The organism is Achromobacter sp. F4_2707 (genome assembly GCF_047501535.1).
Classification (GTDB): domain Bacteria; phylum Pseudomonadota; class Gammaproteobacteria; order Burkholderiales; family Burkholderiaceae_B; genus Yanghanlia.
Map to the genome: position 1 here is coordinate 1 of NZ_JAZDRJ010000004.1, position 114078 is coordinate 114078.

Sequence of the window (114078 nt, forward strand, 5' to 3'; positions counted from 1 at the left end):
GTTCGCTTTGCTTGCTCAAAGAAAAAAGACCGGTGTAAGAATAAATTCTTAAACCATTACTTTCTTCAATTGTGCGAGCGTTTGGTATAACTTGTTGGCGAGAGTCTCGTGAAAGACTCTGTGTGCCTACGCATTCCAAGCGCCCACACTTATCGGCTGTTTAATTGTTAAAGAGCGTGCGGCCAAACTGCTTGCCGTCTTGTTACTGCAACCTGCTTGAAAACCCAAGCCGGTAAAATTCTTTCCTGCGTTTCTGCTAACTAGCTAACTGCGCCAGAAGCAGAGAAACGAGATTATGAAGTAGTTTTTAAAGCGTGTCAAGTGAAGCGGCGAAGTGTTTTAAAAAGAACTGCTTTTCAAAACCGCCCTGCTTCGCTTGATGCCTCGCAATGCTTAAAAGCCTTGCCACCTACTGCATCTCGCTGCGGAACTCGAAATCATAACATGAAAATCGAACTTCGCAACCGGTTTAGAAAATATTTAAAAACCGGCCCGCTGACTGCTTGAAATGAGAGGGTAGGCGCCGACTCATGCCGTAAGACCTATTCTCTGAAGCGCCAAGACTAGGGTTAACCCGATGTCTCGATCAGCGAGGAAACGAAATATAGCATGAAAGTTTTAGGGCGTGCAAGTTGGTGCGGAAAACAACCTCTGACATACCTGCCATACCGCCATGGAGATGGGGCTTTTAGCTCAGCCACTCCCTGTAATGCTGCCTGAACTTTGCCAGCTTGGGCTCAATCACTGCCATGCAATATCCCTGATAGGGATTCCGAGCGTAGTAGTCGTGATGCTCCGGCTCTGCAGTCCAAAATGTGGCGGGCCCATGAAGTTGAGTCACGACAGGACGGCCAAGCTGTTCTTGGACAGCATTGATGACTCGCTGCGCCACGGTTTTCTGATCATCGTTCTGATAGAAGACAGCCGATGCATATTGAGTACCGACATCCGCGCCTTGGCGGTTCAGTGTCGTAGGGTCGTGCGTGGCGAAGAAAATTCCTAGCACCGTAGCGCAATCAATAACTTGCGGGTCGAACTCGACTTTTACAACCTCTATATGCCCGGTGGCGCCACTGCATACCGCTTGATAATCAGGGTTGCTCACATGACCGCCCGCATAGCCGGGGGTGACGGCCAGCACGCCACGCACCTGTTTGAACACGGCCTCGGTACACCAAAAACAACCGCCACCCAGAACAATGGTTTCTACCTTGGCACCTTTGTGGTCATTCATAAGCTTCCTTGATTGAAGATTGTCGTTCTAGACATAGCCGCTGCCGGGCCTGCACTTATGGTGAGGCAATGCCTTCCGATTCGGGGCTTTCAGGATTAGCTGCCTGATGTCCACTGTTTGCTGAGGCAGGTACAGCACCCGACGCATCCGCTTGAGTTGCGGGCGCATCTTCCGCTGGGGGCGCGTCATCACCTGTGACATCAGGCTCCGGGGCCAACGAGACAATCCATTCGCCTAACAATAGCGCTGTTGCCGGGTCGATATGTCGTTGCGCAGGCATTGGAATCGCACCCCATAAGCCGCGACTTCCCTCGCGTATGCGGGTGGCCAGATAGTCGGCCGCGCCATCATTGCCCGCGTAACGTAACGCGATATCCCTCATGCTAGGCCCGACACGCTTAGCATCCACCTGGTGGCACGACATGCAGACACTCCGTTGCGCCAACTGCATTCCCGCATCGCCCGCTTCACCCGCGTAGACTACAGACCCGCCCAACAGCCCAATAATAAACAGCAGACCACGGAATTTCATGAAAACACGCCCTCGCACGACTTCAGCATATATATAGAGGACAAGGACACACCTTGACGCACACCCACCCCGCAATGCATGCGAGCAGGCGCCTGAAATCAGGTTTAAGCTTCCTGATGCTACCCGGCCTATTCCGCCACGATGCTTGTTCATGGCTTCTGTCAGAGTATTATCGGCCATATTTGCCATTGAACGAGTGCGGAGCCCCATGTTGCAACACCCACAGATCGACCCCGTCGCCCTTCAAATCGGGCCGGTCGCCATCCATTGGTATGGCTTGATGTATTTATTGGGCTTTGCAGCCGTCTGGTTACTGGGCAGGTGGCGCATTCGCCAAGGTCGCAGGGACTTCAGCCTGCGCGACCTTGAAGATATTATTTTCTATAGCGTGATTGGGGTCATCGCAGGCGGCCGCCTGGGTTACGCCCTGATTTACAAGCCCGCCTATTACCTGTCACACCCTCTGGAGATTCTCTACCTTTGGGAAGGCGGCATGTCTTTTCATGGCGGGCTGGTTGGCGTGATCGTTGTACTGCTGTGGTATGCGCGCAGCCGCGACCGCCACCTTCTGGATGTCGGTGATTTCATTGCCCCAATGATTCCCCTTGGCCTGGCAGCAGGCCGGTGGGGCAACTTCGTTAATGGCGAGCTATGGGGCCGCCCGACAGACCTGCCATGGGGCATGGTCTTTCCCTATGTGGACGCCCTGCCCCGCCACCCTTCCCAGCTTTATCAAATGGCCTTCGAAGGTTTGTTGCTTTTCGTCGTGCTGTGGCTATATTCCAGCAAACCCCGCAAACGCGGGAAAGTTAGCGGGCTGTTCCTTATGGGTTATGGAACCGCCCGCTTCCTAGTTGAATTCACCCGCGAGCCCGACGATTTCCTCGGCCTGCTTGCAGGCGGGCTTTCAATGGGTCAGCTCTTGTCCATCCCCATGGTTCTGGCCGGCGCCCTCATTTTTTGGAAGAGTTCAGAAAAATCGTCCCCTGAACAGACAGGCTGATATTTTCCGTCCCGCCTTCCAGGGGCACACTGGCCACCGCATCGGCGGCGGCCATTGCCATCATGCGGTGCCCTTCCGGCTGGTAACTGGCGCCTGCGCCACCCAATTGAATTTCGCGAATCGAATATGACTCATAACCAAAGGCTTTAGCCAAGTCTGCCGCCCTGTAGCGAAAGGCAGTGGCCGCTTCTTGCAAAAGCTCGGCCTCGTGCTTGGCCCGCTCTTGGGGCGCGACGAAAAAGTCCAGGTTAACGATAGGCATGCGGTCAGACACCTGGGCCGCCAACTTGGAAGCCGCTTCAAAATCTGTAGATTCCAGAATAATTTCGGTGCGACCGCGCCATTCAGAAATGCGACCGTCCTTGTCATTCATGGGCCAAACCTGAAAGTTGCCGCTATACACCTTAATGCCTTCCTTGCCCTTAACCTCCTTCATCACACTATCGGCGCTGCGGCTTAACGACGTGGCTACTTCCGCTTGCTCACTGTCGCGAATGTCCGCCGCAAGAGTGATACGCACGGTGTCGCGCGGCACCTCCCTGACAGCTTCGGCTCTCAGACTGGCATAGGGGTATTTGATCTCAGCCGTAACATCACCTTGAGCCAAGGCTGGACTTGCCATTGATAGGGCACACAATGCCAGCCCAAGGCCAGCCAAAGACGAAAAGAAACGGGCTTGCATACTGAGGTTAAGCTTCATGGAGAAACTCCGGTCAACTGAAACGGATTTCCAGTGTACTTCCGGCAAACGACAATTGGCGCACAAGCCTGTTCCAGATGGTTTCACTCGCCAGCCAGCAAAGGCCATGGACAGCTCTGCCATGAAAAACCGCAGTCACCCACCTGCTACACAGGTTTTCTCCTAGCTTGCGCTACGCTCATGAGCGCTTTTACTCTACTTCCGGACTGCCCACTAATCGCTTCAGAAGAACCTCACCATGCAATTCGAGACCTGGCTTGTTTTCTTGCTGGCATCTATCGGCCTGTCATTATCGCCAGGGCCCAATGGGCTGCTCGCGCTCACTCATGGCGCCATACACGGAACCCGGCAGACTTCGTACACGATTCTGGGCGGCGCGGTGGGTTTTATTGCCATCATCGCGCTTTGCATGTTCGGCATCGGTGCTCTGATCAAAGCCTCTGTAGTTTGGCTGACCATACTTAAATGGGTGGGAGGCCTCTACCTTATATGGCTGGGCATACAAGTCTGGCGGTCGCCAGCCATCGCCATCACGACGCTATCCAAGCCTGCCCACACCAAGGGAAGAGCCTTATTTCTTCAGGGTTTACTTTCCGCCGGAACCAACCCCAAAGGGCTGCTTTTTTTCAGTGCTTTTCTGCCACAATTTATTGACCCGCACCGCAGCCTCTTTGAGCAGTTCGTAGTAGTGGCCGCCACCTTTGCTGCAACCGAGACATTAACCGAATATGGTTTGGCCGGTGCAGCCCACCGCGTACGCCCTTGGTTGGCCCGTGTTGGAAAACGTTTTAATCAAGCGTGTGGCGGCCTGTTCATTGCAATCGGGGCAGTGCTTCCCTTGCGCACGTGAGCTTGCCCATCATAGGTACTGCTTGTGCTTGCACCGACCACGGGAAACCGCCTTTTTATACGGAACCCACAAAAAAAGAAAAGCTCGTACGTGTGACGAGCTTTTCTTCTATATAAATGCCCCGCATGTGCCGTCTAGGCCGGCATCCTGAACCGGAGGTTCAAGTTGGTCGCCATCAGGCAAGCTTCGGGTTCTCCTCGCGAGGAGGAGATCTCTCCCACTTGCCAATCCAGCAACCGATGCCAATAGCATTGGTTCAAGGAATGTATGGCCAAGTCACGAGCACCGCAGGGACAAACTTTCAGGGCCGCTAGTGCGACACCTGCATAATCAAATTCTTCAGTTCCATTTTACCTGGATTGAGCCGGTAACCCAACCACTTGATCGAGCGCGGCGTGCATGTCTTCGATCTTGCGTTTGAAATCGCCGACGGCGACATTCGCCAATGGCCCGCTAGGTGCTTTCATGCGCAGCAACTCGCTAGCGATCTGGATGGCGGCCATGACGGCAATGCGCTCGTTGCCCGAAGCCTTGGCCGCGTTCTTGATAGCCGACATGCGCTGGTCGACCAGACGCACCGCTTCGAGCAGAGCGTCTTTCTCAGCAGGCAGGCAGGCCATCGAGTAATCGCGGCCTAATATAGATACGTCCACGCGTTCCATGGATGTCACTCCTGAGGAGCGCCAGGCAGGCGCATAAGTATCGAATCAATCTGTAGCTGAGCTTGCCCGGCCACCACCTTAAGCCGTGAGGCGTCGGCCTGACTGACAGCCAACTGCCGACGCAAGGCTTCGTGCTCGAGCCTGCTGCGTTCCACTTCGCTTTGTAGCGAAACCCGTATGCTGTCGGCTTCGGCACGCAAGATATCCACCCGTGTTTGGTGGTCGGCGCTGTTTTCGGCCAGTTCGTTGTACTCAGCTTCGCGCCGCTTGAGCTGATCGCGCAGGGCATCGCGCTCTTGCTCAAGCCCGGTAATGCGCGCCTGCAGCGCAGCACGCTCGGATTGAAGCTGCTTGGAGAACTGCACCAATTGCCCGATACGGGCAGCGAGAGAATCGAGATCTTCCAACATGGCGTTATCGTAAACCATCCCGCGTTCAACTGAATAGGGGTAAGTGGACGACTTTGATACAGCCTGTCACGTCCACCCTGCGACACGCATCATAACCTTTCACCTGCTTTTCAACCGCCTTTCAATCTTCTTTCAATTCGACCATTAAAAAGACAGAAATGTCATTTAAATGACAAAAAAACCGAATCGCCAGGGAAAACCCTGTAAGCAAACCCCCTGCTTCGGGTTCTCAGTCGCCCTCTCGTCCATTACCATTCGGCACCCTTTAGACATGCCCTGAACGGTTTCAGTTGTTTTCGGCTGATTTTCGAACATGGCGTCACACTATTAATTTGCAGGAGAGGTTCATCAACATGCAGCTTAGAAATAAGCAGGACTTCTGGGCCGGAGTCATGTTCGTGGCACTAGGAGTCGGGTTCGCTCTAGGTGCCACGAATTACTCAATGGGTACCGCAGCCCGCATGGGTCCTGGCTACTTCCCATTCTGGTTGGGCGTGTGTCTGGCAGTACTCGGTGCTGTCGTTGCCATTGGCGCCCTCAAGGAAAAAGCAGAGGAAACCGAAGTCGATAAGTTCGACTTCCGGATTCTGTTCATCATCATCGGTTCCGTCGTACTGACGGGTGTGGTCATGAACAGCCTCGGAATCTACATCTCGGTGTTCCTGCTGGTCGCTATCAGCAGCCTGGCTAGCCATGAGTTCAACTGGAAAGTCGCTGGGGCCACTGCCATCTGCCTGGTGCTGTTTGTCTGGCTGGCATTCATCAAGGGGCTGGGACTCATCTTCCCGCTCTGGCCGAGTTTTCTGTAAATAGGAGCCATCAATGGAATTGCTTGAACACTTGGCTCTCGGGTTCTCCGTCGCCATGACCCTTGAAAACCTGGTCTACTGCCTGCTTGGCTGTGTACTAGGTACTTTGATCGGTGTGCTGCCGGGTATTGGCCCTGTACCCACCATCGCCATGCTGCTGCCCATTACCTATGTGCTGCCGCCCACCGCTGGCCTGATTATGCTCGCCGGTATCTACTACGGCGCCGCCTACGGGGGCTCTACCACCGCTATTCTGGTGGCGCTGCCGGGCGAAACGTCCGCTGTGGTGACTGTGCTTGATGGCCACCAGATGGCAAAGAATGGGCGAGCAGGCGCCGCATTGGCAATTGCCGCGCTTGGCTCCTTCTTTGCAGGTTGCGTAGCCACCGTCCTGATTGCCGGTTTTGCGCCACCCCTGGCGGAATTGGCCTTCAAGTTCGGCCCTGCTGAGTACTTCTCTCTTATGGTACTGGGCTTGATCGGTGCTGTGGTGCTGGCTTCGGGTTCTCTGCCCAAGGCCATCTGCATGATTCTGCTTGGCCTGCTGCTGGGCATGATTGGCACCGACGTGAACTCCGGCGTGGCTCGCTACGACTTCGGTATCCCCGAGCTGCAAGACGGTATCGACTTCGCCGTCGTGGCCATGGGTGTGTTTGGTTTCTCCGAAATCATGACCAACCTGGAACTGCGCGATCAACGCGTGGCTGTGGATTCCAAAGTGGGTACGCTCTACCCCAACAAACAGGAATTCAAGGAAGCCTGGCCTGCAGTGGTACGCGGTACAGCTCTGGGCTCCGCCCTGGGTATTCTGCCTGGCGGTGGTGCGGTTCTGTCATCCTTCGCTTCCTACACCCTGGAAAAGAAGCTGTCCAAGAACCCAGAGCGCTTTGGTAAGGGCCACCCCGCAGGTCTGGCAGGGCCGGAATCGGCTAACAACGCCGGCTCGCAGGCATCGTTCATCCCGCTGCTCACCCTGGGTATTCCCGGCAACGCCGTGACCGCCCTGATGATTGGCGCCATGACGATCCACAACATCCAGCCCGGCCCACAGGTTATGACCAGTCACCCAGAACTCTTCTGGGGCCTGATCGTGTCCATGTGGATCGGTAACCTGATGCTGGTCATCCTGAACCTGCCTCTGATCGGGCTGTGGGTGAAACTGCTCACCGTGCCTTATCGCATTCTGTTCCCAGCCATTCTGGTGTTCTGCACGATCGGGGTCTATTCCCTGAACTACAACGTGTTTGACATCTGGGTCACGGCCGCCTTCGGCTTAGTGGGCTACATCTGGGCCAAGCTGAAGTGTGAGGGCGCTCCATTGCTGCTAGGCTTGGTGCTTGGGCCCATGATGGAAGAAAACTTCCGTCGTGCCCTGCTGCTGGCACGCGGTGACTACACCACCTTTGTGACCCGCCCGCTGTCGCTCAGCTTGCTGATCGCCGCTGCAATTCTGGTCGCACTGGTTGCCCTGCCTTCCATTAAGGCCAAGCGCGAAGAAGCCTTTGTAGACGAGGGTTGATCCGCAAGCAGTCAATAGACTGCAATATGAAAGGTTCGGAATAAGTCCGAGCACTCAAAAGTTCAGGCGCCCTTGTGGCGCCTGAACTTTTTCTAACTCAAATGCGGTACTCTTTACTCCAATTACAACGAAGAGGAGCACAACGTCCATGTCTTCCATCAACACTCGCGACTACGAAACACAAGCCCCCTTGCGCGTTGCTTTTCTCGGCCTTGGCGTTATGGGTTTTCCCATGGCCGGCCATCTGGCAAAAGCAGGACATGAGGTCACCGTTTATAACCGCAGCCCCGGTAAAGCCGCAGCCTGGGTTGCTGAATTCGGCGGGCAATCTGCCCCAACCCCTCGCGCCGCAGCCGAAAAGGCGCAAATCGTGTTTTGCTGTGTTGGCAACGACGACGACCTGCGTAGTGTAGTTTTAGGCGAACAAGGCGCCCTGGCTGGCATGTCTGCCGGCAGCATTTTTGTTGACCACACCACAGCGTCGGCTCAAGTGGCTCGTGAACTCTTCGCCATCGCAGCCGAAAAAGGCATAGGCTTTGTCGACGCTCCAGTATCTGGCGGCCAAGCGGGCGCCCAGAACGGCAAGCTCACCGTGATGTGCGGCGGCACCCCAGAACATTTCAACGCCATGCGCCCACTGGCCATGAATTTTGCCCAAGCCGTCACTCTGCTGGGTGAATCCGGTGCAGGCCAGCTCAGCAAAATGGTGAATCAAATCTGCATCGCCGGCCTGGTTCAAGCCTTGTCCGAAGGTATTGCATTTGGCCAAGCAGCTGGCCTGGACATGAACCAGGTGCTTGATGTCATTGACAAGGGTGCTGCGCAAAGCTGGCAGATGGAGAACCGTGGCTCTACCATGATTGAAGGCCGGTTCGATTTCGGTTTCGCGGTAGATTGGATGCGCAAGGATCTCGGCTTGGTGCTTGATGAAGCCAAGCGCAACGGCGCACGCGTGCCAGTCACTGCGCTGGTTGACCAGTTCTATGCCGATATCCAGCAGATGGGCGGCCAACGCTGGGATACCTCCAGCCTGATTCAACGCTTGCGTAAAAATTAGTGCCAGAAGCTGCCATGCGGTATCCACCATGCATGGCAGCTTCAGTAATCAGGCTTCCGCCTCTGGGCGATAAGCAGGCAATTTCAACAAGGCGCACAACCCCACCCCTTCGTCGGGCGAGGGGTCGCCGTCATGCAGTTCTATCGTGCCCCGGTTACGTTGAGCGTAAGCCAATGCAATGGCCAGCCCCAAGCCCGACCCGCCTCCGCCTTGGCTTTTTTTGTCGCGGCGGCCGCGGTCAAATCGGCTGAAAACACTTTCTCGCAACGTGGGCTCAAGCCCCACCCCATTGTCACAGACGCTCACCCAGGCATATTCCCCGTCACTGCCTGCCGACACCGTAATCGTCCGGCCTACACCGGCATGATTAATGGCGTTATGAATCAGGTTGGCAATTGATTCGTGCAGTTCAGCATCGCTACCCAACACCCAGACCAACTCTTCCTTTCCGCACTTCCCTTCTTCTTCAGCAGCATCCACCCAGCCAAGATCCTGCTGTTTCTCACGTGCTAAAGGCAAATACAGCAATACCGCCTCGCGCGCCAAAGCCGCCAGATCAACGGGCATGTGTGGGGTCGGGTCATTCCGGCTGGCATGCGCCAGCGAAAGTAATTGCTCGGTAAGCCGCGAGGTACGCCCCAATTGGTGAATGATGGCATCCAGCGTTTCGCGCATGCGAGTGACATCTTGCTCACGCCGTGCGTACTGAGCCTGAGTGCGCATGATGGCCAGCGGCGTGCGTAATTGATGGGAGGCATCCGCCAGGAAGCGAGCCTGGCGGTTCAGGACTTCGCGCGAAAGATCAATATGGTGATTAATGGCTGTCACCAAAGGAATAATTTCCTTTGGAACCGCTTCCTGATCCAAGGGAGTGAGATCATCGACTTCGCGGGAACGAATCTCGCGGCGCAGATCGCTCAGAGGCCAGAGCGTCCACTGCACGGCTATCCAGACCAACAGCACAGCTAGTATCACCATGCGAATGTCACGGAACAAGCTGTCACGCCACATTTCCTGGCGCGTTTTCAAGCGCTGATCAACACTTTCACCCACCATAACCAGCACCTGCCGATGCAAGCCGTTGTAGTGGAGATCGCGCCACAGGGCTACCAACCGCACCTCGTCGTTACGGTACATGGCGTTATAGAGAACCGGCGTCCCTTCCACCAACGGTAAACGCGGTGGGCGTGGCAGACCGGGCATGCCCATCAAGGTCTGACCGCTGATTTCACGGGTTTCCATGCCGGCCAGCGCCTCTTGTACCGGGGCGATTTCTTCTACCCGGTAATACTTCCGGTTGCCTGCATGAGACTCCAGCATGACCTGCACATAAAGTGGAGGCTCAATAACCAACTGGCCCTTGCTATCGAAATGGATGCTGTTTTCGAGCACCTTGGCGGGCTCCAGCAAGGCATCATCGTAGACATCCTGAATCAGTAGATCGAGGGCGCGGTAATCATTCCGGCCATCCACTACCAGTAAAAAGACCACCCCCGGAATCAACAACACGAGCAGCCAGAACCGCATGCTCCGGCGCGGCTTTGGTTTCACCATAATCAGAAACCGCCATGTCGGCGTAGAGAGCCCTGCCACCCACACATCTGGATATTCATGCGTGGCTCCTGTTTACGTTGACAGGCATCAGTTCTCCACCGAGATGCTTTCAAGCATGTAACCCAGGCCGCGTACCGTCGTGATCTGGATATCGCTCCCTTGCAGCTTCTTGCGCAAACGGTGCAACACGACTTCGATAGCTTCCGGACTGGCTTCGCTGTCTTCTTCAAATACCTTCAGAAAGAGTTGATGTTTTTCTACCGGCGCACGGGCGCGGGCGATCAAGGCCGCCAGCGCAGCGTGTTCGCGAGGGGTGAGGTGCAGCACGGCCCCGTCAAGAATAAATGCCTTGCTCTCGGTGTCGTAATTCAGCGAACCGCATTGCAGGTGGGGCGATGGTCGCCCCTTGCTGCGCCGCACTAGCGCCGCCAGACGAGCTTCGAGCTCTTCGAGGGCAAAGGGTTTGGAAAGGAAGTCGTCCGCCCCCAAATTAAGGCCGCGCACGCGATCCTGCAGTGAGCCCTGAGCCGTCAGCAGCAACACGGGGGTGATATCGCCACGACCGCGCATTTCACGCAGCAGAACCAGCCCGTGTTTATCGGGCAAGCGCAAATCCATCACCACGGCATCGTAGCTGGCGGCATGCAGCATGCTTTCAGCGGTGATCGCATCTTTAGCGTGTTCGGGCACGAAGCCACTCTGTGCAAGCGCCCGCTGCAGCCATGCCGCCATTTCGAGCTCGTCTTCAACCAGCAGTATGCGCATTGGTTCGAGTTTCAGTGATGCCAGATGTTTTAGAGCCCTGCACGCGTTGGCGCAAATAACGATTCTCGCGACTACGACGGAACAGGATGCCAGCCAGCTCGTTCAGGGCCTGAGCGTAGACATCGCGCTTGAACTCGATAACGGAATCCAGCGGAACCCAGTATTGGCTCCAGCGCCAAGCATCGAATTCGGGCGATTTTGTCGCCCGCAAGCTGACGTCGGAATCCCGACCCACCATTCTCAGCAGAAACCAGATTTGTTTCTGCCCCTTATAGTGACCGCGCGAATCCCGGCGTATAAAGTTGCTCGGTACGTTGTAGCGCAGCCAATCTCGCGTCCGCCCCAATATACGAACGTGTTCGGGGAGCAAGCCTACTTCTTCATGCAGTTCCCGGTACATAGCCTGCACAGGGCTTTCGCCATACTTGATCCCACCTTGTGGAAACTGCCAAGCGTGTTCCCGTATACGTTTGCCCCAGAAAACCTCGTTCTTGTGATTTACTAGGATAATGCCGACATTAGGACGGTAGCCTTCACGATCCAACATGGCCACCTCTAAGAATTCAATACAATTAAATCTGATTATACGTATCTGTCGGGATCCCCACCATGCATGCAAGCAAGTACCATCTGAACACGCTGAAAGAAGCGCCAGCCGAAGCCGAAATCAAGAGCCATCAACTGATGACGCGAGCCGGCATGATCCGCAAAGCGGCAGGTGGCATCTACACCTACATGCCCCTTGGGCTAAAGGTCTTACGCAAGATAGAAAGCATCATTCGCGAAGAAATGGACCGCGCCGGAGCCATTGAGCTGCTCATGCCGGTCGTACAGCCTGCGGAACTCTGGGAAGAGTCAGGCCGCTGGGAAGAATACGGGCCTGAACTGCTGCGTATCAAAGACCGCCACCAGCGCGATTTTGTTCTGCAGCCCACTTCTGAAGAAGTCATTACCGACATTGCCCGCAACGAGATCCATAGCTGGCGCCAGTTGCCGGTGAATTTCTATCATATACAGACGAAGTTCCGTGACGAACGCCGCCCCCGTTTCGGGTTGATGCGTGGTCGCGAGTTCACCATGAAGGACGCCTACTCCTTCGATCGCGACGAAGAATCCGCACAGGAAAGCTACAACCGCATGTATGACGCTTACATGCGCATCTTCAAGCGTCTGGGCCTGGCCTTCCGCCCAGTGGCTGCCGACACCGGCTCAATCGGCGGTTCCCGCAGCCACGAATTCCAGGTTATTGCCGATACAGGCGAAGACCTGATCGTTTTTAACCCTGATTCTGACTACGCTGCCAACATTGAGCTGGCAGAGGCGCCCTGCCTGATTTCCGAACGCGCTCCGGCTTCTGAAGCACTACAAAAAGTGGCAACGCCCGCTGCGCCGAAATGTGAGCTAGTAGCCGAACAATTGAGCCGCCCGCTGACCGACACCGTGAAATCCATTGTGCTGGCTACGGACCCCACTGAAGAGGGTGGCGAAGTGCGTATCTGGCTGTTGCTGCTGCGTGGCGACCACGAACTCAATGAGATTAAAGCGTCCAAGCTGCCCGGCTTTGAGAATGGCCACCGTTTCGCCACGGAAGAAGAGATTGTCGAACACTTTGGCTGCGTTCCCGGCTACTTGGGCCCGATCAATACCCGCAAACCGGTCAGCGTCATCGCCGACCTCACGGTTGCGAACATGAGCGACTTTATCTGCGGGGCCAACGATGAAGGCTATCACTACACCGGCATTAACTGGGGCCGCGACCTTCCCGAAGCCCCCGCCTTCGACCTGCGTAATGTGGTTGACGGCGACCCCGACCCGCAAGGCGGCACGCTACGCATCCAGCGCGGCATTGAAGTGGGGCACGTTTTCTTCCTCGGTGACAAATACTCCCGCGCACTGAACGCCACCTTCCTGCAAACGGATGGCAAACCCGCCCTCATGCAAATGGGCTGCTACGGTATTGGCGTCAGCCGTATTTCCGCTGCCGCCATTGAGCAGAACCACGACGAACGCGGCATTATCTGGCCACGTGCCATCGCTCCATTTGAAGTGGTCATCTGCCCCATGGGGTACCACAAAAGCGAAACCGTCCGTGAGGCTGCCGACGCACTTTACGCACAATTACGCGATGCGGGGGTGGATGTCATTTTGGACGACCGCGACACACGCCCGGGCATCATGTTCGCCGACTGGGAGCTGATCGGCGTTCCCCTGCGTATTACCATCGGCGACCGCGGCCTGAAAGAAGGCGTTGTTGAAATACAGTCGCGCCGTTCGACTGAAGTTGAAAAAATTTCTGTCGACCGCGCTCACGAACACACGCTGGAAGCTCTGAAAACGCTATGATGCGAAAGCCGTTCCCACGAGGGCTTTCCCGTGGGAACGGCATTGTGCAGCCCCTGTATGGCGCCCCATCAGGGAGTTACAAATTTGGACAAGCTCATGCTCATGGAACGCCGCGATACCGCACCCGCCTTGCAGATTCGCGTATATTACGAAGACACCGACGCGGGCGGTGTCGTGTATTACGCCAACTACCTCAAGTATTTCGAGCGGGCCCGCACTGAATGGCTGCGCCATCTCGGCGTGGATCAATCCCAACTCGCCAAAACCGAAGGACGCCTGTTCGTTGTCAAGAACGTTGAAATACAATACCGCAGGCCTGCCAAGCTCGACGACGAGCTCTCCATACAAACTGAAGTCAGCCGCCTGGGACGCGCCTCGATCCAATTCGAGCAAAGCGCCTTGTGCGGAGGCGAACTTCTGTGTGAAGCCACGGTCACAGTATGCTGCGTCGACGCCACGAGCTTTCGTCCTGTCGATCTGGGCCATACCGTCAGAAATCTGTTGAGTAAAACGGACTAAACCTATGCAAGCCACAAGCGACATGTCGCTGATTTCCCTTTTGGTGCATGCCAGTATTCCAGTGCAATTGGTCATGCTGGTACTGTTGGCCATCTCTGTCCTGTCCTGGACTTACATCTTCAGCAAACGAGCCGCACTTAAGCGAGCCAACGAGCAAACCCAGCGGTTTGAAGACGACTTCTGGGCAGGCGGAGATCTCTCCGTTCTACAGCAGTCTATTGCCACACGCCGTGACGAACACGGTGCGCTTGCTCGCATCTTCGACGCAGGGATGACGGAATTCATTAAAGCTCGACGCGTCAGCAGCAGCCCTGATGCGTTGCTCGATGGTCCCCGCCGCGCTATGCGCGCCGCATACCAGCGAGAGATGGACGCCCTTGAGTCACACCTGAACTTCCTCGCTTCGGCCGGCTCGGTCAGCCCGTATATCGGTTTGCTTGGCACGGTGTGGGGCATCATGCACGCATTCATGGGGCTGTCGTCCATGCAGCAGGCCACTCTCGCCGCAGTTGCTCCCGGCATTGCCGAAGCGCTGGTCGCCACGGCTATCGGTCTGTTCGCTGCCATTCCTGCTGTAGTCGCTTACAACCGCTACACTAACGAGATCGACCGGCTCTCCATCCGCTTCGACTCTTTCATCGACGAATTCCTGAACATTCTCCAACGCCAGGTACGCTGATGCCCTCCATACGCAATAGCGGAAACCGCACTCGCAGGCTGAAGAACGAAATCAACGTCGTCCCTTACATCGACGTTATGCTGGTGCTGCTCGTGATTTTCATGGTGACCGCCCCCATGATCACACCCGGCGTCATTGAGTTGCCATCCGTCGGGCGGGCATCCGATGTCCCCGTCAAGCCGGTGGAGGTGCAGGTGGATGAAAGCGGCGCCATCTCGTTTCGCCTGCGCGATTCCGGCAACGAGTTCGAATCGGTTTCCGCTGACGATCTGGTGCCCCGTGTGCAAGCCATCCTGACTACCGACACGCCGGTCGTAATTTCCGCAGACGGTCGGGTGCCCTACGAAACGGTCATGAAAATCATGGACGACCTTCGTAGCAGCGGCATTACACGACTGGGCCTGCTGGTCGATCAGCACGGCGGCGCGCAAGCCGACCAACCGTAGGCGCTGATGCCATTACGTTGATGCCTATTTTCAAGCGCAACACCTCTGAACGAGTTTCCCCCCTCACACAGGAGCAACGTGAGGAGCGGCGTTCATTTGCCTATGCCGTCGGCATACATGCTTTGCTGTTCGCATTCATGCTGGTGGGCTTTGTCTCCACTCCGTCCACCCCTTTGCCTGTACAAGTCGAACTCTGGACAGATGGCGTTTCACCCGACGCTCAGCCTGAAGAACCCACTGAAGAAGAGGAGCCGGCGCAAGAGCCAGAGCCCGAACCGGCCCCCGAGCCGGAGCCAGCTCCGGAACCAGAACCCGAGCCAGCGCCTGAGCCGGAACCTGCGCCTGAGCCAGAGCCCACGCCAGAGCCGGAACCCCTGCCTGAGCCCACGCCGCAGCCTGTGACGACACCACCGGTACCTGAAGCCGAACCTGAGCCCGACCCCGAGATCGCGCTGGAAGAAGCGCGCAAACGTCAGCAGGAAAAGGAAGAGGCCGAACGTAAGGCTAAGGAAGAAGCCGAACGCAAGGCCAAGGAAGAAGCCGAACGTAAGGCCAAGGAAGAAGCCGAACGCAAGGCCAAGGAAGAAGCCGAACGTAAGGCCAAGGAAGAAGCCGAACGCAAGGCCAAGGAAGAGGCTGAACGTAAGGCTAAGGAAGAAGCCGAACGCAAGGCCAAGGAAGAGGCTGAACGTAAGGCTAAGGAAGAGGCCGAGCGTAAGGCTAAGGAAGAGGCTGAACGTAAGGCCAAGGAAGAAGCAGCGGCAAAGGCCGCGGCGGAGAAGAAAGCCAAGGAAGAAGCTGCTCGTAAAGCTGCAGCCGCAAAGAAAGCCAAGGAAGAGGCTGCCAAGCGTGAAGCCCTGCGTGCTGCAATGCGCGGGGACGCTCTTGGTGCAGCCGGCATTCCGGGCGGCACGGACGACCGCAATCAGAGGGCGGGTGGCGGTGGAGATTCCGGATACGCCGGCAGGGTTGCTGTCTGCATACGAAACGCGACCACTTATAACCCGCCGAGCAGGCAAGGCGGTAGCAATCCGACAGTACAATTCCGGGTGAGCCTAAATGCTGACGGCACAGTGCGTGATGTACAACTAAGGCGTTCGTCGGGTAATCCCGGCTTCGATGAGGCCGCACGCAAGGGCGTCTTCGGATGCTCACCCCTGCCACCTCCTCCCGGTGGAAAGTACCCGGGCTGGATGGACATTGACCATAAAATGTACGACTGACAGGAGAACCAGATATGACCAGTTTTGCCACTTCATGGCGCAGTTGGGCTGGTGCCATGCTGGCAGCGGCCGCCGCCTTTGCGGCACCGCAAGCCCAGGCCCAATTACGGGTCGATATTTCCGGCGTCGGCGCCACCCAGTACCCTATCGCCATTGCGGATTTCAATGGCCACGCACAGGGCCGTAACGTTTCGGAAATCATCCGCTCCGACTTGTCGCGTTCCGGTCAGTTCAAGCTAGTTAACGCCACAGGCGCAAATCTGGGCGCAGAAAGCCAGGTCAGCTTTGCCGAATGGAGCAACCGCGGTGCGGATTACCTCGCCTACGGCAGCGTGACCGAGGCAGGCGGCCAATACAACATCAGCTACCGCCTGGTTGATAACCTGCGCCAGACGCAGCTCGACGCCGTTGCCTTTGCGGGCAGCGAACGCGAACTGCGCCGCCTGTCGCACCGCATCGCTGATCGCATCTATGAACACATCACTGGCGTGCGTGGCGTGTTTTCCACCCGCATTGCTTATGTGTTGCAAACGGGCGACACCTATGAGTTACAAATTGCTGACGCAGACGGGCAGAACCCACAAGTAATGCTGCGCTCCAAGCACTCGATTATTTCTCCCGCTTGGTCACCGGATGGCAAACAGCTGGCTTATGTGAGCTTCGAGCTGGGCAAGCCTGTCGTGTATGTACAGACTTTGGCCAGCGGGCAGCGCACATCTGTCGCCAACTTCAAGGGCAATAACAGTGCTCCAGCATGGGCGCCCAACGGTAACCAACTGGCAGTAGTGCTGTCGCGCGACGGCATTTCGCAAATCTACACCATGAACCTCGATGGCACAGGCTTGCGACGCGTGATGCGCTCCCCCCTGATTGATACCGAACCCCAATATACGCCCGATGGCAACTCGCTGATTTTCACCAGTGATCGCGGTGGCAGCCCGCAGATTTACCGCGTGCCTGTCTCGGGTGGCGATGCGCAACGACTCACCTTCCAGGGGGGTTACAATATCTCACCAGCCCTGTCGCCTGACGGTAACAACCTGGTGTACGTTGCACGAAGAAACGGTGCTTTTCGCCTGGCCCTGCTGGATCTTTCCAGTGGTTCTGAACAACTGCTGACAGCAGGCCCCGACGATGAATCACCGAGTTTTGCCCCAAATGGGATGCAAGTTCTTTACAGCTCGGTTCAAGATGGTCGCAGCGTCCTCGCAGTAACTTCTGTCGATGGTCGTGTGCGCCAGACGCTCTCAGCGCTCAACGGTAAAGTCCGTGAGCCGGTCTGGGGTCCGTTTACCGATTAACTTACGTGTGACTCTCTTTTAAAAGGAAATTCAAATGAGCTCGCGCATCGCAAAAAGCCTTACTCTCGCCGCGCTGACCGTAGCCTTGGCGGCTTGCAGTTCTGTGCCCCTTGATGAAACGGGCACGTCTACAAGCGGCTCCGGAACAGGTGGTGCTAGCACGGGCCAAATCATGGACCCGTTCAACCCACAAAGCCCACTGGCGCAACAGCGTTCTGTGTACTTTGAGTTCGACAGCTACTCCATTCCTGAGCAGTATCGCAACGTAGTCGAAATGCACTCCGGTTATCTGCGCAACAATACGCAGCAACGGATTCGCATCGAAGGCCACGCCGACGCACGTGGCGGCTCGGAATACAACCTGGCTCTGGGCCAGCGCCGTTCCGAAGCCGTTTCACGCATGATGAATCTCCTGGGTGTCAGCGCCAGCCAGATCGAAGCTATCAGTTTCGGTAAGGAGCGTCCTCGCGCCATGGGCAATACCGAAGCCGACTACGCCGAGAACCGCCGCGCAGACATCGTTTATCAGCAATAATATCGGTATCGCTGTAGAGGACACCGAGGGACGGGGCATCCCCCACCGCAGCGCCTGAATCTCGAGCCCGAGCTCGCCGCATTCATCGGCGCCTGCATAGACCTCGGCTTCGCCAGGCATGAAACAGTCCGTAGCGAATGTTTCATGCCTGGCTCATTCACGCGGCGTTTTTATTTGGACGGATACAAAATGAGCCTGAATTTCCCTTTCTTCAGAAGCACTGTAGTGGCCGCCACGCTTGCCGCCAGCTTGTTCAGCGCTCCCGTTCATGCGTTCGCCGACGATCAGGCTCGACGCGCCATTCTGGACCTGCGTGAGCAACTCCAAACACTGGTCGAGCAAAGCCGCCAAATTCGTGTTCAACAAGCTGATCAGATCGACATCCTGCAACAGGAAGTGGCCCGGCTGCGAGGCGAAGTGGAACGCTTAAGCCATCAGTCTCAACGTGGCCAATCAGCCGGCGCACCAAACACCGGGTCTTCCATTCAGGTATCCGACCCGGCGGAACAGGCCGCATTCGATCAGGCTATGCAAAATTTCAGAGCCGGCCAGTATCAGGCTGCATCCAAAGAGCTGACCCAGTTCATCCAGTCTTACCCACAAAGCGCTCTGGTACACGACGCGCGCTTTTATCGTGGCAGCAGTCTGTACGCCATTAAAGATTTCAAAGGTTCTATCGCAGGCCTGGAAAACATGATCAAGGCCGCACCGGCCAACCCACGTGCCCCCGATGCACTGCTGGTCATCGCCGCCAGCCAGGTTGAGCTGAACGATTTGCAGGGCGCGCGCGCCAGCCTGCAACGCATTGTCCAGGAATACCCGGACACCCACGCTGCAGAAACCGCAAAAAGCAGGCTACAGCTACTGTAGCAATGCACGGAGCCCTAGGGAATCCTTCGGAAACCCGCCGCAAGGTCTCGCGCAGACGCCTGCTACTGGGCAGCGTGGCCTTGATTCTTGCATTTTTGGCGCTGGACATCGGTAGTGGCGCAGCAGCCTTGAGCTGGCAACAAGTCCTCCATGCCCTGTCTCACCCCCAAGAAACGAGTGCTACCGCACACTTTATTGTGTGGGAATTGCGGCTGCCCCAAGCTCTGATGGCCATCGTAGTAGGCGCCAGTTTGGGGCTGGCCGGTGCTGAAATGCAGACGGTGCTGGATAACCCTCTGGCCAGCCCCTTCACACTGGGCGTGTCGTCCGCAGCCGCCCTAGGGGCAGCGTTATCCCTAGCGCTGAACGTCCACATCCCCGGCATCCCCATTCAATATGCCACCACAGCCAATGCCTTCTGTTTGGCGCTGGTATGCAGCCTGATGCTGGACCAAGCCGCACGCCGTATGAAAATGGCCCAGCAAGGCATAGTCTTGCTGGGCATCGCCCTGGTATTTGGGTTTAACGCTCTGCTCGCGTTGATCCAGCTCGTCTCAGACGCCGCCGCCTTGCAAAACCTTCTGTACTGGATGATGGGCAGCCTGGGCAGCAGCCGCTGGCCGGATGTGGCTTTTCTTGCCATCGCACTGTGCATCACGGGAATCGCCTCTTGGCGCCAGGCCTGGCCCTTGACCGCCTTGCGCTTTGGCGAGGAACGCGCAGGCAGCCTCGGTGTCGACACTCGCAAGGTGCGTCGCTGGGCGCTGCTACGCGTCAGCTTACTGGCTGCCACCTCCGTTGCACTGGTAGGAGTGATCGGTTTTGTTGGCCTAGTAGCCCCGCATATCGCCAGGCGCTTGTGGGGTGAGGATCACCGCTGGTTTCTACCTGCAAGTGCTTGCACAGGAGCCCTCATGCTGTTGGCCGCTTCGGCTTTTGCCAAGCAACTGAGTACGCAAATCGAAATACCTGTGGGCATTGTGACCACCCTGGTCGGCATTCCTTTTTTCATTGGCGTGTTATCGCGGCGGAGGCCGCATTGAGTCAGCGTGCTTCAGCTCCCCCCTCGCTACTACTGCAAGACCTGCACTGCGCTTTGGATATGCGTCCGGTTTTGCAAGGGCTGAGCACTCAGCCCCTGTCAGGCGGGAAAGTGCTAACAGTCGTAGGCCCCAACGGTGCAGGAAAATCTACTCTGCTACGTTGCATTGCGGGCTTTCTGCCCTGCAAGGCCGCACGCCTGGAACTCGATGGGGTGGATTTGCGGCCCCTCAAGGCGGCCCGCCGTTCGGTTAGCGTACGTTATCTTCCCCAGGCAACACCGGGCATGCTGCACCTGAGCGTATTGGATTGTCTGCGCGTCGCCTTGCATGTTCAGGGGCAGCCAGCCCCCAATGCCTCACAGCGCATCGCCGCAACGGCTGCCGATTTGGGGCTGACCGACCTGCTGCCCCGCTATCTGGACGAACTGTCCGGCGGCCAAAAGCAACTCGTATGGCTTGCACAGGCCTTGATTCACCAACCACGCGCCCTGCTTCTGGACGAACCGCTGGCCGCACTGGACCCCAACCATCAGCACCATGTCATGCGTCTGCTACGCCGCTTGGCGGCCGAGCAGAATTTGATCATTGTGGTTGTGCTGCACGACTTGAACATGGCGGTGCGCTATGCCGATGAAGTGCTGGTGCTGCATGAAGGCCGCAACTTCGCCCAAGGGCCAGTTGAAGAAGCGCTCACCCCGGCTGTCCTGGCCGACGTGTTCCGTCTGAAAGCCCGGTTGGAATCCTGTCGCCAAGGCACCCCCTTCATCATTATTGATGACCTTCTGATGTCGTGAGTTCATCGCCATGCCAACCCCTCCTCCTATTTTTGAATATGTCACGCAGGTGGCCGAAACCCAAGTCCACTACATCGAGGCCGGACACGGCGATCTGCTCCTTTTGATACACGGTTCGCTATGCGACTTCCGTTATTGGCGCTGGCAGATACCTGAGTTTTCCAATCATTTCCGTGTTTTAGTGCCAAGCCTGCCTGGGTGTTGGCCTGACGCCGTAGGCAGCGCCTTTATCTCGGGTACCGACCCGCAGATTATGAGAGAGACGGCGTTGGCCGACAGCCGCTACAGCATTGAACGGCATGTGCGTGCCGTCGTCGAGCTTTGTGAGCAGGCCGACACTGAAACCGGGATTCATCTGGTGGGGCATTCACGTGGCGCGCAAGTTGCGCTGGAAGCCGCCCTGGCAATGCCCGGACGCATCAAGCGCCTGGTTTTGGCCGACCCGGGGTTTCCGTTCTCGGACGAGCCCATCACCGAACCCATACATGCGCCCATTGCCCGCTCCCTAGGGCAAGCACCTTTGGACGAAGTGATCGGGGCATTTGTAGACGCGGTGAACGGCGCTAACACTTGGCGCCGGACCGTTTCGTGGTTTAAGGATATGGTACGGGCGAATGCCTGGACACTGCTGCCCCAGTTGAATGATATTCATCGCAGCATAGACCTCAACACTCTGGCTGAAGCCTTGACGTGCCCAGTGCTGCTGGTGGGCGGAGAATACAGCCCACCCCGCTATGGCAGCCGCATCAAAGCCTTGATGCAAGCCCTGCCGCAATCGCGGCACCTGTTAGTGCCACGTGCGGCTCACGGCATGAATCTCGCCAATGCCCGCTACTTCAATAATGAAATACTAGCGTTTCTGCGAGACGAAAAACTTAACGGCTAGGCAGCTTGCCGGCCACACCTTCGACGTAGTAATTCATGCGCGAAAGTGCGTCGTCATCCAGCGAGCCACTTTCCAAGACTACCTTGCCGGTGTTGTCTAGCACAGGCGCATCGAAGGGGGTCAGCGTTCCGTCGATGATGGCCTGCTTTTTCTCTTCGACCAGTGCAATGACATCTGCGGGAACAGCCGGGCCAAAGCCTTCAACCCGCGCCATGTCTTCCTTCAGACCGCCCCAAACCATATTGGATTCCCATGTGCCGTCCAGCACTTGGCGGGCGACATTGGTGAAGTAATCACCCCAGTGGTGGGTAACGGCGACCAGCTGTGCCTTGGGCGCGAAACGGCTCATGTCCGAATGGTAGGCAACCGCGTACTTGCCGCGCTCTTCAGCCACCTGAACGGTTGCGGTGGAGTCCGTGTGGTGGGTAACGACGTCCGCACCCTGACCCAGCAATGCAAGGGCTGCATCACGCTCCTTGCCCGGGTCGTACCAGCTGTTGGCCCAGATGACGCGAACTTCCGCTTCTGGATTCACACTGCGCATGCCACGCGTGAAGGCGTTAATGCCCTGCAATACTTCAGGAATCGGGAACGCGCCCACATAGCCGATGATATTGCTTTCGGTCATCTTGCCCGCCACGATGCCGGCAAGATAGCGGGCCTCGTAGAAACGCGAGTTGGTGACGCCGACATTCTTCGCGGTTTTGTAGCCGGTGGAATGAATAAAGGTGACATCAGGAAATTGTTTGGCCACCTTCAGCGTAGGGTTCATATAGCCAAAGGAGGTGGTGAAGATCAGCTTGTTGCCTTGCTGCGCCAAGTCGCGGATCACGCGCTCGGCATCGGCGCCCTCGGGAACGTCTTCCACGTACTGAGTGACAACCTTATCGCCCAGTGCTTCTTCCATGGCTTTGCGCGCGATATCCTGCTGCCAGGTCCAGCCCGCTTCCCCAATGGGGCTAACGTAGACAAAACCCACCTTCAAGGGCGCCTCTTCAGCCTGCGCCACAGCGGTTGCGCCCGCGCTCAGTGACAGTGCCAGCGCGGCGGCGCTTAAGGCGTTGCGAATAAAGTTTCCAGACATGATGTCCTTCCTTAACTATTGGGATTGAAATGCTTGCCCAGCGACGCCGGCATATTCAGGCGAATCCAGCCGGCGTTGCGCGATATGAGTACCAGCACCACAATGGTGGCGATATACGGCAACATGGAGAGCAGTTGCGAAGCGATAGGTACACCCAGCGCCTGCATATGGTAGGTAAGAATCGTAATGCCGCCAAACAGATAGGCACCCATCAGCACCCGCACGGGCCGCCAGGTAGCAAAAGCGACCAACGCCAGTGCGATCCAACCGCGACCCGCCACCATGCCTTCCACCCACAAAGGGGTATAAACCAAGGACATGAAGGCACCCGCCAGCCCGCAACATATGCCACCAAACAGCACAGCCGCCAAGCGGATAACGCGCACGTTATAGCCCAAAGAGTGTGCCGAGGACGGCGATTCGCCCACTGCCCTAAGCACCAGCCCCGAACGCGTGCGGCCCAGAAACCAGGTAATTGCGGCGCACAGCAGCAGCGAACCATACACCATGGGATGATGACTGAAAAAAGCCTGCCCAACTATGGGAATGTCCTTGAGTAACGGCAGGGCGAATGACTGAGGCAACAGGCTTTCACCTGCATAAGGCAAGCCCACATAAGCAGACGCACCCACGCCGAACAGCGACAAAGCCAACCCGGTTGCCACCTGATTGGCACCCAGCCAGATAGTCAGCCAGGCGAAGAAGCCGGACATAAGCATGGCCACCACAGCGCCAGCGACAAAACCCAAGAAGAAACTGCCTGTGCCCAGCGTGGTCGCGAAAGCGGAAATCGCGCCCATCAGCATCATGCCTTCCGAACCCAGGTTGATCACGCCGCTGCGTTCATTCATCAGCAGCCCCAGCCCGGCCAGCATCAGCGGTGTGCCCGCGACAATCGCAGAAGCAATTAAGGGAGCTAAAGCATCCATTAGCGCCTCCACCTCAAACGGTTATGTATCAGAACATCGCAGGCCAATAAGGCGAACAACAGTATGCCTTGGAAAATGCCGGTTATCGCGCTAGGCATGCCCAGGCGGCTTTGGGAGAGTTCACCCCCGATGTAGAGCAAGGCCATGATGAAGCTGGAGAAAATCACGCCCAACGGATGCAGGCGCCCCACGAATGCCACAATAATGGCAGCGAAGCCGTACCCGGGGGAAATAGAAGGCGTCAGTTGGCCGATGGGGCCCATGGCCTCGATAGCGCCGGCCAGCCCCGCGAGGCCGCCCGACACCAATAGACAAATCCAAAGTGAACTGCGCGACGAAAAACCCGCGTAGCGCGCCGCCATGGGCGCAATTCCCCCCACTTGCAACTTGAACCCTGAAAAACTTCGCGAGAGATACAGCCAGCCTGCAATTGCCGCTACAAGCGCCAGCACAATGCCAATATGCAGCCGTGTACCCGGAATCACGATGGGCAGCAGCCAGCCGTCAGAAAACAGCCGCGACTGCGGGAAACCGAAGCCGTCTGGGTCCATCAGGGCGCCGTGCATCAGGTAGCTAAGCAGCAGTTCCGCGACATAGACCAGCATTAAGGAGACGAGGATTTCATTGGCATTGAAGCGGTCACGCAACACGGCGGTAATCGCTGCCCAGGCCATGCCTCCTGCAACACCGGCCAGCAGGGCGAGAGAGATCAGCCAGAAACCCCCATTGCCGTCGTCATCCAGGTATAGCACCAAAGCGCCTGCCGTAATCGCACCCACCACCAACTGGCCTTCCGCACCGATATTGAAGACATTCGCCCTGAAGCAAATGGACAGGCCGACTGCAATCATGAGCAACGGGGCTACCTTGATGCCGACTTCCGCCCAGCCGTGCAGATCTTTAATGGGTTCAAGGAAAAAAACCTGCAGACTGGCGATGGGATCTTTACCCACTGCCATGAACAAAATGCTGCCACAGAGGGCAGTTAGTGCCACCGCCAGCAACGGCGAGCACCAGGCCATCAACCTGGAAGGCTGAGCACGGCGTTCAAGCCTGAGCATTTTCAGCCTCCTCGCCCCACAAGCCGCTCATCCAACGGCCGATCAGATCCAACGATGCCTCACTGGTAGGCAGCGCCGGCGAAACACGGCCCTTGGCCATGACCATCAGACGATCAGAAATCTCGAACAATTCGTCCAACTCTTCGGAAATCACCAGTACCGAACACCCCGCATCCCGCAAGGCGAGGAGCTCACTACGAATCTGTGCGGCTGCGCCGACATCCACCCCCCAAGTGGGCTGCGCCACCAACAGGACGCGTGGTTGTCGAGTTACTTCGCGCCCCACAATATATTTTTGCAGGTTCCCTCCGGACAGGCTGGAAGCCGAGGCCTGCGCCCCCCGCGCCCTGACCCCGAAGCGGCCGATAATGCCATCGGCCAGCGAGCGCAGTGCCGAGCGCCGGATGAACCCACGTTGCAAGGTTTGCCGGTTCTGATGAGACAACAACATATTCTGAGCCAGCGAAAGATCGGGTACAGCGCCCCGCCCCAGGCGCTCTTCAGGCACATAGCCCAACCCTTGCGCACGCCGCCACGCGGCCGAAGTATGGCCGACCGGTTTGCCTTCATACAGCAGCGCCTCGTTCGGCACCCGGCGGTCTTCACCTGCCAGGGCGGCAAGCAGTTCTTGCTGGCCGTTGCCCGACACCCCCGCCACACCCAGTATTTCACCTTCCCGCATATCGAAGCTGATGTCAGATAAAGGTGTGGCGAACGGGTGTGCCCGGGGGAGTGTGAGCCCGCGCACAGAAAGTGTGACGCGCCCCGCTGCGCGCCCGCTGTGGCGCACCGGCAGGGGCTCGCTGCCTATCATGAGGCGCGACAGACTGGCATCGGTTTCCTGGCGAGGGTCGCACACCCCTGTCACACGCCCGCCGCGCACTACGGTGCAACGGTCGCAGAGTTGGCGAATTTCGTCCAGTTTGTGGCTGATGTAGAGAATGCTGCAGCCTTCTGCGGCCAATTGGCGCAGCGTCTGGAACAGCGACTGAACCGCTTGCGGCGTCAGTACCGAAGTCGGCTCATCCAGAATAAGCAGTTGGGGCTCGCCCAACAGAGCGCGCACAATTTCGACGCGCTGGCATTCGCCGACTGACAAAGTATGCGCGTGCCGCTGTGGTTCGAGATGCAGACCGTACTGAGCCGCCTTCTGCACAATACGCTGCTCAAGCTCGGCCATATTGTGCCGGCCGGGCAGGCCCAGAGCGATGTTCTCGGCGACAGTCAGCGTATCGAACAGGGAAAAGTGCTGGAACACCATGCCAATTCCCAACTGGCGAGCAGCCGCCGGGCTGGCAATTTGTACTTCACTGCCGTTCCAGAGAATGGTGCCGGAATCGGGGCGCGTCACACCATAGATGATTTTCATCAGCGTGGACTTGCCGGCCCCGTTCTCGCCCAAGATGGCGTGGATCTCGCCTGGCATGACTGTGAGATCGATTTCGTCGTTAGCAACGACAGCCGGGTAGCGCTTGGTGATTCCCCTGAGCGCCAGGCGCGGTGTGGATGGCGAACCCATGTCTTATTTTTGCTGCAACGCCTTTTCGATTTTCTTATCGGTCTTGTACTGGCCCAGGGCGTACACCGCCCACAAAGCGGCAGGCAGCCAGCCGATCAGAGAAATCTGCAACACCAGGCAGATAATGCCTGCAATCGGCCTTCCGATCGTAAAGAAGGTAAGCCAGGGTAACAAAAGCGCAATGAGCAGACGCATGGCCGTATATATGTGTAGGAAAAAAGAAAGACTGCCATTCTAACCCGTACGGCCAACCACCCTGTTCAGGATGTTGAATATGTCAAGTATCTGGTCTGCTCTGGCTCGGGAATTCTCCGATGTTCCCAATCTGTCCGAACTCACCATCATCTGTGTCAGGCTGGGCATAGCAGCCCTTCTGGGTGCTCTGATCGGCTATGACCGGGAACGCCGGGGCAAGGAGGCGGGCCTGCGAACGCACATGATGGTATCGCTGGGTGCGGCCTTGTTCATACTCGTACCTTTGCGTGCCGGTATGGAAATCGCTGATGCCAGCCGGGTGCTGCAAGGCATTATTACCGGCATCGGTTTTTTAGGTGCGGGCGCCATCATTAAACAAAGCGAGCATGCTGTCATTAAGGGGCTGACCACTGCTTCAAGCATCTGGGTTGCCGCGGCCATTGGCATCGCTGCGGGCATGGGCAGCGAAACTACCGCTATCCTGGGTACGGTGGCAGCACTGTTCATCCTGGTGAGTGTGCGGCGGATGGAGCGCCATATCGACACCGAAGAATAACTTTGCAGCATCGTGGTTTCAATCTTCTTTCTCGCCCAGCGCGGAGCATGCATGGTCGTCCCCGCTGCCGACGTTCAGCAGGGGCACCAGCGCTGCCAAAGGCGTGGCAATCACCCCCAAGGCAACGGCGGCGCCCGCACGTGCAGCCACTGGCCCAGCCTGCACGCCAATGTCGGGATTTTTGAAACTTCCTTTCGCATAAAGCGGCGAGCGCAGCGTAAAAATACGCAGTGTCTTATTCTGCGGCCGGATATCCAGATTCAACGTCTCGTTCTTCAGGCTGACGCTGCCTTCCATGGTCACAATGGCGTCTTCGGTTTCGAGCACGAAAACACGGGTATGCATCACCCCTTCCTTTACGGCGAAATCAGCGGCCAGGCATTCCAGCATCACCTGTTCATCGCCAAACAGCTTGACGAAAATAACGTTGGCAATGTTCAAGCCCGCCGCTTCCATCAGAAAACGGCTGATGGTGCCTCGGCTTAGCGCCAGACTCAGTTCGCCATTAGATGTGCCCAGTAAACCGGCAATAGAATTACCCTTGCCCTCAAGTGTGGCATCACCATGCAACTGACCAAAACTAGCGTCCATGGATTCCGCCCCTGGAAAGAGCTGCTTCAAATTCAGACCACGGGCGCTGGATTTCAACTGGGCATGCAGTGTGTCGCTGCGGCCGTCCACATGCAGAGTATTCGAGAGTGTGCCGCCCGCCACGCCGAAGTTGAGCGGCTCAAACGAAAGGACTTTGTCCTGCAACAGAACGTGGGCCTCAATATCGTCGAGCGGCAAGTTCTTGTTCTGAACTATGCGTTTCCCCTTGAACTGCACATCCGCATCCATTAACCCCCAGGTTTCACTGCCGATGCGTGCGACGGGCAAGGCCTTGTCCGGTGGCTGTTGACGCCCTTTTTTATTGTGCTTGGCTGACTTTTGATTCTCTGCCTCCGCTGCTGTGTCGTCACGGCTGGTATCGGCGCCAATCAACGGCCCCAAATCACGAAAGTGCAGCAAATCAGACTCCACTGTGCCTGAGAGCAAAGGACGCGGTTCCCTTAGCCGGTATTCCAAGGTGCCGCGCAAATCACTGTCACCCACTGTGCCCTGAAAATCCTCGTAACGCCATGTGTCCTCACCCTGATCCAAGACGGCCACAAGACGGCCCTCGGTGTGATAGGCGGGCGTAGTGGGAAGCGCCAAACCAAATAGAGCATTGAGATCGGCCAGGCTGGAACCCGCCAGTTTCAGTCTCACATCAAGCGAAGCCAAGCCGCGCGGCGCGGTCATTGAACCTTCTATCGCAATGCGTGTTTCTCCGAAACTGACTTCACCACGCATAGGAAATGGATCACTGCTATCGCGCAGGGAAAGCAGGCCACCCATTTGGCCGCTGCCGCTCACTTCCGCTTCATTAAAAGTGCCGGAGGATTCCCAGCCCATGCCGTAACCGCCTGGCGCTTCAGTATCGAGGCTGTTCAAGCGGGTGGTCATATCCAGTGTCCGCCCTTCATCCACAAGGCGTAATTCAATATGCTGCAAGGCAACACTCTGTAGATCAAATGTCCACCCTGATTCCTGTTCGCGCTTCTGTTGCCGCTCATAGGTCCAGTTATTGTGGCCACCTTGATCGCGCTGAAGCAGGATGCGGCTGACGCCGATTTCCAGTCGGCTTATCTCGACATGGCGCGTAAATAAAGGCATGGGGTTAATGGTGAGCGCCAGGTAATCCACCTGGGCCATAGCTTCGTCCTGGCCGGTGAACCCCTCTGGCTGCCCGGCCACGAGTTGGCGAGCAGTGATATGGGGCCAAGGCAGGCCGCCACTACGCCAGCTCCAGTCCACATCGAGGTCCCCGTCAATAGCCACCGGGCGCTGTAGCGCATCAGAAGCTTTTTCCGCCAGCCAGGGGCGTAGAACATTCCAATCAAAGATGGCGATAACCAGTGCAAGCAGCGCCACCAGACTGGCCAAACCTGCTAACCCCCACATGAAGAATCGTCCCGCACGCCTCATTATTCTTCTCCCCGGGCGAACACCACCTTGCCTCACGCATAAAAAAAGCCCGCATCAGCGGGCTTGCCTGCAAGATTGATGCCTGCAGAAGAATCAGGCGTGTTCAGTAGCGCTTTCTCGCATGGAACCATCGGCCGCATAGCGTTGATGCCATTCAAAGGCCTCTGCCAGCAAATGAGGAGTATGGCCGCCGGCAGCACAGGCGCGCGAATGATAGCTGCGCAGCATGTCGCGATAGTCGGGATGCACACAACGCTCAATAATGAGCGCCGCTCGCTCGCGAGGCGCCAGACCGCGCAGGTCGGCCAAGCCCCACTCAGTGGCCACGATATCCACATCATGCTCGGTATGGTCAACGTGGGTAACCATGGGCACGACACTGGAAATTGCACCCTGCTTGGCAACGGATTTAGTCACGAAAATGGACAAGTGCGCGTTACGGGCAAAATCACCCGAACCGCCGATGCCATTCATCATGTGGGTGCCGCCAACATGGGTGGAGTTCACGTTTCCATAGATGTCGAATTCCAGCGCGGTATTGATGCCTATGATGCCCAAACGCCGTACGATTTCGGGATGATTACTGATTTCCTGTGGGCGCAGCACCAGTCGTGACGCGTAGCGCTCTACGTTATCGAGAAACTTGCGGTTCATTTCTTTCGAGAGCGTGATGGACGAGGCCGACGCAAAGGTGAACTGCCCGGAATCCAGCAGCTCAAAGGAGCTGTCCTGCAGCACTTCCGAATACATGGTCATGCCGCTGAAAGAAGACTCCAGCAAACCGTGCAGCACAGCATTGGCAATCGTACCGATACCCGCCTGCAAAGGCAGCAAGGAAGGCTTCAAACGCCCGGCAGCGACTTCGGCTGAGAAGAAATCCACCACATTGCGCGCAATAGCCTGCGTTTCGGCATCAGGCGGCAGATTACTCGAAGGGCTGTCAACCGCGTTGGTAATAACGATGGCGGCGATGCGCTCCGGTTCCACACTGATGGCTGTCGAACCGATGCGCTGCGAAACGCTTGTCAGGGGAATGGGTTGTCGGACGGGCCGGTCGCCGGGAATGTAGATATCGTGCAGGCCTTCCAGCGCCAAAGGCATGGCAAGGTTTAATTCCACAATAACTTGACGCGCCTGCTGCACAAAGCTGGCGGTATTGCCGACCGACGTCGTCGGAACGATGCTACCGTCTTCACGAATGGCGGCTGCTTCGACAATGGCGACATCGACAGGCGGCAAGCTGCCGCAGCGCAACTGTTCTACCGTATGCGACAAATGCTGGTCCATAAACATGACGCGGCCCGCATTGATTTCACGGCGCAGCACGGCATCGGCCTGGAAGGGCAGGCGCCGGGCCAGCAAACCCGCTTCAGCCATCATGCCATCGTTATCGTTACCCAAGGAGGCGCCGGTCATAATAGAAAGCCGCAGCCCATCCTCGCGTGCGCGTTGCGCCAATGCGTCGGGTAAAGCCTTGCAATCTCCGGCCTTGGTAAAGCCGCTCATTCCCACTGTCATACCGCTGCGGAAAATCTTGGCGGCCTGATCGGCCGACATAATTTTGCTCTCCAATGCAACATTGCGAATTCTGTCTCGATACATAATATTTTTGATACCTATTTGTAAGGGTAATGAAGTCAGGTTAGCATCGACAACATGAATAAAAATATGAAATGACATTCGTTTATTTCATGACCAGGAGGGCAATTTGGATATCCGTTCACTGCGTTATTTCACAGAAACCATCCGCCTTGGCAGCTTCACCGATGCCGCCAACCACCTGGGTGTCACGCAATCGACGATTAGCAAAATGGTTCGCCAGCTAGAAGATGAAGTAGGAGAAACTTTGCTGCTGCGCGAGCCCAGGGGCCTGACGCTGACCGACATCGGCAGCGTGGTCTACCACCGTGGCCGGGAGATCCTGATGGCTCTCCAGCAATTGGAGCAAGAGATCCGCGACACGCAATCTGTGGCGCGCGGCACGCTGGCGCTTGGTATGCCTCCCATGATCAACTTGCTTTTCACAGGCGCACTCAAGCAGTTCCGGCAAAAATACCCGTCGATTGATTTGAAGCTGCATGAATGCACGGGGCCGGAAGTCGAACACCTTGTCGCCAGCGGAGAGTTAGCAGCGGGCATGACAGTGCTACCCGTCGAAACACAAGACGATGTTGCTATCGCCAAAATGGCGGCGCATCAGGTTTGGGCGATTACTGGGCAAGATAATATGGCCGGCACAGCCGACACTCTGGCCTTACGCTCACTGGCGAACAAACCCCTGATACTGTTAAACGATGATTTTGCCCTGACGCGCTTGCTGAGGCACAACCTTGCCAAGGCAGACATAGAGCCTCAGATTGGAGCGCAGAGCGGGCAATGGGATTGGACGGTAGCTATGGCCCGGGCCGGCATGGGCATCGCCCTGCTGCCCGAACCTTTCGTCCAGCGCATCAATATAGAGGGGCTGAGCTGCAAACCGATATCGCAACCGGCCATCTGGTGGGAAATCGCCCTACTATGGAACAAACGGCGCGTTTCTCATGCCCTTAGCGCCTGGCTGGACGTCTGCCAGAATGTATTGGGCGGAGAGTGGCCTGATCCAGATGAACCATAGCCCTCTTTTTACAGGCATGACAAAGCCCGGCTAAAAGCCGGGCTTTGCGTCAGGCAATCAGGGGCCATAACCCCTGAGCAAGCGCTATTAAGCTGAGACTGCCGCGGGTTCTGCGGCCTCTTCTTCAACCGAACTGCGAATGAGGTGATCAAACGCACTGAGGGCAGCCTTGGCGCCATCGCCTGCGGCGATGATGATCTGCTTATAAGGCACCGTCGTCGCATCGCCTGCGGCAAACACACCCGGCAGCGAGGTCTGACCCTTGGCGTCGATTTCAATTTCGCCAAAGCGCGACAAAGCAACGGTATCCTTCAGCCATTCGGTGTTGGGCACCAGGCCAATCTGCACGAATACGCCTTCCAGGTCGATGCGACGGTCTTCACCGCTGACACGATCCTTGTAAGACAAAGCGTTGACACGCTTGCCGTCGCCGTGAATTTCGGTCGTCTGCGCCGACATGAGAATTTTCACGTTGGGCAGGCTGCGCAATTTGCGCTGCAGGACTTCATCAGCACGCAGAACGTCGCTGTATTCGATCAGTGTGACATGCTCGACAATACCTGCCAGGTCGATGGCGGCTTCCACACCGGAGTTGCCCCCGCCGATTACCGCGACACGCTTGCCCTTGAACAAGGGGCCGTCACAGTGCGGGCAGTAAGCTACGCCTGCGTTACGATATTCGCGCTCGCCCGGCACATTGACTTCACGCCAGCGTGCGCCAGTAGCCAGGATCACAGAACGGCTCTTCAGCACGCCACCGTTTTCCAGTTCGACTTCAACCATTTTGCCTGGCTTGAGCTTGACGGCGCGTTGCAGGTTCATGATGTCGACGTTGTAATCCTTCACGTGCTCTTCCAGAGCCGCCGCAAAGCGGGGGCCTTCTGTCTGCTTCACGGAAATGAAGTTCTCGATCGACATGGTGTCCAGCACCTGACCGCCGAAACGTTCTGCCACCACACCGGTACGGATACCTTTGCGAGCGGCATATACAGCAGCCGCTGCGCCGGCGGGGCCACCGCCAACCACCAGCACGTCGAAAGCGTCCTTAGCGGAAATTTCTTCGGCCTTGCGGGAAGCGGAAGACGTATCCAGCTTGGCCAGAATTTCTTCAACGCTGGAACGCCCTTGAGCAAAGACTTCGCCATTCATGAACACCGTAGGCACGGCCATGATTTCACGAGCTTCAACTTCGGCCTGGAACAGAGCGCCGTCAATGCTAGTGTGCTTGATGCGCGGGTTGATCACCGACATGGTGTTCAATGCCTGGACAACATCCGGGCAGTTCTGGCACGACAGCGAGAAATAGGTTTCAAATTGGTAGTCGCCGGGCAGATTGCGGATCTGCTCAATGACTTCTTCTTCCAGCTTGATGGGGTGGCCACCCACCTGCAGCAGGGCCAGCACCAGCGAGGTGAACTCATGACCCAGTGGAATACCTGCGAAATCAACACCAATATCGGTGCCAACGCGGGCAATGCGGAACGAAGGTTTACGATCGGACAGGTCGCTGCGCTCGACCAGCGTGACTTTGTCCGACATTCCGGCGATTTCTACGAGCAGCGCCCGCAGTTCACCCGACTTGGGCGTATCGTCCAGGCTCGCGATAAGCTCGATGGGCTCACGGAGCATTTCCATGTAGGACTTCAGCTGGGCTTTGACATTTGCATCTAACATAACGTAGCGACCTCTCAAATCATTTTGGCGGACTGCGACCGGCTTGTGGCCGGGCGCAGAAATATAAAGAGCCTCCGAATTCAGGAATACTTCAGAGGCTCCCAGGCAAACCCGTGTATCGGGAGCAGCCCTTAGATCTTGCCGACCAGATCCAGCGAGGGCTTCAGTGTTTCAGCGCCTTCTTCCCACTTGGCAGGGCAAACTTCGCCGGGGTGAGCAGCGATGTACTGAGCTGCCTTAACCTTGCGCAGCAGCTCGGAAGCCACGCGGCCAATACCGTTGTCGTGCACTTCCATCACCTTGATGAAGCCTTCGGGGTTGACCACGAACGTACCGCGCAGAGCAACACCCTCTTCTTCGATGAGGACTTCGAAGTTGCGCGACAGCACTTGGGTGGGGTCGCCGATCATGGGGTAGTTAACCTTGCCGATGGCGTCGGATGTATCGTGCCATGCCTTGTGTGCGAAGTGCGTGTCGGTGGACACAGCGTAGATCTCAACGCCCAGCTTCTGGAACTCGGCGTACTGTTCAGCCAGGTCTTCCAGCTCGGTCGGGCACACGAATGTGAAATCGGCAGGGTAGAAAACGAACACGGACCACTTGCCAGCGATGCTTTCGTTGCTGACTTCAACAAACTTGCCGTTGTGGTAGGCGGTTGCTTTGAACGGCTTGATTTGTGTGTTGATCAAGGACATTACGTTTCCTTCCTTATAGTGTTGGGTGGGTTAAAAAGTGATTACGGAATCTAGTATAGGCAACGCCAATCAATAAATCTAATTGATAGTTTTTATAAACTTGATTAAGAAAACCTATCAGGGCGATTGGCGCAACTTGATCCGCTTGTGAAACTTTTCCTGCACAGTAGAGAATAGTCCCACAACACTTATATATGGGGACTAACCCCCAATAAAACAAGGGGTGCTGAAAACAAGAATCGGACGCTGTTTCAGTGTTCAAGGCGGGGCCTGACGAACAACGGCCTGCCCGCTCCCCACCCGCTCGCCATGGCGGCCAACCCAAGCCCCGCAAATAACCACGCTGCCGCCGCATGCGCGCCGGTCGCCTCATACAACATGCCCACCAGCATGGGGCCAGACGCCGCCAGTAAGTAGCCAATAGCTTGAGACATTCCTGATAATCGTGCAGCAACGCGGGGGTCGGGTGAGCGGAGAATAATGACCGTCATGGCCATGGCAAACAGGCCGCCCTGCCCGATGCCTTGCAGAACAGCCATGGCAGGCAGCCAGGAAACCGGAGCAAGCACCAGCCCCATCAGGGCCACCGCAGCCAAACAAGCCAAGGCGGCATTGACCACACTTTGCGAACGAAAGCGGGCGGCCAAGGGCGGCAGCAACAGGCAAGCCACAACCTGCAACATAATGGATGCCGACACATAGAAACCAGCCGTCACACCATCCAGCCCACGCCAGCGCAGTATCGGCGCCATCCAGCCCAACACACAATAAGCCAGAGCCGATTGCAGGCCCATAAAGCAGGCGACTTGCCACGCCAGGCCATCATGTAAGAGCTTGATGCCCGGCAACTTACGCGTTGCAGCCGAAGACCCGCTCTTTAAACTATGGGGCAGCCACAGCAACGCGACAGCGAAGGCGGGCAGCGCCCAGAACCCAAGCCCAAACCGCCAGGAACCGCTGATATCCGCCAGCGGCACCGCCAGCGCGGCGGCAGTCGCCGCCCCGCCACACAAGACCATAGTGAACAAGCCGGTCATCAGCGGCACCTTGTCAGGGAAGTCGCGTTTGACCACGCTGGGCAGCAGCACATTCCCCATTGCAATGCCCGCCCCCGCCACGGCGCTGCCCAGAAACAGCGCCGTCACCCCGTCCACCGCCCGCAGGGCCGTACCGACACCAATCAGCACCAGAACTCCTAGCAGCACCCGTTCTACCCCATGTCGGTCGGCCAGGCCAGGGGCAAAGGTTGCAAAAAGGCCCAAGCACACAACAGGCAATGTTGTGACATAACCGGCTACGGCACCGGACATACCCAGGGACGCGGCGACATCCGGCAATAGTACTGACAGGCTGGAAAACAGCGGCCGCAGATTGAACGCAATGAGAAGCAGACATGCACCCAGAAACAGCCCCCCCGAAACCGCTTTCTTGGACGGTGATGGGTGAACGGAATGGGCTTGGGCGGGCGAGCCTGTGTTCGCACTGGGATGAGTGGGCATGGGGGCATCATACCGCCGCCAGCCCCCTTATTCCAACAAACTCCGGTGCGCTAACAACGCGCTTTTGACGATGTCGGACAGCCCTTCTCCCTGTTGCTTGTCCAAGTGTTCCAACATTTGGCGGCGCATGCGGGGCTCCCAGAATTTGCGCACATGTTGTGCGATATCTTCGAGCGCCTGCCCACGATCCGGCATGGGTTGGAAAAAATCGCCAATCTGATTCGCCATGCGCACTAACGTCTGGATGTCCATACTCTCCCCCTCACGTCATCGAGCTATGGGTTCCGCAGCCTGACGCAGCAGATTGTCTTGTTCTTCCCGGAAGCGGGCGTTATTGCGCTGCCATTCCGACAGCTGTTCAACGGCGGCCACTTGAACCGCCGTGACCTTGTATTCCGGGCAGTTGGTGGCCCAGTCGGAATTGTCTGTGGTGATAACGTTGGCGCCCGATTCTGGGAAGTGGAATGTCGTGTAGACCACGCCTGGCTGCATGCGCTCGCTGACTTGTGCACGCATCACTGTGGCACCGGCGCGGCTTTCAATTCGCACCCAGTCGCCGTCTCGAATACCTCGCTCTTCGGCATCGACCGGGTGAATATCCAGAAGATCTTCCGCATGCCAAACATTGTTTTCAGTACGACGCGTCTGGGCCCCGACATTGTATTGAGTCAGGATGCGCCCTGTGGTCAGCAACAGGGGATAGCGTTGTGTGACCTTTTCTGCGGTGGGCACATATTGAGTAATAAGGAACCGCCCCATTCCGCGCACAAAGCCATCGGCATGCATGGTTTCCAACCCGGCCTCCGGCGTGTCTTCATTACATGGCCACTGTACGCTGCCCAATCGATCAATTTTTTCGAAGGAAACGCCTCGGAAAGTAGGCGTGAGCGCAGCGATTTCGTCCATGATTTCGCTGGGGTGCGCGTACTGCGTGGGCAGACCCAACGCGTTAGCCAGCTGCTGGGTGACTTCCCAGTCTGCGTAGCCCGACGAGGGCGCCATGACCTGCCGCACCCTGGAAATTCGCCGTTCGGCATTGGTGAAGGTGCCGTCCTTTTCAAGAAAAGATGCACCCGGCAAGAAAACATGGGCATAACGCGCGGTTTCGTTCAGAAAGATATCTTGAACGATGACGCATTCCATAGCCTGCAACGCCTTGGCCACATGTTGTGAGTTCGGATCGGATTGCACAAGATCCTCGCCCTGGCAGTACAAACCGCGAAAACTGCCCGCTATGGCGGCGTCAAACATATTCGGTAAACGTAGCCCTGGCTCAGGGTCAAGCTTTACGCCCCAGGCTTGCTCGAATTCACCGCGTACAGTGCTGTCCGACACATGGCGGTAGCCCGGCAGCTCGTGTGGGAAGGAGCCCATATCACACGAGCCTTGCACGTTATTCTGGCCTCGCAGGGGGTTGACGCCCACCCCTTCGCGCCCGATGTTACCCGTCAACATCGCGAGGTTGGCAATCGCCATGACGGCTGTAGAGCCTTGCGCGTGCTCGGTAACACCCAAGCCATAGTAAATAGCGGCGTTGGGGCGCCGCTCCACGATGTCGGCAGCCGTACCGCTGCTACGCCCCGTGGCGTACAGGCGGGCAGCGGCACGCAATTCTGACGCTGGCACGCCAGAGACCTCCGCCACGGCGTCCGGCGAGTTTTCCGGTTTGCGGATGAACGCCAGCCAGTCTGAAAAACTGCGATCATCGCAACGCGCGGCGATAAAGGCCGCATCCGCCAGATTTTCTGTCACAATCACATGGGCCAGGGCGTTCAGTACCGCCACATTCGTGCCTGGGCGCAGCTTGAGGTGGTGCTCTGCACGTATGTGGGGCGATTTCACCAGTTCAATGCTGCGCGGGTCGATCACAATCAACCGGGCGCCTTCACGCAGGCGTCGCTTCATACGCGAGGCGAACACCGGGTGCGCGTCAGTGGGGTTGGCCCCCATCACCAACACCACGTCTGATTTTTCAACAGATTTGAAGGTCTGCGTGCCTGCCGAGGTACCGAACGCCTGGCCCAGGCCATAACCGGTAGGCGAATGGCACACTCTCGCGCAAGTATCTACATTGTTATTGCCAAACGCGGCGCGAACCAGCTTCTGCACTAGATAGGTTTCTTCATTGGTACAGCGCGAAGAAGTAATGCCGCCCACTGCACCCACGCCGTAGCGAGCTTGTATGCGCCGTATTTCGGACGCCGCATAGGTAATGGCCTCTTCCCAACTGACTTCCCGCCATGGCTCATGAATAGAGGAGCGAATCATCGGCGTGGTGATGCGATCTTTATGCGTCGCGTAACCCCAGGCAAAGCGCCCCTTTACGCAGGAATGACCCTCATTCGCCTTTCCATCCTTCCAGGGAACCATGCGCACCACCTGTGCACCTTTCATCTCGGCTCGGAAGCCGCAGCCGACACCACAGTAAGCGCACGTTGTTAATACCGCGTGTTCAGGCTGCCCCATTTGGATAATGGTTTTTTCCTGCAAGGTAGCGGTAGGGCACGCCTGCACGCAGGCGCCGCAAGATACACAATCACTCTCCAGAAAGGAGCCGCCCTGCCCCGCCGCCACGCGGGCCTCAAACCCTTTTCCAGAAATCGTCAGGGCGAATGTGCCCTGAATTTCCTCGCAAGCGCGCACACAGCGGTTGCAGACAATGCATTTGGAAGGGTCGTAGCTGAAATATGGGTTGGAGTCGTCGGTCGTGTCGTGCAAATGATTGGCGCCGTTTTGCCCATACCGCACATTGCGCAAGCCAACCACCCCCGCCATGTCCTGCAATTCGCAATCGCCATTGGCGGCACAGGTCAGGCAATCCAGCGGGTGATCGGAAATATAAAGCTCCATCACGCCACGGCGCAGTTCGCGCAGTTTGGTGGTTTCGGTGTGTACCACCATGCCTGCCTCCGCAGGCGTGGTACAGGAAGCGGGGTAGCCGCGACGCCCCTCCACTTCCACCAGGCACAGGCGGCAGGAACCAAAGGGCTCAAGGCTATCGGTAGCGCACAGTTTGGGGATATTGACACCGGCTTCGGCTGCGGCACGCATGATCGAAGTGCCTTCTGGTACCGATACCGCGATACCGTCAATAGTTAGTTGGACGTGCGCTTCAGCCTCACTTTTCGGGGTGCCGAAGTCTCGCTCTCGTGAAATAACCGTTTCCAGCATGATGACTCCTTGCTTCAGGCCGTGGTCTCGGTGACAGAATGCCGGGAGGTACCGAAATCTTCAGGGAAGTGCTCAAGCGCCGACAGCACTGGATACGGTGTCATGCCGCCTAGTGCACATAAGGAGCCCCCCATCATGGTGTCACAGAGATCGCGCAGCAGGGCCAGATGCTGCGCCTGCCCAGGCCCGCCCGCGGCGATTTTGTCTAGGGTTTCTACCCCGCGCACCGCACCAATTCGACAGGGCGTGCACTTGCCGCAAGACTCTATGGCGCAGAATTCCATGGCGTAACGCGCCATGCCTAGCAGGTTAACGGTATCATCGAGAGCCACCAGCCCGCCGTGGCCGATCATGGCCCCCTGCGCCGCATAAGACTCGTAATCCATGGGAATATTCCACTGTGATTCCGGCAAGTAGGCGCCCAGCGGCCCTCCCACCTGAACCGCACGGAGTGGCCGTCCCGAAGCACTGCCGCCACCAAAGTCGTACAGCAGTTCGTGCAAAGTGACGCCAAAGGCTTTTTCCACCAGCCCGCCGCGTTTCAGGTTACCGGCCAGTTGGAAGGGCTGCGTTCCTGCTGAGCGGCCCACGCCGTAATCGCGGTAAAACGCCGCTCCTCGTTCCAAGATAAGTGGCACGGTCGCCAGGGACAGCACATTGTTCACCACCGTAGGTTGGCCAAACAGGCCTTCTAGGGCGGGCAGCGGCGGCTTGGCGCGAACCACGCCGCGCTTGCCCTCCAGGCTATCGAGCAGAGAGGTTTCTTCGCCACAGATGTACGCGCCGGCTCCTTTACGCACTTCCAACGTGAAGCGCCGCCCGCTGCCTTGGATATTTTCCCCCAGCCAGCCCGCTTCGCCCGCACGCTCGATTGCGACATTCAACGCCTGAATGGCATGCGGGTATTCCGAACGCACATAGATGTAGCCGCTATCGGCGCCCACCGCCTGCCCGGCGATGGCCATGCCTTCTATCAGCGCGTAAGGGTCACCCTCCATGAGCATGCGGTCAGCGAACGTGCCGGAATCGCCTTCGTCGGCGTTACAGACCACATACTTTTGTTGGGCGCCGGCATTCAAGACCGTCCGCCATTTGATGCCAGTGGGGAAGGCGGCACCGCCACGCCCGCGCAACCCGGATTGGGTCACTTCTTCAACAATATCGCCGGGCTGCATCGACAAGGCGCGCGCTAAGCCCTTCCACCCGCCATGAGCGGCATAATCTTCTAACGATAAAGGGTCGGTCACGCCCACACGCGCAAAGGTCAGGCGTTCCTGATTCTTCAGATAGGGGATTTCTTCAGTCAAACCGTGGCATAAGGGGTGAGCGTTGCCTTGCAGCCAGCCTGCGTCAAAAAGGCCTGACACATCGTGCGCTCGCACCGGGCCATATGCCACGCGCCCGCCAGACGTTGCCACTTCGACAAGAGTTTCCAGCCACAGCATGCCGCGCGAGCCGTTTCTGACGACGCGCACCGGCAGATTTCGCGCGGCGGCTTCGTCTTCAATTGCCCGCACCACCTCATCCGCGCCCACGACCAAGGCAGAGGCATCACAGGGCACATACAGAGTCACAAGCTCGTTCTGTTGTGGCTGCCCGGCCCATTTCTGAATTTCCGACCGCGCAGTGTTGGCCGCGCGAGCGGCTTGGCGTGAATCCCGCGAGCTACAGGCCGCACCGCCCCTTGCTTGCTGAACCAGATGTTCAAGCTTTTCAGGGGTGACACGCGCATGGGGTTCGCCATCCAGCTCGACAGCGGGAGATTGGGCGCACAGGCCCAGGCAGTAGACGGGTTCTAGCGTGATAGCGGCGTCGCTGCTTGTTTCGTGGAAATCACAGCCCAACAGCTGACGGGCGTGCTCGGCCAGCGCTTCGCCGCCTTTGGCTTGACAGGATTCCGCACGACAGATGCGCAAGGTGTGGGGGCTTGCGGGCTGCGTGCGGAAATCCGGGTAGAAGGTCAGCACACCGTGCACTTCAGCCCGGGAAATATTGAAACCCTGAGCGATTCCCCCCACCAAATCGGCGGGGATATACCCCAGGGCATCTTGCAATTCATGCAGTGCGGGCAGCAGCCCTCCCGGTTGAGCGGCATGCCGGGCGATGATCCCCAGCAGTGGCGCAGGCATGGACATGGTGCAAAACCTCCTGGGGGATTTTCAAACTTCGCCTGCCACTGAAGCGGTGCGCAGGCCGCCGGATTCAGTGTACCCCTTAGGAATGATTTGTCACATGCCGGCCTGCCTGCTGCTACAGCATCTTGCCGGGGTTCATGATCGAGTTAGGATCAAAAATCTGCTTAATCTGCAGCATCAGCCTGACCTGCATGGGGTCTTTGTGATGATGGAAAGCATGGCGCTTGAGCTGACCGATTCCATGTTCAGCACTAATACTGCCGCCATAGTCAGCCACTTCCCCGAAAACGGCATCCGCCACTTTCCCTTCCCACTCCGCCGCCCAGGTTTTCTCGGCCCCCAGCGGGCGAGACACGTTGTAATGCAAGTTGCCATCGCCGAAATGGCCGAAGATAAACAGGCGGCAGTCGGGTGAAACCTTCCGCAAGCGGCGCTCAGCGGTTTCAATGAACTGAGGAATGCGCTCAATGGGCAGAGAAATGTCGTGCTTCAGATGGGGGCCATCCGCCCGCTGCGCTTCAGAAATCTCTTCGCGTAAGCGCCATAGCGTTTCCAGTTGGGACAGCGAGGCCGACACTGCCGCATCCTGGCACAAACCGTCCTCAAGCGCCTGGCCGATGACCTCTTCCAGTAAGGCCTGCAGGCCCTCCTCATTTGCCGTATCCGCCAGCTCGATCAGCACATAACCCGCGTACCGCTGCTCAAACGGCTGGTGCATGCCGTCTACGTGAGTCAGAACGAGGTCCAGGCATTCGTCAGTAAAGTACTCGAAGGCCTGGAGCCGGGCTCCGCACGCACCATACACCGAACGGAGGAGTTCCAACGCCTGTTGAGCCGACTCCACGGCCGCCAGCACAACGGAACGGACTTGGTTCAGGGGGTGAAGCTTGAGCGCCACCCCGGTAATCACGCCTAAGGTGCCTTCCGAGCCAATAAAAAGTTGCTTGAGGTCGTAGCCGGTATTGTCCTTATGCAGCGTTTGCAGGCCGTTGAAAATTTCGCCGTTGGGTAGCACCGCCTCTATCCCCAGCACCATTTCCCTCGCCATGCCGTAGCGCACCACATTCACGCCGCCAGCGTTGGTGGCCAGGTTACCGCCGATCTGCGAGGAATCTTCTGCCGCCAAACTCAGCGGGAGCAAACGCCCTTGTTCTTCGGCCGCCCGGCGCAAATTGCCTAATATGCAACCCGCATCCGCCACTAGCGTATTGGAAATGGTGTCGATGGCGCGAATCTGGTTCATGCGATCCAGCGACAACACGATGTTGGCGGGTGAGAGGTCCGGCGTGGCCCCACCGCACAAACCGGTGTTGCCGCCCCTGGGCACAACCGGGACACGATGCTCATTACACAGCCGCAAGCAATCAGCCACCTGATGGGTGTTGGTGGGCCGCACCACCGCCTGCGCGTTGCCTTTGTAGACCCCGCGCCAATCGGTCAGCCACGGTTCGATTTCAGCCGGATCGCTGATGACGACATCCTCGCCAAGCGTTTGCACCAGGGTCTTAAGAAATTCTTGATTCATTTACGGCCTGCGTTAAAGGAAGAAGGAGAAGAAGAGGTTGAAACCGACACATCAAGCCCAAGCCGTTCGCACGCACGCTGCAGATGTTCCTGGGCGCGTAAGCGGGCCTCCATGGGGTCGCGCGCACGAATCGCCCTAAATATGGCCTCATGTTCTTCGTGCACACTTTGGGTGCGCGCCAGTGCAGATTCATCAGTGGCGGGGCCTGCCATTTCCAGCTTCAGCGTATGTAGACGGGCCACTTGCACACTGTGGCGCCACTGGTCTGACAAATACGCCAGGAGCTGTGAATAGTGCGGATTATGGGTGGCTGCGGTCAAGCTGCGGTGAAAGGCGAAATCCCATTCCAGAGCGCTTTCAGGCACATGCAAAGACGCCCTGAGCTCAGCAAGAATATGCGCCATGTGACGCAGGTCTTCCTCGGTAGCGCGCTGCGCCGCCAACGCCGCCGCTTCCCCTTCCAAGCCCGCCCGCAACTCGTATATGTGCAGCAAGGCCTGGCGATCACCGGCCTGTGCGGTATTCATTTGGAAACCGTCCTGTAGAACGTTGCTCAACACCATGCAACCCACACCCTGGCGGCTACGTACCAGCCCCTGGGTGCGCAACCTTTCGGTCGCCTCGCGAATGACGGCCGCACTCACGCCAAACTCTTCGGCAAGCAAGCGGCCAGCCGGCAGTTTTTCGCCAACGGCGTATTGACCCTCCAGGATTCTATTGGTGAGAACGTCTGCCACATGATCGGTCAGACTGGTGCGTTGTTTCAGCATAGGAGCATATTATCAGGTTATCAGATAACCAGATAAGGTTTACGGCACCAAGCATCGTATGGCTGTTGCAAGCGTTACTCTGGCGCCGTCTTGGTTTCCTTATCTGTCGCGCCCTTTCTAAGCCCCCTGATTTGCGCCAAAACGCCCGTCGGCTCAGCCATTTTTAAGATAGATCAAGCATTTCCAAATCTGTTAGATGCAGCCCTTGAAGCACTACATGTAGTGATTTAAAGTCCACCAATCACTAAATACAGTATTCAAGAGGGTCAGCTATGGCAAGGATCGACGTACGGTCGTCAGTGGATGAATACCTGAATCGGGCGGACTGGCGCGTGAATGCCAATGCCAATCAGGGGTATTCGCTGGGCGGTTTAATTCTTAATTTGTCGGGCAAGGTGATCGCCAATTACTGGCTAGACCACGTCTACCCACCAGATATTGGCGAGGCCCATCGCGAAGGCGATTTGCACATTCATGATCTGGACATGCTGTCCGGCTACTGCGCCGGCTGGTCATTGCGCACGCTCCTGCACGAGGGTTTGAACGGGGTGCCTGGCAAGGTTGAGTCAGGCCCGCCACGGCATATGTCCAGCGCGGTTGGGCAGATCGTGAACTTCCTGGGCACCATGCAAAACGAATGGGCGGGTGCCCAAGCCTTCAGCTCCTTTGATACCTATATGGCGCCCTTCGTACGCAAAGATGCGCTCAGTTACGAAGCGGTGCGCCAGTGCATGCAAGAACTCATCTACAACCTGAATGTGCCATCGCGCTGGGGCACACAAACCCCTTTTACCAACCTGACTTTCGACTGGGTTTGCCCAGAAGACTTACGCGAACAAGTACCAGTTATCGGCGGTGAGGAAATGCCCTTCACTTATGGCGACCTCCAGGCGGAAATGGACTTGATTAACCGCGCCTATATAGAAGTGATGATGGATGGCGATGCCAAAGGGCGGGTATTTACCTTCCCTATTCCCACGTACAACATCACGGAAGATTTCGACTGGCACAGCCCCAATACGCAACGCCTATTCGAAATGACGGCGCGCTACGGCCTGCCCTACTTCCAGAACTTCATCAATTCGGAACTCAAGCCGAACATGATCCGTTCCATGTGCTGCCGCCTGCAGCTTGATTTGCGCGAGCTGCTTAAGCGCGGCAACGGCCTGTTTGGCTCGGCTGAACAGACCGGCTCGCTGGGGGTGGTCACCGTTAACTGTGCGCGGCTGGGGTATTTATACGCTGGCGATGAAGCAGCACTGATGGCGCGCCTGGATGAGCTTCTGGAATTGGGGCGAGACAGCTTGGAAATCAAGCGCACAGTTATTCAGCAACTGATGGACGACGGCCTGTTTCCGTATACGCGGCGCTATCTGGGCACCTTGCGCAACCATTTTTCCACCCTGGGCGTGAATGGCATCAATGAAATGATCCGTAATTTCACGCGCGACGAACACGACATTACCACCCGTTGGGGCCATGAATTTGCATTGCGGCTGCTGGATCACGTACGTGCGCGAATGGTGGAATTCCAGCAAGAAACCGGCCACATGTACAACCTGGAAGCGACGCCTGCCGAAGGCACGACCTATCGTTTCGCCAAGGAAGACCGTAAGCGCTGGCCCGATATTTTTCAGGCGGGGACCCATGAAACGCCTTACTACACGAACTCATCGCAATTGCCGGTGGGCTTCACGGACGACCCCTTTGAAGCGCTAGAACGCCAAGATGCTCTGCAATGTAAATATACCGGCGGCACGGTGCTACATCTGTACATGACCGAATCGCTGTCCAGCGCCGACGCTTGCCGCACCTTGGTGCAGCGCGCATTGGGCAACTTCCGCCTGCCCTACATCACCGTCACCCCAACCTTTTCCATCTGCCCCGTGCATGGCTACCTGAGCGGCAACCACCCGTACTGCCCCAAGTGCGACGAAGAGATTCTGGCACGCAAGCAGCGGGAAGCCGCCTGACCTTACCTCCCTATCATCTTTCTGAGGAATCTACTATGTCTACACACTTGCAAACCATCACACTACGTGACGACGAGCGCCAGCCTTGCGAAGTCTGGACTCGCGTCATGGGCTACCATCGGCCGGTTTCGTCGTTCAACATCGGTAAAAAAGGCGAATTTCACGAACGGCGATACTTTACGGAAAGTGCGGCCGGCCTGAGCGCCAGTGTGTTCAGCCACCGCAAAAACTTGGCAGCCTGACCATGCACGCCGCCGTTGCTCTCTCACAGGCGGCGGCCCGGCCTGAGTCGGCTGGGCTTTCCGCTGAGACCGTTGCATTGCTGCCGCCCATTACGCTGAAAGTGGGAGGAATCACACCTTTTTCCGCCACCGATTTTCCCGGCAAGCTGTGCGCGGTGCTTTTCGTACAGGGCTGTCCCTGGCGCTGCGGCTATTGTCACAACCCCCATCTCCAGGCCCGCACCGCCGAAAGCCCAATCAGTTGGGATGACATCAGCGCATTCTTGCGGCGGCGGACGGGTCTGATCGACGCAGTGGTGTTTAGTGGCGGCGAACCCACCATGGATTCCGGCTTGGAAACAGCCATGCTGGAAGCTCGCGAGCACAGTTTCTTGGTAGGGCTGCACACCGGCGGCATATACCCGGATCGGCTACGCAAGGTATTGCCGCTGGTGGACTGGGTAGGCTTGGACATCAAAGCCACGGGAGCAGGTTATGAGGCTGTGACTCAAGTGCGCAATAGCGGCGCACCGGCCTTTGAAAGCCTGCGCGCCGTGTTGCAAACCGGAGTGAGCTACGAGGTTCGCACAACGATCCACCCCCGGCTGCATGATGAAGACGAAATCCGTACATTAGCTCGGCAACTGGCGCGCTCGGGCGTGACGCATTATGCACTGCAGGTCTTTCGACCTACAGGATGCCAGGACGATGCACTGAACCATACGCGCTTCCACGATTACCCGGGTGAGGCCTTACTCGCGGAGCTGCACGCACTATTTCCTCATTTCATTCTGCGTAAAGAAGGCGGCGGCTGAATCGGGGTGGCCTTCCCGCTCACGGAGGCAGACCTGTTCAGGCGATCGGCGCTTCTTCAACGGGCAGCGAACGAGCCAGCTCAATAAATGCCTTCAAATACGCTGGCTCGGCATCGGAATCCCGCCGCCCCAGATGAATCTGTTTATGGATACCTTCTTTGCCCAGCCGCACCGGCACAATCGCCATGCGGCTGGCATACTCCAAGACCAACCAGCGCGGCAGCGCCGCGACACCACGACCTGCCGCCACCATTTCCAGCATGATGTCGGTACTTTCCAAGGTTTTATGTCGGCGAGGCATCACACCGGCAGGCGCTAGAAAGAGCGCGAAGATATCGAGCCGTGCCGGTTCTACCGGGTAAGTAATGAGGGTTTCATTCATGAGATCTGCCGGCTCGACGGTTTCACGATTCGCCAGCGCATGGCCGCGCCCAACGACCAGCACTTGCTCGTAATCGAATACCGGCAGAAAGCTGATCCCTTTCATTTGCAGCGGGTCGGGCGTCACCACCAGGTCAATTTCATAGTTGAACAAAGCCCCCATCCCGCCGAAGCGGAACTTCTGCTTAACATCGACGTCCACATCCGGCCAATCACCCAGGTAGCGCGACACCACTTTAAGCAGCCATTGGTAACACGGATGGCATTCCATACCAATGCGCAGCGTGCCGCGCTCTCCGACCGCATATTGACTAAGAAACGCCTCTGCTGTCTCAAACTGCGGCAGCATGCGCTCACCCATGGCCAGCAAATACTCACCCGCTTCGGTCAACCGCAGCGAACGCCCCTCACGCAACCAGAGACTGACGCCCGCCAGCCGTTCGAATTTGGCGATAGTGTGACTCAGCGCTGACTGCGTCAGATGCAACGACTCTGCCGCCGCCGTCAGCGTGCCACGCCGATCAACCTCCCGAAGAATCTCCAGATGAACGCGTTCAAGCAAAGCCATATCATGAATAAAAATAATTAATTGAGAAGAACCAACAATTCTACTTCATGAGCCCACCCAAGCTGACAAACTGCTGAAATGGGGACAGACCCCATTTCAGCGAAATTTAAGATAAGGTCATTAAGCTAGCGTTTCCTCCCGCAGCCGTGGTGTCGATACTAATGGCGCGTTCAAGTACTAATCGTTCTAAGGGAATGGGGCCTGCCGCCATTCCTGTTGCTATCAGCGGCACAATCGCGCCTTCGCGATCAGCCAGGGCCTGTTGCCATGCCTGAAGGTCGGATACATCGCCTTGATGCAGCACCGCATCAAACGCTTCACCGCTCCAATCCGGCGATAACTCCACGCACGACTGCACCGTGGCGGGTAAGCGGTGATACAGCGCTTCCGCCACAGAACTTTTTCCGTTCCATACCGCCCGACTTCCGACTGACAACAACGCCGCCAACTGGTCAAGCAGCGCTGACTCCGTCTGCGCGATACACAGCACTGCCTGGCGGTGATGGATTTGATAAACATTGCGCTCGCCGGTGGGGCCGTTCAATGTGTGGGCGGACAGGCCGAAAAATGCGTGCTTATCCACGAACGACAAGCCTGGCTGCGTGTCACACCACGCTTGCCAAGCAACCAAAGCATCCACCGCAGCTACCGATGCAAGCGGTGCCAATGTCTCTGAGACCAATGCCCCATACGGCTGTTTCAGCGCATCGGCTGGCCGCTCAGCCAGCAAGCGATATAAGTAAAGCGGCCCGCCGGCCTTGGGGCCGGTGCCGGACAAGCCTTCTCCCCCAAAAGGCTGAACCCCCACGACAGCACCGACCATATTACGATTTACATACAGGTTCCCCACGTGTGCTTGGCTGGAAACTTGCCGAATGGTTTCGTCAATGCGGGTATGCAGTCCCATAGTCAGGCCGTAGCCTGTCGCCTTCACTTGCTCCAGCAGCGCATCCAGGTTTTCCCGTTTGTATCGCAGCAGGTGGAGTACCGGCCCGAAGACTTCCCGCTTCAGCTCGCCAATCGTCTGGATTTCGATCAGGGTGGGCGCCACATAAATACCCTGTTGCAGCACCGTGCGGCGCTCACCTTCTCCGCCCCAACACAATTGAGACACCTTGTGGCCGCGCGCCGCCATGGAGTCGATATGCTGATTGATGGCATCGCGTGCACGCGCATCGATCACAGGGCCGACATCAGTATGCAGGGCAATGGGGTTGCCAAGCCGCAGTTCTTCCATAGCGCCCTTCAGCATTGCCACTACTTGGTCAGCCACTTCTTCCTGCACGCACAGCACCCTTAAGGCTGAACAACGCTGTCCGGCGCTATCGAAGGCAGACAGTACGACATCCCGCACCACTTGTTCGGGCAAAGCAGAGGAATCCACAATCATGGCATTCTGACCACCCGTCTCAGCCACCAACGGAATCGGGCGGCCCTGCGGCCCTACACGCCGCGCGAGAATGCGCTGTAACTGCCGCGCCACTTCTGTGGAACCGGTAAACATCACGCCTTGCACCCGCTCATCATCCGTCAATAAGGGGCCAACTTCCCCGCCTTTACCGGGCACCAGTTGCAGGGCTTCGCAAGGTACACCTGCCTTCCACAGCAAACGCACGCCTTCAGCTGCGATCAAGGTTGTCTGCTCAGCCGGCTTGGCCAACACGACATTGCCTGCAGCTAGGGCCGCCACAATCTGGCCTGTGAAGATGGCAAGCGGAAAATTCCACGGGCTGATGCAGGTCACCACGCCAAGCGGCTTATGGGTATGGTTATCAAACGTCGCCTCAACCTGAGCCGAGTAATACCGCAGGAAGTCCACTGCCTCTCGAACTTCCGCCACCGCATTGGCATAGGTTTTTCCGGCCTCACGCACCAGAACGCCCAACAGGCGCTCCATATCGGCTTCCATGAAATCAGCGGCACGCAACAAAATTTTTGCACGCCTTTGAGCCGGCACTGCCGCCCAGACAGGCGCGTACTGGTAAGCGACCTCGACCGCCTCCCCTGCCTCGACAGCCGTCGCGTGGCGAACATGGCCGACGACATCTGTGCAATCAGCCGGATTCACAACTGCCATGAACCCATTCGCCTCCGACTTCCCAGTGCTTTCTTGAACCGCCAGCATAGGGCCTGCGCGCAATGGCTTACTCGCTTCCCTTTGTAGCTGCTCAACCAAACGGGTCAGGACATCGTCATTGGCTAAATCCAGACCTCGAGAGTTGACCCGACCTTCGCCATATAAAACCCTTGGCAAGGGAATCGCAGGGTGTGGTACACCCATGCGCCCTTCCTCACCAGCCATGGTCTCTATGCTGCGTACTGGGTCCTCTACCAATACTTCAATAGCCACAGACGGATCGGCCACCCGATTAACAAAAGAAGTATTGGCGCCGTTTTCCAACAGGCGGCGTACTAAGTATGCCAGCAAGGTTTCATGCGTACCCACTGGCGCATAAATACGGCATGGCCTGCTCTGCTTTCCATTGGCAGCACCCACCACCTGATCGTACAGGGCTTCCCCCATTCCATGCAGGCATTGGAACTCGTACTGCCCAGGGTAGTAGGAAGCGGGCCCTGCCAATTCGTAAATCGTTGCCAGTGTCAACGCGTTGTGAGTCGCAAACTGCGGATAAATGTGATGGGGTGCTGCCAACAGTTTGCGGGCGCAAGCGATATAGCAGACATCCGTATACACTTTTCGTGTATACACCGGATATCCATCAAGACCTTCAACCTGAGCGCGCTTGATTTCCGTATCCCAATACGCCCCCTTCACCAAGCGGATCATCAAACGCCGTGTGCTGCGCCGGGCCAAGTCGATCAGGTAATCCACCACTTCGGGGCAGCGCTTCTGATAAGCCTGAATGACAAAACCCAGGCCCTGCCACCCCTGTAGTTCAGGCTCAAAACATAGGCGCTCCAGAAGGTCGAGGGAAAGCTCCAGGCGATCAGCTTCTTCTGCATCAATGTTCAAACCGATGTCGTAATGTTTGGCGAGTTTTGCCAGTTCCAGCAGACGCGGATAGAGCTCATTCATTACCCGCTCCACCTGAGCGCGGGCATAGCGTGGGTGCAAGGCTGAAAGCTTGATGGAGATCCCCGGGCCTTCGTACACCCCCAGGCCTCGGGCCGCCTTGCCGATAGCGTGAATGGCGTTGTCGTAATCAGACAGGTAACGACGCGCATCGGTCGCCGTCATGGCGGCTTCTCCCAGCATGTCGTAGGAATAACGGAAGCCCCTTTCCTCCATCGGCCGGGCATTGCGCAAGGCTTCCTGAATGGTCTGCCCCGTCACAAATTGCTCGCCCATCATTCTCATGGCGAGATCCACCCCTTTGCGAATCAGCGGCTCGCCGCCTTTGGCTACCAGCCTGCCCAAGGCCGCCGACATGCCCGCCTCGCTATGCGTAGACACGAGCTTGCCGGTCAACATCAACCCCCATGCAGCCGCGTTCACAAACAGCGACGGCGCCTTACCCAAATGCTCGTGCCAGTGCCCGTCGCGGATCTTGTCGCGAATCAGGGCATCGCGCGTGGCCGTATCGGGAATACGCAACAAGGCTTCTGCCAGACACATTAGGGCGACGCCTTCCTGGGAAGATAGAGAAAACTCCTGCAGCAGCCCCTGCACCAGACCCGCCTTACCCAACGCGCTTTTACGCTTGCGCAAGCCACGAGTGATGCCCAAAGCACGCGCCCGGCTACGCTCGGACAGCTCTGGTGACAAACGCGCAGCTTCCACCAACGCAGGCACCCGTTCCGGCTCAGGACTACGCCACGCGGCGGTAATAGCGCGGCGCAGCTCCGTGCGCGGCGGCAGCGGCGTGATATGAGAAAACAGCGGACCAGCTTCCTGACCAGACACCCGTTGAACAGCAGACGCAGCTGACATATCACACCCCTCCAATAAACAGAGACCACATCACCCAGAGGCCAGCCCAAAAACCGGGACAGACCCGTTATTCATATAATGGTACGGCCCAATCGGTTAATTTATTCACTATTTTTTAGCGATTAAATAGAGAAAAACACATGGAAAACTCAGAATACGCTCTGGATCGAGTCGATCTGGAGATTCTGGATCTCCTGCAGCGCGATGGCAGAATGCCCAATACCCGGCTGGCCGAAGCCGTGTCTCTGTCACCCACTGCTGTGCTGGCACGGGTGCAACGCCTGGCACGCGAGAACTACATCCTGGGCTACGAGGCAAAACTGAATCCGCGCAAGCTTCAGGCCGGTTTGCTGGTCTTCGTGCAGGTGCTACTGGATCGCAGCGGTCTGAATGTCTTTGATGAATTCAAGGCCGCCGTGCAAGTGCGGCCCGAAATTATGGAATGCCACATGGTGGCAGGCGGGTTCGACTATCTGCTGAAAACCCGCCATCGGGATATGGAGGCGTATCGGGAATTCGCTGGCCGCGTGCTTTGGGAACTTCCGGGCGTTCGGGAAACCCGTACTTTTGCGGTGATGGAGGAAGTAAAAGAATCCATGAAACTGAATCTGCGGCCCGGCAGGCTGCCGCGCTGATCAGCGGCCTTGCTTCGTGCTGCCTTCAGGGTATATTCACAGGAGACGAGACACTTCCATTCAGAACTAAGAAACAGAGCGTTTTATATGAATAACCCAATCGACGCCTTCCCCACCAGCACACGCAACCGCGACATTTCCTACCACCTGCACCCCTACACCAACGCAGTCAAACACAAAGAAGTCGGCCCGCTTATCATCGAGCGCGGCGAAGGCATCTATGTCTATGACGAGAACGGCAAGCGTTATATAGAGGGCATGGCCGGCCTGTGGAGTGTGGCTGTCGGCTTTAACGAAGCCCGACTGGTAGAGGCCGCCACCCGGCAAATGCAGAAGCTGCCCTTCTATCACACGTTCACTCACAAAGCGAACAACCCCAGCATTGCTCTGGCGGAAAAGCTGGTGCAGCTTACCGATGGCGCGATGAGCGGCGTTTTCTTTACCAACTCGGGCTCCGAAGCTAATGACACTGTCATCAAGATGGTGTGGTATTACAACAATGCTCTGGGTCGCACCGACAAGAAAAAAATCATCGCACGCAAACGCGCTTATCACGGGGTGACGGTTGCCTCTGCCAGCCTGACGGGGCTGGCGCCTAATCACAAAGGCTTCGATCTGCCCCTGCCGCAGATGAAGCATGTCACCACCCCGCACTTTTATCGTGAAGGCCGGCCCGGGGAGACCGAGGAGGAATTTGCCTCACGCCTGGCTGCGGAATTAGATGCCTTCATCCAGCAGGAAGGCCCTGAAACGGTAGCCGCCTTCATTGGCGAACCCGTTATGGGTGCCGGCGGCGTGCTCGTCCCCCCTGCTACGTATTGGGAAAAAATTCAGGCAGTGTGCCGCAAGCACGATGTATTGCTGGTGGCCGACGAAGTCATTACTGGGTTTGGGCGTTTGGGCACCCTGTTTGGCTCACACAAATTCAATATCCAGCCTGACATCATGGTCCTGTCCAAACAGCTGACATCTTCCTACATGCCTCTGGCCGCCATTCTCATGAATGAGCAGGTTCACAAAACCATTACCGAATACACCGGCGAGCTGGGCGTTTTCGGCCATGGTTACACCACCAGCGGAAACCCTGTATCCACGGCGGTGGCACTGGAAAACATCCGTATCATCGAAGAACGGGGCTTGGTGGAGAACGCTGCGCGTATGGGTGAACTGTTGCAATCCTCACTGGGCGCCTTGCGGGATCACCCCTTGGTGGGTGAAGTGCGTGGCACCGGCCTGATCGCCGCTGTCGAACTGGTGGCCGACAAAGCCTCGCGCCAGCCATTCGACCCGCTTGGGCGCGTAGGCGCAATGGTGGCGGAACATGCCCAAGCACGCGGCCTCATTTTGCGTAATATTCAAGACAGCATGGCGTTCTGCCCGCCTCTTATTATTAACGAAGAGCAGGTCGGCGAACTTGTGAGCACCTTCACGGCCGCCCTGAACGAAGTCGCCGCCAAGGTTTAAGCGCATATCGCGCCCATCACCCCGCCCGGGGTTATAGCCGACACGGCGACACAAAAAAGCTCCGTCTTCATTATGAAGCGGAGCTTTTTCTATGACTTACAAGCAGTATTTATATACCGCCCGTCGCATCATTCAGCCGAGCACGTGAGTCGTGCCCGGCCGAAGTGACTCTTACTGCGCAATGGCTTCGACGGAGATATCCAGCGTGACTTCGTCGCTTACGCCGGGAGCAAACTTGCCAGCGTTGAACTCTGTGCGAGAAATCACCGCCGTTGCGTTAGCGCCGATAGCGTCCTTCTTCATCATGGGGTGGGGGCCGTTGAAGAAGGAGGTCACAGTCAGGGTCACAGGCTTGGTCACCCCTTTGATAGTGAGATCGCCCTCGATAGCAGCAGGCTGGTCGCCTTCAAACACCACCTTGGTGGACTTGAAAGTCGCCTTCGGGAACTGAGCGGTATCCAGGAAGTCCTCGCCCTGGATATGGCCGTCGAACGCCTCGAAACCGGTGCTGACAGAAGTCATGTCGATAGAAATATCCACCTGAGCTTCTTTAGCTTCTTTGTCGAGAACAATGGTGCCAGTTGTGTTGTCAAACTGCAGCGACTGCTTGGACAAACCCATGTGGTTGTACGAAAAACGCGGGAAAGTGTGGCTGGAATCCACCGCATAGGTGACGGGCTCAGCCAGAGCCTGACCGGCGAACAACGTAGCGAATGCAGCTGCAACAAGAGTTTTTTTCATAAGAGAACCTATTTTGTGTTAGTTAAGAATTAATCGGGTAAAAAGTTGTGCCCCCCCCTTTAGGGGCGAGCAACCATGTGGAACTTAAGCTCGATGTCGTTAGCAACGATGCTGAAATCCTTCCATTGCCCTTCGCCCACCGCAAAATCAGCGCGCTGAAAGGTGAAACTGCCCTCAAAGACGCCCGCGCCGTTTTCCTCCTTGAAGGTGACCGGCACCGTAATTTCTTTGGTATGACCTTTGATAGTGAGATCGCCGGTTACCTGGTACTGGTTATCGCTCACAGCTTCAACCTTGCTTGATGTAAATGTCGCCAAAGGGTGGGCGGCCAGCGCCAGCCACTCGTCTTTTTCAAGCTCGGTATTGGCTTCGTCATAACCCGCGTCGATGCTTGCCAAAGCCACTTCAACCGCCACTTTGGCCGCTTCAGGCTTCGCCGGGTCAAAGCTAAGCTCGGTTGCCTTGATCTCGCTGAAACCACCGTCCATCTTCACATTCATCTGGCTGTAGCCAAAAGAAATGCTGCTGGCGTCGGAATCAAGCGTGGTGTATTCCACCGCGTGGGCGCTGCCCAAGGCACTAAAACTCAATACAGCGGCCAGGGCCAGGGGGCGTAATAAAGATATGTTCATAAATATTGCTCCGGGAGTTTTTTTACTATCTGAAAAGCCTGACCCTTACTGCTTGCTAAGAAAAGGCAGCATCCGGGCCAGCACCGTATCTTTTTTGACAAAATGGTGTTGCAGCGCCGCCCCCACGTGACCTATGACCACCGCCAGTAACAAGTAGTTCAATATCCGATGCGTATTCTGCAACGCAGTGCCGAGTTCACGGCTCTTGCCAAGCAGATCGGGCAATGGCCAAACGCCAAACAACACAACCGATACCCCCTGCGCAGAGCTGGCAAGCCAGCCGGTGAGGGGAATGGCAAGCATCAGCACATACAGCAAAGCGTGGCCTGCATGAGCGGCCAGCCGCGACGCTGGCCCCATATCAGAAGGCAAGGACGGTGCGCGGTGTGTCAAGCGCCATACGACTCGAACCACCACCAGCGCCAACAGGGTAATGCCCGCCCATTTATGCCAGGCGATCAGCTTCAGCTTATTGGGTGAGAACGGCAGAGCTTCCATGTAGTAGCCCAGCGCGAATGTCCCCGCCAGGCCCAGTGCGACCAGCCAATGCAGGAAGATTGCGGTAGAGGTATAACGGTGTGTCATATTCTTTTTAATCCCAAATAGGCGCCGCGGGTCGGGCGGTAAAAGAAGAACCTGCGTTCTAATGTTTAGTTCGATATAAGCATTCTATTAAAAAGAAATATCGGGAGAAACAGCGAAATCGAACTATAATAATTCCAAATATGGAACAATAAACGACTATGTCTGCCTTAAAACTCCATGCCAACGACCTGATTCTCTTCGCCCACATCATCGACGCGGGCAGCTTTACCCGTGCTTCCGATCTCACGGGTTTGCCCAAATCCACCCTGTCCCGCAGGTTATCCGAATTGGAAGACGAACTGGGCGAGCGGCTCATGCAGCGCAGCACGCGGCGGCTGGTGCTGACCGATTTCGGGGAAAGCATTCTTGAACATGCCCGGCGCCTGGCAGATGAAACCGAAGCCGCCACCTCATTGGCACAACACCGGCAAGCCACGCCTCACGGCACACTGCGCGTATCTCTGCCGCCGGAGTTTCGCGAATTGTCTGTGGTGCAGATCGTCACGGAATTCTCCCGCCGGTATCCCAATGTGCGTCTGGAGCTGGATCTCTCTTCGCGCCGGGTCGACATCATCGCCGAGCGCTTCGACGTTGCGATTCGTGCCGCCACTCACCTTCCGGATGACAGTTCACTGGTAGCCCGGCAACTCACCACCCTGCATAATGGCCTGTACGCCAGCCCCGAATATCTGCGGTGCAACGGCACACCTGATAGCCCCGCCGACCTGCTCAACCACACCGGCCTCGTTCTGGTAACGAGCGGTGGCGAGCCTCAGCAATGGCGGTTGACACGGGAAAACGAGCGGTGGGAAGGCGTGCCCTCCAACATTCTCCTGGCTAACTCATTGGGATTGCAGCAGGAACTCGCAGCGCAGGGCCTGGGCATTGTCGGCCTATCCGACCGCTACGCCCAGCCCATGGTGGAACAAGGAAAACTACAACCGGTATTACCGCAGTGGCGCCTGCCAGACATCATCATCTGGTGCGTCACGCCGGGGCGCCGCCTACTCCCACAGCGCACGTTAGTGTTTATTGAGTTGCTGAAGGAAGTTTTAGTGAACCCTCAGTAGTGGGACAGAGTAACCCCACTGCTTATCGGATTGGCAGAGCAGCTCAATGCCCCACATGAGAGCTAGTGCGCGCGCTCAACTTACAGGCCATTTTCGCAGCGACATCTTTCAACGGCTCCAAGAGGGACACGCAGGCTTCCTCGTGAGTTAACGCCGACCGAAGATAGATGATGTTGATAGAGCCAAAAACATGCCTTTTGGTCATGATCGGCACGCCAATACTAAAAAATTGGGCAGCATAAGCATGCTCAGAGTAACCCTCAGTCATTGTTGCAAAGCCTTGTTCTCGCACGCGTTGCAACAGTTTTTGTAGTTCCTCTGGGCGCCTAGCTAAATCGAATGACGGGTCGGGATTCTGTTCTGCCTTGCTCAGAAATGCCTGTCGTTCACTTTCCGGACAATTAGCCAGATACGCTAAACCGATGCTAGTTAAAAGAACTGGTGCACGGAAGCCCGCAACGCGCCTGAACTGCATCGGCTCTGCATGACGCGAGGTATCAACCACTATCATTGCATCCTGATCAAGGATAGCAACGTCTGACGGCCAACCTATCGCTTGACGAAACTCTCTCAGATCTTGAGAAACAATGGTGCTGATGGCCGAATGGCGATCGTACCCGGAGCTCAACTGCAACGTTTTACCGGTGACACGATAAACAGCGGCCTCCTCGCGCACCACATAACCCGCATGAATGAGCGTGGTCAGCATCCGGACAATCGTCGCCTTATCTAATAAGGTTTGCCGGTGAATATCAGCGACAGTTGCTCCGCCGGCTACTCTATTCACAGCGGCTAACACGTCTAGAACTCTCAGCGCTGCAATCACCGGCTTATAAGATGACATTTGCTTAACCTCGTTAACGGCGCCCTCCATGCAGTGTCCTATTTTTGCTTCTTCCGTGACGAAAGGAGGGTTCCGACTATGCCTTTAGGCATGTAAATAATGAACAGAAGCAGCAAAACACCGTAAATAATACCATCAAGCGAAAGCGCCCTAGTTCCGAGGTTCTCAGTTAGCCAAGCCGAACTTTGTGCAAAAACACGTAAGCCCTCACTTAACGATTGGGTGAGAATGGCACCTACTGTAGGCCCTAGAAGAACGCCAATTCCACCTGCAACTACGCCAAAGACGATACTCAAAGAAACATTCAACCCGGAAATACTTTCAGGAGCAATATACATTTGGTATTGCGCAAAGATCGCCCCGCCTAAAGCAGTTAGAGCTGCCGAGATCATTGTAACTTTCAGCTTCTCATATGTAACATTAATCCCCGCTGCAGCTGCTGCATCCTCATCCTCGTTTATCGCCTCTAATGCCTGACGATCCATACTGTTATTCAGCTTTTGCCAGACAATCAGTGTAAATGTCCAAATGACCAGTACGACGAAGTACGCAACAAAACGATTGGTTTCAAACTGGACTGCAAAGAACGACAAACCATCACCGTAGCGCTGAGGCTGTGTTCCCAAGGAGCCACCAGTGTAATCACGCAGCCCGACAATACAAAGACGCACAAACTCCACCAGCGCCAAAGTAAGAAGTGCAAAGTAATGGCCTTTAATTCGCTGCATAAAAGAGGGATAGCCAATCATAACAGCCAAAATCACTGCCAAAACTATGGAAATGGGTATACCCACCAGAGGACTCAAACCAAACCAATTCCATAACATCACGGTTACGTAAGCGCCTACTCCAGTAAAAGCCCCGTGCCCCAGCGAAGTCAGGCCAAATCTCCCCATTAACGCCCAAGCCGTATATATCTGCGCCCAAATTAAAGTTTGAATAACAAGGTGTAGATAATAGCGACTACCGGAAGAAAACAGACCAACAATTAAGAAAGGTAGAGAGCACATAACGATGGCTCCAACCAGAACTAAAAGCATTGTTCTTTTCATATCAGCTCTTCCCAAACAAGCCCTGTGGACGAACAAACATCGCGGCCATAAACACCAGGAACGCAATAGCGTACCCCCACTCAGTGGAGAAATACGACCCTCCAACGACTATCAGCTGGGAAATAATTAGAGCAGCGACAAAACCTCCCACAAGGCTTCCCAGGCCGCCCAAAACACAAACGAGAAATATTAATGGACCAAATTGAAACCCGATATGTGGATGAATATCAAACTGTAGCGTCATCAACACTGCACCGAGGCCCGCCAATCCACCCCCAATCGCTGATGTGATTATGTATATACGATTACTATTAACGCCTACCAAAGGCATTACCTCTCGATCTTGGCTCAGTGCAAGAATGGCAATACCTGTGTACGTCTTGCGTAAAAAAATAGCGAGGCCAATCATTGCCACAACAGCGACAGCAAATGTCACGAGACGGGAATTCGCAAAAAACATATCCCCGACAGATATCGATCCCATAGAGATACCCAAGCTACGGAACTCAATACCGAACACCATTGTGGCGCTGGCCTGCAATAGTACTAAAACCCCACCTGTAGCCAATAGCTGATTAATTGGAGCAGTATTTAATATCGGCTTAATAACGATAAAATGAAGCGCCACCCCTAACACCATGGTCACTACGATTCCGAGCCCAAACGATGTAATCAGAGGCACACCAAGATCAGAATAAAAATAGTAAATACTATACATACCGATCATTACCACTTCAGCATAACAAATCCAAATAACGTCAATGACGCCAAATATTAGATTGAGGCCGAGCGACAACAATGCCAATAATCCACCTAGAAGAACGCCATTTAAGACTGTTTCAAGCAGAAAAATATCAAATGAGAAACCCATCACGCAATCCCCATATAGGACTTCAGCACATCATCCGATTTCCGTAGTTCATCAGCACTACCACTCATGCGGATGGTGCCAGCCTCAAGCAAATAGGCACGATCAACCACCTGCAGCACCTTTTGAACGTTCTGCTCAACGATGAGAACCGTATAGCCCTCTTCGCTAATGCGCCGAATCAACTCAAAAACTTGTGCAACGATGACAGGCGCAAGTCCCGTTGATGGCTCATCAAGTAGAATTAACTTAGGATTACTCATGAGGGCACGACCAATAGCACACATCTGCTGCTCGCCTCCGGACATGGTCCCCGCCAATTGGCGGCGGCGTTCTTTAAGTCTTGGGAAAATGTCGTATACATAATCGAGGCGTTGTGCGAACTGGCTTCTCGCAATGCGAGGATAAGAGCCAAGCCTCAGATTGCTTTCCACTGATAGGCTGGGAAATAAACGGCGGTTTTCAGGAACATGAGCAATACCGTGCTCAACAATATGGTGTGGTGGAATGGCACTTATTTCTACGCCTTCCATTATGATTCTTCCAGCCGTCACGGGTAGCATGCCCGATATTGCTCGGAGCAATGTAGTCTTTCCAGCCCCATTCGCTCCAATAACAGCCACCGCCTCGCCTGGGCTTACTGTCATGGACACGTTATCTAGAGCCCTAAACTTACCGTATGCCGCACTGACGTTCTCAAGGGAGAGCATGCTCATTGTTCACCCTCCGCTGAGTTGTCATCTAAATAAACCTGTATGACCTTGGGATCCGACTGGGCTTGCTGCGGATCTCCGTCATAAATTTTCTCTCCCTGATTCAATACTACGACCCGATCCACAACGCGCATTAGGACGCCCATAATATGCTCTACCCAGATGATGGTAATGCCTCGCTCACGTCGTATGAACTCAAGCATATCTGCGGCCTGCTCCATTTCAGTATGGTCAAGGCCATTCAAGCTTTCATCCGCAAGAAGCAGGCGGGGTTGGCTGGCTAGTGCTCGTGCAAGCTCGAGTTTTTTCAAACCGGCAGCACCCATGCCATCAGTGGTGAGATCGGGATTAGTGGGGAGCCCAACCAATTCCATGGCTTCAAATGCCTGGCGTTTACATTCTTCGCGGCTTTTCCGCCCCTGTTGGCCAAACCAAGCGGCTAACGCTACATTTTCCACCAATGTCAACGCATTGAAAGGACGAGGTATCTGAAATGTTCGCCCTACGCCCATACGACAAATTGTGTGGGCTTTGAGCCCTTCAATCTGTTTTCCTGCGAAGCTTATAGAGCCTGACGTCGGAGCTAAGGTACCGGCGATCATATTAAAGGTCGTACTCTTTCCTGAGCCGTTAGGCCCAATAAGCCCTAATATTTCGCCCTCTTCAACATTAAAATTTACGTTATTAACGGCGTAGAACCCACCAAACCTTTTGGTAAGACCATTTATTTCCAGCATATTGCTTACCTCATATGCAATATTTTTTTGGACAGAACTTCCCACAGGGGATGTCCCCCTGTGGTGTAACTACTGTTCTTATTTTCAATTTTTAGATCGAATAATCTTTATAATCAGTGCCCAAAAGCGATGCTGGAGGGAAGTGGTATTACAGGATCTGCCGTAGCAATTTCTTTAGGCCACAGCACCTTGGTACCTTCGGGTGTGTACTGAATAACGACAGGTGATGATCGAAGATTCTGACCAGACATTGGATGGCCTGGTTCTGCAAACTTCACACCATATCCTTGCACCGTTCCACCAATTGGAATATCAGTATCAAGTGCAGCCTTACGTAATGATTCAGGTGAGATATCTCCATAATCACGGATTGCGCGCGGCATCACATCGCTAAACAGAATCCATGATTGGTTGAAGCCCATCCAAAAGTTGGCTTCGGCATAACTCATACCGCTCTGCTCGAGCATTCTCTTATTGGCCTCAGTAATCACTTCACCCAGTTCAGGCGCCAGGGTCGCAGGATCAAGAATCTGAGCAACGGCCGGATCAACATTCATGATGTATGCAGCATCATCACCCTGCAGCTCGGTTAACCGCTCTGGATTGGCGTAGCCCGCGCCATGTCCAATTAGCGCTTTCCACTTCAAGCCTTGCTCCTTGGCTTGCCGAAGGAATAAGCCAATATCCTGCGAGTATCCAGTGTGCAGGATGGCATCTGGGCGCGCGCGACGTAACTTGGTCACCATCGGTGACAAATCCGTAGCGTTGATGGAGTAGCCCTCTTCGAGGACGATATTCATGCCCGCTTTTGAGCAGGCTTCCTTGTTGGCTCGGGCGTTGCCTGAACCGTAAGGACCGTCCTCATGAATAATGGCGACCCGCAGCTTTTCGACAGGAACACCGAATTTTTCTTGGGATGTTGCCGCGAGGAAGTCACACGAGGTCTGGCCGTATTGATCTGAGTGAACTTGGGCACGGAAGACGTACTCCAGCCCGCGGTCCTTAAACACGGCAGATGAAATGCATACATTCGCCCACATGAACTTCTTCGCATTATCTACTTTCGAAGCCATCGGCACGCACTGTGCACTTGAATACACCCCCATCACCAAATCTACGTTCTCAACGTTTAGCAAACGTTCTGCAACGTTGATCGCAACATCGACTTTGGATTGGGCGTCAACTGTAACGGGCACGATCTTGCGCCCTTCGACGCCGCCACGTTCGTTGATCATGTCGATCGCAATCTGAGTCCCAATGGAGGCGTTGACCGAGCCAGCCGCCGCGAACGGCCCTGTCTGGTCGTAAATCACCCCAACCCGTATGTCCTGCGCATGTGCCATAGCAGCCGTCATCGCGAACGCACCGACTGCCAATTTCAGCATTTTTCGTTGTGCCATAAGAAGTTCTCCTCCTTCCTTTGTATGAAGGACGACATGAACTGTCGCCCCGTTTTTTCCAGGCTGTGTGAGCCTAAAAACACTTTTTTATCTGCTTATTCATGTGCTACTATAAATGAAACGATACATCACTGTGTGAAATAAAAGCAAGTACTAGTTCAACCCCACTCAACACAGGACGAAGGAGACAAGCATGAAAATCGCCTTTATTGGGCTCGGCGCTATGGGAGGCCCCATGGCTTCTAACATTGCACGCAAAGGCACACCGATTACGGTTTACGACATCTCGCAAGCCAGTATTGATCGAGTCGTAGAAGCCGGCGCCACACCGGCGTCAAGCCTTCAAGAAGCCGTATCGGGCGCAGAAATTGTGATCACTATGCTGCCCGCCACGGAGCATGTTCTTGAGGTGGTTGCTGGACCTGACGGAGCGCTTGCTCATATGGCACCGGGTGGTTTGCTAATTGATATGAGCACCATTGACCCTGTCGGAACTGACAGGCTCATCGAATCATGTGCAGCGAAGGGCATTCGTTTTATCGATGCGCCGGTGGGTCGCCTTGCCAGCCATGCGATTAAAGGAGAATCACTCTTCATGGTGGGCTGCAATGACGAAGATGATTTCAAGAAAGCGGAGCCCTTGTTCAACGCCATGGGCACCACCATCGTACGATGCGGGCTGGCAGGAACAGGAATTCGCGTGAAAATCGTGAATAACTTCCAGATTTTGTCCATTGCCCAAATCACTGCGGAAGCACTTGTTCTCGGCACAAAGCTGGGGTTGCCGGTAGAAACCATTAAAGCGGTGAACGGCCAGACAACAGCCAACAACGGCCAGATGCAAGTCAATTTCGCAACCAAGACACTCATTGGCGATATTGAGCCTGGTTTTACTTTTGACTTGTCCCACAAGGACATGACGCTAGCGCTCAATGCAGCAGCAACATTACGGCTGGGCCTACCTGTCGGAGCAGCGGTCCACGCGGTCTATGGTGCCGCGCGGTCCACTCCTTACGCCAAGAAAGACTTCACCGCATTGCTGGACTACGCATGCGAACAAGCGGGAATTGAACCGCCTCGGTTAACCACAGCTTCGTGACCATAAGTTGACAATCTCGGGGCAGCGGCCGATTCACAGTCTTGCCGCTGCCCTTGCATCACAGAAAACCAATAATGGAACAGGAAATGGACGAGGCTAAATTAATCCTCAATGGCGAAGCCCGCGCTAAAGGCTCATTGGGCACTTATGAACTTGTGAATCCCTCAACCGAAAAACTGATCGCACGAGTTCCGAAAGCAGGAAAGCAAGAAGCTCTTGAAGCTGTAGCGCTCGCATCAGAGGGATTTTCAGAGTGGTCTGCGGTTTCGCCATTCGACCGAAGCAAAGTGCTGAGAAAAGCTGCTGACATCATGCGCGCAAGCGTTGATGCGGCGGCCACTGATATGACTCTAGAGCAGGGCAAGCCTCTAGCACAGGCGAAAGGCGAGTGGCTTGCCTCGGCAGATTGTTTAGATTGGTTTGCAGAAGAAGGTAGACGCACCTATGGCCGCTTAATACCCAGCCGGCTTCAGAATATCAGTTGGGCGGTGCACCGGCGCCCGATCGGCCCTGTGGCTGCGTTTACCCCCTGGAACTTCCCTGCCTGGACACCCATGCAGAAAATTGCACCCGCACTCGCAGCGGGTTGTTCCATTGTTCTGAAACCCGCTGAACAAACCCCCACGACCGCATGGCGCATCTGTCAGGCGCTCTTAGATGCTGGTCTCCCTCCTAAAGCGCTCAGCCTGATTTGGGGTGACCCCGCCGAAATTTCATCAGTTCTTGTGCAAGCCCCGGAAATACGCAAGCTTTCATTGACTGGCTCCACTCGTGTAGGCCGCGCACTCGCGGGAGCAGCGGGAGGACAGCTCAAGAAAGTCACAATGGAACTAGGTGGCCATGCTCCCGTCATTATTGCCCGAGACGCTGATATCGCGAGAGTGGTTGCCCTCTCCAAAGACTGGAAGTTCCGCAATGCCGGGCAAGTGTGTGTGTCGCCGACTCGCTTTCTGGTTGAAGCCCCTCTTTATGAGAAATTCGTCTCAGACTTTACAGAAGCGGTTGAGAACATCACGGTAGGCGACGGTTTGAGCCCAGACACTGACATGGGCCCACTCGCCACTCCAGAGCAACTTGCAAAAATCACTCGACTGGTCGACGACGCCCAAACGAACGGCGCCCAAATTACTACGGGAGGTAGTCGCATTGGTGACAATGGTTGGTTTTTTTCTCCTACCGTGATCGCAGATGCCACCCCAAAAATACAGGTGATGAACGAAGAACCCTTTGGCCCGATTGCTCTTATCAGCCGCATGGAAAACCTCGATGCAGCCATAGACGAAGCAAATCGCTTACCAGTTGGGCTCGCGTCCTATGCGTTCACCGACAACGCAAACACCCAGCAAAAAATTGTGAACGGCCTTAGGGCAGGAATGCTGGCCATCAACCACTTTGCTCTTGCCCTGCCTGAGACACCCTTTGGCGGGGTTCTTGATAGTGGTCTGGGATCCGAAGGGGGGATTGAGGGCATTGAAGCGTATTTCTCACCCTTCCTCGTTTCCACCAAAGCTTTTTAAAAACAACTCGACCAGGTTATCAGGAGTGCAAATGCAAAAGGAAGTGGGATTTATTGGACTTGGGGCCATGGGCCTCCCAATGCTTGAAAACCTTGCTAAGAATGAGACTTTAAAAATTTACGCGTTTGATGCATCAGATAAGCCATTTGCACAGCTCCAGCAGCACGAAGCATGGAACACCCGCCTCTTTCGGGCTGGAAGTTTTTCAGACTTCGGCACGTGCGACACGTTTATTTTGATGTTACCCAACAGTCAAATCACAAGCTCTGTCGTTTTGGGAAACAACCAGCAGGCCGGCCTTGCCCAGTTTCTGCCCAAGAGTTCACTAATCATCGATATGGGTTCCTCCGACCCGATCGAAACAATACGGTTGGCCGCAGAACTAGAAAAACATGGCATCACCTTAGTGGATGCCCCCGTCTCGGGTGCAGTAGCCAAAGCTCGGACGGGAGACTTGACAATTATGGTAGGTACCGACGAGGCGGGCCTTAAAGCAATCGAACCATTGCTTTCACTCGTAGGTAGCTCACTTATTCCCACCGGCAAGCTCGGCGCGGCTCACGCCATGAAAGCACTAAATAACTATGTCTATGCTGCGGGATTGTTAGCGGTATGCGAAGCGGTGAGCATCGCCCAAAAAATGGGCCTAGACACAGACCGTTTTGCAGAAATTCTCAACACTTCATCCGGACGGAATGTAGCCTCCGAAACTAAGTTGGTCCCGTTCATCCTGAAAGAAAATTACACCGCAGGATTCTCCTTGCGTCTGCAAGCAAAAGACCTTGCCATTGCCGATCGTCTGTGTAAAGAAAACGGTATGCAAGCTAGGCAGCTCGCTCTTTGCTCTGACTTGTGGGCCAATGCCGCTCTGTCTATGCCAGAAGCTGACAACACCGCTATTCACCAATATATCCGGTCGCCAGCCAAGCGTTCCCAACTGAGCTCTTAACACACTCCTCTGTTTTTCTTCAAAAGGATGCACCATGACACTCATTAAAGTTCGGAAGCAAGCCCTGACCATAGAAACGACTTACCACGAACTTGGACCTGCTCCGGAAGTTCCCCTAAAACTCGCAGCTGCAATGGCCGTAGTGGAAAACCCATATGCAGGGCGGTATGAACCCGACCTCATGCCATTCATGAGTGAGCTTCGGGGTCTTGGTAAGCAACTCGCAGAGGAGCTCGTCGTTGCACTAGGTGGAGTTGAACAAATAGAGGTCTATTCCAAAGCCGCCATCGTAGGATTAAACGGCGAGATGGAACACGGCGCCGTATGGCACGAAGCCGGCGGCTGGGCCATGCGCGAAGTGCTCGGACAACCCAAGGCCATGGTTCCTGCTAACAAAGCAGTGGCTACAGCGGGGTACCGCATGATGGTCCCAGTTCACTATATCCACGCTTCATATGTCCGCAGTCATTTCAACAGCATGGAATTAGGTATTCAAGATGCTCCACGGCCGAATGAAATACTTTTCGCTCTTGTAATGGGCACCGGAGGCCGCCTCAATTCTCGACTCGGTGGCTTATTGAAAGAGGACGTCAAGGGCGACGACGGGCAGCGATAATCTGACATATCCGGCAGGAACTCAATCTGCTCAACTTGGACCTGCCCCTCAGCTCGGTATCGGGACTCATTGAGCACTCCAAGAAGCCGAGCCTAAGCACCTTCCACAGCAACGCTGCGAGTCTTGGAAACTCGCAGCGTTACCACTCGGCCGTGCTTTAAACTCCGTTTGCTTATCGGCCCGCACAACACGCTTGGCCACAAACTCGCCAAAGGTAATTGCGGGAGTGCCGGTAAAGAGCGTGGTGGCGAACCCTCAGTAACGTTTCTACCGGCTCGGGTCTTCCGCCACCTGTACCAGCATTTTCCCGCGGTTGCGACCCACGAGCAGCCCTTGGAAAGCCGAGACTGCATTTTCCAGACCCTGCACAACATCTTCCCGGTATTTCACATCGCCGTTGCGCACCCACTCGCTCATATCGCGCAGAAACTGTGGGAAGTCGGCTTGAAAATCAGATTGGATGAAGCCGCGGATCAACACCCTGTGCGTGAGCACAGCACGCATCAGCTTGGGTAGTTCGTTATGCTCAAGTGGCAGTTCAGTACCGTTGTACTGCGCGATCAGCCCGCATACCGGCATGCGGGAAAAATCGTTCAGCAGGCCGATCACGGCGCTCAGCACTCTGCCACCCACATTCTCAAAATATACGTCGATGCCGTCGGGGCAGGCGGCGGCAAGTTGAGCGGGAAAGTCGTCGCTCTTGTAATTTACGCAGGCATCGAAACCCAACTCATCGACGACGTACTTGCATTTATCTTCTGCTCCTGCAACGCCAACAACGCGACAGCCTTTAAGTTTGGCAATTTGCCCGACCACTTGGCCCACTGCGCCGCTTGCCGCAGCCACCACCACGGTTTCCCCGGGCTGGGGCTTACCAATATTCAGTAAGCCCGCATAGGCCGTAAAGCCCGGCATTCCCAAGACGCCCAGCGCTGTGCTGATGGCGGCCAGCTTCGGATCAACGCGGCGCAGACGGTTGCCGTCTACCACTGCGTAGGACTGCCAGCCGCTGCGAGTGACTACGAAATCACCCGCTTGCCATTCTGGATGCTTTGACGCAACGACCTGACTGACGGCGCCCCCCACCATTACATCTCCCAGTTCAACCCGCGGTGCATAAGAGGGCCCCGCATTCATGCGGCCACGCATGTAAGGGTCTAGAGACAGGTAGATGGTTTTCAGCAAGACCTGCCCTTCACCCGGTTCAGCAATGGCGGCAGTCTCCATCTTGAGATGCGTTTCGTCAGGCATCCCGTCAGGCCGCTCAACCAGAATGATGCGCTGATTCTGTTCCATGAAATGTGTTCTCCTCGATGCAAATATTGAATACGACATGAACCTTATACAGGAAAACACGGGGTCTCAAGAGCAAAGCCGTTGCGGCACACCATGGGCCGCCCCGTTACTTCTTCAGCAAGTGCTCCAGCGCCGGCCCAAGCTCTGGGTAGCGCCATGCAAACCCACTGCCCTGGGTGCGCTGTGGTTTCAATCGTTGGCCACCAAGCAGCAATGTCGACATTTCACCCAGAGCCAGGCGCAATGCCCATGCGGGCACGGGGAACAGCGCAGGCCTGCGTAGTGCGTCAGCCAGTGTTTTGGTGAATTCAATATTGCGCACCAGGCCCGGCGCACAGGCGTTAAAGGCGCCGCTGCAATCTTGGCATTGCAGCAGATGGTCGATCAGCGCCACCTCATCGTCAATGTGTATCCAGGGCATCCACTGTTGCCCGTCGCCCAGCCTCCCACCCAACCCCATGCGAAAGGGTGGCAATAGCCGCGCCAACATGCCCCCTTGAGGGGCCAACACCGGCGCCGTCCGAACTAATGCGACGCGCACCCCCCATTGGCGCGCCCGCTCAGCCTCTTGCTCCCAGACCACACACATTCTGCTGCCAAAGTCGGCTTCTCCCGCTGCGCTATCCTCAGTCAGCCATTCATCGCCACGGTCGCCATACCAGCCAACCGCCGAGCCTGACAACAGCACTCGGGGCGGGACGGGCTACCGCCCGATCCAGTCCACCAAAGTGCGCGTCAGGTCTACGCGGCTGTGCCAGATCACTTGGCGGCGTTTTTAAGTCCATGTGCGATCCGCGATAGGCGCACCGGCCAGATTCACTACGGCATCAATGGGTATTTCATCATCCAGCTCTTCCCGCTTCCTGATACCCCGCGCACCGCTACACAAAGCGGCGACTTTTTCAGGCGTGCGGCTCAGCACATATAACTTATGGCCCTGCCGCTGCCAGTACTGGCAAAGGTGCCGCCCAGCCTTAATGTGCAGGGTCCTGGCGCGAGTGCTCCACCCAGATCAGCTCTGACGTGTCGACGCCCAATGCCTCGGCGCGCGCGACAAGATCTTCGCGCACAGATTCGTCAATTTGCTTATCGCGCGCCAGAATCCACGCATAACTTGTATCAGCCCCGATTACCAGCGCCCAACGGTAGTCGGGGTCCAGAGCAGCGATGTGATAACCGCCGTAAAACGGCCCGAAGAAGGAGACCTTGAGAGAACCCGTATTGCTCGAACCAGTAAACAGTGCGCGTCCCACCGCCTCGCGCCATTTGTCCTTGGCAGGTAAATAGCCACGATTCACCACACGGATACTGCCGTCATCCTGGGCGGTATACAGGGCGGAAACATCCGTCATTCCCCGCTCAAATGAATGGTCCAACCGTGCGATTTCATACCAACGCCCCTCGTAACGTTGTACATCGAAAGGCGTAACGGCGGTCACTCCTTCTGGCGGCTGGGTGCTGGCACACCCTGCTACAGCGAACACGAGACTCGCAATACCCAGCCCCCGCAACCAGCGCCTTTTTTCAGTCAACAGACCCAAAACGCGAGAGAACAATGCATGAATGACGTTGTTCATAAGGATTTTCCTTTTTTTGTGAGAGGTTGGTCTTGCGCCCGTGGCGCAGTTCGAATGACCAGGACTGATGCCAATCACTCGGCACTTGTTCCCACTGACAGATATGTCCGTGTCAATTGTCCGGAACTCCCCATGAGGTGTCTAGCATTGCCACATTAAGCCACACAATTTTTATGACGACATGAAAACACGGTTTTGCCCGCAAGAATACAATTTCAGACCGGTGTTTGAAGCCGACTCTCGCGCAGTACTACGCGGTAACCACCCTATCCTTGCCCTGATTCTTAGCGGTGTACAGGGCGGCATCCGCCCGCCTGATTGCATCCTCGGGAGACTGGTCTTCCTGTTTCATCACAGTCAGGCCGATGCTCGCCGTGACGACAATGTGCTCGCCAGAGATGCGGCGCAACTCTGTCCTAAGACATCGATGCAAATGCTCAACAATCCGCTGCGCTTGTTCAAGCATGGTGTTGGGCAACGACACCACAAACTCATCGCCCCCGAATCGGCACACCGTGTCGGAGTGTCGAAGTTCGGCACGGCAAATATTGGCCGCCGCCTGGATGATCGCGTCGCCTGCATGATGGCCCTGTGTGTCATTGATTTTTTTGAGGTTATCCAGATCAAAGATGAACACCGAGGTGGGTATGGAATACTTCACCCAAGAGTCATACTGCTGATTCAAATCATGCTGAAGCTTGCGTCGATTAAAAAGCCCGGTCAGTTGATCCGTGTCGCTGAGCTCTCGTAGCTTTCGTTCCAGCTGATAGCGCTCAGAAATATTGCTCGCCACCCAAAGAACGACCTCTTCCCCATCGACCAGAAAGTCCAGCGCCTGAATCCGCCCCTCAAACCAGATCGGCTTCAGGGGGCCGTCATCGGTCAAACCCTTCACATCTTTGTTGCTGAGCTCATATTCCTCGATCAACAACTCACGGGATTCCAGCGCCCTGGCAATTTGCTGTAGAAACCACCTTGCTTTATCCGGGACCACCAGATCTAAGATATTCGCCCCCACCAGGCCACTGCCGTCGTGGTAATAACGCTTATCCCGGCCACCAAAGACAGCAACGTATTTCCCACTGCGGGACAAAACAAAAGCAGGGTCCGGCAACGCCCTGAGAAGTGCCTTCAGCTGTTCGACTATCATCATGACGCACTTCTTCTGGTTTGCTTACCGGCAGGTTAATAAGGGAAGTTGCTGAAGCCATCGAGTGAACGCGGATCATACAGCAGCCAGAGTGCTGCGCGTTAGCACATTCCAAGCAATTTTTTTCCACCCCCCTCTTGGATTTCTTAAAGACGTCCCCATATAGGCTGAGTCGGCCCAAAGTCGACAAAGGATCGGGGAAGAGGGGTTGCCGACAAAAAAGCAACCAGGCAAGCGAGTGTGGCCTCTCCCCCCTTGAAGATTCCAACTTCGTCCTTATAATTAGCACTCGACGGGGGTGAGTGCTAACACCTCCCCCGGTAAACGAACTAATCAACCATTGTTTTACTCACAGGAGTTCCTTCATGGCACTGCGTCCTTTGCACGATCGCGTGATCGTCAAGCGCCTGGACAACGAGCGCACTACTGCCTCTGGCATCGTCATCCCCGAAAGCGCAGCCGAGAAGCCCGACCAGGGTGAAATCCTGGCTGTCGGCACCGGCAAGCGCACCGAAGACGGCAAAGTTCTGCCGCTGGAAGTGAAAGTCGGCGAGAAGATCCTGTTCGGCAAGTATGCCGGCCAGACCGTTAAGGTTGATGGCGAAGAAGTGCTCGTCATCCGCGAGGACGAAATCCTCGCCGTGATCGAGTAAACCAGACACGAAGAATCTCAAGGAAACAGAAATGTCCGCAAAACAAGTTTATTTTGGTGACGACGCCCGTACCCGCATCATCCGCGGCGTCAACACTCTGGCCAACGCTGTTAAGACCACTCTGGGCCCCAAAGGCCGCAACGTGGTGCTGGACCGCTCCTTCGGTGCACCGACTGTCACCAAGGATGGTGTGTCGGTTGCTAAGGAAATCGAACTGAAAGACAAGTTCGAGAACATCGGCGCTCAGTTGGTGAAAGAAGTTGCAGCCAAGACTTCCGACAACGCTGGTGACGGTACCACTACCGCTACCGTGCTGGCTCAGGCCATTGTTGAAGAAGGCCTGAAGTACGTTGCCGCCGGCATCAACCCCATGGACCTCAAGCGTGGTATCGACAAGGCCGTTGGCGTTGCTGTCAGCGAGCTGCAGAAGATCTCCAAGCCTTGCACCACCAGCAAGGAAATCGCTCAGGTTGGTTCCATCTCTGCTAACAGCGATGCATCCATCGGCAAGATCATTTCCGACGCCATGGACAAGGTTGGCAAGGAAGGCGTGATCACCGTTGAAGACGGCAAGTCGCTCGAAAACGAACTGGACGTCGTGGAAGGCATGCAGTTCGACCGTGGCTACCTGTCGCCCTACTTCATCAACAACCCGGACAAGCAAGTTGCTGTCCTGGATGATCCGTACATCCTGATCCACGACAAGAAGATCAGCAACATCCGCGATCTGCTGCCCATCCTGGAGCAAGTCGCTAAGGACAGCCGTCCGCTGCTAATCGTGGCTGAAGACGTTGAAGGCGAAGCCCTGGCAACCCTGGTTGTGAACAACATCCGTGGCATCCTGAAGACCACTGCTGTTAAGGCTCCTGGCTTCGGCGACCGCCGCAAGGCCATGCTGGAAGACATCGCCATCCTGACCGGCGGTACTGTTATCTCCGAAGAGACCGGCATGTCGCTCGAAAGCGTTACGCTCGACCAGCTGGGTCAAGCCAAGCGCATCGAAGTGGCCAAGGAAACCACCACCATCATCGATGGTAGCGGTGATGCCAAGTCCATCGAAGCTCGCGTTAAGCAAATCCGCGTTCAGATCGAAGAAGCCACTTCCGATTACGACCGCGAGAAGCTGCAAGAGCGTGTTGCCAAGCTGGCAGGCGGCGTAGCCGTCATCCGCGTCGGTGCTGCAACCGAAGTGGAAATGAAGGAGAAGAAGGCCCGCGTTGAAGACGCTCTGCACGCCACCCGCGCTGCTGTGGAAGAAGGTATTGTTCCTGGCGGCGGCGTAGCCCTGATTCGTGCCAAGAAGGCTGTTGCCGAACTGACCGGCGACAACCCCGATCAGGACGCAGGTATCAAGCTGATTCTGCGTGCCATCGAAGCGCCCCTGCGCACCATCGTTTCCAACGCAGGCGAAGAGCCCAGCGTGGTGGTCAACCGTGTGGCGGAAGGCGAAGGCAACTTCGGCTACAACGCTGCGACCGACGAGTACGGCGATCTGGTTGAGCAAGGCGTTCTGGACCCCACCAAGGTCACCCGCACTGCTCTGCAAAACGCTGCTTCCGTCGCCAGCCTGCTGCTGACCACTGAAGTTGCCGTGGCTGAAATCGTTGACGACAAGGCCGCACCCGCAATGCCCGACATGGGCGGCATGGGTGGTATGGGCGGCATGGGCGGTTTCTAAGCCGGCTATCAGCCAATACCCCTCGCCAGACATCTGTCTGGTGCTCAGGGCGGCGCTTTCGGGCGCTGCCCTGTACAAAACCGGGCAGCTTCACGCTGACCCGGTTTTTTTGCCGACAAGCCATAGCATGGCATAATCGGCAGCACCTCTCTCCCCAGCCTCGTTGCTCATATGAAATTCAAAGAAAAGCTCAATGCCGCCTGGGCCCGTTCCGGTTCAATGCTCATGGTCGGCCTGGATCCCGACCCCGCGCGTTTTCCTGCCGATTTGCAGGGCCGTCCGGATTCTGTATTCGAATTCTGTCGGGAAATTGTCGATGCCACCGCCCCTTATGTCTGTGGCTTCAAGCCCCAGATCGCTTACTTCTCAGCGCTGGGGGCCGAAGAACACCTGGAAGCCTTGTGTCGCCATATACGGGAAAATCATCCTGAGTTACCTTTGATCCTCGACGCCAAACGTGGAGACATTGGATCTACGGCCGAACAGTATGCCTGGGAGGCCTATGAACGTTATGGCGCCGATGCGGTCACGGTCAACCCGTACATGGGTCATGACAGTGTCACCCCTTACCTGGAATGGCGCGATCGGGGCATCATTGTGTTGTGCCGCACCTCCAACCCCGGCGGTTCCGACTTGCAATTCATTGAAGACCGCGACGGCACACCGCTCTACCTGCGAGTGGCTTCCATGGTGGCGGAAAAATGGGATACCAACGGCCAATGCGGCCTGGTGGTGGGTGCGACCTTTCCTCAGGAAATCGCCAAAGTGCGCGCGCGGGTGGGCGACATGCCCTTGCTGATCCCCGGCATTGGCGCCCAGGGCGGCAGCATTCCCGACACCGTTAAAGCCGGGCGCGATAGCCGCTCCACCGGTATGATGATTAATTCCTCACGCGCCATTCTGTATGCCGACAGCGGCGAGAACTGGCGCGAAGCCGCCGCTACGGCAGCCCGCGAAACGCGCGATGCGATCAATGCGGTGACGTAATACACAAGGGCGGTGGTGTTGGCGTTTAGGCCTGCTGCACCACCCTCACATCCGCGCCGATGAACCGCACTTCGCGCTGCAGTCCCGCCAGCTCCTGGTCTGACACTGTGAAGTGCGGGTCGTGCAATGTAAAGCCAAGGCTGGCCTCGAATTTTATGTTCGGCCATTCTGACTCTGCCACACCCTTTTGCCGCATCAACGCCTGAACGATGTTTTCCAGGTAACGGGATTTGGCGATATCGCGCAACCCAGGCTTGAAGATCTTGCCCACATTGGTCATGGGCAAACTGGGCAAGATTTCTACATAACGGGGGCGGGCGGGTGGTTCGTCAACATGACTGGCAGCATGGGCGCGCAACTCTTCGGCACTGGCCCATGCGCCCTTCTTGAGCGTGACAAAAGCGACGGGCACTTCGCCCGCGTATGGATCGGGGGCGCCCACCGCAGCGCTGGAATTCACCGCTGGGTGGCTGTCGAGCGCCTGCTCAATCACCTGAGGGTCGATGTTGTGGCCGCTGCGTATGATGAGGTCCTTAGCTCTGCCTTGCAACTTCAGCAAACCCTCGGTCGAAAGCGCACCGATATCCCCAGTAATCAGCCAGCCATCGTCTGTTAAATAAGTCTGTCGATCAATATTTCCCAGATAGCCCTGAAAGATATTCGGCGACCTGAACTGCACCATGCCGCTTTCGTGCGGGGCGGCCTCCTGCGCACTCGGCTGTCCATTAGCATCGAGCTTCATAATACGGAGTTGCGAATGCGGCAACCGCAGACCCACAGAGCCTGCCTGTGCCTCTAGGCCCGGCGGAGTAATAGTGGAAATCCCTGTCATTTCGGTCATGCCCAGGCTTTCGTGAACACGAAAGCCTGTGTGCTGTTTGAACCGCTGTGCCAACTCTGGACTCAAAGGGGATGCACCAGTACGGAAATAGCGAATAGACGATGTATCGGCACCCGCCGGATCCACCTCAAGCAATGCGGCCAGAACAGTGGGCACGGCTGACATGACAGTCGGGCGCCATGTCTCTACCAGTCGCCAGAAATGATTGATGACATCTTTGTTGCGAAACAGCCCTGCGGTGGGAATGACGACCTCGGCCCCCGCCGAAAAGCACGCCAAAGCGCCGGGCAGCACACCCGCCACATGAAACAAAGGATAGCCATTGATGGCACAATCAGTTGGGCTCAGTCCCTGCATTTGCACACTCGCCCATGCTGTATAGACTTGCCCCGCATGGGTATGCACGGCCAGCTTGGGCGAGCCTGTGGTGCCGCCAGTGTGGAAGTAGGCCGCCACATCTTGAGGTTGTATCTGACGCCCCGAAAGCAGTCTATCCCCAGGTTGTTGATCGGCCAGTTTATTCAAACTGCTTACCTGTGCAGCGATGTCTGATGTATCAGGAGTGCGTCCCTCATGGCTCACATACAGAATATGACGAATATCAGCGTCCAATCGAGCAAGTTTTCTCCAGATTCCCGCATCATCATCATCCGCCCAGGCAATGAGTACTTTCGCACCCGTTGCTTTGATCAAGGAAGACAGTTTTTCCACCGTCAACAATGGGTTCAGCGGTTGCACAATACCTGCAGCCTCGCCACCCCACAAAGCAAAATGATATTCTGCACAGCCTGGCAGCAAGATGCCGATAGCATCTCGCGGTCCCACTCCCAACCCATGTAACGTATTGGCGATCTGATTGATTCTGGCTAGCAATGCCGCATAGGTATACCGTTCAACAGGAAGCTCGCCACGCGCATCGGGTAGAAATGTCAGGGCTACACCTTCACCATTTTCACGGGCGGACGCCTGGAATAATTCATAAGTGGAACGGGCTTGTATCAGGGCAGATAAAGGGGTCTGCTCGATAGCTTCCACATCAGCAAGTGTGCGAACGGGACGAACGGGACGGAACATTAGAATCTCAGCAACAGCGCAGACCTCACCAAGGCCGACCTTAACAGCGAGGCGCTGCGCACGATCTACATTAAACGGCTTCGACTGCCTCTGCTTCAGGGAACAGGCTACGGCCACGCTCGAACGCTTCACGGCACTCTTGCACCATACGCTCAATGAGTTCCTGGCACGTGGGAATGTCGTCTATCAGCCCCACGCATTGCCCCGCTGCAATCACGGCATCATCAAAACGGCCGGATTCCAAAGCAGCCTTGCCTCGCACGCCCGTCACCAAATGGCGTAAATCTTCGAACTGACAACCGCCGTCCTGCTGCTCAAGCGCGACAACCTCCTCGGTGACGGGGTTACGCAAGGCACGTACCGTGTTGCGTAGGCTGCGCATCACCAGTTGCGTATCAGTTTCGCCCGCGCGCAGCAAAGCCTGCTTGATGTCTTCATGGATGGGGGCTTCCATTGTGGCAAGGAAACGGGTGCCCATATTGACGCCTTCTGCACCCAGCGCCATCGCGGCCGCCATCCCTGCACCCGTAGCGATACCGCCCGATGCGACAACGGGCACGCTCAATGCGCGCACTGCCATAGGAATGAGCACCAGCCCAGGCACATCGTCTTCGCCAGGGTGGCCAGCGCACTCAAAACCGTCGATGGAGATGACATCTACACCCGCGCGCTGCGCCGACAGCGCATGACGCACAGACGTGCATTTGTGCACGACCTTGATGCCGGCTTCTTTCAGGCGACCCAGGTATTTCACCGGGTTGTTGCCTGCAGTTTCCACGATTTTGATGCCTTGCCCGATGATGGCGTCGATATACTCATCGTAAGGCGGCGGCGTCTGTGTAGGGAGGAAAGTCAGGTTCACAGCAATGGGCGCATCCGTCAGTTCCAGCGTGCGGCCAATTTCCTGATACAAGCTTTCAGGCGTGGGTTGGGTCAGTGCGGTCAGCACACCCAGCCCCCCGGCATTGGACACAGCAGCCACCAACTGGCTGCGCCCCACCCACTGCATGCCCCCTTGAATAATGGGGTAGCGTATGCCAAGCAGTTCGGTAATGCGTGTTCTCATGATTTTCCTCATAGGTTTTTCGACAATTCAAGCGCCGTTTATTTACCGCCCATATCGTTATCTCGAATCACTTCGCCCCAACGTGAGAAATCCGACTCAAGCAATTCATGCGTTTTCTCAGGCGTCAGGAAGGCGGGCAGGATGCCGATCTGGTCAAAGCGTGCGGCCAGCTCTTCGCTGGCCAGAATCTCACGAGATTCCTCGCTCAACCGGTCAATGATATCTTGCGGCGTACCTTTGGGAGCAAGCACCCCCCCCCATGACGAAGCCTCATAGCCACCAAACCCCTGTTCTGCCATTGTGGGCACATCGGGCAGCACCTTCACGCGCTCGGGCGTTCCCACGGCTACCGCATTGATGCGGCCTGCTTTGATCTGTGGCAACGCAGTGACCATGTCGGCGTAAATCACCGGCACTACCCCACCCACGGTATCCCGCATGGCGGGTGCACTGCCCTTATATGCCACATGCTCCATATTGGTGAGCTTTCGGGATTTCATCAGCTCCATACTCAAATGACCCGAACTTCCGGTACCGGAGCTTGTATACATCAGAGCAGGATCAGCCTTGCTGGAGGTATCAAACAGTTCCTGCAATGTCTTTACTTCCGGTAACTCATTGGGGTTCACCGCTATGACATTCGGCAGGTCGTAGATCTTCGTAACGGGCGCAAAGTCGTTGGCCGGGTCAAAGTTGATGGTCTCGAAGAAATGGGGCGCCAAAATCGTGGGGGTCACAATCATCATGAGCGTGTGACCGTCTGGCACTGCATTCAGGAATTGTCCGGCAGCGACAGCTCCGGACGCTCCTGGTTTATTCTCCACCACAATAACGCTTCCCAGACGTTTCCCCAACTCATCGGCATACACCCGAGCGGCGGAATCCGTAGGGCCACCAGCCGGAAACGGCACAACCAGCCGGATGGGCTGAGACGGCCATTCAGCTGCTTGAGAATTGTGAGCAAATGCAAAAACGCTCGCAGCCAACAGGCTGGAAATACGGAATATATTCGAACTGAAACGAGCCATTCTGTCTCCTTGTTTCTGATGTCAGGGTCAGCATTATTTTGTCGGTACTTTTCATTCTAGGGACAAAACCGCCTTCAGCCATTCCTTCTGCGCCTGACATCAAGTTCGAATTTTTTTGACATGACAGCAAGCTCTTTACTTGCAGTGAAGAGTTCCGGCCACATGGACCAAAGCCTGTCCGCCAACATACTGAGCCGCTGTGGTGGCGTAATTAAATTTGCCCCGCATGTTCACACTATTAAGGATAAGGTTCACGCCTAGGCTGTTGATCAGAGCCACGTATGGGCCTGGGCAGACCTCTTTTGTCGAATAGAAAATCAATCAAACCCCGCACCGCCCGAGACTGATAGCGGCTGGGCGAATACAGCAGATACATATGGGCCCGGTCTACCGTCAGCAGGTAGTCGTCCATGCTGGTAACGACAGTGCCTGCACGAACGTCTTCCTCGACGATGTAATCAGGAACAATGCCCACACCAACCCCACCGACAATGCAATCCCGCAGATAAGGAAAACTACGTGACCACAAAGTGGGATGCAAGAGAATTTCATTTTCTTGATCGCCACGCGTAGCCACGACAAGAGGCGTACCCGTAATGCCGCCCGATGTGATGACAGGCACTTGTGCAAGCTCATCCAGAGTGTAGGGCATGGTGTGCTTCTCAGCCCATTCTCTGGATGCGCAGACAACATAACGCAGCAGCCCGAGATCGCGCCCCACCAACATGGGGGGCGGCGTCGACAAGACACTGACCGCAATATCTACGCCATCGCGTATCAGATTATCAATGAAATTTTCGAACCGGACCTCCAGCACCACGGCGGGATGCTGTTTTTTAAATTCGATCAACCACTCACCCACCAAGCGATGACCGTAGCCGGTGGGCAAACTCAGCGTCACCCTACCAGCCAAGCTGCCGCTATCTTGGCTGGCGGCTTCACACAGCTTTGCCGACTCATCAAGAATTGCACAAGCATGCTGATATACGCGTTCCCCGACGTCGGTCAGTTCATTGCCTTGCGGCGTACGTCTTAGCAACTCAGCGCCCAGGGACTTTTCAAGTTGAGCCAACCGATAACTGACTGTGGCGCGCGACATGTTCAGCGATCGAGCCGCCTGGCTCAAATTACCACTATCAACTATCTCAACAAAAACCCCAAGAGAAAGCAGGTCTATTCCAGGCAACCGCATAACTAAGACTTTTAACTGATGATGACCGTAGATGAATATGCCTTAACCCACACAGCACACTAGCTTGACGGGGTGAAACCCAGTGCCGTGGATAATGCGAATTTCACAGCAGCAGTGCGCACAGCCTGACGATCACCTTGGAATACCCGGGTTTCAGCGCGGGTCACTACGCCCTGCCCGGCACGCGTCGCAAAGCCGAAACACACCATGCCGACCGGCTTTCCTGGTGTTGCGCCATCTGGGCCGGCAATCCCAGTTGTAGAAATGGCCATATGGCTAAGCGGCGCATTAGCGAGAACGCCGGCGGCCATTTCCATGGCAGTTTCTTCACTGACCGCACCGAAGCGTTCGAGCGTATCCGCGTGGACATCCAGCAAGTCCTCCTTGGCGGCATTGCTGTATGAAACAATGCCCCGATCAAACCATTGGCTGGAACCGGGAATGTCTGTCATGGCTGCCGCAAGCAAGCCGCCTGTACATGATTCCGCACATGAGAACATCCAACCTTTGCTGGCCAGATGTTCCCCCAAGGCACGCGACAATTGGGCAATTTCTTCATTCATGAAAAGGCTCCTAGAGCGACCAGAACAGCCATCACCAGCAAACTGTATGCTGCCGCAAAAACGTCGTCCAGCATGACACCGAAGCCGCCACGCACACGCGCATCAAAGTAGCGCACGGGCTGCGGTTTAGCGATATCAAAAACCCTGAACAACACAAATGCCACTGCTTGAGCCGCCAGCATATCGGGCGTCAGCCACAACACCAGCCAGAAAGCGACAACTTCATCCCAGACCATGCCCCCGTGATCGGAAACGCCCAGTGCCCGGCCTGTTCGTTCACAGGCCACACACCCAATGCCAAAAGCAATAACCAGCACGGCGAGAATCACCGTATCCGGCCGCCCTTGCAGAAACACCACCCATAACAGCCAGGCAAACAGGGTTCCCCATGTGCCGGGCGCCGGCCGCAATAAACCACTGCCAAAGCCAAATGCAATGATGCGCCAAAGGTTATGAAACACCCAACTGGGCGGTGGGTTGGCAGAAGGAGAATAATCGGGAGTTTTTTTGAAGTCGCGCATATCAGCCAAAATGATCGAAGCCGGCATAACCGTCTTTGCCCAGGGGAAGGGGCGAAGCTGAAACATGAATGCCCTGACCCGGGCCAACTTGGCCAACCACGCGAGCTTCTATACCGTGCCTCGCGGCCAGCGCCACAATATCGGTGCGCACCGCGGGACGTGCTGTAAAACAAAGTTGGTAAACATCTCCCCCGTTCAGTACGGCACGCTGCACGATGGCGTCGTTCAGCGTCTTTAGGACGGGATGCACAGGCAGAAGAGAATAATCGAGGTCGGCGCCACAGCCGCTGGCCTTGAGAATGTGCCCCAAATCCTGCAATAAGCCATCGGAAATATCAATGGCTGCGTTAGCAAGGCCTGGCAATTCAGAACCGAAAGCCACGGGGGGCTGCGGGCGCTCCAACCAGGGGCGCAATGTTTCTAGCAAATTAATGTGTTGCGGATGCTGACCCTGGAGCAGTTCGAGCGCAACATGCGCTGCGCCCAGGCTGCCAGTCACCCAGATATCGTCGCCTGCCTGAGCGGCCGACCGCTTCAGCGCGGTGGCTTCGGGCACTTCACCCATGGCTGTCACGCTGATGACGATGCCATCCACGCTGCGGGTGGTATCGCCGCCAACAAGAGGGCAGCCGACTTCACCCGACAAAGCCTTAAAACCACGCGAGAATTTTTCCAGCCAAGTTTCATCGACACGGGGCAACGATAACCCCAACACGCAGCCCATCGGCCGCGCGCCCATGGCAGCAAGGTCGGACACATTGACGGCTAGCGCCTTGTGGCCCAGTGCTTCGGGGTCGGTATTGGGGAAGAAGTGACGGCCTTCTACCAGAAGGTCGGTTGTGACCGCCAGCCGGCAGCCCGGTGAAACCGGCAACAAGGCGCAGTCGTCGCCCACTCCGAGAATGCCGGGCGGCGCCGGCCAATCGAAATATCGGCCGATCAGAGTGAATTCACCGCCCACAGCCGGCTCCGCGCTTCAGCGGCGGTTGGCCGCCTGAACCTCAAGAGGCCGCAGATCGACTGCCAGTTTATCCAGCACACCATTAACGAACTTAAAGCCGTCGGTGCCGCCAAAGGACTTGGCCAGTTCCACGGCTTCGTTGATCACCACTTTATATGGCACTTCGATATGGTTCTGCAGCTCGTAGCTGCCGATCAGCAAAATGCCATGCTCGACGGGCGACAATTCCGCCAGCGGGCGATCAACATGTGGCATAAACCCTTCGCGCAGTGAGGGTGCATCGCGCAATACCCCATGCAAAAGGGTTTTGTACCATTCAGCATCCGCATCGCTGAAATCTTCGCTGTCGCGAATATGCGCGTCGATATCGCCTGCATCTTGCAGGCCTTCATCGCCGCGCAACAGCCAGGCGTACACGCCTTGCAAAGCAAACTCGCGCGCGCGACGGCGCGCGCTGCGAGCATTGCTGCGCGAAGCGCCGCCAGCGGCGCCCCGGGACTTACTCATCGTCAAGATCGTCTTCCTCGTCGTAATCGTCGTCATCGTCAGACTCGGGTTCCAACGCGACAACCAGATTGGCCATTTCAACAGCCGCGCGGGCGCAATCGCGGCCCTTTTCTTCGGCGCGTACCTCGGCCTGCTCTTCGGTTTCGGTGGTCAGAATGCCATTGGCAACCGGGATACCGGTTTCCAGCGCCACACGGCTGATAGCCGCAGCGCTTTCGTTGCTGACAATTTCAAAGTGATAGGTTTCACCGCGAATGACGGCACCCAAGGCAATCAGGGCGTCGAACTCGAAGGTTTCGGCCATTTGTGCCAGGGCAACGCCCATTTCCAGAGCTCCCGGGACTGTCACCACCATGACATCACGTTCATCCACGCCAAGTTCGGCCAGTTCAGCCAGGCATGCAGCGAGTTCGGTCTGACCGATTTCCTCGTTAAAGCGGGCGCGCACGATGCCAATGTGCAGGCCTTCGCCATTCAAGTCGGGCGAGAGAGTGTAGGGATTCATAACCGGCTTCCTGTTCAGGAGTTTTGAGAAGGTTCGCTAATGTAACCCGTAATGGTAAGCGCAAAGCCTGCCATGCTGGGCATCTTGCGCGGACGTGCCAACAAACGCGCCTTGCCGACCCCCAGATCACGCATGATCTGAGCGCCAATACCATAAGTTTTAAGACCGTAACGGCGTTCGCGATCGGGAATGGGCTCTGTCACTTCGACAGGCGTATTCCAGGATTCAAAATGGGCGAAGACATTTTCGGCAGACCCCTGGCAATTCAACAAGATGAGAACACCAGACGGGGCGGCTGAAATGGTGCGCACGGCATCTGCCACGCCCCAACTGTGGTGACCTTCGCCTTCAAACAGGACATCAAGCACCGTAGTGGGTTCGTGCACGCGCACTAATGTTTCGACGTCGCTTTCGATATTGCCATGCACCAGCGCCAGGTGCGCTGCCCCCGAGGAAAGGTCGCGATAGGCCACAGCTTCAAAGTCGCCCCATGGCGTTTTTACGCGACGCGAGGCCAGGCGCTCGACCATGGATTCGTGTTCGCTGCGGTATTGGATGAGGTCGGCAATGGTGCCGACTTTAAGATTGTGTTCACGCGCGAACTCGATGAGATCGGGTAAACGCGCCATGGTGCCGTCGGGCTTGAGTATTTCGCATATCACCGCGGCAGGCGTGAGCCCCGCCATGGCGGTCAGGTCGCACCCTGCTTCAGTGTGGCCGGCCCGCACTAGCACCCCACCCTTCACCGCTTGCAAGGGGAAAATATGGCCAGGTTGGACGAGATCAGACGGTTTGGCATCACGAGCAACGGCCGTGCGAATGGTGCGGGCGCGGTCTGCCGCTGAAATACCGGTTTCCACGCCTTCAGCCGCCTCAATGGACATGGTGAAGTTCGTACCATAACGCGTGCCATTGCGGCTAGCCATAAGCGGCAGGTCAAGCTGGCGACAGCGTTCTTCGGTCAGGGTCAGGCAGACCAGGCCGCGCGCATGCGTCACCATGAAGTTGATATCTTCAGGTGTAACGAACTCGGCAGCCAGGACGAGATCGCCTTCGTTTTCGCGGTCTTCCTCATCCACCAGAATGACCATGCGCCCGGCGCGCAGCTCGGCCACGATTTCAGTGACAGGGGAAATGCCGGTGCCCAAGGAAGAGTCAGTATCCAGTTCAGATAGAGTGTTCATGCCCATAGCCTTCTTGAAAGTTGGCCCATTTTACCCCTTCCCCCAGGAATACCCCTACGGCTTGAGCTACAGCACCGCGAAACGGCGCTGTAACCGTAAAAGCACAGGTTGAAACTATACTGGCTACTGTTTATGACGCCTTGAATACGATACCCAAGATGCTGGAACGCGAAATCAAATTTCATGTGCCACCGCGACGCCGCGCCGGCCTTAAAGCCAGGCTACGCAAGCTGGGCGCAGACTCCATAAATCTGCACGCCCGCTACTACGATACGGCCACGCAACGGCTGGCCCAAGCGGGTATTGCATTGCGGCTGCGACGCGAAGGCGACGATTGGATCCAAACCATCAAACTGCCCGGCCCGGACGAGCTTTCCCGCATTGAATGGAATCACCCGCGCCCCGAGCCTGTTCTCGATCTGAGCGTCTACGACGGCACTCATATCGAAGACTTGATGGCCGAGCTGGGGAACCGGCTGATATGCCGCTACATCACGCACGTTACCCGCTTGAAGAAAGAAATCCCCACGGCGTCGGGTGTGGCGGAACTCGCCTATGACGAAGGCGCTATTCTGGCGGGTAGCCTCGCGCTGCCTATCCACGAACTGGAGCTTGAAGGGGTTTCCGGCACGGCTGCCGACCTCTTCGCTCTTTCGCGGGAATGGTTGCACAAACATGAGCTGATCCTTGAGCTGCGCAGCAAGGCGGCACGCGGCGACGCCTTGGCATCGCTTGAAATGGGCAGCCAGGGTGACACGCAGGCAACCGCCCTGAAGCTGGCTTCCAAAGGCGGCAAACTCTCTCGCTTACCTGCTTTGGGGGTTGAGCACGTATTACGACTTGCAGCCCCTGCGCGGGCCGGCCAAGTTTTGCTGGCTACGGACGCAAATTTGGGCGCCGCCTACCTGGAATGCGCCAACGACTGCGCCGGCCAAATCATCCGCAACAGCAGCTTTCTGGCCGGTGTAGACGGCATGAAAACCAGCCACGAGCAGCGCATCGAATACGTTCACCAGATACGCGTGGGGATCCGTCGCCTACGCACCTGCTGGCAATTATTCGGCAAGGCTGCCCAGTACCCCGAAACCCTGCTGCAAAGCCTCAAGCATCATTTCCAGATATTTGGCCAGGCACGCGACCTGGACGTCATACAAACCGAACTCCTGCCGCGCCTGATACAAGCCGGCATGCCGCCGAATACAGCGCCGAAGACATTGGAAATTTCCGACACCTTGTCTGCTCGTGCCGGGCTGACCGCCGCCCCTGAGTATCAGCAAGTCTTGCTGGATTTGATGGAGCACTTGGTGCTGTACGGTGACAATCTGCCAACCGAACGTGCTTTGAACAAACACGCTGCGCCGCAGCTTTGCAAGCGCCTGAACACTTGGCTAAGCGATATCAAAAACAAAGCGCCTGAGTTCCTGGAAGCCGATTGGGATGAGCGCCACATGATGCGTAAGCGAATCAAACGGCTACGCTACGGAATGGAGTTCTCCCAAGGCGTCCTCGACCCGAGCCGGCTAGCCCCGCTGCGCAATTCGCTAATGTCCGCGCAGAAGGCGCTGGGCCAGTTGAACGACTTATACGTCGCCGCCGAATACTATCGGGGCGCGGGAGCCAAGCACTCATCGGCCATGTTCGCCCTGGGCTGGTTGGCCGCCACCCAAGACCACGAGGCCCAAGCCTCGCATATGGCGTTGCAGAGTTTGTCGAAGGCAGGCCGCTTCAGCCCCGCCCCAATCAAAGCTCGAAAGCCGAAACACAACTAAGCCGCCACGAACGAGCGGCGGCTACAGTCGTTTGCGTTATTCGCCCAGTAAAGCGCTGGAAAATTCACGGGCGACAAAGGGCTGAAGGTCGTGCATGCCTTCGCCTACGCCAATCCAGTACACCGGGATGGGGCGCACGCCCTGGCTGCCTGCAGCCAGGGCCGCTAGAGCGCCGCCTTTAGCTGTGCCATCCAGCTTGGTGACAATCAGGCCGGTCAGCCCAATCGCCGCATCGAAAGCTTTTACCTGAGAAATAGCATTCTGCCCGGTGTTGCCGTCCACGACCAGCAGCACTTCGTGCGGAGCGTCGCCATCGGCCTTGCCCACTACACGCTTGATCTTCTTGAGCTCTTCCATCAGATGCAATTGGGTAGGCAGGCGCCCGGCGGTATCCACCATGACCACGCCCGCCTGGCGCGCCCGGCCTGCATTCACTGCATCGAACGCAACAGCGGCCGGGTCGCCGCCTTCTTGGGCGACTACCGTCACGTTATTGCGAGCCCCCCACTCCATCAGTTGCTCGCGGGCTGCGGCACGGAACGTATCCGCCGCCGCCAGCAAAACACTTGCGCCTTGCCCCTGGAAGGCATGAGCCAGCTTGCCGATGGAAGTCGTCTTGCCCGCGCCGTTTACGCCTGCAATCATCACCACCAGCGGCTTGGCTGAGTTCAAGGGAAAGGTTTTCTCAAGCGGTGCGAGATGCTCGGCCAGAATTTCCTGTAAAGCGGCCTTGACCGCCTGGGCCTCTGTCAGCCGTTCTTTCTTCACACGCGCCCGCAAGGCGGTAAGCAGCTTTTCCGTGGCCTCCATCCCCGCATCCGCCATGATGAGGGCGGTTTCCAGTTCTTCGAAAAGGTCTTCATCAACCTTCACGCCAACGAAAATACCGCCTATGCTCTGCCCCGTTCGCGACAAGCCCTGTTTCAGACGCGACAGCCACGACTTCTTAACTGTCGCCTCAGATGGCGCAGCAGCAGCGGGTTCTGGAGCAGGCTCCTCTACCGAAGAGGTAGACGCTTCCCCCACTACGCCGACCGGCTCAACGACATCCGTTGAGGCGCTCGACGCGGCAACAGGAGCATCGGCCACCGGCTCTGGCTCCGACTGCTCAGCCTGCGGGGCTGCAGACACGGGAGCTTGAGGCTCTACCTGTTCAGGTGCAGCCGTTTCAGGCTCAAGCGTTGCTGCGGCAATAGGCTCGGCGGCATCAGCAGGCGGAGTACCAGCCACTGGCGCGTCGTCTTGTTGCACCTGCTCTACCGCAGGCGCCGGTTCCAGCGCGGGCTCGGACTGCGGCGCAGCCGATTCTTCGACCCGCGCCTCGTCAGGCTGCTGCCCGGGCGCTTCCGAGGGCTGTTTCTCGGATTTTTTTCTTCTAAAGAAACTGAACATACGATTTACACTAAGCGATCGAATTCTGTGGACGACGCAACGAGCGGCGCATGAAGAAGCACATCATACGTATTGTAGGCGGTGATTACCGCCGCACCCCCATTCCCGTCATTGAAGCCGAGGGCCTGCGCCCTACCCCAGACCGCGTCCGTGAAACCCTGTACAACTGGGTTCACCATTTCTGGGGCGGCGATTTTTCCGATAAACGCGTGCTTGACCTGTTCGCGGGCACGGGTGCTCTGGGCTTTGAAGCCGCCTCACGCGGCGCCGCCCATGTGCAAATGGTGGAATCCAACCCTGCTGCGCTGGCCGCCTTGCGTGCCTTACGAAACAAACTGGGCGCGCTGCAGGTACGCGTTCATGCCGGCGACGCCACCATGGTACTGGAACGCCTTGAGGACGCCCGGTTTGACCTGGTTCTGGTAGACCCGCCTTTCGGCAAGGACTGGCTGAACGTGCTATGGAACCGGCTGCCCCCACTTCTCACGGATGACGGACTCCTGTACATTGAGTCGGAAAGCCCTATTGAGCCACCTGAAACGTTCAAGGTGTTACGCAGTTCAAAAGCGGGGCATGTTCATTTTCAACTGTTACAAAAGATCTGAAAAGTTCGTTACCGAAAATGGCGACCCTGTAAAATTTGCTGCAACGCAAAAAAACGACAATAATCACCCTGTTCACCTTTTAAACCCATACCAGACCGGCGCGCGCCGGGCGCAATTCCTACCGTCGAGAACGCATGATTACCGCCGTCTACCCCGGAACATTCGACCCCCTCACCCGCGGCCATGAAGACCTGGTCCGCCGAGCTGCAAACCTGTTCGACCAGGTGGTGGTGGGCGTTGCCCATAGCCCTAACAAGCGCCCTTTTTTCAGCGTGGAAGAGCGCGTTGAAATCGCCAGCGAAGTGCTGAGCCACTACCCCAATGTCAAAGTAAAAAGCTTTGGCGGCCTGCTTAAGGATTTTGTCCGTGAACAAGATGGCCGGGTAATTGTCAGGGGGCTGCGAGCCGTTTCCGACTTTGAGTATGAATTCCAGATGGCGGGCATGAACCGCCATCTGCTGCCGGAAGTAGAAACGCTCTTCATGACGCCTTCCGACCAATACCAGTTCATTTCCGGCACCATTGTGCGAGAGATTGCCATTCTTGGCGGCGACGTCAGCAAATTTGTGTTCCCATCCGTGGAGCGCTGGCTGCAAAACAAGGCCACCGCCAAACGCGAACAGATTCAAGCCCAACAAGGCTGAAGACTCTGCTGTTGACCTGTTCCTGTTGCCGCGTGCACCGAGAGATTCGCGCGGCAAGCGACAGCCTGGGCTAAACTGATGCAGAGCCCGCCACCCCTTGGCAGGCAATTTTTTCAGAGAGTCCAAACATCATGGCTTTGCGCATCACCGACGAGTGCATCAATTGCGACGTCTGCGAACCGCAGTGCCCCAATACAGCCATTTCCATGGGAAGGGAGCACTATATTATTGACCCATCCCGCTGCACGGAATGCGTCGGTCACTTCGATGAACCCCAATGCCAGGTATTCTGCCCGGTGGAGTGTATTGAAGTCGACCCAGAACACACAGAAGATAAAGACGAGCTACTGGAGAAATTCCGTCGCCTGGCCGTCTCCTAAATGCCGCCCCCAAGACAGTACAGGCTTGCTTAGCCGACCACAGGCTCGCAGATTTTCACCAAACGCACAGGCTGCCCTAAGACTTGGCTGAACCATTCCGCCGCCCAAGCACCTTCATCCGCAACGCGAATCTCTTTGCCGTCTGCCCGCACCATGCGTAGCGCCGATGGGTCATCTTCGATAACACCCAACGGAATATCCAGACGCAGCATGCCGGGCGCCTGTAGTACTAGGTAGCCGAAGCGCAATGTAACCGAAACATTGGCCAATTCAGGCCCGCCTTCAGGCAACAGCCGGCCCGACGCATCCAACACATGCCAGCGGCCATGGTAGGCCTGCGCTGCCGCGTCTTCCACAGGTTGCGCCCCCACCAGGGGATAACTTACCGCTTGCGTTTGACTCATCTCATTCGCCATTTCATTGCCTCAACAGACCTTTTAAAGCATCACCAATAGAACGCACCGGGTCTTTAGCCGGAGCGGGCGCGGGCGCTGAAGGCGTTGCAGAGTCGGGGCTGGCCGGCGCCTGGGTGGAGCTTTCTAATTGGCTACCCAAGAGTTCCAGCAAACCGCTCTTTACCGCACCACGCACCGCCGCGCCGGCGATGTCCTGCCATTGCACTTGATAGGAAAGATTGTCGAACGCCCCCGTCACTCGCATGGGCACGTTCACGCCCCGCAGGGCCCGCAGATCGCGTGCACCGTTGTTGACGCGTAGATTCACTACGACATCCATCTGCCGGTTCACCAGATCAACGGAAGCGGGCTTCCCCTGCGACACCCTCACCACCGGCGAAACAAGATCCAGTTTGTTGACCTGCCCTTGCCCTTTGGTGAAGCGTAAATCTGCGTCCAGCTTGGAAAAACGGGTTTCCGTTCCGGGATCAAAACGCATGGCCGCGATGTCTGTTCCCCCTTTAGTGACATTGCGTACCAGTTCTTCCACCTGACGCAAAGTCTGTTCTGCATTGATGCCGCGCACAGCACCGTCACGAATCTGCAGTTGCGCCGTTCCGCTGAGCGCGGCAAGCAGCGCAGGCATAGTCAGCCCATTGCTGTTGAGCTTGGCACGCAGCGAACCCTTGCCGGCAATACGCCGTTCGCCGGTCAAGGCAAACAGCAGCGGCTCAACATCCACACCGGCTACATTCAGTTCCATTCCGATATCGTTATCGGCCGTAGCACTCAGCGCGCCCGTCAACTTGCCATCGTAAAGCTCGGTGCGTACGCCGTTAATGTCCAACTTGCCATTCACCGCCTTGAGCTCGGCGTGGAAGGCGGTTGCCTCAACCTGCTGCACCTTGAGCTGGCCAACATCAACCTTGCCGGTCAGATCGATATCGCGCAGGAATGACAGATCCACGGCCCGTGCGGCAGGTGCGGGCGTTTTCTCAGCGGGTTTTTCCTGCTGCGCCGGCTTTTCCTGTTTTTCCTGCTGAGCCTGGGCCGCAGGCGAACCCGGCTGCGCGACCTTGGCGGCAGCAGGGAACAAGGTATTGAAGTCAAGCTGATCGGCCTGCAAGGAAAAGTCGATCTTGGGGCGCTCCAGGCGTGTCACATCGGCACGAAAGTCCAGCTTGCTGCCGCTCAACACCGCATCGAGTTCGCTTCTGATGTGATCTTTTTGCAGGTCGGCCGCCACACTGCCAATGAAGGGGAACTCGAAAACACCGGCGGGCAACGCAGGATGCTCGATGCGTACATCGCCCCGCATGGCCGACAGATTGCCCCGTTCTTCAAAAACATTCCAGGCGGCAGGGGAAGTCATGTTCAGTTGCACCAACTGCTCGCCTTGCTGCATGCGACCATCAAGCTTGAGTTCTTTGAAGGTGAGTTGGCTGGCGTTGCCGGCCAAGCCGCTCATGCCCAGCACCATAGCCATGCGGTCTTCCTTGCCATGCAACTGCATGGTGGCTGTCAGCGGCTCGCCACGGGCAACTTCTGGAGAAATCGCCAAGCTGGGTGCATCAAGGCCCAACTCAAAGCGCTGATCAGGCTGCTCGCCTTTGGCCTGCAAGCTGAGTTTTTCCACATGCAGCTCGGCCTGACTACGATCGAGTTTGAGGCGAGGTACGGTGAGTGACGCTTCGAAATTCTTGATGGGTCTCTCGCCTTCGAGATCGCCCTGCAGTGAAAAAGCCAGGCCATTGGCGCTGAACATCTGCGAATAGGCGCTATACGCCAGGTTACCGCGCAAGCCCAGGGAACGCACTTGCAATTCGGCCAACTGGCCATTGAGCTGCACGTTGACCCGTTGCGCGGAATAGTTTTTCTGATCGGTGTTAAAGCTCACCAACGCCTGACCTTCGAACTGCGCATCAGCCGTCGGGAAGTCGCCCAGCAGTTGGCCACGAAAAGCGAGATCGAAAGGTTGGTCGGCCGTTACCCGGCCAGTATTGAGTTCCAGGCCGGTCAGACGCCCCACATAGTTGCGCTGTTTGTCGTGCAGATGAATCTGGCCGTTACGCAGGCTGAGCCCAGCGATGTCGATCTGCAAGTCGGCATCGTCAGGCGAGGGCTGGGCCCGGGCCGTGTGGTTCTCTTGCCCTGTTGCCTGCGCGTCGGCGGCCTCTGTTACGGTGGCTGCCTGCGCTACGCCGATGGCCTCAGTGAATGCGCTCAATGGCGAGGCTAAATCGGGAGCGGGCAAACGCGCCGTCTGCCTGCGGCTGAGCAGGTCATCGAAGTTGAACTCGCCTTCCTCATTGCGCACCACCCAGGCGTTAAAACCACTGATGGCAACGTGATCCACCACTAGCCGGTTGAACATGAGCGGCCAAATGGCCACCGCCAGCGTTGTACTATCGACAGAAGCGAATAGATCGCTGCTGCCGCGATCGGATAGGGAAACGTCTTGCACCGACAAGCCGATACGCGGGAACAATGACAATTCAATATCGCCATTGATGGTCAAGGTTCGTTCGTATCTTGCGTAAACAATCTCTTGCAGCTTGCTCTTGTAAGCATTGGGATCAAAGGTCAGAAGAAAAATCGCAACCCCGACCAATGCGACAAGAACCACTACAACCAGACTGATTAGTACCCGCTTCAACCAGACTTTCATTCACGCCTCAAAAACTGGGGAAAGCCCCAATGCGCCTGCACGCCGACAACAACTCAGAATACTACCTTACGCACCGCTCCCCTAGCGTAATGCATGGCGAAATAGCGGTCGGGCTCACCCCAAAAGCCGCTTACGCAGGCAAACTTATTACTTAAAATAATAAACAAAGCAAATAAACATCGAAACAGGCTAGCTTACGCGCCGTTCGATGCGTGTACTCTTTAAGGCTATTTACATCGTGGAAGGACAACAATGAAATTCGAAACACTCGCCATTCATGCCGGTTATCAGCCAGACCCCACCACCAAATCGGTGGCTGTGCCTATCTACCAAACCACCTCATACGCTTTTGACAGTACACAACATGGTGCTGATTTGTTCGATCTCAAGGTGCCGGGCAATATTTACACCCGCATTATGAACCCAACAAACGCGGTGTTGGAAGAACGTGTTGCGGCACTGGAAGGGGGTGTCGGTGCTCTGGCAGTCGCATCCGGCATGGCCGCCATCACCTACGCTATTCAGGCGATTGCGCAGGCGGGTGACAACATTGTGTCGGTCAGCAAACTCTATGGCGGCACATACAACCTGTTTGCCCACACATTCCCCCGCCAGGGCATTACCGTCAAGTTCGCTCCTCACGATGATATCGCGGCGCTTGAGGCCTTGATTGATGACAACACGCGCGCCATTTTCTGCGAAACCATCGGCAACCCTTCCGGCAACATCATAGATATCGCGGCGTTGGCTGAAGCCGCCCACCGCCATGGCGTGCCGCTCATCGTAGACAACACCGTGGCTTCACCGGCCCTGTGCCGCCCCTTCGAACACGGGGCCGACATCGTGGTTCATGCCCTCACTAAATACATGGGCGGCCATGGAACCACCATTGCCGGTGCGATTGTGGATTCTGGAAAATTCCCGTGGGCCGAGCACAAAGAGCGCTTCCCCATGCTGAACGAGCCTGACCCCTCCTACCATGGCGTCGTGTACACAGAAGCCTTCGGCCCCGCCGCGTTTATCGGGCGCTGCCGGGTCGTCCCGCTACGCAACACTGGGGCTGCACTATCACCGTTTAATGCATTCCTGGTTCTGCAAGGCATTGAAACCCTGCCTCTGCGTATGGAGCGCCATACCGAAAACGCACAGAAAGTAGCGGAATTCCTGGCTTCGCACGACCAAGTTTCCTGGGTGCAATACGCCGGTCTGCCGTCTCACCCTGAGCATGCTCTGGCGCAGAAGTACTTCGGCGGCAAGCCCGCCAGCATTCTGTCCTTCGGCATCAAGGGCGGGCGTGAAGCCGGCGCCCGCTTCATCGATGCACTGCAGCTGGTTCTAAGGCTCGTGAACATTGGCGACGCCAAGACGCTTGCCAGCCACCCGGCCACGACCACACACCGCCAGTTGAATGCGGAAGAATTGGCGGCCGCCGGCGTGACCGAAGATATGGTGCGCTTGTCAGTGGGCATTGAACACATCGACGATATCCTCGACGACCTTAAGCAAGCCCTGGAAGCGAGCCGCTGATTTCACCTGTAAGCTGCAACCGGGAATGCCCCCTCTGGCCCAGTTATGTGGCCAGAGGAGCCACAATCGGTATAGCGACAGGCGAGCGCATAAACCGGCTCCTGAAGTGGACGATGTGCTGCGCATGCTCTATCCTTGGCGCTATCTTTTAATACATCGTTACACAGCCGCATCAATGCAGAGCCTTTCCGATCGGGATGACGACCCTTTTCTTTTAACGTCAGAACTCGAAATCCGTTCCATCTTGCGCTCGCTCCAGCGACATGCCGCACTGGTGCGCATGTATGTGCGGGGCAATACAGAACAGTCCATCATGACTACTGTTCTGGAGCTGGATGACAACGCACAGCGGTTCATCGTTGATTGCTCGTCCGATACCGCGCTGAACAGCCGATTCGCCCAGGCCGACGCCATCGTTTTCGACACCCAGCTTGATCAAGTCAACATTCACTTCTCGGGCGGGGACCTGGAGCTCATCGATTACGATGGGCAGCCTGCATTTTCAGTGCCGTACCCGCCCTCCCTCAGGCGCGTACAGCGCCGCGAGTTCTACCGCGTAGAGATCCCATTGGGCGAACCTGTGTCCTGTATTATTCCCATAATCGAACTCGGGAAACCTCCGCGACGCGTTGAAGCCAGGCTGAAAGACCTCAGCGTCGGCGGGCTCGCCCTGCTGGAACTGGACACCGAAGCCAAGCTCCCCCACCAAGCGGGCATTACCTTCAGGGATGTCAGGCTGGTTCTGCCGGAAACCGGCGAGGTAACGGTCGATCTCGTCGTGCTGCGGGTTCATACTCAAGCGCTACCCAACAAAAAAGAGCTCATCGAATTGGGTTGCAAGTTCGAAAACATTTCCAATGCTGACTCCAATCTGATCCAGAGCTACATCGGCCGTCTGGAGCGGCGCCTGAACGCCAAACGACACGGGTTTTAAGAAGATACGATGGATGCTGAATTCTGGCTCAAGCGGTGGCAGGAAGGCGCTACCGGCTTTCATATGAACCGCGTCACCCCTTTGCTGACCAAGCACTGGCCCGCCCTGGGGCTGGGTGCAGGCGCAAGGGTGTTTGTGCCTTTATGCGGAAAATCTCTGGACATGGTTTGGCTAGCCGCACAAGGCTATAAAGTACTCGGCGTAGAACTTTCATCCATTGCCGTCCAACAGTTCTTTCAGGAACAAGCGCTGGAGCCCGTCGAGCACGATTCCGCATTGGGGCGGCATTACGTCGCGGGGCAGATAGAAATCATCTGCGGCGATGTTTTCCAACTCGACAAAGCCACGCTGGCCACGTGTTCCGGCGTGTTTGATCGTGGTGCTCTGGTCGCCCTCCCCCCGGCCATGCGCGCCGACTATGCCCAGCACCTCTACGCCAACCTTGCGCACAACTACCGCGGCATGGTGCTGACACTGGAGTACGACCAATCCGCCATGGACGGCCCCCCATTTTCTGTCCCGGCAAGTGAAATCCACACGCTGTTCAATACCCATGCACACATACGCCTGCTGGACAGTATGGACATTCTGGAAAAAGAACCAAAATTCGCCGAACGCGGGCTTAAAGCTTTGGTATCCAGCGCCTGGGGGTTAGAAGGCAAACGCTAGATTCGCGTGGCGCTGCATCGGTGATTTGCATTGTTTGACGCCAACCAGAAGGCCGGTTTGCGTCGATGCGGGGGGTCAAAATGTTATCATCAAGCCTTAGCTTCATACTCCAAGACTCTTGCAGGCTGTGTTGAAACACGCTAGCAGGGGCGCCTTGACCTGATGAAATTTTCACAACCTTTCTTTTTTTCCACTCATCGTTCGCAAGTTTCCGCCCAACCCAATCGCTGTGCGCTACATGCCGTACTGGCCCTCTTTTTGGCTGGAAGTCTGGTTTTACCAGCGATGGCAACGGCCAAGCAGCCCGCAGAATCGGCTACGGTCGCCAATCTGGCCCTGCTTCAGGATTCCAAACCTTCTACACCCATTCGCCTGAAACTACACGGTGTGGAAGATCTGCGCGTTGAACGCCTGACATCCTCTTCAAACCCCAACCACAGCGACGCCGAACTCAAGAAACAGGCACAAGCCCGTTATGTCGCGGGTAAGCTCAAGATACATGAGTCCACCATACGCAAGTATGTGGATCTGGCATGGGAAGAAGCGGCCAAACGGGAACAGTTGAACCCGGAACTGCTGATCGCCATCATTCAGAAAGAAAGTGAATTCCGCCCCAAGGTACAAAGCCGTTACGGCGCACAAGGGCTGATGCAGGTGGTGCCACGCTGGCACCGCGATAAATTGCGGCCTTCCGAGTCGCTGTTTGACCCGGCGGTGAATATCCGCGTCGGTGCGGACGTGCTGGAAGAATACCTGGAGAAAGCGGGCGGCAATATTGACAACGCCTTGCGAAAATACTCGGGCAATGCACGTGGCTATGTCAACAGCGTTCTGAAAGAATCACGCACATTGGCCCGGGTAGCCGAACAAGCCGCCAGCAAAACCATGGATACCAAGGGCTGAACCGCCCTTGGCCAATCGTTTTACCTTATAGCCACGTTGCCGGCGTATTCAGCGCATGGCTCTTGGTGTTGCGCAGCAAAGCGTGAACGGGCTCCATAAGTGCCAGTTCCGTATGGAAGAACCAATCACACGCTGCCAGTTTGCCCTGGTAGAAGTCTGCCAAGTGCGGCTTCTGGGGTAGCAGTTTCTGAGCCGCAACAGCCTGCTGCAGCCACAGCCAAGCCAGTACGTGATGCCCGAAGAGATCCAGGTAGTAGGCGGAATTGGCGCTGCCTTCCATGATGTCGTCAGCCGAGGCCTGCAACAGTACCGTTGTCGTTTCACGCAATTGCTGCCAAGCGGCATCCAGGGTGTCAGCACGCTCCGTCAGGTTTGTATCCTGTGTGGCGCGCGCTTGTTCCACGGTGTCGCGCACGCGCTGATGGAGCAGTTCCAGCGCCCTGCCGTCCTTCATCCCCGCTTTGCGATTCAGCAAGTCCAGCGACTGGATGCCGTGAGTCCCTTCATGCAGCGGGTTCAGGCGGTTATCGCGGTAGAACTGTTCAACCGGATACTCTCGCGTATAGCCGTAACCGCCATGCACCTGGATGGCCAAATCGTTGGCTGCCAGACAATAGCGCGCAGGCCAGGATTTCACGATAGGAATCAGCACAGCCAGAACCAGGGCAGCCGTTTCGCGCTCCTGTGCATCCGGGTGCGTTTTTTCGTCATCCGCCAGGCGAGCCGCGTACAGGCACAGCGACAACGCGCCTTCCACATACGCTTTCTGGGTAAGCAGCATGCGACGGACATCGGCATGCTCGATAATGGCAACCGGCGGGGTGGCTGGATCGTTACGCCCGGGCAAACGCCCTTGCACCCGTTCCTGCGCATAAGCCAGGGCATGACGATAGCCGGTGTAGCCCAGCATGGTGCCTCCCATGCCTACGCCGATACGGGCCTCATTCATCATGTGGAACATATAGCGCAGGCCCTGGCCCGGCTCGCCGATACATTCCCCGATGCAGGCGTCATTTTCCCCAAAACTCAACATGGTGGACGTCGTGCCGCGGTAACCCATTTTATGAATGAGCCCTGCAAGGGCGACATCGTTGCGTTCCCCTGCCCGGCCTTCATCGTCCACTCGATACTTGGGCACAATAAAAAGCGACAACCCCTTGGCTCCGGGAGGCGCGTCCGGCAGCCTGGCCAGCACTAAATGAACGATGTTCTCACCCAAGTCGTGATCACCGCCCGAAATGAAAATCTTCTGACCTTTAATCGCGTAGCGGCCATCTGGCAAAGGCGTAGCCGTAGTGCGCAAGTCAGGTACTGATGAACCCGCATTGGGTTCAGTCAGGGCCATGGTGCCAAGCCAGCGGCCTTCCAGCAAAGCAGGTAAGAAACGACGCTTTTGGTCTTCACTACCAAAAGCGCGTATCAGATTGGCATTGGCTGCGGTGAGGAAGCAGTAAGCGGAAGTTCCCACATTGGCTGCACGAAACAACGCCAGACAGGCTTGTGAAATCGTAATAGGGAGCTGCATACCGCCCAGGTCGTAGTCATGCGTGGCAGACAGAAACCCTGCTTGTGCGAAAGCCTTTACCGCCTCCTTGATTTCAGGCAGCGTTGTAACTTTCTCGCCATCGAATGTCGGCTCGTTCTCGTCGGATTTCCGGTTATGTGGGGCGAAGAACTGGGTCGCAAGTTTATAGGCCGTGTCAATCGCGGCTGTGAATGTCTCGCGGCTGTGGTCGGCATAACGCTCGCGCTCAAGAAGGCTGGCGCTGCCCACCACGTCTTCTAGCAGGAAGTCCAGGTCGTCACGATTAATTAGCAGGTTGGGATTTATCATGGCTACGGGTTGGTGCTCGCAAATTTTTAGATCGAGTTAGTTCTGCAATGCAGTTTTATGTACTGTTTAACGGAACTAAATCTTATAATACCACCGAACCCTTCATTGATTTAATACATAATTGGAAATAGAATCCATAAATTCAGAACTCTTTAACCGAGTAAGGAGACACCCATGAAAACCACTTTTAACAAGCTTGCAATGGCAGTCGGCGTAGCTGCCGTCATCGCCCCCACTTTCGCTGCAGCGCAATCAGACTACCCCAGCCAACCCATCAGCATCATCGTGCCCTACTCCCCTGGCGGCACCACTGACGTCGTGGGGCGCGCCCTGGCTGAAAGCATGTCCCGCTACCTGAAGCAGACCGTCATCATCGAGAACAAACCCGGTGCAGCCGGTGCCATGGGTGTACTCGACATGATGAACGCGAAACCCGATGGCTACCGCCTCACCATGGCGCCCGTGGGCATTTTCCGCCAACCCTATATTCAGGAAACGCGCTACGACCCGATCCGCGACCTGACCTATATCGCTTCCTTTCTCACCTACGACTTCGCTGTGACTGTGAAGGCTGACTCGCCTTTCCAAACCATTCACGACCTCGTTAAGCACGCAAAAGAGAACCCCGGCGACATCACCTACAGCACACCAGGCCAATACACGGGCAACCAGGTTGTACTCGCCATGCTGGGCCACAAAGAAGGCGCCGAGTTCACTCACATCCCCTACAAGGGCGACTCTGACGCTACCGCAGCGCTCATCGGCGGTCACACCCAAGCTGCGGTTGTGACCAACAGCATCCTCACGCACGCCCGGGCCGGCACAGTTCGCCTGCTTGCCACCGCCGATGCCGAGCGCAACCCTGAGCTGGGCGACGTACCCACGCTGCTTGAAGAAGGCTACGACGTTCTGGTCCCCTCGCCCTTGGGCATTGCAGGCCCTGCCGGTCTCCCTCAGGAAATCGTTGAGAAACTCGACGAAGCTGTAAAGGCCGCTATGGAAGACAGCGCATTCCAGCAAGCCATCAAAAACTTTGGTGTGCGTCCTCTGTACATGGATCACAAGACTTACAGCGAGTTCGCTAAAACAACCTTTGCCGGCGAAGAGGCCATCTTGCGCGACCTCGACCTGGACAACTGATCCACATCTAAACCAGGCAACCTGCTAGTTATGAGCCACAAGCCAGACTCGTTAAAGCCCGACACCACCACAACGCGTGGTGGTGATATCGCTCGCCATAAAGCCGATGATCGCCATTTTGTCACCGCGCTGGCACGCGGGCTTGAAGTACTTGCCTGCTTTCGCTCTGAAGAAAACACGCTGAGCAATCAAGAGATTGCTCAGCGTTGTCAGCTTCCAAAATCTACTGTCTCGCGGCTCACCGCCACTCTGACGCGCCTGGGCTATCTCACCACCGACCCTGCCAGCGGCAAGTATCAACTGGGTATCGCCACGCTCGCGCTTGGCGTTGGCATGCTTGCCAAACTGGATATCCGCCAGATCGCACGCCCGCTCATGCAGGAGATCGCCGACTTCTCACAGGCGTCGGTATCCCTGGCCGTGCGCGACCGGCTCTCCATGCTTTATATCGAGAACTGTCGCAGCAGCTCGGCGCTCACGCTCAGCCTCGACGTAGGCTCACGGGTGCCCATTGCGTCCTCGGCGATTGGCCGGGCTTATCTGGCAGCCGCGCCCGCCAGCGAACGCGCAGAAATCATTGAACGCATCAATGAACTCGACCCGCAAACCGGCAAAGCCATCATTCAAGGGCTGGAGCAAGCGCTTAAAGATTACGACCGTTACGGCTGTGCAGTTTCGTTCCGCGAATGGAACCCCAATGTCAACGCAGTCGCTGTCAGCCTCAAGCTGGGCAGTCGCTTTCCGCTTATGGCGCTGAACTGCGGTGGCCCCGCCTTTCAACTCTCGCAAGAGTTCTTGCTGGAAGAAGTCGTACCCAAGCTGCACCACGCCGCCAACAGCCTGATCGACGCCCTGGGCGTGCCTTAATTCCCTAATACATGCTGCCACCAACTATAGGCACGATGTGTATCCGCGCTGAGCCCGCCCCGAAGGGCGAGGCGAGTACCCAGTTACGTGATCAGCTATTTTTCAGCTTAGCCATGACCGCGCTGGCGTGCAGCACCACCCGCTCCCCCACCTTCAGGACACAGTCCACAAACAACAAGCGGCCTTCTCGCTTCAAAACACGGGCCTCCGATACCACCCAATCGCCTTCCATGGCAGCACCTACAAACTCGGTATTCATGCTGACGGTAACCAACGAAACCGGCTCATCAAAAAGCGCTTCTACGGCATCACCGAGGGCGTTGTCCGCCAGGGTCATGAGGATTCCGCCATGCGCCCGCCCCAGGTTGTTCATGTGTTTTTTTTCAAGCTTGAGCGCTAGGCTGACCTCCTTGCCCGCCTCTTGCTTCATGTAATAAGGCCCCGTCAGGTCGGAAAAATTACTGTTGCGGTCAACAAATTGGTAGCCGACAAGCTCGGACGATTCAGACATTTACTCCCCCTAGGTATACAAAATATATCTATAAAAAAACAAAAGTGTACTGCAAAGCAGAACTGACAAACCTGTTTCAGAACTCAGCCAAACCCTAAATTTCTTATCCGCTGCCGAAGCACACTAAACGGACAGCAGTATAAATGGAATAACTTAGACATTGCAGTTAAATAGACGCACTGATAGAATTTACTATTATTGATTTCAAATTCTGCATAGCAGAATTTCACCCATGGTGAGTGGCCGCCTGGTTTTCAGCATCAGAAGACAGCCACTCACGCTACGCACGGAGTTCCTACGCATCATGAGCCATTTGCACTACGAGGTTGCCGACGGTATCGCTCACATCACCTTCCAGAACCCGCCGGTCAACGGCTTGGGCCATTCCTTGCGCCTCGCCTTGGTCAACGCGCTAGACGAGGCCGAAGAGAACCCGGAGGTCAAAGCCGTCGTCATGACCGGGTCGGAGCGCGCATTCTCCGGTGGTGCCGACATCACGGAGTTTGGCACACCGCGCTCGGGCTGGCAGCCCACGCTGCGCACCGTTATCGAAATTATGGAAGCCTTCCCCAAGCCTATCATCGCTGCAATTGACGGCGTCTGCTTGGGTGGCGGCCTGGAATTGGCCTTGGGCGCGCATTACCGTGTAGCGGCATCCCGTGCTCGCATCGGTCTGCCTGAAGTGAAGTTGGGCCTGCTGCCCGGCGGCGGTGGCACTCAGCGCCTGCCGCGCCTGGTCGGCCTGGAACGCGGCCTGTCGATGATCGTAACGGGCGAACATTACACGGCGACCCGCCTGGCTGACACTCCCTTGCTCGATCGCGTCGTCGATACGCCTGTCGTCGAAGCCGCTGCAGCCTTTGCGAAAGAAATCGTTGCTCAGGGTGCGCCTCTGAAGCGCGTGCGCGATATCAAAATCGAAGAACTCGACGCCCAAGCCTTCTTGCAAGTCTCCCGCCGTAACCTGGCCGCAAGCAGCAAGCACTTCCCGGCACCCAAACTGTGTCTGGAAGCCGTCGCCGCTTGCGTAGAGCTGCCCTTCGACGAAGGCCTCAAACGTGAACGCGAGCTCTTCAACACGCTCATGACCTCGCCGGAATCTCTGGCGCTGCGCCATATTTTTGCTGCCGAACGCGCCGCTACCAAGGTGCCTGGCGTCACACGCGAAACCCCGCGCCGCGAGATCCGTCAGGTCGGCGTCATTGGCGCCGGCACCATGGGTGGCGGCATTGCCATGAACTTCCTGAACGTCGGCATTCCCGTCACCATTCTGGAAGCCAAGCAAGAAGCGCTGGATCGCGGCCTGGCAACCATCCGCCGTAATTACGAAAACACCATGAAGAAGGGCCGCCTGACTCAAAACCAGGTGGAAGAGCGCATGGCGCTCCTTACCCCCACGATGAGCTACGACGACCTGGCCCAGGCCGACCTCATCATCGAAGCGGTGTTCGAAGATATCGGCGTCAAGGAAGCCGTCTTCACGACACTGGATGCCATCGCCAAACCTGGAGCGATTCTGGCTTCCAACACCTCCACGCTCGACCTGAATATCATTGCCGGTTTCACCAAGCGCCCGCAAGACGTCATCGGCCTGCACTTCTTCAGCCCCGCCAACGTCATGAAGTTGCTGGAAATCGTGCGTGGCGACCAAACCTCGCCAGAAGTGCTTGCCACCTCGCTTGATCTGGCAAAAACCATCGCCAAGAAGCCAGTGGTATCGGGCGTGTGTGACGGTTTCATCGGCAACCGTATGCTGGCCTCCTACCGCGCCGCCGCAGACGAACTCCTGCTGCACGGCGCTTCGCCTGCGGAAATCGACCGCGCACTCGAGAACTTTGGCTTCGCCATGGGCCCTTACCGTGTGGGCGACCTGGCCGGGTTGGATATCGGCTGGGCCATCCGCAAGCGTCGCCAGGCAGAGAACCCGGATCTCGACCTGTCCTGCGTGGCAGACCGTATCTGCGAAGCCGGCCGTTTCGGCCAGAAAACCGGCGCCGGCTGGTACGACTATTCCGCAGGCAACCGCAAGCCCAAGGAAGACCCCATCGTCACCAAAATGATTGACGACTTCCGTGCTGAAAAAGGCATTACACCGCGCAAATTCACCGCGCGTGAAATCGTTGAGCGCTGCGTGTTCGCGTTGGCTAACGAGGGCGCCCGCATTCTGGAAGAAGGTATCGCCCTGCGCGCTTCCGACATCGACATCGTTTACCTGAATGGCTATGGCTTCCCTGCACACCACGGCGGCCCCATGCACTATGCACAGCAGGTTGGCCTGTTCAACGTTGTGCGTTCTATTAAACGGTATGCACGCCTGTCGGATTCCGCTGCCGCTTTCTGGCAGCCCGCACCTTTGCTTGTTAAGCACCTTGATTCGGGCGAACCCCTGAAGTAAGCCAAACGCCGAACCGTGGCGGCCTGCGTGCTGCCACGGCAACACCCGACCGCGAACCCCTATTGCAGAGAACATCATGAAAGAAGCCGTTATTGTTTCTACCGCCCGCACCGGACTGGCCAAATCCTGGCGCGGCGCCTTCAACATGACTTACGGCGCCACCTTGGGCGCCCATTCAGTTAAACACGCCGTCGAGCGCGCTGGTATTGATCCCGCCGAAGTCGAAGACGTCATCATGGGCTCATCGCACCCCGAAGGCACACTGGGTGGCAACGTCGCCCGCGCCATTGCGCTGCGTGCCGGCCTGCCCGTCACCACAGCAGGCCTGAGCATCAACCGGTTCTGCTCCTCGGGCCTGCAGTCGATCGCCCTGGCCGCGCAGCGCATCATGGTTGGCGAAGCGTCTGTCATCGTCGCCGGGGGTGTGGAGAACATTTCCTGCACGCAGAACGAACTCAATATGCACATGCGCCGCGACCCGTGGCTGGTGGAAAACAAGCCAGAACTTTACTGGAGCATGCTGCAAACCGCTGAAACCGTGGCCAAACGCTATAACATCAGCAAAGAAGACCAGGACGCTTACGGCGTACGCAGCCAACAGCGGGCCGCTGCTGCCCAGGCCGCTGGCAAGTTCGACGATGAAATCGTACCCATGACCACCATCATGGCCGTTCAAGACAAAGCAACCGGTTCCACCGTGCGCCGCGAAGTTACGATTTCCGCAGATGAAGGGATCCGCCCCGACACCACGATCGAAGGCGTGTCGCGCATTCGCTCCGCCCTGCCCGGCGGCGTCATTACCGCAGGGAACGCCAGCCAGTTCTCCGACGGCTCCTCGGCCTGCGTGGTCATGGATTCCAAACTGGCCGAACAGAAAGGCCTGCAACCACTGGGCATCTTCCGTGGTTTTACCGTCGCGGGCTGCGAGCCCGACGAAATGGGCATCGGCCCGGTCTTCGCTATTCCACGCCTGCTTGAGCGCCACGGCCTCAAAGTATCCGACATCGGCCTGTGGGAACTGAATGAAGCCTTCGCCTGCCAAGTGCTGTACTGCCGCGACAAGCTGGGCATTCCCGACGAACTGCTCAACGTCAACGGCGGCGCCATCGCAGTGGGCCACCCCTATGGGGTATCGGGTTCCCGCCTGACCGGCCACGCGCTGATTGAAGGCAAGCGCCGGGGCGCCAAGTATGTCGTCGTCACCATGTGCATCGGCGGCGGCCAGGGCGCAGCCGGCCTGTTTGAAGTCGCTTAACCCCGCAACGGTGAGTCGCAAAATGAGTGTAAAGAAACTGTTTGATATTCAGGGCAAGGTTGCCCTGATTACCGGCGGCTCACGGGGCTTGGGCCTGCAAATGGCCGAAGCCCTGGGAGAAATGGGCTGCCGCCTGGCCATCACGGCCCGCAAAGAAGCCGAACTGGCCAAGGCGCGTGAACACCTCGAAGCCCAAGGCATCGAAGTGCTCACGATTCCGGGCAATATGGCCCAGTTTGATACCATTCCGGCACTGGTAGACCAGGTTCTGGAACGCTACGGAACCATCGACATTCTGGTGAACAACGCCGGTGCCACATGGGGCGCCCCAGCTGAAGACTACCCGGATGAAGCCTGGCATAAGGTCATGGATCTCAACATCAATGCGGTCTTCTACCTGTGCCGCGAGGTAGGGCGTCGCGTCATGATTCCAAAACGGCAGGGTAAAATCATCAATATTGCGTCGGCCGCGGGCCTGCGTGGGACGGCTAAAGGGGTCACCACAATCGCCTACAACACCTCCAAGGCTGCAGCGGTTAATTTCAGCCGCACTTTGGCAAGCGAGTGGGGCCGGTACAATATCAATGTCAACGCCGTGTGCCCCGGCTTTTTTGAGTCCCGTATGACAGCTGGAACGCTGGACACCATGGGCCAGACGCTGTTGGATAAAATCCCACTGGGACGCATTGGCGGAGAAGAAGACCTAAAAGGTCTGACGGTCTTCCTGGCCTCCGAGGCTTCTCGCCATATCACCGGTCAAGCTATCTCGGTCGATGGCGGCGCCAGTGCCGCAGCGTGACAACCTTCCGCACAAAAAAACCGGGCGCTAACCCATAGCGCTCGTTTTAAGGATACAGAAACAGAATGATCAACAAATTCGTAGACAGCGTACACGAAGCTGTTGCCGACGTGTTCGATGGAGCGACCATCCTCACCGGCGGCTTCGGTGGCGCTGGTCACCCCACAGAACTCATACACGCCCTGATAGACCAGGGCGCCCGCGAGCTCACCGTTGTTAACAACAACGCCGGCAACCATGAGGTCGGCTTGGCCGCTCTGCTGAAGGCCGGGCGCGTGCGCAAGATGATCTGCTCGTTCCCGAAAAGCTCGCACTCCCACGTGTTTAACGAGCTCTATCGGACAGGCAAGATAGAACTGGAATGCGTGCCCCAAGGCACCATCGCCCAGCGCCTGCAAGCAGCTGGCGCGGGTCTGGGCGGTTTCTACACCCGTACCAGCTACGGCACCGAGCTCGCCAAGGGCAAAGAAGTCCGCGAAATCGACGGCCAGTTCTATGTGTTTGAAAAACCCTTGCATGGCGACTTCGCTTTTGTATTGGCGGAAAAAGCCGACCGCTGGGGCAACCTCGTCTACCGCAAGGCAGCCCGCAACTTCGGCCCAGCCATGTGCATGGCCGCCAAAACCACTATCGTTCAGGCCAAACATCTGGTCGAACTGGGCGACCTCGATCCGGAAGTCATCGTCACGCCGGGGATTTTCGTGAACCGGGTCGTGCAAGTGGCCAACCCCGAGATCTCAAGCTGAGGACGATATGAAAAAACTGACACGTAACGAAATGGCAGCCCGGCTGGCGAAAGACATTGCGCCCGGCAGCTACGTGAATATCGGCATTGGCATGCCCACCCTGGTGGCCAACTATCTCGACCCCGCCGACGAGATTCTGCTGCATAGCGAAAACGGCATTCTGGGCATGGGCCCTGAAGCCAGCCCCGAAGAGGCTGACCCCGAGCTGATCAACGCGGGCAAGACGCCCGTTACGCTACTGACAGGCGGCTCCTTCTTTCACCACGTGGATTCCTTCGCTATTATGCGCGGCGGCCACCTGGACCTTTGCATTATGGGCGGCATGCAAGTGGCGGCTAATGGCGACTTGGCCAACTGGTCGCTGGGCCGCGCTGGTGAGCCCCCAGCAGTGGGCGGCGCCATGGACCTAGCAGTCGGTGCGAAAAAGGTGTTCATCCTCATGGAGCACAATGCCAAGGACGGCACGCCCAAACTGGTGGAAAAATGCACTCTGCCCGTCACAGGTTTGGGCGTCGTTCATAGCATTTACACCGACTTGGCGGTTATTGATGTCACCCCACAAGGCTTCAAGGTACGCGAAAAGCTGGTGGATATCACCAATGACGAGCTGCAAAACCTGACTGCAGCTCCATTGATTTTCGACTGATCTTTTAGCAATAGTCGCGTACAGAACGGCCCGGCTTTCTGCCGGGCCGTTCTGTTTTTGCAGCCTGTGTGCAACAAGGCGTAGCAATCCCCCCGGATTTGATCTCAAACAAACTTATTTCAATCCATTGCATTGCAATCAGTAATGATAATAGCTATCATTCTGATCACTCTCATGATTAGTGTCATGATCTCTCTATGGCACGGGTCACACACAGAAAAATTTTGCTAACCCAAGGCCGTTAAGCGGCCTTTCTTCTTGTCAGTTGAACTAGGTACAAGTCCATGACCTCTTCTAATCCTGGCCTGTCTTTCAGGGCCAAACGCCTGACTTTGCTGCTGAGTGCAGCTTTGGGCACATCGCTGGCCGGCACCGCAGCCGCACAACAATCCGTTCAGCAGCTGGATTCCGTCGTTGTTACTGCCTCAGGCTTTGAGCAGGAAATCAAACAAGCGCCCGCATCCATTTCGGTCATCACCAACCAAGACCTGCAAGAAAAGTCGTACACCGACCTTGCCAGCGCCTTGCGCGATGTTGAAGGTATTGATGTACGCGGCGCCACCGGTAAAACAGGCAACCTGAACATCAGCATTCGCGGCATGCCCAGCGAATACACCCTGGTCCTGATTGATGGCCGCCGCCAGAATGCTGCGGGCGAAGTCGCCCCCAACGGCTTTGGCGACACCTCCACCGGCTTCATGCCCCCCATGTCGGCCATTGAGCGCATTGAGGTAATTCGCGGGCCAATGTCCACCTTGTATGGTGCTGACGCCATGGGCGGTGTGATCAACATCATTACCAAGAAGGTCTCCAAGGAGTGGGGTGGCTCCGTAACACTATCCACCCGGCTTGAGCAGAACAACGACGCTGCCGACACCAACCAGGCTAACTTCTACCTAAGCGGCCCCATTGTGGAAGATACGCTTGGGGTTCAGCTGCGTGGCAGCGTACTGCGCCGGGGTGATTCCAGCCTGCAATTTGACGACAACACCAATGTATCGACCCGCGGCCCTTCCCCAGTGAATGCCCGCAACTACACGTTAGGCGCCAAGTTCACTCTGACCCCAACCAAAGATCACGACATCTGGCTAGACCTGGATCGCTCCCGCCAATCGTTTAACAACGACAATTGCCAGCTCGGTAACCTTGACGGGACAACAGAGGGAACCAAATGTATACCAAGCACGGACGAGAAACACCGAGCCCACGGTTACGAGGACAAGTTGCGCTTTAACCGCGACCAAGTTGCTCTGGGTCATACCAGCCGTTTTTCCTTCGGCACGCTGGAATCCAGCATTATGCGCAACAAAACAGAGACTCTAGGACGCACCATTCCTAGGGAGGCTTTCCTTGCCGCACAACAGAATGACCCCAGCATTGGCACTGCCCGCAAGCTGGAGACCACCAATACAGTCTTTGACACCAAGCTCGTTGCACCCATTGGCGACGACCACCTCTTAACAGTAGGTGGCCAATACTGGCGAGCCAGCATGACGGACAGTCTAATTTCTGACAAGTACAAGCAGGATACATGGGCTTTATTTGCTGAAGATGAATGGATGTTGCGTGATGACCTGGCACTCACTCTGGGTGCTCGCTACGACCACCACGACGCCTTCGGCAGCCAGATCAGCCCACGTGGCTATCTGGTGTACAACCCTACAGACAACTGGACTTTCAAAGGTGGTGTCAGCCGCGGTTACAAAACCCCAAGCCTGGAACGGCTGCACAGCGGGATTAACGGAGTTTCACGCCAGGGTGCAAGTGTCAACGTTGGCAACCCCGATCTGAAGCCGGAAATTAGTACCAGCGCTGAGCTGGGTATGCATTACGACAGTCTGCAAGGCTGGTCTGTAGGACTGACTGGGTTTCATAACCGCATCAAAGATAAAATGTCTTCTGTAGACTGCGGCTCAGACCCCAGCAGTCCAACCTGGATTGCCAGTTGCGGAACTGCCTTGCGCTACATCCAGGAGAAGGGCGCCAATCCCTCCTACTATCGCAACCTTGACAAAGCTACCACTCAAGGCCTGGAATTCACATCACGCATTGATTTCAACGATGCCTGGTCATTGCGCTTGAACTACACCTACACCGATAGCGAAATCAAGGTAGATGGCAAAAAAGCCGGTAAGTTAAGCGACACCCCCGAACACATGGCCAATGCCACTCTCCGCTGGGATGCTAATGATCGCTTCAGTGTCTGGCTGCAGGGTGAGTATCGCGGCAGCAGCCGCCGATTCGATGGCAAGTATGCGGACTACGAGACCGACTCCAAAGTTACCTACGATGCTCTGGGCGACTTGAAGAGCTATACCGTCTTCAATCTGGGCGGCCAGTACCGTGTCTCAAAGGACGTAACCTTGAACGGCACCATCTACAACTTGTTCGACAAGGACTTCCTTGAGTGCAAGCACTACACTAACAGCAGTGGTGACGTCGTTTGCGGTAGCCCCTACATCCAATCCGGGCGCTCCACCAAGGGCACTCTCCCCTACGCTGGTCGCGCATTCTGGTTGTCTGCCAACATCACGTTCTAAGCAGACTAGCCTAAACCGCCTCTGAAGCCTGCCTCGGTTAATCGCCGATACGGTTTCAGAGCCGGAAATGCGGCAGCATTGCACCACACCCCAAGCGTTGGTTGTTCAGCCGACCTTTGGGGTGTTTTGCTTTGGGCAACAAACAAACTTGCGGGCGGTATACTGGCCTCTTGAAAGCACGGATGCCGCTCCTCACCCATGCAAACCAACGATTCCGTTTCCGGCCACGATGCCGCTTCTGATGCCTGCGGCGCGGCGAATTCTGTGGTGCGTCGTTACCATGCAGGGCAGCCGATTGCTGGCCCCGAACCAGATTGGCTGGCGCAGGAAACGCCTCTGGCTTTGGAATACAACGGCATCAGTCACGCGACGGTGCTTGCCACGCCTTGCGATCTTGAAGACCTGGCACTGGGCTTTTCTCTGACAGAAGGGATACTTCGCAGCCCAAGCGACCTCCACGATATGGATATTGTGGAATCCAGCCAGGGGTATATTGCGCAGTTAACCATCGCCAGTGCCTGTTTCTCCCAGCTCAAACAGCGTCGCCGCACACTCGCGGGCCGCACCGGCTGCGGTTTGTGTGGCCTGGAAAGCCTGGACGATGTCGTGCGCCCGCTGCCGCCCGTTGCCGGCCCGGCACAGCCTATCGAGCCGTCCGCCATCTTGCGGGCAATGGACGCCTTGAAGCGGGTTCAGCCCTTGCATCAACAAACGGGCGCCACCCATGCTGCCGCCTGGGCAGATTTATCGGGTGAGATTTTGCATGTCCGGGAAGACGTGGGGCGCCATAATGCGCTGGACAAGCTCATTGGCGTGCTGATGCAGCGCCGCAGCCCGCACGATACATCGTGCGGCTTTGCCTTGATTACCAGCCGCGCCAGCTTTGAAATGGTGCAAAAAACGGCTTCTGTAGGTATTCCTGCCGTCGTAGCCGTCTCGGCACCTACTCACTATGCCGTCCAAACCGCCGAAGAGCTAGGCGTGATGCTGATCGGCTTTGCCCGCCAGCGGGATTTCACGGTCTATACCCACTCGCACTATCTGGCTTAAAGCCCTCACGACGCCTCCCCCCATCCGACAGCTAGGCTTCAAACAAACTGCCCTTCGGTTTCTTGTAGGGAATCCGCCCATCGCTCACGGATCTTCAGCACTTCGGGCATATTGTCGAGAAACGCCGCAACGACTTGCGGATCGAAATGCTTGCCGCTTTCGCTACGAATCAAAGCCACCGCCTCCTCCACCGGCCAAGCGTGCTTATAGGGACGCTCGCTGGTAAGTGCATCGAATACATCCGCCACTGCCGCGATGCGGCCTTCCAAGGGAATATCCTCACCCGCCAGCCCATTGGGGTAACCACTTCCATCCCATTTTTCGTGGTGAGTAAGGGCAATACTGGCGGCCAGACGCAGCAGACCTGAATGGTGTTCGCCTAGAATACGCGCACCGATTGTGGTGTGTTCACGCATCATCAGCCATTCGTCCGCCGTCAGTTTTCCCGGCTTGCGCAAGATGGCGTCAGGAATGCCGATCTTGCCGATATCGTGCATGGGCGCCGCATGCAGTAATTCGTCGGCCTGAGCTTCGCTGTACCCCATTGCCAAGGCCACAACACGCGAAAAATGACTCATTCGAATCACATGCATGCCGGTTTCATTATCTTTGTATTCGGCAGCGCGCCCCAGGCTGTGCACAATTTGTAAGCGCGTTTCCAATACTTCTTCAGCCCGCACTAACGAAAGGTGCGTACGCACGCGTGCACGCACAATATGCGGATTGAAGGGCTTACTAATGTAATCAACGGCCCCCAGTTCCAAACCGGTATGCTCATTTGCGGTATCGGCCAAAGCGGTCACGAAAATGACCGGAATGCCGACTGTCGCAGGATCCTGCTTCAATGCCTTGCAAACTTCATAACCCGAAATGGCGGGCATCATGACATCCAGCAAGATGAGATCAGGGCGGTCTTCTTTCACCAACCTCAACGCCGCCTGCCCATCCTTGGCAAACAGCAGCCGGTAATCGGCCTGCAACGTGTGTCGCAGCACCTGCAAGTTAATGGGCTCATCGTCAACCAGCAACAAAGTCGGGCGGTCTTTCAAAGAGGGTATCAAGAGTTACTCCGTTCAGCGGGCTGGGGTGCTATATCTGGCAAGCACCCGTTCCAGCACTTCAACCGCTTCGTTGAATTCAAATTCGTCCAATGCCGAGCGTAATTCCTGCGCACAGCGATGTTCACCGGACCTTTCCAGATTGCTGCAAACCCTGTCCAACAAATCATCGTCCAGTCCACTGCCACGCATAATTTCAATCAGATCACGCATGGCCTGCAGCGACTCATCTGACATCTTCGGCGCCCCATCGAGCGACTCGGCCTGTTCAGCCTCTGCCGCCGCGTTTTCTTCGCTCACGCGATGGCGCACAGCCATTAACTTGGCGTTCAGATGCTCCAACTGGCTTGTTTCAATTTCAGCACCCGCCCGCAAACTGTCTTCTAGTTGACCCGCCAGCCCCGCCAATTCAGGCAAGGCAAGATTAGCCGCTGCCCCGCGCAAGCCGTGCAAACTAAATAACAGCCGATTCCTCTCGGACTCCTGAGTGATGTCACGAGGCAGTGGGTATTGTTCTTCTGCGGTGTCCAGAAAACGGGCGATGGCACTTAGCAATGTGTCCTTACTCCCCCACAAGCTCAGCCCGTAATTCCAATCAATCACCGCAGGCGTGTCAGGCACTGCAGCAGGCTTTAACGGCTGAATCAGAGATGCCTGGCTTGCCCCCAACACCCGCTCAATCTCGCGAAACAGCTGTACTGCGTCTAGCGGTTTAGTAGAAAAACCATCCATCCCCGCCAATTGGGCCGCTTCGCGATCTTCGTCCATGACGCTGGCTGTCAAGGCAATGATGGGCGTCGGCGCACGACCTTCTTTTCGTTCAAACTGTCGTATCAGGCGAGCCGCCTGCAAGCCATCGAGCCCAGGCATGTGGACGTCCATCAACACCACATCAAATCGAGACGCACCGAAAAGTGCGACGGCCTCGTTGCCATCCTGCGCAGTTTCCACGGCATGGCCGTCTTGCTCCAACACCAAGGTCAGCAGTTCCAAATTCTGAGGCACATCGTCCGCAATCAGAATCTTCAAGGGCGGCAACGCTCGACGCTGCACATTAGCAGCATTCTTTTCGGGCAGCCTGCCCGGTTTCAGCGGCAAGCGTAGATGAAAGGTGCTGCCATAACCCAGCACACTTTCCACATCAATTCCCCCACCCATTTGCTCGGCAAGCTGACGCGCGATTGTCGTACCCAAGCCAGTGCCTCCAAAGCGGCGGCTGATCGAAGCATCGGCCTGTGCAAAAGGCTGAAAAATCGCCTCAGACTGTTGAGGGGTCATCCCAATTCCGGTATCCTTGACCTGGATATGCACCACACCCTCTTGGTCGTAAGCAAACACCACGTCGACACTGCCAGACTCGGTGAACTTGACCGCATTGCCCACCAAGTTAGTCAGTATCTGCAGCACTCTTAACGAGTCGCCACGGAAGTAGTCCGGCATGTCATCCGGGTAATGAATGTTGAACGCCAGTTTTTTCTGCTGTGCAGCAAGCCGCAGAGAAGACTCGATCTGCATGGCCAAGGCTTTCATAGAGAAGTCGGTGTACTCCAGTGCCAATTGGCCTTTTTCCATCTTGGTTGTATCGAGAATATCGTTGATCAACCTCAGCAGCGATTTCGACGCCTGACGCACCGTATTCAAATGGCTGCGCTGCGTAGAGGTCAGATCAGTTTGCAACAGCAATTCGGTAAACCCAATTATGGAGTTCATGGGTGTGCGGATCTCATGGCTCATGTTGGCCAGAAATGTGCTCTTTGCCTCTGCCGCCTGTTCGGCCCGCTTGGCTGTTTCGCGCAAAGAAACCTCTAGCGCATGACGGTCGCTAATATCGCTCACGAACCCAACGAACCTCAGCTCCCCCGGCAGATCGACACGCCCGACCGCCAACCGCATTGGCATATGGCTGCCGTCTTTACGCAAGCCGACCACCTCGCGGCCAATACCGATGATTTTTGGCTTGCCGGACACCTTGTAATTGTTCAAATAACCGTCGTGCGCCGACTGATAAGGCTCGGGCATAAGCATCTTGATGTTTTTGCCGATCACCTCGTCGGCCGTCCAGCCGAACAGCCGCTCCGCCGAGCGGTTGAAATCTTGTATCAACCCGCTGCTATCAATGGTGATGATGCCATCCACGGCCGTATCCAGCGTGGCACGCAAACGCGAACTCCCTTCTCGCATCCGGCGGTACAACTCTTGCGAACGCAATAGGCCGTTAACGGACACCACCATGGTTGTCACTGTTACGGCAAAGAGCGAAAGAATCAGGGAAACATGAACGGGAGTGAGCGAGATTTCGCTCTGCTGAACGCTTGGCTCGCCAATAAAGCGCACGGCGAGCATGCCGGTATAGTGCATGGCAGCAATGGCCAGCCCCATCACACCACCGCTAATGAGTAAACGGCAAAGAGCCGACAATGATGTGTGCCTCAGGCGATACCGCACCCATAACGCCAACGTCGCAAGAGCAATGGCCACCAGTATCGATAGCGCAAACGTGACGGGTTCGTAACGCATATCGAACGGGGTTTGCATGGCCGCCATGCCAATATAGTGCATGGCCCCCACCCCCAGACCCACGAGCGTTCCACTGCTTATCAAGTGCCTGGTCGTCACCTGCGGCAGGGCCAGCATGCGTAGCGCAAACCATGCAGCTACACAGGCAGGCAATACCGAAAACAGTGTTAGAGAAACCGAATAATTCACGTCTGCCGGCAGCTCGTACGCCAGCATACCGATAAAATGGGTGGACCAGACCCCAAAGCCGAAAGCGATTGCGCCAGTGATGAGCGCGACACGCTTATACAGGCGACGCTCCGACCGATTTGCAATATTCGCGGTCTGCAGTGCCATTGTTGCCGAAAAAATCGACACAAGGACAGACAGCAGCATCAGGCCATGGTGGTGTGCACCATCGACCAACGACGCATTTCGCATTGAAGTGTCGATAAAGAAGCCGGATAACGGCATGCAGGTTACGCCTCGTTGATTTTTCTCTGAACATAGCAGCCGATGCCACTACGCCCCTCAGCGCATTGTACTAATTTTGTTACATTGATATCGTTAACACTGCAGCAGCCGCTACAATCGTTTCATGAAAATTTGGATGATTCTGATCAGCCTGCTGGCTGCCGCCATGGTATGGCGCTGGGGCCCCCACCGGCGGGTAAATGGGGGCTGGCAACGGCGCGGGAAACAAATTTTCCAAAGCCTGCTCGCAGGCATCGTGGTTTACTTCTGTTTTATGTCCGTCGCCGCCCTCTATTTGATGCTGACCCACCAGGCATGATCATTTCTCGACTGATCATGCCGCGGCGGCGTATCAGGAAACCGTCAGTTCCGTGCTTCCGGTGATAACGGCGCCTTCGTCGTCCACCCATTTCATTTGCAGCTCGCCCGACTTGCGGGCCAGGAAAGTGAACTCGATATACGGGTTCTGGGAAACAGCCGTTTCGGGCGCCCATTTGAACAGCAGCTCGCCATCGAGCCGCGCTTCAAACTCATTGACGATGTTGCGGGGAATAATCTGGCCGTCAGCGTCGGGCCGCAGGCCGGTTTCCATGCGATGCAGAATCAGGGCGCGCACACGCACCACCTCTCCGGCCTTGGGAGTGTCATTGCTGATCCAGATACGGGGCTTACTCATGTTTTACCTTGTCTACATTCCACAGCCGCCAGCCGTGACAGTGATGTGGCGATGAGCCATCAGTACACGCCCATCATTCATGCGCGCCAGCGTCCGGATGGTCTGGCTTTCAATCAGGCGCAGGCGGATTGCGACCTCGGCGGTGCCCGCCAGCGGTGTAAACGCGAACCGGCAAGCCAGGGGACGGGGGTTGCCTTCGGCAAGAATGATGAGTTCTTCGCAGTAGGAATCGGGCGTGATGGGCAAAGTCACCCTGGCCTTGACCGGCACCGCCGCGGGGTTGTCGCCCAATACCGGCATTTCGAGTTCCAGACCTTCTTCCAGCGGCTCGGCGCTTTGCAGGAAATCGCTGATAACCGCCTGGACTTCAGCGGCGCTGGCAGGTTTGAGCGGCACCGGCGAAGCAAGCTGGGCGCGCACCGCCGAAGGCAGCAGGCCCAGGCCCAGGCTCAATGCCGCTCCTTCCAGCAACTGGCGGCGCTGGGCCAGGGGTTGTTCAGTGCTTTCTTTCTGAGTTTTAGAGAAAATCATCGAAACGGCTCTTGATCCAGGCAAAATCTTCCGCCACGAGATCGGCGGAACGAACATCCATGTCAATCTGGGTCTGCAGGACCTTGCCGGTCGCATCCAGTTCGTACTCGAACACCACGGAAATCTCTTCCTGCGGGTCGCCATTGACCATCATGTAGCAAAGGTTGTCGGGCAGCACAGGCACCACCTCTTTGCCTGCCACGCGTTCGGCCAGGTTCTGGGCCATGATTTTTGCCACCGCATGCGCCACGTGCGCGCTCTTGGGGTAATGGCCGAACTGGTCGGAAATAAAGCCCATGGCGTCGCCAATGACATAAACGTCTTCATCAGCGGTAGCAGTAAACAGCCGCGGGTGGATATCGGCCCAGCCGGTAGGCTTGCCGGAAGCATCCTTGCCGATGAGATCGGCATACCAGACCATGTCGGAAGCCTGGTGCGGCGGCATGAG

The 114078-nt window shown here is 56.5% G+C and carries 106 protein-coding genes, 1 other RNA gene and 1 pseudogene (1 of these 108 only partly in view); 49 read left to right on the forward strand and 59 right to left on the reverse strand.

The window, feature by feature from the left end:
• Positions 1-688 precede the first annotated feature (688 nt).
• Together msrA and VRY85_RS04965 are read right to left on the reverse strand one after the other, a co-directional pair.
• Positions 689-1234, reverse strand: coding sequence for a peptide-methionine (S)-S-oxide reductase MsrA (gene msrA / locus VRY85_RS04960; protein ID WP_414597508.1), 546 nt, complete (start codon positions 1232-1234; stop codon positions 689-691).
• 55 nt (positions 1235-1289) lie between these two features.
• Positions 1290-1766 carry a c-type cytochrome gene (locus VRY85_RS04965; RefSeq protein WP_414597509.1) on the reverse strand — a complete coding sequence of 159 codons (477 nt, stop codon included), beginning with the start codon at positions 1764-1766 and terminating at the stop codon, positions 1290-1292.
• Between the two features lie 208 nt (positions 1767-1974).
• On the opposite strand from VRY85_RS04965, the gene lgt reads away from it, so the two are divergent.
• Positions 1975-2769, forward strand: coding sequence for a prolipoprotein diacylglyceryl transferase (gene lgt, locus VRY85_RS04970; RefSeq protein WP_414597510.1), 795 nt, complete (start codon positions 1975-1977; stop codon positions 2767-2769).
• On the opposite strand, the gene VRY85_RS04975 is transcribed toward lgt, so the two are convergent.
• Positions 2720-3469, reverse strand: a complete 750-nt coding sequence (locus VRY85_RS04975) for an SIMPL domain-containing protein (protein ID WP_414597511.1) — start codon at positions 3467-3469, stop codon at positions 2720-2722. The genes lgt and VRY85_RS04975 overlap by 50 nt on opposite strands.
• 238 nt (positions 3470-3707) lie before the next feature.
• On the opposite strand from VRY85_RS04975, the gene VRY85_RS04980 reads away from it, so the two are divergent.
• A complete protein-coding gene (locus VRY85_RS04980; RefSeq protein ID WP_414597512.1) occupies positions 3708-4319 on the forward strand; it encodes a LysE family translocator in 612 nt (203 codons plus the stop codon).
• Between the two features lie 114 nt (positions 4320-4433).
• Here VRY85_RS04980 and ssrS read toward each other — a convergent pair.
• The 3 genes from ssrS to VRY85_RS04995 all read right to left on the reverse strand — a co-directional run bounded on the left by ssrS (position 4434) and on the right by VRY85_RS04995 (position 5409).
• Positions 4434-4616, reverse strand: a non-coding RNA gene (gene ssrS / locus VRY85_RS04985) — 6S RNA.
• 53 nt (positions 4617-4669) lie between these two features.
• Positions 4670-4981 (reverse strand): cell division protein ZapA, encoded by a 312-nt coding sequence (locus VRY85_RS04990; protein ID WP_414597513.1) that lies wholly within the window; start codon positions 4979-4981, stop codon positions 4670-4672.
• Between the two features lie 5 nt (positions 4982-4986).
• Positions 4987-5409 carry a hypothetical protein gene (locus tag VRY85_RS04995; RefSeq protein WP_414597514.1) on the reverse strand — a complete coding sequence of 141 codons (423 nt, stop codon included), beginning with the start codon at positions 5407-5409 and terminating at the stop codon, positions 4987-4989.
• A gap of 335 nt (positions 5410-5744) precedes the next feature.
• Between VRY85_RS04995 and VRY85_RS05000 the strand changes: the two genes are divergently transcribed.
• The 3 genes from VRY85_RS05000 to VRY85_RS05010 all read left to right on the forward strand — a co-directional run bounded on the left by VRY85_RS05000 (position 5745) and on the right by VRY85_RS05010 (position 8776).
• Entirely contained in the window at positions 5745-6200 is a 456-nt protein-coding gene (locus tag VRY85_RS05000; protein ID WP_414597515.1) for a tripartite tricarboxylate transporter TctB family protein, read from the forward strand.
• 13 nt (positions 6201-6213) lie between these two features.
• Entirely contained in the window at positions 6214-7719 is a 1506-nt protein-coding gene (locus VRY85_RS05005) for a tripartite tricarboxylate transporter permease (protein WP_414597516.1), read from the forward strand.
• A 148-nt stretch (positions 7720-7867) separates the two neighbouring features.
• Positions 7868-8776 (forward strand): NAD(P)-dependent oxidoreductase, encoded by a 909-nt coding sequence (locus VRY85_RS05010; protein WP_414597517.1) that lies wholly within the window; start codon positions 7868-7870, stop codon positions 8774-8776.
• A 48-nt stretch (positions 8777-8824) separates the two neighbouring features.
• On the opposite strand, the gene VRY85_RS05015 is transcribed toward VRY85_RS05010, so the two are convergent.
• The 3 genes from VRY85_RS05015 to VRY85_RS05025 all read right to left on the reverse strand — a co-directional run bounded on the left by VRY85_RS05015 (position 8825) and on the right by VRY85_RS05025 (position 11642).
• Positions 8825-10303: a sensor histidine kinase gene (locus VRY85_RS05015; protein ID WP_414597518.1), complete on the reverse strand. Its 1479-nt coding sequence runs from the start codon at positions 10301-10303 to the stop codon at positions 8825-8827.
• Between the two features lie 114 nt (positions 10304-10417).
• On the reverse strand, positions 10418-11095 hold the full coding sequence (locus VRY85_RS05020; RefSeq protein WP_414597519.1) for a response regulator: 678 nt from the start codon (positions 11093-11095) through the stop codon (positions 10418-10420).
• Positions 11076-11642: an RNA pyrophosphohydrolase gene (locus VRY85_RS05025; protein ID WP_414597520.1), complete on the reverse strand. Its 567-nt coding sequence runs from the start codon at positions 11640-11642 to the stop codon at positions 11076-11078. Before VRY85_RS05025 ends, VRY85_RS05020 begins: the two co-directional genes overlap by 20 nt.
• A gap of 62 nt (positions 11643-11704) precedes the next feature.
• On the opposite strand from VRY85_RS05025, the gene VRY85_RS05030 reads away from it, so the two are divergent.
• The 11 genes from VRY85_RS05030 to VRY85_RS05080 all read left to right on the forward strand — a co-directional run bounded on the left by VRY85_RS05030 (position 11705) and on the right by VRY85_RS05080 (position 21734).
• Positions 11705-13438, forward strand: a complete 1734-nt coding sequence (locus VRY85_RS05030) for a proline--tRNA ligase (protein ID WP_414597521.1) — start codon at positions 11705-11707, stop codon at positions 13436-13438.
• 96 nt (positions 13439-13534) lie between these two features.
• Complete coding sequence (gene ybgC / locus VRY85_RS05035; RefSeq protein WP_414597522.1) at positions 13535-13957, forward strand: tol-pal system-associated acyl-CoA thioesterase; 423 nt, start codon at positions 13535-13537, stop codon at positions 13955-13957.
• A 4-nt stretch (positions 13958-13961) separates the two neighbouring features.
• Complete coding sequence (gene tolQ, locus VRY85_RS05040; protein ID WP_414597523.1) at positions 13962-14636, forward strand: protein TolQ; 675 nt, start codon at positions 13962-13964, stop codon at positions 14634-14636.
• Positions 14636-15082, forward strand: a complete 447-nt coding sequence (locus VRY85_RS05045; RefSeq protein ID WP_414597524.1) for an ExbD/TolR family protein — start codon at positions 14636-14638, stop codon at positions 15080-15082. The genes tolQ and VRY85_RS05045 overlap by 1 nt, the downstream gene beginning before the upstream one ends.
• Positions 15083-15102: 20 nt before the next feature.
• Positions 15103-16305 carry a cell envelope integrity protein TolA gene (gene tolA / locus VRY85_RS05050; RefSeq protein ID WP_414597525.1) on the forward strand — a complete coding sequence of 401 codons (1203 nt, stop codon included), beginning with the start codon at positions 15103-15105 and terminating at the stop codon, positions 16303-16305.
• Positions 16306-16319: 14 nt separating this feature from the next.
• Positions 16320-17606 (forward strand): Tol-Pal system beta propeller repeat protein TolB, encoded by a 1287-nt coding sequence (tolB, locus tag VRY85_RS05055; protein ID WP_414597526.1) that lies wholly within the window; start codon positions 16320-16322, stop codon positions 17604-17606.
• Positions 17607-17640: 34 nt separating this feature from the next.
• On the forward strand, positions 17641-18141 hold the full coding sequence (gene pal / locus VRY85_RS05060; RefSeq protein ID WP_414597527.1) for a peptidoglycan-associated lipoprotein Pal: 501 nt from the start codon (positions 17641-17643) through the stop codon (positions 18139-18141).
• A gap of 189 nt (positions 18142-18330) precedes the next feature.
• A complete protein-coding gene (ybgF, locus tag VRY85_RS05065) occupies positions 18331-19011 on the forward strand; it encodes a tol-pal system protein YbgF (RefSeq protein WP_414597528.1) in 681 nt (226 codons plus the stop codon).
• A gap of 2 nt (positions 19012-19013) precedes the next feature.
• Entirely contained in the window at positions 19014-20054 is a 1041-nt protein-coding gene (locus tag VRY85_RS05070) for a FecCD family ABC transporter permease (RefSeq protein WP_414597529.1), read from the forward strand.
• Positions 20051-20848: an ABC transporter ATP-binding protein gene (locus tag VRY85_RS05075; protein ID WP_414597530.1), complete on the forward strand. Its 798-nt coding sequence runs from the start codon at positions 20051-20053 to the stop codon at positions 20846-20848. Before VRY85_RS05070 ends, VRY85_RS05075 begins: the two co-directional genes overlap by 4 nt.
• Before the next feature lie 10 nt (positions 20849-20858).
• On the forward strand, positions 20859-21734 hold the full coding sequence (locus VRY85_RS05080) for an alpha/beta fold hydrolase (protein ID WP_414597531.1): 876 nt from the start codon (positions 20859-20861) through the stop codon (positions 21732-21734).
• On the opposite strand, the gene VRY85_RS05085 is transcribed toward VRY85_RS05080, so the two are convergent.
• From VRY85_RS05085 to VRY85_RS05105, 5 genes are read right to left on the reverse strand one after another with little or no spacing between them, the layout of a single operon-like run.
• A complete protein-coding gene (locus VRY85_RS05085) occupies positions 21724-22818 on the reverse strand; it encodes a BMP family ABC transporter substrate-binding protein (protein ID WP_414597532.1) in 1095 nt (364 codons plus the stop codon). The genes VRY85_RS05080 and VRY85_RS05085 overlap by 11 nt on opposite strands.
• Positions 22819-22829: 11 nt before the next feature.
• Positions 22830-23747, reverse strand: coding sequence for an ABC transporter permease (locus VRY85_RS05090; RefSeq protein WP_414597533.1), 918 nt, complete (start codon positions 23745-23747; stop codon positions 22830-22832).
• Positions 23747-24808 (reverse strand): ABC transporter permease, encoded by a 1062-nt coding sequence (locus VRY85_RS05095; RefSeq protein ID WP_414597534.1) that lies wholly within the window; start codon positions 24806-24808, stop codon positions 23747-23749. Before VRY85_RS05095 ends, VRY85_RS05090 begins: the two co-directional genes overlap by 1 nt.
• Entirely contained in the window at positions 24795-26327 is a 1533-nt protein-coding gene (locus VRY85_RS05100) for an ABC transporter ATP-binding protein (protein ID WP_414597535.1), read from the reverse strand. Before VRY85_RS05100 ends, VRY85_RS05095 begins: the two co-directional genes overlap by 14 nt.
• 3 nt (positions 26328-26330) lie before the next feature.
• Entirely contained in the window at positions 26331-26522 is a 192-nt protein-coding gene (locus tag VRY85_RS05105) for a YqaE/Pmp3 family membrane protein (RefSeq protein WP_414597536.1), read from the reverse strand.
• A gap of 70 nt (positions 26523-26592) precedes the next feature.
• Between VRY85_RS05105 and VRY85_RS05110 the strand changes: the two genes are divergently transcribed.
• Entirely contained in the window at positions 26593-27078 is a 486-nt protein-coding gene (locus tag VRY85_RS05110) for an MgtC/SapB family protein (protein WP_414597537.1), read from the forward strand.
• Between the two features lie 18 nt (positions 27079-27096).
• On the opposite strand, the gene VRY85_RS05115 is transcribed toward VRY85_RS05110, so the two are convergent.
• Complete coding sequence (locus VRY85_RS05115) at positions 27097-29088, reverse strand: AsmA family protein (protein WP_414597538.1); 1992 nt, start codon at positions 29086-29088, stop codon at positions 27097-27099.
• 93 nt (positions 29089-29181) lie between these two features.
• A complete protein-coding gene (locus VRY85_RS05120; protein ID WP_414597539.1) occupies positions 29182-30690 on the reverse strand; it encodes an acetyl-CoA hydrolase/transferase family protein in 1509 nt (502 codons plus the stop codon).
• Between the two features lie 106 nt (positions 30691-30796).
• Between VRY85_RS05120 and VRY85_RS05125 the strand changes: the two genes are divergently transcribed.
• Positions 30797-31702 carry a LysR substrate-binding domain-containing protein gene (locus VRY85_RS05125; protein ID WP_414597540.1) on the forward strand — a complete coding sequence of 302 codons (906 nt, stop codon included), beginning with the start codon at positions 30797-30799 and terminating at the stop codon, positions 31700-31702.
• A gap of 87 nt (positions 31703-31789) precedes the next feature.
• Here the strand turns inward: VRY85_RS05125 and ahpF are convergent, their stop codons facing one another.
• The 8 genes from ahpF to VRY85_RS05165 all read right to left on the reverse strand — a co-directional run bounded on the left by ahpF (position 31790) and on the right by VRY85_RS05165 (position 43171).
• Positions 31790-33376 carry an alkyl hydroperoxide reductase subunit F gene (gene ahpF, locus VRY85_RS05130; RefSeq protein WP_414597541.1) on the reverse strand — a complete coding sequence of 529 codons (1587 nt, stop codon included), beginning with the start codon at positions 33374-33376 and terminating at the stop codon, positions 31790-31792.
• A gap of 131 nt (positions 33377-33507) precedes the next feature.
• A complete protein-coding gene (ahpC, locus tag VRY85_RS05135) occupies positions 33508-34071 on the reverse strand; it encodes an alkyl hydroperoxide reductase subunit C (protein ID WP_414597542.1) in 564 nt (187 codons plus the stop codon).
• A 251-nt stretch (positions 34072-34322) separates the two neighbouring features.
• On the reverse strand, positions 34323-35570 hold the full coding sequence (locus VRY85_RS05140; protein WP_414597543.1) for a CynX/NimT family MFS transporter: 1248 nt from the start codon (positions 35568-35570) through the stop codon (positions 34323-34325).
• A 27-nt stretch (positions 35571-35597) separates the two neighbouring features.
• Complete coding sequence (locus VRY85_RS05145; RefSeq protein ID WP_414597544.1) at positions 35598-35822, reverse strand: formate dehydrogenase subunit delta; 225 nt, start codon at positions 35820-35822, stop codon at positions 35598-35600.
• A 15-nt stretch (positions 35823-35837) separates the two neighbouring features.
• Complete coding sequence (gene fdhF / locus VRY85_RS05150) at positions 35838-38741, reverse strand: formate dehydrogenase subunit alpha (RefSeq protein ID WP_414597545.1); 2904 nt, start codon at positions 38739-38741, stop codon at positions 35838-35840.
• Between the two features lie 14 nt (positions 38742-38755).
• Entirely contained in the window at positions 38756-40876 is a 2121-nt protein-coding gene (locus VRY85_RS05155; RefSeq protein ID WP_414597546.1) for a formate dehydrogenase subunit gamma, read from the reverse strand.
• A 115-nt stretch (positions 40877-40991) separates the two neighbouring features.
• A complete protein-coding gene (locus VRY85_RS05160; protein WP_414597547.1) occupies positions 40992-42401 on the reverse strand; it encodes an FAD-binding oxidoreductase in 1410 nt (469 codons plus the stop codon).
• Entirely contained in the window at positions 42398-43171 is a 774-nt protein-coding gene (locus tag VRY85_RS05165; RefSeq protein WP_414597548.1) for a FadR/GntR family transcriptional regulator, read from the reverse strand. The genes VRY85_RS05160 and VRY85_RS05165 overlap by 4 nt, the downstream gene beginning before the upstream one ends.
• A 272-nt stretch (positions 43172-43443) precedes the next feature.
• Between VRY85_RS05165 and VRY85_RS05170 the strand changes: the two genes are divergently transcribed.
• Genes VRY85_RS05170 through VRY85_RS05180 form a run of 3 tightly spaced genes read left to right on the forward strand, consistent with a single transcriptional unit; the run spans position 43444 to position 46180 of the window.
• Positions 43444-45144: a ribonucleoside triphosphate reductase gene (locus VRY85_RS05170; RefSeq protein ID WP_414597549.1), complete on the forward strand. Its 1701-nt coding sequence runs from the start codon at positions 43444-43446 to the stop codon at positions 45142-45144.
• Between the two features lie 35 nt (positions 45145-45179).
• Positions 45180-45386 (forward strand): anaerobic ribonucleoside-triphosphate reductase, encoded by a 207-nt coding sequence (nrdD, locus tag VRY85_RS05175; protein ID WP_414597550.1) that lies wholly within the window; start codon positions 45180-45182, stop codon positions 45384-45386.
• Between the two features lie 2 nt (positions 45387-45388).
• Positions 45389-46180, forward strand: a complete 792-nt coding sequence (locus tag VRY85_RS05180; protein ID WP_414597551.1) for an anaerobic ribonucleoside-triphosphate reductase activating protein — start codon at positions 45389-45391, stop codon at positions 46178-46180.
• Between the two features lie 37 nt (positions 46181-46217).
• Here VRY85_RS05180 and VRY85_RS05185 read toward each other — a convergent pair whose 3' ends face one another.
• Positions 46218-47123: a LysR family transcriptional regulator gene (locus VRY85_RS05185; RefSeq protein WP_414597552.1), complete on the reverse strand. Its 906-nt coding sequence runs from the start codon at positions 47121-47123 to the stop codon at positions 46218-46220.
• A 112-nt stretch (positions 47124-47235) separates the two neighbouring features.
• The gene (putA, locus tag VRY85_RS05190) at positions 47236-51021 is read right to left on the reverse strand and encodes a trifunctional transcriptional regulator/proline dehydrogenase/L-glutamate gamma-semialdehyde dehydrogenase (RefSeq protein ID WP_414597553.1); all 3786 of its coding nucleotides are present in this window, start codon (positions 51019-51021) and stop codon (positions 47236-47238) included.
• Between the two features lie 140 nt (positions 51022-51161).
• On the opposite strand from putA, the gene VRY85_RS05195 reads away from it, so the two are divergent.
• Together VRY85_RS05195 and VRY85_RS05200 are read left to right on the forward strand one after the other, a co-directional pair.
• Positions 51162-51656 carry an Lrp/AsnC ligand binding domain-containing protein gene (locus tag VRY85_RS05195; protein ID WP_414597554.1) on the forward strand — a complete coding sequence of 165 codons (495 nt, stop codon included), beginning with the start codon at positions 51162-51164 and terminating at the stop codon, positions 51654-51656.
• 87 nt (positions 51657-51743) lie between these two features.
• The gene (locus VRY85_RS05200) at positions 51744-53120 is read left to right on the forward strand and encodes an aspartate aminotransferase family protein (protein WP_414597555.1); all 1377 of its coding nucleotides are present in this window, start codon (positions 51744-51746) and stop codon (positions 53118-53120) included.
• 171 nt (positions 53121-53291) lie between these two features.
• Here VRY85_RS05200 and VRY85_RS05205 read toward each other — a convergent pair whose 3' ends face one another.
• From VRY85_RS05205 to VRY85_RS05215, 3 genes are read right to left on the reverse strand one after another with little or no spacing between them, the layout of a single operon-like run.
• Positions 53292-53861, reverse strand: coding sequence for a YceI family protein (locus VRY85_RS05205; RefSeq protein ID WP_414597556.1), 570 nt, complete (start codon positions 53859-53861; stop codon positions 53292-53294).
• A gap of 59 nt (positions 53862-53920) precedes the next feature.
• Positions 53921-54493: a YceI family protein gene (locus VRY85_RS05210; RefSeq protein WP_414597557.1), complete on the reverse strand. Its 573-nt coding sequence runs from the start codon at positions 54491-54493 to the stop codon at positions 53921-53923.
• 45 nt (positions 54494-54538) lie between these two features.
• Positions 54539-55078: a cytochrome b gene (locus VRY85_RS05215; protein ID WP_414597558.1), complete on the reverse strand. Its 540-nt coding sequence runs from the start codon at positions 55076-55078 to the stop codon at positions 54539-54541.
• 158 nt (positions 55079-55236) lie between these two features.
• Here VRY85_RS05215 and VRY85_RS05220 point away from each other — a divergent pair, with 158 nt between their 5' ends.
• A complete protein-coding gene (locus tag VRY85_RS05220; protein WP_414597559.1) occupies positions 55237-56148 on the forward strand; it encodes a LysR substrate-binding domain-containing protein in 912 nt (303 codons plus the stop codon).
• Positions 56149-56191: 43 nt separating this feature from the next.
• Here the strand turns inward: VRY85_RS05220 and VRY85_RS05225 are convergent, their stop codons facing one another.
• The 6 genes from VRY85_RS05225 to VRY85_RS05250 form a co-directional block, all read right to left on the reverse strand.
• Positions 56192-57022: a helix-turn-helix domain-containing protein gene (locus VRY85_RS05225; protein ID WP_414597560.1), complete on the reverse strand. Its 831-nt coding sequence runs from the start codon at positions 57020-57022 to the stop codon at positions 56192-56194.
• Positions 57023-57030: 8 nt separating this feature from the next.
• Positions 57031-58044 carry a branched-chain amino acid ABC transporter permease gene (locus VRY85_RS05230; protein ID WP_414597561.1) on the reverse strand — a complete coding sequence of 338 codons (1014 nt, stop codon included), beginning with the start codon at positions 58042-58044 and terminating at the stop codon, positions 57031-57033.
• 1 nt (position 58045) lies between these two features.
• Positions 58046-58915 (reverse strand): branched-chain amino acid ABC transporter permease, encoded by an 870-nt coding sequence (locus tag VRY85_RS05235; protein ID WP_414597562.1) that lies wholly within the window; start codon positions 58913-58915, stop codon positions 58046-58048.
• Positions 58915-59622 (reverse strand): ABC transporter ATP-binding protein, encoded by a 708-nt coding sequence (locus VRY85_RS05240; RefSeq protein ID WP_414597712.1) that lies wholly within the window; start codon positions 59620-59622, stop codon positions 58915-58917. The genes VRY85_RS05235 and VRY85_RS05240 overlap by 1 nt, the downstream gene beginning before the upstream one ends.
• A gap of 2 nt (positions 59623-59624) precedes the next feature.
• Positions 59625-60407 (reverse strand): ABC transporter ATP-binding protein, encoded by a 783-nt coding sequence (locus VRY85_RS05245; RefSeq protein ID WP_414597563.1) that lies wholly within the window; start codon positions 60405-60407, stop codon positions 59625-59627.
• Positions 60408-60475: 68 nt separating this feature from the next.
• Complete coding sequence (locus VRY85_RS05250; protein WP_414597564.1) at positions 60476-61762, reverse strand: ABC transporter substrate-binding protein; 1287 nt, start codon at positions 61760-61762, stop codon at positions 60476-60478.
• A 193-nt stretch (positions 61763-61955) separates the two neighbouring features.
• Between VRY85_RS05250 and VRY85_RS05255 the strand changes: the two genes are divergently transcribed.
• The 4 genes from VRY85_RS05255 (at position 61956) to VRY85_RS05270 (ending at position 65943) form a co-directional block, all read left to right on the forward strand.
• On the forward strand, positions 61956-62861 hold the full coding sequence (locus VRY85_RS05255; protein WP_414597565.1) for an NAD(P)-dependent oxidoreductase: 906 nt from the start codon (positions 61956-61958) through the stop codon (positions 62859-62861).
• A 74-nt stretch (positions 62862-62935) separates the two neighbouring features.
• Positions 62936-64378 carry an NAD-dependent succinate-semialdehyde dehydrogenase gene (locus tag VRY85_RS05260; RefSeq protein WP_414597566.1) on the forward strand — a complete coding sequence of 481 codons (1443 nt, stop codon included), beginning with the start codon at positions 62936-62938 and terminating at the stop codon, positions 64376-64378.
• Positions 64379-64409: 31 nt separating this feature from the next.
• On the forward strand, positions 64410-65327 hold the full coding sequence (locus VRY85_RS05265) for an NAD(P)-dependent oxidoreductase (RefSeq protein WP_414597567.1): 918 nt from the start codon (positions 64410-64412) through the stop codon (positions 65325-65327).
• A 34-nt stretch (positions 65328-65361) separates the two neighbouring features.
• Entirely contained in the window at positions 65362-65943 is a 582-nt protein-coding gene (locus VRY85_RS05270) for an amino acid synthesis family protein (RefSeq protein WP_414597568.1), read from the forward strand.
• 267 nt (positions 65944-66210) lie between these two features.
• Here VRY85_RS05270 and VRY85_RS05275 read toward each other — a convergent pair whose 3' ends face one another.
• The 4 genes and pseudogenes from VRY85_RS05275 to VRY85_RS05290 form a co-directional block, all read right to left on the reverse strand.
• Positions 66211-67239, reverse strand: a complete 1029-nt coding sequence (locus tag VRY85_RS05275) for an NADP-dependent oxidoreductase (RefSeq protein ID WP_414597569.1) — start codon at positions 67237-67239, stop codon at positions 66211-66213.
• 106 nt (positions 67240-67345) lie between these two features.
• Positions 67346-68224, reverse strand: a pseudogene (locus tag VRY85_RS05280) (TIGR01777 family oxidoreductase).
• On the reverse strand, positions 68214-68816 hold the full coding sequence (locus VRY85_RS05285) for a lipocalin family protein (RefSeq protein WP_414597570.1): 603 nt from the start codon (positions 68814-68816) through the stop codon (positions 68214-68216). The pseudogene VRY85_RS05280 and the gene VRY85_RS05285 overlap by 11 nt, the downstream one beginning before the upstream one ends.
• A gap of 250 nt (positions 68817-69066) precedes the next feature.
• Positions 69067-69969 carry a GGDEF domain-containing protein gene (locus tag VRY85_RS05290; RefSeq protein WP_414597571.1) on the reverse strand — a complete coding sequence of 301 codons (903 nt, stop codon included), beginning with the start codon at positions 69967-69969 and terminating at the stop codon, positions 69067-69069.
• A 362-nt stretch (positions 69970-70331) separates the two neighbouring features.
• Between VRY85_RS05290 and VRY85_RS05295 the strand changes: the two genes are divergently transcribed.
• The 3 genes from VRY85_RS05295 to pyrF all read left to right on the forward strand — a co-directional run bounded on the left by VRY85_RS05295 (position 70332) and on the right by pyrF (position 73284).
• Entirely contained in the window at positions 70332-70619 is a 288-nt protein-coding gene (locus VRY85_RS05295) for a co-chaperone GroES (protein ID WP_414597572.1), read from the forward strand.
• A gap of 31 nt (positions 70620-70650) precedes the next feature.
• Complete coding sequence (groL, locus tag VRY85_RS05300; protein ID WP_414597573.1) at positions 70651-72297, forward strand: chaperonin GroEL; 1647 nt, start codon at positions 70651-70653, stop codon at positions 72295-72297.
• A 171-nt stretch (positions 72298-72468) separates the two neighbouring features.
• Positions 72469-73284 carry an orotidine-5'-phosphate decarboxylase gene (pyrF, locus tag VRY85_RS05305; protein WP_414597574.1) on the forward strand — a complete coding sequence of 272 codons (816 nt, stop codon included), beginning with the start codon at positions 72469-72471 and terminating at the stop codon, positions 73282-73284.
• Positions 73285-73309: 25 nt separating this feature from the next.
• Here the strand turns inward: pyrF and VRY85_RS05310 are convergent, their stop codons facing one another.
• The 10 genes from VRY85_RS05310 to ribBA form a co-directional block, all read right to left on the reverse strand.
• Positions 73310-75199 (reverse strand): acyl-CoA synthetase, encoded by a 1890-nt coding sequence (locus VRY85_RS05310; protein ID WP_414597575.1) that lies wholly within the window; start codon positions 75197-75199, stop codon positions 73310-73312.
• Between the two features lie 70 nt (positions 75200-75269).
• Positions 75270-76265, reverse strand: coding sequence for an NAD(P)H-dependent flavin oxidoreductase (locus VRY85_RS05315; protein WP_414597576.1), 996 nt, complete (start codon positions 76263-76265; stop codon positions 75270-75272).
• Between the two features lie 38 nt (positions 76266-76303).
• Positions 76304-77293, reverse strand: coding sequence for a Bug family tripartite tricarboxylate transporter substrate binding protein (locus VRY85_RS05320; RefSeq protein ID WP_414597577.1), 990 nt, complete (start codon positions 77291-77293; stop codon positions 76304-76306).
• A gap of 238 nt (positions 77294-77531) precedes the next feature.
• Positions 77532-78485, reverse strand: coding sequence for a LysR family transcriptional regulator (locus VRY85_RS05325; RefSeq protein WP_414597578.1), 954 nt, complete (start codon positions 78483-78485; stop codon positions 77532-77534).
• Between the two features lie 59 nt (positions 78486-78544).
• On the reverse strand, positions 78545-79048 hold the full coding sequence (locus tag VRY85_RS05330) for a CinA family protein (RefSeq protein ID WP_414597579.1): 504 nt from the start codon (positions 79046-79048) through the stop codon (positions 78545-78547).
• The gene (locus tag VRY85_RS05335; protein WP_414597713.1) at positions 79045-79569 is read right to left on the reverse strand and encodes a phosphatidylglycerophosphatase A; all 525 of its coding nucleotides are present in this window, start codon (positions 79567-79569) and stop codon (positions 79045-79047) included. Before VRY85_RS05335 ends, VRY85_RS05330 begins: the two co-directional genes overlap by 4 nt.
• A 1-nt stretch (position 79570) precedes the next feature.
• Complete coding sequence (gene thiL, locus VRY85_RS05340; protein ID WP_414597580.1) at positions 79571-80530, reverse strand: thiamine-phosphate kinase; 960 nt, start codon at positions 80528-80530, stop codon at positions 79571-79573.
• A 15-nt stretch (positions 80531-80545) separates the two neighbouring features.
• Positions 80546-81037, reverse strand: coding sequence for a transcription antitermination factor NusB (nusB, locus tag VRY85_RS05345; RefSeq protein ID WP_414597581.1), 492 nt, complete (start codon positions 81035-81037; stop codon positions 80546-80548).
• On the reverse strand, positions 81030-81542 hold the full coding sequence (gene ribH / locus VRY85_RS05350) for a 6,7-dimethyl-8-ribityllumazine synthase (protein WP_414597582.1): 513 nt from the start codon (positions 81540-81542) through the stop codon (positions 81030-81032). The genes nusB and ribH overlap by 8 nt, the downstream gene beginning before the upstream one ends.
• 14 nt (positions 81543-81556) lie before the next feature.
• The gene (gene ribBA / locus VRY85_RS05355; RefSeq protein ID WP_414597583.1) at positions 81557-82726 is read right to left on the reverse strand and encodes a bifunctional 3,4-dihydroxy-2-butanone-4-phosphate synthase/GTP cyclohydrolase II; all 1170 of its coding nucleotides are present in this window, start codon (positions 82724-82726) and stop codon (positions 81557-81559) included.
• Between the two features lie 140 nt (positions 82727-82866).
• On the opposite strand from ribBA, the gene VRY85_RS05360 reads away from it, so the two are divergent.
• On the forward strand, positions 82867-84495 hold the full coding sequence (locus VRY85_RS05360) for a CHAD domain-containing protein (RefSeq protein ID WP_414597584.1): 1629 nt from the start codon (positions 82867-82869) through the stop codon (positions 84493-84495).
• A 36-nt stretch (positions 84496-84531) separates the two neighbouring features.
• Here the strand turns inward: VRY85_RS05360 and ftsY are convergent, their stop codons facing one another.
• Positions 84532-85887 carry a signal recognition particle-docking protein FtsY gene (gene ftsY, locus VRY85_RS05365; RefSeq protein WP_414597585.1) on the reverse strand — a complete coding sequence of 452 codons (1356 nt, stop codon included), beginning with the start codon at positions 85885-85887 and terminating at the stop codon, positions 84532-84534.
• A 50-nt stretch (positions 85888-85937) separates the two neighbouring features.
• Between ftsY and rsmD the strand changes: the two genes are divergently transcribed.
• The 3 genes from rsmD (at position 85938) to VRY85_RS05380 (ending at position 87516) form a co-directional block, all read left to right on the forward strand.
• Positions 85938-86492: a 16S rRNA (guanine(966)-N(2))-methyltransferase RsmD gene (gene rsmD / locus VRY85_RS05370; RefSeq protein ID WP_414597586.1), complete on the forward strand. Its 555-nt coding sequence runs from the start codon at positions 85938-85940 to the stop codon at positions 86490-86492.
• 134 nt (positions 86493-86626) lie between these two features.
• Positions 86627-87136 carry a pantetheine-phosphate adenylyltransferase gene (coaD, locus tag VRY85_RS05375; protein WP_414597587.1) on the forward strand — a complete coding sequence of 170 codons (510 nt, stop codon included), beginning with the start codon at positions 86627-86629 and terminating at the stop codon, positions 87134-87136.
• Positions 87137-87267: 131 nt separating this feature from the next.
• Entirely contained in the window at positions 87268-87516 is a 249-nt protein-coding gene (locus tag VRY85_RS05380; RefSeq protein WP_414597588.1) for a YfhL family 4Fe-4S dicluster ferredoxin, read from the forward strand.
• A gap of 29 nt (positions 87517-87545) precedes the next feature.
• Here VRY85_RS05380 and VRY85_RS05385 read toward each other — a convergent pair whose 3' ends face one another.
• Both VRY85_RS05385 and VRY85_RS05390 read right to left on the reverse strand, forming a co-directional pair.
• The gene (locus VRY85_RS05385; RefSeq protein WP_414597589.1) at positions 87546-87920 is read right to left on the reverse strand and encodes an MOSC N-terminal beta barrel domain-containing protein; all 375 of its coding nucleotides are present in this window, start codon (positions 87918-87920) and stop codon (positions 87546-87548) included.
• A 13-nt stretch (positions 87921-87933) separates the two neighbouring features.
• Complete coding sequence (locus VRY85_RS05390; protein WP_414597590.1) at positions 87934-90579, reverse strand: AsmA family protein; 2646 nt, start codon at positions 90577-90579, stop codon at positions 87934-87936.
• 252 nt (positions 90580-90831) lie between these two features.
• On the opposite strand from VRY85_RS05390, the gene VRY85_RS05395 reads away from it, so the two are divergent.
• The 4 genes from VRY85_RS05395 to VRY85_RS05410 all read left to right on the forward strand — a co-directional run bounded on the left by VRY85_RS05395 (position 90832) and on the right by VRY85_RS05410 (position 94612).
• A complete protein-coding gene (locus VRY85_RS05395; RefSeq protein WP_414597591.1) occupies positions 90832-92106 on the forward strand; it encodes a bifunctional O-acetylhomoserine aminocarboxypropyltransferase/cysteine synthase in 1275 nt (424 codons plus the stop codon).
• Positions 92107-92281: 175 nt separating this feature from the next.
• Entirely contained in the window at positions 92282-93040 is a 759-nt protein-coding gene (locus VRY85_RS05400) for a flagellar brake protein (protein ID WP_414597592.1), read from the forward strand.
• A gap of 9 nt (positions 93041-93049) precedes the next feature.
• Positions 93050-93709, forward strand: coding sequence for a thiopurine S-methyltransferase (locus VRY85_RS05405; RefSeq protein WP_414597593.1), 660 nt, complete (start codon positions 93050-93052; stop codon positions 93707-93709).
• Positions 93710-93871: 162 nt separating this feature from the next.
• The gene (locus VRY85_RS05410; protein ID WP_414597594.1) at positions 93872-94612 is read left to right on the forward strand and encodes a transglycosylase SLT domain-containing protein; all 741 of its coding nucleotides are present in this window, start codon (positions 93872-93874) and stop codon (positions 94610-94612) included.
• A gap of 25 nt (positions 94613-94637) precedes the next feature.
• Here the strand turns inward: VRY85_RS05410 and VRY85_RS05415 are convergent, their stop codons facing one another.
• Complete coding sequence (locus VRY85_RS05415; protein WP_414597595.1) at positions 94638-96446, reverse strand: acyl-CoA dehydrogenase; 1809 nt, start codon at positions 96444-96446, stop codon at positions 94638-94640.
• Positions 96447-96620: 174 nt separating this feature from the next.
• On the opposite strand from VRY85_RS05415, the gene VRY85_RS05420 reads away from it, so the two are divergent.
• Entirely contained in the window at positions 96621-97586 is a 966-nt protein-coding gene (locus VRY85_RS05420) for a tripartite tricarboxylate transporter substrate binding protein (protein ID WP_414597596.1), read from the forward strand.
• A 30-nt stretch (positions 97587-97616) separates the two neighbouring features.
• Positions 97617-98453, forward strand: a complete 837-nt coding sequence (locus tag VRY85_RS05425) for an IclR family transcriptional regulator (RefSeq protein ID WP_414597597.1) — start codon at positions 97617-97619, stop codon at positions 98451-98453.
• 91 nt (positions 98454-98544) lie between these two features.
• Here the strand turns inward: VRY85_RS05425 and VRY85_RS05430 are convergent, their stop codons facing one another.
• Positions 98545-98964: a PaaI family thioesterase gene (locus VRY85_RS05430; RefSeq protein ID WP_414597598.1), complete on the reverse strand. Its 420-nt coding sequence runs from the start codon at positions 98962-98964 to the stop codon at positions 98545-98547.
• Between the two features lie 304 nt (positions 98965-99268).
• Here VRY85_RS05430 and VRY85_RS05435 point away from each other — a divergent pair, with 304 nt between their 5' ends.
• The 7 genes from VRY85_RS05435 (at position 99269) to fdhD (ending at position 108395) form a co-directional block, all read left to right on the forward strand.
• A complete protein-coding gene (locus tag VRY85_RS05435; RefSeq protein ID WP_414597599.1) occupies positions 99269-101359 on the forward strand; it encodes a 3-hydroxyacyl-CoA dehydrogenase NAD-binding domain-containing protein in 2091 nt (696 codons plus the stop codon).
• 76 nt (positions 101360-101435) lie between these two features.
• Positions 101436-102614, forward strand: coding sequence for an acetyl-CoA C-acyltransferase (locus VRY85_RS05440; RefSeq protein ID WP_414597600.1), 1179 nt, complete (start codon positions 101436-101438; stop codon positions 102612-102614).
• A 22-nt stretch (positions 102615-102636) separates the two neighbouring features.
• Complete coding sequence (locus VRY85_RS05445) at positions 102637-103413, forward strand: SDR family oxidoreductase (RefSeq protein WP_414597601.1); 777 nt, start codon at positions 102637-102639, stop codon at positions 103411-103413.
• 65 nt (positions 103414-103478) lie between these two features.
• On the forward strand, positions 103479-104159 hold the full coding sequence (locus tag VRY85_RS05450; RefSeq protein WP_414597602.1) for a 3-oxoacid CoA-transferase subunit A: 681 nt from the start codon (positions 103479-103481) through the stop codon (positions 104157-104159).
• 7 nt (positions 104160-104166) lie between these two features.
• The gene (locus VRY85_RS05455; RefSeq protein ID WP_414597603.1) at positions 104167-104805 is read left to right on the forward strand and encodes a 3-oxoacid CoA-transferase subunit B; all 639 of its coding nucleotides are present in this window, start codon (positions 104167-104169) and stop codon (positions 104803-104805) included.
• A 284-nt stretch (positions 104806-105089) separates the two neighbouring features.
• Positions 105090-107345: a TonB-dependent receptor domain-containing protein gene (locus VRY85_RS05460; protein ID WP_414597604.1), complete on the forward strand. Its 2256-nt coding sequence runs from the start codon at positions 105090-105092 to the stop codon at positions 107343-107345.
• Positions 107346-107543: 198 nt separating this feature from the next.
• Entirely contained in the window at positions 107544-108395 is an 852-nt protein-coding gene (fdhD, locus tag VRY85_RS05465) for a formate dehydrogenase accessory sulfurtransferase FdhD (protein ID WP_414597605.1), read from the forward strand.
• 38 nt (positions 108396-108433) lie between these two features.
• On the opposite strand, the gene VRY85_RS05470 is transcribed toward fdhD, so the two are convergent.
• Together VRY85_RS05470 and VRY85_RS05475 are read right to left on the reverse strand one after the other, a co-directional pair.
• Positions 108434-109453, reverse strand: coding sequence for an HD domain-containing phosphohydrolase (locus tag VRY85_RS05470; protein ID WP_414597714.1), 1020 nt, complete (start codon positions 109451-109453; stop codon positions 108434-108436).
• 15 nt (positions 109454-109468) lie between these two features.
• Positions 109469-112423, reverse strand: a complete 2955-nt coding sequence (locus VRY85_RS05475; protein WP_414597606.1) for an MHYT domain-containing protein — start codon at positions 112421-112423, stop codon at positions 109469-109471.
• 136 nt (positions 112424-112559) lie between these two features.
• Here VRY85_RS05475 and VRY85_RS05480 point away from each other — a divergent pair, with 136 nt between their 5' ends.
• Positions 112560-112742, forward strand: a complete 183-nt coding sequence (locus tag VRY85_RS05480; protein ID WP_414597607.1) for a hypothetical protein — start codon at positions 112560-112562, stop codon at positions 112740-112742.
• A gap of 33 nt (positions 112743-112775) precedes the next feature.
• On the opposite strand, the gene soxZ is transcribed toward VRY85_RS05480, so the two are convergent.
• The 3 genes in view from soxZ to VRY85_RS05495 are tightly spaced (at most 12 nt apart) and all read right to left on the reverse strand, a layout consistent with a single transcriptional unit that may run on beyond the window.
• Positions 112776-113099 carry a thiosulfate oxidation carrier complex protein SoxZ gene (soxZ, locus tag VRY85_RS05485; RefSeq protein WP_414597608.1) on the reverse strand — a complete coding sequence of 108 codons (324 nt, stop codon included), beginning with the start codon at positions 113097-113099 and terminating at the stop codon, positions 112776-112778.
• 12 nt (positions 113100-113111) lie between these two features.
• Positions 113112-113630 (reverse strand): thiosulfate oxidation carrier protein SoxY, encoded by a 519-nt coding sequence (locus VRY85_RS05490; RefSeq protein ID WP_414597609.1) that lies wholly within the window; start codon positions 113628-113630, stop codon positions 113112-113114.
• Positions 113617-114078, reverse strand: partial view of an FAD-dependent oxidoreductase gene (locus tag VRY85_RS05495; protein WP_414597610.1) — the final stretch only. 867 nt of this gene lie beyond the right edge of the window; only the last 462 of its 1329 coding nucleotides appear in the window; its start codon lies beyond the right edge, outside the window; it ends in the stop codon at positions 113617-113619. Before VRY85_RS05495 ends, VRY85_RS05490 begins: the two co-directional genes overlap by 14 nt.

Bases quoted from the DNA above. Each gene is read 5' to 3' on its own strand.
- VRY85_RS05165 (WP_414597548.1), bottom strand. From the start codon at position 43,171: ATGCTGAAACAACGCACCAGTCTGACCGATCATGTGGCAGACGTTCTC.
- VRY85_RS05005 (WP_414597516.1), top strand. From the start codon at position 6,214: ATGGAATTGCTTGAACACTTGGCTCTCGGGTTCTCCGTCGCCATGACC.
- VRY85_RS05430 (WP_414597598.1), bottom strand. From the start codon at position 98,964: ATGTCTGAATCGTCCGAGCTTGTCGGCTACCAATTTGTTGACCGCAAC.
- VRY85_RS05100 (WP_414597535.1), bottom strand. From the start codon at position 26,327: ATGGGTTCGCCATCCACACCGCGCCTGGCGCTCAGGGGAATCACCAAG.
- VRY85_RS05210 (WP_414597557.1), bottom strand. From the start codon at position 54,493: ATGAACATATCTTTATTACGCCCCCTGGCCCTGGCCGCTGTATTGAGT.
- VRY85_RS05425 (WP_414597597.1), top strand. From the start codon at position 97,617: ATGAGCCACAAGCCAGACTCGTTAAAGCCCGACACCACCACAACGCGT.
- VRY85_RS05265 (WP_414597567.1), top strand. From the start codon at position 64,410: ATGCAAAAGGAAGTGGGATTTATTGGACTTGGGGCCATGGGCCTCCCA.
- VRY85_RS05415 (WP_414597595.1), bottom strand. From the start codon at position 96,446: ATGATAAATCCCAACCTGCTAATTAATCGTGACGACCTGGACTTCCTG.
- pyrF (WP_414597574.1), top strand. From the start codon at position 72,469: ATGAAATTCAAAGAAAAGCTCAATGCCGCCTGGGCCCGTTCCGGTTCA.
- VRY85_RS05405 (WP_414597593.1), top strand. From the start codon at position 93,050: ATGGATGCTGAATTCTGGCTCAAGCGGTGGCAGGAAGGCGCTACCGGC.
- VRY85_RS05475 (WP_414597606.1), bottom strand. From the start codon at position 112,423: ATGCCGTTATCCGGCTTCTTTATCGACACTTCAATGCGAAATGCGTCG.
- VRY85_RS04995 (WP_414597514.1), bottom strand. From the start codon at position 5,409: ATGGTTTACGATAACGCCATGTTGGAAGATCTCGATTCTCTCGCTGCC.
- VRY85_RS05400 (WP_414597592.1), top strand. From the start codon at position 92,282: ATGCAGAGCCTTTCCGATCGGGATGACGACCCTTTTCTTTTAACGTCA.
- VRY85_RS04980 (WP_414597512.1), top strand. From the start codon at position 3,708: ATGCAATTCGAGACCTGGCTTGTTTTCTTGCTGGCATCTATCGGCCTG.
- VRY85_RS05205 (WP_414597556.1), bottom strand. From the start codon at position 53,861: ATGAAAAAAACTCTTGTTGCAGCTGCATTCGCTACGTTGTTCGCCGGT.
- VRY85_RS05225 (WP_414597560.1), bottom strand. From the start codon at position 57,022: ATGGAGGGCGCCGTTAACGAGGTTAAGCAAATGTCATCTTATAAGCCG.
- VRY85_RS05440 (WP_414597600.1), top strand. From the start codon at position 101,436: ATGAAAGAAGCCGTTATTGTTTCTACCGCCCGCACCGGACTGGCCAAA.
- VRY85_RS05315 (WP_414597576.1), bottom strand. From the start codon at position 76,265: ATGAGAACACGCATTACCGAACTGCTTGGCATACGCTACCCCATTATT.
- VRY85_RS05240 (WP_414597712.1), bottom strand. From the start codon at position 59,622: ATGCTCTCCCTTGAGAACGTCAGTGCGGCATACGGTAAGTTTAGGGCT.
- VRY85_RS05455 (WP_414597603.1), top strand. From the start codon at position 104,167: ATGAAAAAACTGACACGTAACGAAATGGCAGCCCGGCTGGCGAAAGAC.
- VRY85_RS05230 (WP_414597561.1), bottom strand. From the start codon at position 58,044: ATGAAAAGAACAATGCTTTTAGTTCTGGTTGGAGCCATCGTTATGTGC.
- VRY85_RS05270 (WP_414597568.1), top strand. From the start codon at position 65,362: ATGACACTCATTAAAGTTCGGAAGCAAGCCCTGACCATAGAAACGACT.
- VRY85_RS05020 (WP_414597519.1), bottom strand. From the start codon at position 11,095: ATGCGCATACTGCTGGTTGAAGACGAGCTCGAAATGGCGGCATGGCTG.
- VRY85_RS05235 (WP_414597562.1), bottom strand. From the start codon at position 58,915: ATGGGTTTCTCATTTGATATTTTTCTGCTTGAAACAGTCTTAAATGGC.
- VRY85_RS05335 (WP_414597713.1), bottom strand. From the start codon at position 79,569: ATGCGCGACTTCAAAAAAACTCCCGATTATTCTCCTTCTGCCAACCCA.
- VRY85_RS05325 (WP_414597578.1), bottom strand. From the start codon at position 78,485: ATGCGGTTGCCTGGAATAGACCTGCTTTCTCTTGGGGTTTTTGTTGAG.
- VRY85_RS05025 (WP_414597520.1), bottom strand. From the start codon at position 11,642: ATGTTGGATCGTGAAGGCTACCGTCCTAATGTCGGCATTATCCTAGTA.
- fdhD (WP_414597605.1), top strand. From the start codon at position 107,544: ATGCAAACCAACGATTCCGTTTCCGGCCACGATGCCGCTTCTGATGCC.
- VRY85_RS05410 (WP_414597594.1), top strand. From the start codon at position 93,872: ATGAAATTTTCACAACCTTTCTTTTTTTCCACTCATCGTTCGCAAGTT.
- VRY85_RS05010 (WP_414597517.1), top strand. From the start codon at position 7,868: ATGTCTTCCATCAACACTCGCGACTACGAAACACAAGCCCCCTTGCGC.
- VRY85_RS05380 (WP_414597588.1), top strand. From the start codon at position 87,268: ATGGCTTTGCGCATCACCGACGAGTGCATCAATTGCGACGTCTGCGAA.
- VRY85_RS05200 (WP_414597555.1), top strand. From the start codon at position 51,744: ATGAATAACCCAATCGACGCCTTCCCCACCAGCACACGCAACCGCGAC.
- ribBA (WP_414597583.1), bottom strand. From the start codon at position 82,726: ATGAACACTCTATCTGAACTGGATACTGACTCTTCCTTGGGCACCGGC.
- VRY85_RS05095 (WP_414597534.1), bottom strand. From the start codon at position 24,808: ATGCTCAGGCTTGAACGCCGTGCTCAGCCTTCCAGGTTGATGGCCTGG.
- ybgC (WP_414597522.1), top strand. From the start codon at position 13,535: ATGCTCATGGAACGCCGCGATACCGCACCCGCCTTGCAGATTCGCGTA.
- VRY85_RS05460 (WP_414597604.1), top strand. From the start codon at position 105,090: ATGACCTCTTCTAATCCTGGCCTGTCTTTCAGGGCCAAACGCCTGACT.
- VRY85_RS05015 (WP_414597518.1), bottom strand. From the start codon at position 10,303: ATGCGGTTCTGGCTGCTCGTGTTGTTGATTCCGGGGGTGGTCTTTTTA.
- pal (WP_414597527.1), top strand. From the start codon at position 17,641: ATGAGCTCGCGCATCGCAAAAAGCCTTACTCTCGCCGCGCTGACCGTA.
- VRY85_RS05170 (WP_414597549.1), top strand. From the start codon at position 43,444: ATGGCAAGGATCGACGTACGGTCGTCAGTGGATGAATACCTGAATCGG.
- VRY85_RS05490 (WP_414597609.1), bottom strand. From the start codon at position 113,630: ATGATTTTCTCTAAAACTCAGAAAGAAAGCACTGAACAACCCCTGGCC.
- VRY85_RS05070 (WP_414597529.1), top strand. From the start codon at position 19,014: ATGCACGGAGCCCTAGGGAATCCTTCGGAAACCCGCCGCAAGGTCTCG.
- VRY85_RS05320 (WP_414597577.1), bottom strand. From the start codon at position 77,293: ATGGCTCGTTTCAGTTCGAATATATTCCGTATTTCCAGCCTGTTGGCT.
- VRY85_RS05155 (WP_414597546.1), bottom strand. From the start codon at position 40,876: ATGTCCATGCCTGCGCCACTGCTGGGGATCATCGCCCGGCATGCCGCT.
- VRY85_RS05160 (WP_414597547.1), bottom strand. From the start codon at position 42,401: ATGAATCAAGAATTTCTTAAGACCCTGGTGCAAACGCTTGGCGAGGAT.
- VRY85_RS04965 (WP_414597509.1), bottom strand. From the start codon at position 1,766: ATGAAATTCCGTGGTCTGCTGTTTATTATTGGGCTGTTGGGCGGGTCT.
- VRY85_RS05030 (WP_414597521.1), top strand. From the start codon at position 11,705: ATGCATGCAAGCAAGTACCATCTGAACACGCTGAAAGAAGCGCCAGCC.
- VRY85_RS05450 (WP_414597602.1), top strand. From the start codon at position 103,479: ATGATCAACAAATTCGTAGACAGCGTACACGAAGCTGTTGCCGACGTG.
- VRY85_RS05480 (WP_414597607.1), top strand. From the start codon at position 112,560: ATGATTCTGATCAGCCTGCTGGCTGCCGCCATGGTATGGCGCTGGGGC.
- VRY85_RS05250 (WP_414597564.1), bottom strand. From the start codon at position 61,762: ATGGCACAACGAAAAATGCTGAAATTGGCAGTCGGTGCGTTCGCGATG.
- VRY85_RS05045 (WP_414597524.1), top strand. From the start codon at position 14,636: ATGCCCTCCATACGCAATAGCGGAAACCGCACTCGCAGGCTGAAGAAC.
- VRY85_RS05000 (WP_414597515.1), top strand. From the start codon at position 5,745: ATGCAGCTTAGAAATAAGCAGGACTTCTGGGCCGGAGTCATGTTCGTG.
- ribH (WP_414597582.1), bottom strand. From the start codon at position 81,542: ATGAATCCCTACACTCTCTCGCCCGACTTGAATGGCGAAGGCCTGCAC.
- VRY85_RS05310 (WP_414597575.1), bottom strand. From the start codon at position 75,199: ATGTTCCGTCCCGTTCGTCCCGTTCGCACACTTGCTGATGTGGAAGCT.
- VRY85_RS05085 (WP_414597532.1), bottom strand. From the start codon at position 22,818: ATGTCTGGAAACTTTATTCGCAACGCCTTAAGCGCCGCCGCGCTGGCA.
- VRY85_RS05445 (WP_414597601.1), top strand. From the start codon at position 102,637: ATGAGTGTAAAGAAACTGTTTGATATTCAGGGCAAGGTTGCCCTGATT.
- tolA (WP_414597525.1), top strand. From the start codon at position 15,103: ATGCCTATTTTCAAGCGCAACACCTCTGAACGAGTTTCCCCCCTCACA.
- tolB (WP_414597526.1), top strand. From the start codon at position 16,320: ATGACCAGTTTTGCCACTTCATGGCGCAGTTGGGCTGGTGCCATGCTG.
- VRY85_RS05260 (WP_414597566.1), top strand. From the start codon at position 62,936: ATGGAACAGGAAATGGACGAGGCTAAATTAATCCTCAATGGCGAAGCC.
- VRY85_RS05285 (WP_414597570.1), bottom strand. From the start codon at position 68,816: ATGAACAACGTCATTCATGCATTGTTCTCTCGCGTTTTGGGTCTGTTG.
- ahpF (WP_414597541.1), bottom strand. From the start codon at position 33,376: ATGTTAGATGCAAATGTCAAAGCCCAGCTGAAGTCCTACATGGAAATG.
- VRY85_RS05220 (WP_414597559.1), top strand. From the start codon at position 55,237: ATGTCTGCCTTAAAACTCCATGCCAACGACCTGATTCTCTTCGCCCAC.
- VRY85_RS04975 (WP_414597511.1), bottom strand. From the start codon at position 3,469: ATGAAGCTTAACCTCAGTATGCAAGCCCGTTTCTTTTCGTCTTTGGCT.
- groL (WP_414597573.1), top strand. From the start codon at position 70,651: ATGTCCGCAAAACAAGTTTATTTTGGTGACGACGCCCGTACCCGCATC.
- ybgF (WP_414597528.1), top strand. From the start codon at position 18,331: ATGAGCCTGAATTTCCCTTTCTTCAGAAGCACTGTAGTGGCCGCCACG.
- VRY85_RS05290 (WP_414597571.1), bottom strand. From the start codon at position 69,969: ATGATGATAGTCGAACAGCTGAAGGCACTTCTCAGGGCGTTGCCGGAC.
- ahpC (WP_414597542.1), bottom strand. From the start codon at position 34,071: ATGTCCTTGATCAACACACAAATCAAGCCGTTCAAAGCAACCGCCTAC.
- VRY85_RS05145 (WP_414597544.1), bottom strand. From the start codon at position 35,822: ATGGACATCCAGACGTTAGTGCGCATGGCGAATCAGATTGGCGATTTT.
- VRY85_RS05120 (WP_414597539.1), bottom strand. From the start codon at position 30,690: ATGTATCGAGACAGAATTCGCAATGTTGCATTGGAGAGCAAAATTATG.
- VRY85_RS05275 (WP_414597569.1), bottom strand. From the start codon at position 67,239: ATGGAACAGAATCAGCGCATCATTCTGGTTGAGCGGCCTGACGGGATG.
- VRY85_RS05195 (WP_414597554.1), top strand. From the start codon at position 51,162: ATGGAAAACTCAGAATACGCTCTGGATCGAGTCGATCTGGAGATTCTG.
- VRY85_RS05390 (WP_414597590.1), bottom strand. From the start codon at position 90,579: ATGAAAGTCTGGTTGAAGCGGGTACTAATCAGTCTGGTTGTAGTGGTT.
- VRY85_RS05255 (WP_414597565.1), top strand. From the start codon at position 61,956: ATGAAAATCGCCTTTATTGGGCTCGGCGCTATGGGAGGCCCCATGGCT.
- soxZ (WP_414597608.1), bottom strand. From the start codon at position 113,099: ATGAGTAAGCCCCGTATCTGGATCAGCAATGACACTCCCAAGGCCGGA.
- VRY85_RS05435 (WP_414597599.1), top strand. From the start codon at position 99,269: ATGAGCCATTTGCACTACGAGGTTGCCGACGGTATCGCTCACATCACC.
- VRY85_RS05295 (WP_414597572.1), top strand. From the start codon at position 70,332: ATGGCACTGCGTCCTTTGCACGATCGCGTGATCGTCAAGCGCCTGGAC.
- VRY85_RS04990 (WP_414597513.1), bottom strand. From the start codon at position 4,981: ATGGAACGCGTGGACGTATCTATATTAGGCCGCGATTACTCGATGGCC.
- nrdD (WP_414597550.1), top strand. From the start codon at position 45,180: ATGTCTACACACTTGCAAACCATCACACTACGTGACGACGAGCGCCAG.
- VRY85_RS05180 (WP_414597551.1), top strand. From the start codon at position 45,389: ATGCACGCCGCCGTTGCTCTCTCACAGGCGGCGGCCCGGCCTGAGTCG.
- fdhF (WP_414597545.1), bottom strand. From the start codon at position 38,741: ATGCTGGAAACGGTTATTTCACGAGAGCGAGACTTCGGCACCCCGAAA.
- ftsY (WP_414597585.1), bottom strand. From the start codon at position 85,887: ATGTTCAGTTTCTTTAGAAGAAAAAAATCCGAGAAACAGCCCTCGGAA.
- VRY85_RS05090 (WP_414597533.1), bottom strand. From the start codon at position 23,747: ATGGATGCTTTAGCTCCCTTAATTGCTTCTGCGATTGTCGCGGGCACA.
- putA (WP_414597553.1), bottom strand. From the start codon at position 51,021: ATGTCAGCTGCGTCTGCTGTTCAACGGGTGTCTGGTCAGGAAGCTGGT.
- VRY85_RS05140 (WP_414597543.1), bottom strand. From the start codon at position 35,570: ATGCCCACTCATCCCAGTGCGAACACAGGCTCGCCCGCCCAAGCCCAT.
- lgt (WP_414597510.1), top strand. From the start codon at position 1,975: ATGTTGCAACACCCACAGATCGACCCCGTCGCCCTTCAAATCGGGCCG.
- nusB (WP_414597581.1), bottom strand. From the start codon at position 81,037: ATGAGTAAGTCCCGGGGCGCCGCTGGCGGCGCTTCGCGCAGCAATGCT.
- VRY85_RS05115 (WP_414597538.1), bottom strand. From the start codon at position 29,088: ATGAGGCGTGCGGGACGATTCTTCATGTGGGGGTTAGCAGGTTTGGCC.
- VRY85_RS05385 (WP_414597589.1), bottom strand. From the start codon at position 87,920: ATGAGTCAAACGCAAGCGGTAAGTTATCCCCTGGTGGGGGCGCAACCT.
- VRY85_RS05395 (WP_414597591.1), top strand. From the start codon at position 90,832: ATGAAATTCGAAACACTCGCCATTCATGCCGGTTATCAGCCAGACCCC.
- VRY85_RS05110 (WP_414597537.1), top strand. From the start codon at position 26,593: ATGTTGAATATGTCAAGTATCTGGTCTGCTCTGGCTCGGGAATTCTCC.
- VRY85_RS05330 (WP_414597579.1), bottom strand. From the start codon at position 79,048: ATGAATGAAGAAATTGCCCAATTGTCGCGTGCCTTGGGGGAACATCTG.
- VRY85_RS05105 (WP_414597536.1), bottom strand. From the start codon at position 26,522: ATGCGTCTGCTCATTGCGCTTTTGTTACCCTGGCTTACCTTCTTTACG.
- tolQ (WP_414597523.1), top strand. From the start codon at position 13,962: ATGCAAGCCACAAGCGACATGTCGCTGATTTCCCTTTTGGTGCATGCC.
- rsmD (WP_414597586.1), top strand. From the start codon at position 85,938: ATGAAGAAGCACATCATACGTATTGTAGGCGGTGATTACCGCCGCACC.
- VRY85_RS05420 (WP_414597596.1), top strand. From the start codon at position 96,621: ATGAAAACCACTTTTAACAAGCTTGCAATGGCAGTCGGCGTAGCTGCC.
- VRY85_RS05215 (WP_414597558.1), bottom strand. From the start codon at position 55,078: ATGACACACCGTTATACCTCTACCGCAATCTTCCTGCATTGGCTGGTC.
- coaD (WP_414597587.1), top strand. From the start codon at position 86,627: ATGATTACCGCCGTCTACCCCGGAACATTCGACCCCCTCACCCGCGGC.
- VRY85_RS05080 (WP_414597531.1), top strand. From the start codon at position 20,859: ATGCCAACCCCTCCTCCTATTTTTGAATATGTCACGCAGGTGGCCGAA.
- msrA (WP_414597508.1), bottom strand. From the start codon at position 1,234: ATGAATGACCACAAAGGTGCCAAGGTAGAAACCATTGTTCTGGGTGGC.